Source organism: Ruegeria sp. HKCCA0235A (assembly GCF_013033235.1).
GTDB lineage: Bacteria > Pseudomonadota > Alphaproteobacteria > Rhodobacterales > Rhodobacteraceae > Ruegeria.
This window is the reverse complement of record NZ_WQDQ01000009.1, coordinates 111317-212996: the sequence shown is the minus strand read 5'-3', so window position 1 is coordinate 212996 and position 101680 is coordinate 111317. Positions and strand designations below refer to the sequence as shown.

Sequence of the window (101680 nt, the reverse complement as noted above, 5' to 3'; positions counted from 1 at the left end):
CGTCTCAACCGTCTTTCCAGTCCGTCAGGCCGTCTCTCCGACCCGTCAGCACCGCCTCAGCAGCGCCGGTGAAGGGGTATTTACGGATTAGGTCTGAGACCTGCAACCCCCATTTTCAAAAAACTTTGCATTTCGCGTCGTTTTCTTGTGTTTGTTAACCAAAACAATAAGTTAACTTAACAAATCAAGAACTCCATGCCGCCTGGAACGTGCGGATATCCCAAGAAGGAGCCACAAAACTTGCCCTTGCGGGGGAATCGAGCGGTTCGGCAGACAGAAACGACCTGCAAAACCTATCTGCACCTTTCGTGCAGCCCGGACCCGCCCATCAAGAAAAGGCTGGGTCACGCAAGAAACTGACTTTGGGTCACAGTTGTTTTTTTGCTCCGTTAACGCACTCTCACCGGGAAGGTGGTAACTCTGCCCGACCAGTCAAGAAAACGAAATCGTCGCAAGAGGTGCGCAAGACAGCATGGATTTCGACTATATCATCGTCGGCGGCGGTTCGGCCGGTTCTGTTCTGGCCAATCGCCTGAGCGAAGATCCATCCACCCGTGTCTGCCTGCTTGAAGCAGGTGGCAGTGGGAAAAGCCTTTTCGTTAGAATGCCTGCCGCTGTTGTGACCGCACTTCCCGGGCGTCCAAGGATCAACAACTGGGCCTTTGAAACGGTCCCGCAGCCTGGTCTGAACGGGCGCATAGGATATCAACCGCGCGGCAAGGCACTGGGCGGCTCGAGCGCGATCAACGCCATGTTGTATGTAAGAGGTCAGCGGCAGGACTATGATGGCTGGGCCGATCTGGGCTGCGACGGCTGGGACTGGGACAGCGTATTGCCGTATTTCAAACGGGCCGAGAACAATGAGCTTGGCGCAGACAGCGTGCATGGTGACAGCGGGCCGTTGCAGGTTTCACGGCAAAAAGAGCCTCGTCCAATCACCCATGCGTTCATTCAAGCCGCACAGCAGCTGCAACACCGCCATACCGAAGACTTCAACCGGGGTGATAACGAAGGCGTCGGTCTGTATCAGGTTACCCAGTTTCACGACCCGACAAATAATGGGGAACGGTGTTCCGCGGCAGCTGGTTATCTTTTCCCAGTTTCCGGCCGACCGAACCTGACTGTCATCACGCATGCACATGCCAGCAGGCTGCGCTTTGAGGGCAAGCGCGCAACGGGCGTTGTATACCGGGTGAGAGGCAAGGGCGCAGACATCACCATTCAGGCGAAGCGCGAAGTCCTGCTGTGCGCAGGGGCCTTGAAAACGCCGCAGCTGCTTCAGGTTTCAGGTGTTGGCGCAAAAAGCGACCTTGAACCGCACGGAATCGCGATTCACCACGAACTGCCTGGCGTGGGACGGAACTTGCAGGATCATCTGGATTTCGCGCTGATCTTCAAAACCAAAGACACCGACAATTTTGGTATCGGCCCGGCGGGGGCAGAGCGGTTGTTGCGACATATTCGAAGGTGGAGCAAGACGGGCGTCTCGATGGCGGCTACGCCATTTGCCGAAGGCGCAGCGTTTCTGAAAACCACCCCCGATCTGGAGCGTCCCGACATTCAGCTGCATTTCACCATCGCTATGGTCGATGATCATGCCCGCAAGCTGCATTACGGGTACGGGTACAGTTGCCATGTTTGCAAGCTGCGGCCGGAAAGTCGGGGGACCGTAGGCCTGAACAGCGCAGACCCCACGGCGGCGCCCGCCATCGATCCGGCGTTTCTGTCAGACAAACGCGATCTGCAAACCATGATCAAAGGCGCGCTAATGGCGCGGGATATCCTCAACGCGCCAGCTTTGGCCAAGTACCGGCACAAAGAACTGTTCGGCACCGATACCGCCCAGACCGATCAGGATTGGGAGAAGCACATCCGCGCCCGCGCCGACACGATCTATCACCCCGTGGGCACCTGCAAAATGGGCGTGGACGAAATGGCGGTCGTCGACCCCCAGCTTCGCGTGCGCGGGCTTGAAGGCCTGCGAGTCGTCGATGCCTCGGTGATGCCGACATTGGTGTCGGGCAATACAAACGCGCCCACGATCATGATAGCCGAAAAAGCGGCGGACATGATCAAAGCGGCGGCGATGTAAGGACGCTACTTGCCTTTCATCAGAGCTTCCAGCCCGACACGGTAATTGGGATAGATCAGATCAATACCCAGTTCTTCCTTGATCCGGTCGTTTCGAACCCGCTTGTTTTCGTTGTAGAAACTGCGCGCCATCGGCGTCAGATCGGCGTCGTCGAACCGGACCGCAGGAGGCAGGGGCAAACCCTGCAACTCGGCTGCGTATCCTATGACATCCTGCGGCGGGACCGGTTCGTCGTCACATACATTGTAGATGCTTCCCGGATTCGGCTTCATCATCGAGGCCTTCAAGATCTGCGCGATGTCTTCCACATGAATGCGCGAAAACACCTGCCCCGGTTTGATAATGCGCCGCAATCCACCACGCTTGAGCTTGGAAAACGGACCGCGCCCCGGCCCATAGATACCCGCTAGACGGAAGATGTGAACAGGCAGGCCCGGAATGGCCGACCATTGCTCCTCGGCCAGCATACGCCATCTTCCGCGCTTGGCGGTCGGTGTGGGCGGCGTGTCCTCATCCACCCAACCACCCTGATGGTCGCCATAGACGGCCGTTGTCGACAAGTAGCCCACCCAATCGAACTGACTGGACCGCTTGGCAATTTCATCGCCCAGCGCCGCCAGCACAGGATCACCCGCTTCATCTGGCGCCGTCGAGATCAGCAAATGGGTCACCCCATCAAGGTTCAGTGCATCACCCGGCCAAATCAGCGGCTCGGCGCCAGAGGCCCGGATTGCACCCGTCCCTTCAAGGTCTCGCGTCGTGCCAAAAATTTTCCAGCCCTTAGGGGCAAGTTTTCGGGACAGGGCCTGGGCAGAATAGCCATGGCCGAATGAAAAGAGCGTCTTGGTCATGCCCCTTTGATGATCTGCGTCGTACCGGGATGCAAGCGCCGCATGGACGCACTTGAATCGAATCTTCGATTGCGCCTTTCTGTTGGCCATGAGCAAAAAAACACCTGACCTGCATTCGGCCTATGCGCTGAGTTCTCCGGACGAGAACAGACAGCTCTATGCGGAATGGGCAGGAGATTATGATGACAGTTTCGCCGCGCGCGAAGATTATCAGCTTCACACCCACACGGCACGGGCATTTGTCGGCGCGGGCGGTCAGGGGCCCGTTCTGGATGTCGGAGCAGGAACCGGCCTGTGCGGCGCGGTGCTGTCGGCGCTTGGCATCGGACCCATTGATGCAACCGACATCAGCGCAGAGATGCTGGATCAGGCGATGAGCAAGGACATTTACCGGGACGCGATCGAGGCTGATCTGACACAGGGCATCCCCGTTCCGCGCCACAGCTTTTCCGGCATAGTTTCATCCGGCACGTTCACGCATGGTCACTTGGGCCCCGAGGTGTTGCCCGCGCTGTTACGCGTGGCGCGGCACGGGGCGCAGTTTGCCCTTTCGATCAATGCGCGCCATTTCAAGGAACTGGGTTTTGCTGACGCTTTCCGCGAACTGGAGCAGGATCAGATTCGCAACCTGACCCTGCCCGAAGTCCGCATATACGGAGATCTCGCGGCTGGCCCCAACAAGGATGACACCGCTTTGATTGCTTTGTTTGAACGGGTTTGAGTCCGGTTATTCGGACGCAATCAAGCCACCCGCCTCGACCTTTCGCTTTGCCTCAGGTCGCGTAGTCCGAACTTTCGCAATCAAGGATCGCTTTGATCTCACGCAGATGCGCTTCGGCCTGATCGGGATAGTCATCCAGCTCTTGCGCTGTTTTTTCGGCAACATCATCGGACAAGACGCGCAGGGGCCGCCCGGTCTGCAAGGCACGAATGTAGGTTTCGGCCGCGCGTTCGAAATAATACAGCCTGTTGAAGGTATCCGCAGGGTCGCTGCCGATGACCAGAACACCGTGATTGCCCATGATCATGACCTTCTTCCTGGGATCGGACAGCATCCCTGCGCAGCGCTCACCCTCGCTTTCAAAGGCCAGACCTCCGAATTCTTCATCTACCACGTAGCGGTTGTAAAAGGTCGCCGTGTTCTGATCGATCGGCGGCAATGAACTGTCGGCCAAAGAGGCCAGAACAGTCGCAAAGATCGAATGCACATGCATGACGCAACGCGCATGCGGGCAGTGGCGGTGGATTGAACCGTGCAGCCCCCAGGCCGTCGGGTCCGGCGCGCCAGGTTGTTCCATCACATTCGGGTCATTGGCATCCAGCAACAATAGATCCGAGGCACGAATGCGCGCGAAGTGCACCTGATTGGGGTTCATCAGAAACTGCGTGCCGTCATCATTCACCGCCAGGCTGAAATGGTTGGCAACCGCCTCATGCATGTTCAGCCGGGCCGTCCAGCGGAAGGTGGCAGCCATATCCACGCGCTCGGACCAATGGTCGATATTGGGACGAAGACTGGTGAGGCTCATGCTTGGCTCCTTTCGCGGATGGTCGTGGCCAAACCTGCATGGGGCCCGGCAGTTTGACCAACGAAAAAAACGCAACTATCCCATTAGCTGAACTTATGCCGAGGTTATGTAGATGCAGAACTCGCTTCCTCCGCTGGGCTGGTTGCGCACTTTCGAAGCCGCCGCGCGCCATCTCTCGTTTACCGGCGCGGCACGAGACCTGAACATGACGCAAAGCGCCGTCAGCCAGCAGATTAAATCTCTGGAAGGGCATCTGGGGCAGCCACTGTTTCTGCGCCGCCCCAAAGCTCTGGAACTGACCGAGGCCGGAATCACCTATTTGCCAGTTGTGCGAGAGGCATTCCGGACACTGATGCGCGGAACCCGGGCGGTTACCGGTGCGCAACCAAACGCGGTTCAAGTGCAATGCAACATCAGCTTTGCCGTCAACTGGCTGGCCCCGCGCCTGCCGGCGTTTCGAGCGGAACATCCACATGTTCAATTGAACGTCTTCACCGAGCTTTGGGAACCGCGCGAAATGGCCGAAGGCGCGGCGGTCGAGATTCGGTTCTCGCTTCGTCCGTCCGACACGGTCCGAACCGAAATTCTGCGCACCGAACACTATTATCCGGTCTGTGCACCAGATTATCCGGTTTGCTTGGAAAACCTTCAGGAACAGCCACTTTTCGACTGCTCCAACCTGCTGTCCAACTGGCCAAGCTGGGCGGAAGATCAGGGTCTGAATTGGGAAAATCCGCCGATAACCTACGCGACGACCTATCTGGTTTGCCTGTCAGCGGTCATGGCTGGCGGTGGTCTTTGCCTGGCACATGACACGATCGCCAGTCATCTGATCAAGCGCGGTCAGCTGGTCGCGCCGTTCAAGCACCGTGCGCGAATGCCCGAGTCCTACTATCTGCTGCTGTCGCCGCAGGCCGAGGACACACCCGGCGCCGTGGCCTTTGCCAACTGGGTGCGGCGTGAGATCGGGTCTGAGGTGTAATGGGAAACGCGCGCGCCAGAACCGAAAGACGTGCCCAACATGTATGAGGAATCCCCAAGACCGAAGAACCGGGGTTGCACCCGCTGACGCATTCGTGAAAGTTGAGCCATGGAATACACACCTTTCCCAAGCTGGCCCGATGTCGCCCCCAAATTGATCGCAGTTGCAGCCGGACGCGAGGCGGCGGACATGGTCATTCAGGGCGGAACCTGGGTGAACGTACACAGCCGCGAATTGCTGCCGGGTCATTCTGTGGCGATTGCTGCCGGGCGCATAGCATTCGTCGGACCGGATGCCTCGCATTGCGTGGGTCTGGATACGGAAATCATCGAAGCACAAGGGCGCTACATTTTGCCCGGCTTGTGTGATGCGCATATGCATATCGAATCCGGAATGCTCACCCCAGCCGAATTTGCCCGTGCCGTCATCCCGCATGGAACAACCAGCATGTTCACCGATCCGCATGAGATCGCCAATGTGCTGGGTCTGGACGGCGTGCGCATGATGCATGACGAAGCCATGATGCAACCGGTCAATATTTTCACCCAGATGCCATCCTGCGCGCCATCCGCACCGGGGTTGGAAACGACGGGCTATGAGATCACGCCCGAAGACGTGGCCGAGGCGATGAACTGGCCGGGTATCATCGGACTGGGCGAGATGATGAATTTCCCGGGCGTGATCCATGGTGATCCCAAGATGCTGGCCGAGATAGCCGCCACTCAACGGGCCGGAAAAACAGTCGGAGGGCACTATGCTTCGCCTGATTTAGGGCCTGATTTTGCGGCTTACGTGGCGGGTGGCCCGGCGGATGATCACGAAGGCACATGCGAGGCCGACGCCATTGCACGGGTTCGGCAGGGGATGCGCTCGATGATGCGTCTGGGATCGGCCTGGTATGATGTGGAAAGCCAGATTACGGCCGTGACAGAAAAAGGGCTGGATCCGCGCAACTTCATTCTTTGTACAGATGACTGTCATTCCGGCACATTGGTGAATGACGGGCATATGAACCGCGTCGTGCGCCATGCCATTGCTTGCGGATGCGACCCCCTGGTCGCGCTGCAAATGGCGACGATCAACACGGCGACGCATTTCGGGCTGGAACGCGAGATCGGTTCCGTCACTCCGGGGCGGCGGGCGGATATCATCCTCAGCTCGGATCTGACCGAACTGCCGGTTGAGATCGTGATAGCCCGCGGGCAAGTTGTCGCGGAAAACGGTGCGATCAAAGTGGATTGTCCACATCTGAACTGGCCCGAAAAATCGCGCAATACCGTTCATCTGGGGCATGCGCTGACGTCGGCCGATTTTGAGATCAAGGCACCGGAAGGGGCCAACAAAGTTCAGGCCAACGTCATCGGCGTGGTTGAAAACCAGGCCCCGACCAAGGCGTTGAAGGCCGAATTGCCGATCATTGGCGGGCTCGTCGAGGGCGAAGGCGAAGTGTGCCAGATCGCGCTGGTCGAGCGGCACCAGGCCACCGGGGGCGTCACCAACGCTTTTGTTTCGGGCTTTGGCTATCAGGGAAAAATGGCCATGGCCTCGACCGTGGCGCATGACAGTCATCACATGATCGTCGTGGGTACGGACCGGGATCAGATGGCGCTGGCCGCCAACCGTCTGGCCGAAGTGGGCGGTGGCATCACCTTGTTCCGGGACGGGCAGGAACTGGCACTGGTCGAGCTGCCCATCGCAGGCCTGATGTCCGACAGCCCCGCCGCCGAAGTCGCGGCCAAGGCCGACAGGATGGTGCAGGCGATGCAGGACTGCGGCTGTCATCTGAACAACGCGTACATGCAGCATTCATTGCTGGCGCTGGTCGTGATTCCCGAACTTCGAATATCGGATCTCGGGTTGGTCGACGTACGCACATTCGAAAAAATAGAACTTCTGGAACCATTGGCATGACCACACTCCTGACACCGCAAGCACCCGCGCCAGAACAGTTTACCGATCCCGCCGCCGCTGTTGCACGGTTGGAAGAGCTGTATGTGCAGGCCACCGATTTCCTGTGCGACAGCTTTGCGGACGCCATGGAAAATGGGGCACCTGCCGCGCGATTCAGAGCCTATTATCCGGAAATTCGCATCAAGACCTCGACCTATGCCCAAGTCGACAGCCGCCTGAGCTTTGGTCATGTGTCTGAACCTGGTGTTCATGCCACGACAGTGACGCGTCCGGATCTGTTCAGATCCTACCTGACCCAACAGATCGCCCTGTTGATCAAGAACCATGGTCAACCTGTGACAATTGCGGCGTCGGACACGCCGATTCCGGTGCATTTTGCCGTGGCAAACAATCCCGATCTGGTCGTGCCTCATCAGGGCGCGGCCGACTTCACCCTGCGCGATGTGTTTGATGTTCCGGACCTGACAACCACCAATGATGACATCGTCAATGGCGTGCATGACCATGAAGATGCCGTTGGACCCTTGTCCCTTTTCACCGCCCAGCGCGTGGATTATTCGCTTGCAAGATTGGCACACTACACCGCCACCGACGCTGGTCACTTTCAGAATCACGTGCTGTTTACGAACTACCAGTTCTATGTCTCGGAATTCGAGAACTACGCCCGAGAACAATTGGCGGACCCTGCCAGCGGCTATACCAGCTTTGTTTCAACCGGCAATGCCGAGATCACGGACCCAAAGGCACCTATCGAACAACCGCTGAAACTGCCGCAAATGCCGACCTATCACCTGAAGCGCAAAGATGGTTCGGGGATTACTTTGGTGAACATCGGTGTTGGCCCATCCAATGCAAAAACCGCCACCGACCATATTGCCGTTCTGCGCCCGCATGCGTGGCTGATGGTTGGCCATTGCGCCGGGTTACGCAATACGCAGGCATTGGGCGATTTCGTTCTGGCCCACGCCTATCTGCGCGAAGACAAGGTTCTGGATGACGATCTGCCCGTCTGGGTGCCGATCCCGCCTTTGGCCGAAGTTCAGGTAGCGCTGGAACACGCCGTGGCCGATGTGACGAAACTGGAAGGGTATGAGCTGAAGCGGATCATGCGGACCGGCACCGTGGCTTCGGTCGACAACCGAAACTGGGAATTGCGCGATCAGTCCGGCCCGGTCCAGCGACTCAGCCAATCCCGGGCGATCGCGCTGGATATGGAAAGTGCCACCATTGCCGCGAACGGCTATCGGTTCCGCGTTCCGTACGGCACTTTGCTGTGCGTGTCGGACAAACCCCTGCACGGAGAATTGAAGCTGCCAGGCATGGCGTCTTCGTTCTATACCACTCAGGTCAGCCGACATCTGGCCATCGGCATCAAGGCGATGGAGCATCTGCGCGGCATGCCGTTGGAGCGTTTGCACAGCCGGAAACTGCGCTCCTTCGACGAAACGGCCTTCCTCTGACGCAAAAAAGCAACGTTTTCCCCATATTTTTAGGGGTTTCAGCGCTACTATTCGTTGTGTTTGGCCACAATATCCCGTTACAGTTACGCGGTGAGGCCCTATAGATCGGGCACGTTAAGGAGACCAAGAAATGGCAAAGCCTATGACAAAGACTCAGCTGGTTGCTGCTCTCGCTGAGGAAATGGGAACCGACAAGAAATCCGCAAACTCCGCGCTGGAGGCCATCACCGGCCTGATTACCCGCGAAGTTTCGGCCGGTGGCGCAGTGACCCTGCCCGGCGTCGGCAAAATCTACTGCCGCGAGCGGCCCGAGCGTCAGGTCCGTAACCCGGCCACTGGTGAAACCTTCACCAAAGAAGCCGACAAGGTTGTGAAAATGACCATCGCCAAAGCGCTGAAAGACAGCGTGAACGGCTGATTTCAGCTTTTCAGGACAACGATAAAGGGCCGCCTTCGGGGGGCCCTTTTTCTATCGTCTTGAATATGTTGTGCCTGCCGGGTTTGAACCCGCTTCGCACAGCATGTTTCGGCCCGGATATTCGCCACCCAAGTGAAAATGCGCCCTCAGGGTCAGAGAACTGGCAAAATCTTGCCGTGCGTTGACGGGCCTCTTTTCAAGGCTTGTCCGATCACCTTACAACTTCGTCAATCTTCGAACCGGCAATGAAGTATCTTGCAAAACAGCGTCTGTAGAAAGAAAACGATTTGGCCGCGCTTGTCTGGCAGCACCCGTTCCGCGATTGCGGTGGGTCTTATCACTCTTGTCTCTGCCTGCGCGCAAAGCACCACCAATGAAAATCTCGACCCTGAACGTCAGTTGATGGCGCTGCAAGAGGTCTCGAAAAAGCGGGCCAGAGGGCAAAGAGTATGGTGCGTGCCCTACGCCCGAGACCTCAGCGGTATTGAAATTCGCGGCAATGCGAACGACTGGTGGGGAAGGGCGCAGCAAGTGTTTGAGCGCGGCAAGGAACCGGTTGTTGGTGCGGTTATGTCGTTTCGGGCAACCCGCGGAATGCCCCTGGGCCATGTGGCTGTCGTGTCCGATATCGTCACCGACCGGGAAGTCATCGTGAATCATGCCAACTGGCACCGAAACAAGGTGTCGTTGAAGATGGGCGTCAAAGATGTCTCAAAAAACAATGACTGGACGTTGGTTCGGGTTGAAAGCCAACCGGGCCGCTACGGCAATCCCTACCCGGTAAACGGGTTCATCTATCCGGCGGTTGACGAATAGCCTTGCCCAACTTCATTTCACGGGCGGGTTGATTGCAACGCGGGCAACATTCCTTTTGATCGTGCCGTAAAGGCAGCCGCCGTCCGGGTTGGGATGTCGCGTGGTTGAAAAGCCCGCAGATTGTCCAAAGCTGCAATATTGTCGGTAAAAATAGAAACGGGCACCAGAGGTGCCCGTTTCTGTTTTGTGTCTCTGGTCCGGTCAGTGGACCGTTTCAACCTTGTGGAAGTCCAGATCACGATCTTCTGGCATCGAGTCGATGCTCAATACCTCCTGGCGTTTGGTGATCAGGATATAGACGACACAAGCCAGATACAGTCCAACTACGACCGCTCCGATCCACTGGATTTGCAGCCACTGGCTTTGGAACAGCAGGGTCAGGACAAACAGCAGCGCGACGTTGCCCGCCACATAGATCGCCTTTCCGAACCGCTCGACGGTCAGGTTCAGGTTGTCGGTGTACAGACGGATCAGCGAGTCCAGAGAGTTGATCACGAACGTTACACCTACGATCACCATCGCAATGTTGGTGATGCCAGCGGTACTGATGCCGTTCAGGTGGTAATAATAAAGTACAGTGAACCAGATCCCCAGCGGGATCGACGGGAAGATCAACAGCGCGGCCAGCAACTGCCACGTGGTCAGACCACCCACAAAGCGCGACGTAAACTGTCCGATCATGATCGACCATGCAAACCACCAGAACAGGTAGAACGCGTGATAGTCGGTCAATGGCAGGACGAACTTGTGCAGGTTGGCGAAATAGGCGCCGATATTGCTGCCGGTTTCCACGAACCCGGTCACGCCCATACCTGCGGCTGCCCACATGCCCAGAATCAGGGCAAGGAACAGAAAGGTCGAACCGACGGACAGGATGCGAACGTATTTCAGATCGGTCGAGGAATAGGCCGCCGCCAGAATGACGACAAACACGATGATGTAGAAGGTGGTAACGACGGATTCACCATCTCCGACCTCGGGCAGATAGCCGGGCAGGTAGATCAGGAACAGGCTGGCGGTGAAGGCGCATGTGCCAATGATCACCACGTTGTTGATCAGCTTGACCAGCGGGATCTCAAAGAACTTCACGCGGGGTTCTATCACGCAGAAGTAGAAGGCCGTCAGGAAATAGAAGGCCCAGATCAGGAAACCCCAGAATCCGAATTCGATCGCCAGCGGGTTGGCAAAGGCATAGGCCGGATCCTCGGCGTATCCTCCGAATTCGGTCAGTGGAAACATGATCAGGCCGACATCCAGGCCGGATGTGAACAGAATCGCGATGAACGTGAACAGATGAACCGGTGTCACGCCGACACAGCGCAGGTTCCACCATTTCACGACGAAGAAAGCGACCAGCCCCAATGCCAGCAGGACGCCGAACGATAGAATGTACTCCAGAAGCACCGACAAACCTCCCTTGATATGTCAGGTCCTGCCGCCGATATCTTTAATTGGCCGGTCAATCAATATAAACATGCGCAAGACTTTTCTTGCATCACGCATGTGTCTTTTTTGACGCGCACCGCTTGCGACCGATCCCAAAATCAGGAACAGTCCGCGCAAAGTGACAGGGGGTCTCCATGGATCTGCGCGCCATAGCCATGGGGCTGACATTTGCCCTGATCTGGTCATCTGCCTTTACCTCAGCGCGTATTATCGTGGCGGATGCGTCCCCTCTGTTTTCGCTGGCCTTGAGGTTTCTGATCTCCGGTGTTCTGGGAGTCATGATTGCTCGCGCGATGGGGCAAAGCTGGCACCTGACCCGAAACCAATGGCGCGCAACGATATTGTTCGGGATCTGCCAAAATGCCCTGTATTTGGGTCTGAACTTCTATGCGATGCAAACGGTCGAGGCTTCGGTCGCGGCCATAATCGCATCCACCATGCCCTTGTTGGTGGCGCTGGCGGGGTGGTTGATTTTCGACGAAAAGCTGCGGCCACTGGGTGTTTTGGGTCTGTTCGCCGGTTTCGCCGGAGTCGCCCTTATCATGAGCAGCCGGATCAGCGCGGGTGTTGATATGTTCGGGGTCGCGCTTTGCGGTTTGGGTGCTCTTGCCTTGACCTTTGCAACCTTGGCCGTTCGCGGTGCAACATCCGGCGGGAACTTCATGATGGTCGTCGGCTTGCAGATGCTGGTTGGTTCAGCCGCGCTGTTTGCGGCTGCTCCGGTCTTTGAAACCATCTACATCCACCCGACGCTGCCACTGGCGCTGGCCTTTACCTACACAACCCTTTTCCCCGGTTTGCTGGCGACACTGATCTGGTTCCTGCTGTTGGACCGGATCGGAGCCGTTCGGGCCGCCACCTTCCACTTTTTGAACCCCGTGTTCGGGGTCACCATCGCGGCGATCCTGCTGGGCGAGAAGCTAGGCGCCATGGATGCGGTTGGCGTCACGGTTACAACCCTTGGCATTCTTGCGGTTCAGCTTTCACGCCAGCCCGTTCAGGGCAGCAAAGCTTCGACCTGAGACAGCAGTTTGCGGGAATCGGGTTTTACATTTGACCCGAAAGTCGCCGCAACTTCACCCTCAGGATCGATCAGGATCTTGTTGAAGTTCCACTTGGGCGTGAACCCGGTCTGCGCGGCAACGGCCTTATAAAACGGGTGAGCGTCAGCCCCTTTGACCGGAGTGATATCCGTCATCGGCAGGGTCAGCCCATAGTTCATCTCGCAGAACTGTTTCACCTCTTCCGCGGACCCAAGTTCCTGATTGAACGAATCCGACGGAACCGCAAGAACGACCAGCCCCTTGCCGGAATAGGCCTCATGCACCTTTTGCAGAGCCTTGTATTGCCCGGTAAACCCACATTGTGACGCGGTGTTGACCACCAGGATGGGTTGGCCGCGCCACTCTTCGATGGCCAATGTGCCTCCGTCGATCGAGTCGAACTCACCGGTCAGCGGTGCCGCCTGAACGGCGCGGCCCAGCAAGATCAGGGCAGTCAAAAGCAGCAATCTCATCATGTCTTGTCCTCCCTTTAATTCAGATACGCGTGACTCTGTTGTTCAGATCACTTGCACGACTGCGAGAGCGGTTTGAAATATCGCTTTGCTTTCCACCCCGCAGCCCCCAGATAATGGCGCAAACACTATTTCAGCCGGAGGATCCATGACTCGCTATACCAAAGACCCCACGGCCATTGCTGCGCTTTCGCCCGAAGAGTTTCACGTCACCCAGCGCAGTGGTACAGAACGTCCGGGCACCGGGAAATACCTGAACAACAAGGAACCCGGTATTTATGTGGATATCGTATCGGGTGAACCGCTGTTTGCCTCGACCCACAAATACGAATCCGGGTGCGGCTGGCCCAGTTTCACCAAGCCGATCGTGCACGAACATGTCGAAGAGTTCCGCGATACCACGCATGGCATGATCCGGACCGAGGTTCGTTCGAAACACGGCGACAGCCATCTGGGGCATGTCTTCCCGGACGGTCCGCGTGAACATGGCGGTTTGCGGTACTGCATCAACTCTGCCTCGCTTCGGTTCATTCATCGGGATGAGATGGAAGCCGAAGGTTATGGCGAATACCTGATTCATGTGGAGGATATTTGATGACCGAGCAACGCGCTGTACTGGCCGGGGGCTGCTTCTGGGGGATGCAGGACCTGATCCGCAAACTGCCGGGCGTGTCACGTACGCGTGTCGGCTATACCGGCGGTGACGTGCCCAACGCGACCTATCGCAATCACGGCACCCACGCGGAAGGGATCGAGATCTGGTTCGATCAGTCTCGGATCAGCTATCGCGACCTGCTGGAATTCTTCTTTCAGATCCATGACCCGACCACGGTCAACCGTCAGGGCAACGATATCGGCATGAGCTATCGATCTGCGATCTACTACGTGGATGACTCGCAGAAACAGGTGGCCCTGGACACCATCGCCGACGTGAATGCCAGCGGCTTGTGGCCCGGAAAAGTCGTGACCGAGGTCGAACCTGTCGGAGAGTTCTGGGAAGCCGAACCAGAGCATCAGGATTATCTGGAGCGGATTCCGAACGGCTATACCTGCCACTTCCCGCGTCAGGATTGGGTCCTGCCCAAACGCTCAAGCGCAGCAGAATAAAGCACCACCTGCCCGGCCCCTCTGAAGCTTTCAGGGGGGCTAGCCCGCGGCCACCCGTGGACGTCCGCTTGCCTCGACCGTGATCAGGGCCTCGACAAAAACGTCCTTTGCCTCGACTCGCGCGGTTTTGATGTCACGATCCACGATCACGCGAATGTCTTCTGCGCCGGCTTCTCGTACTGCGCCCTCTGCTTCGGACATCAAAACCTTTTCCAACAGGGCCAGAGCGTCCTCTGACGCGGCGAAGTCCTTCGGGCCATCCTCCAGATGCACACGATATCGCCCTTCCGCCGGGGATGTGACGGTGCCCGAGCGACGCAGGGTCAGCCGCCCCACGACAGCACCAATCGCATTTGCCACGCCCGCATGTTCCGGCAGGATCATTCGGCAGTGCAGCCGTTCACCCACCGCAGGGTAATAGCTGGGGGCCGACGCCCCAAGGCCAACCACATCCACATTCAAAGCAGCGCTCAGCGACAGCAACCCACGGTGTTGTGCCAACCCGCGCTGTGTCAGCACATGACGCGCCAAGTCTTGCGAAGGCAGACCAAAACCAACCTGCTCTTCGTCAAAAGCAGCCTCTAACAAGATCAAACTGGTCTGTTCCGTCAATTGATCCACGATCATCTGGGCCAACGCTTCGGGAGAGTTTGCCAACATATCCCCTGACCCGACCCGTTTGCGTGCCATCAGTTCCAATGCCTTGCGCGCCGCATCGACATCCCAGGCACGAACGCGCCCCAACACGTGGCTGGCATCAGATGGCGTAACCCCAGACACCTGGATGATTCCGCGATCGACCAGGCGCATCAGCGCCCCGTTCTCCATCCGAGACCGCAGCAAGGCGCTCAGGGGCAGAACGCGATCTCCCAGCCTCTCCAGCAGGCATTCTTCCCGCGCGCCGACTCCTTCAGCATGGATGCCGGGCACGCGGCGGGCAAAACGCGTATCATGCTCGCCCACGGTCGTGGCCCGCAATTGTTCATCCAGTACAGAATGCACAACGTCGGGCGCTTCTGATGCGATCAGCGAAACGGGCAACACGCGACGCGGGCCCAGGAAAACACCGCCCCGCAACCCTTCGGTCGCAACATGAACCTGACTGTCGCCGCCCAGACCGTGGGTTCGCATCGCCACGGCCTCGACCATGGTGCGAAACCCACCCACCTGCGCCCCGGCCGGGTCGATCGCGGGCTTTCCGTCCCGGATAAGTGCGACATCGGTGGTCGTTCCCCCGATGTCCGAGACCAGCGCATTGTCCGCTCCGGTAAGCCATCGCGCCCCGACGATAGAAGCCGCAGGCCCGCTCAGAATAGTCTCGATCGGACGTTCCCGGGCCTGTTCCGCGCTCATCAGGGCGCCATCGCCGCGCACCACCATCATCGGCGCCGAAATTCCCAGCGCATGCAGCTGATCCTGTGCACGCCCGATCAATCGGTCGATCATCCCGATCAGCCGCGCATTCAGCACAGCCGTCACCGCGCGTTTCGGACCATTGAGCTTGGCGGACAAGTGATGCGAACAGGTCACCGGCGCCCCGGTTCTTTCCGAGATTATGCGCGCCGCTTCCAACTCATGCGCCGGGTTGCGGGTGGCGAACTGAGCAGCAACCGCAAAGCCGGAAATTCCCTTATGCGACTCCAAAAAGGCCTCAAGCGCTGCGACATCCAAGGCGGCAGCCTGCCCGCCGGAATGGGTATGCCCACCGGCAATCACCAGGGCCGGATCGCCCTTCAACGCCTCTTTCAGCCCGTGTTTTTCAAGATCACTGTCCTTGAACCCGATATAGATCAACGCGACACGACCGCCCTGCCCCTCGACCAGAGCATTCGTGGCCAGCGTCGTCGACAATGACGCCATCGAGATCTGATCCGGCGTGACCTGCGCCTCTGCCAGCACAGACGAGATCGCCTTGCCCACACCAATCGCCAGATCCGCCCGGGTGGTCAGCGACTTGGCCGAGGCGATGACCTCTTTCTCATCCCTGATCAACACCGCGTCGGTATAGGTTCCGCCCGTATCTACCCCCAAAGACAACGTCATCGGGTCCTCCTGTCTGTTCGCCGCCGATGGGTTTAGCGGTTATGCACGACACGTCCAGCCTGTTTGCGGCAATTATGACAGTTGTTCCACCGCCCAGCGCGCCGCCTCTGCCACGGTCTCATCCGGGTCTTCCAACAGACGCTGAGCCACTGTTTTCAGTTTCGGCTGTCCCGAGTTTCCAATGGCATACAGAACATTGCGCACGAACCGGTCCCGGCCGATTCGTTTGATCGGCGAGCCGGAAAACTTTGCACGAAAAGCGGCATCGTCCAGCGCCGCCAGTTCTTCCAAACCGGGCGCTTTCAGATCGTCCCGGGCGGCATAGCGCATATCGCTCGCTGCGACGGCAAACTTGTTCCATGGACAGGCCGCCAGACAATCGTCGCAGCCATAGATCCGATTGCCCAACTTTCCGCGCAGCTCATGGTCCACCGGGCCTTTATGCTCAATGGTCAGGTATGAAATGCACCGCCGTGCATCCAGTTGATACGGGGCCGGAAACGCATCGGTCGGGCAACTGTCCAGACAGGCGCGGCACGACCCGCAATGATCGATCTCTGAATTGTCCGCCGGTAGGTCCAGAGTAGTGAAAACAGACCCTATAAAGGCCCAATTTCCCCATTCGCGGCTTACAAGATTGGTGTGCTTACCCTGCCACCCCAGTCCGGCGGCATATCCCAGCGCCTTCTCGGGAACCGGAGCGGTATCGACGAATACCTTTACCTCACCTCCGGCTTCGGCAATCAACCATCGCGCCAAGCGCTTCAGCCGCTTCTTGACCAGATCATGATAGTCCTTGTTCTGCGCATAGACCGAAATTGCACCACGATCCGGGTGTTTCAGGATCTCCGTCGGGTCATGTTCCGGCGTATAGCTTTCAGCCAACATGACCACCGATTGCGCCTCGGGCCAAAGCGCGGCAGGATCGCCACGCCAATGCGTGCGCTCGGCCATCCATCCCATTTGCCCGTGGTACCCGGCGTCCAGATAGGCCCGTAAGCGTTTCGGCACCTGTGGAACATCCCAAGGGCGGCACACGCGACAGGCAACAAACCCCTCTGCCTGGGCTTGTTGCACCAGCTTTTCCTTAAGATCCGATCCGCTCTTCATCTGGCCAAAATATCCTCGGGGGGAATCGCGCCCTTGGCGCGATGGGGGGCAGACAGCCCCCCCTTGCGCACCCTATCAGAAATCCAGATCAGCGTAATGGGGCGGCGGTCGGAACCCCGGCACCTGATCCGCCAGAATTGACCGAAATGCCGGTCGAGACTTGATCTTGGCATACCAGTCCTTGACCACCTGGCTGCGGTTCCAGTCCACGTCCGAGATGTAGTCCAGCGAAGACAGATGCGCCGCGGCCGCGAAATCCGCCAATGTCATCTGATCCCCGGCCAACCAACGGCGGTGATCCAGCAGCCACGCCATGTAATCCAGATGGTATTTGATCGCCTTGGCACCCTGTTTGACGTTCTTGCTGTCCGGATACCCCTGTCCTGTCACCTTTTTGTTCACTCGCTCATACAACAGCTTCGATGTCACCTCGTGGTGAAACTTGTCGTCGAACCACCCGACAAGGCGTCTTACTTCAAACCTGGCTTCGGGGGTTTTCGGCATCAAAGCTGGCTCAGGGCGGGTTTCTTCGATGTATTCGCAGATCGCAGCGCTTTCCGACATGATCTGCCCGTCCAGACGCAACACGGGTACTTTTCCCGCCGGGTTGCGCCGCAGAAAATCAGGATCCTGTTCCCAGTATCGCTCTTCTACCAGCTCAACCTCGATCTTCTTCTCCGCCAGCGACAGACGGACCTTGCGACAATACGGAGAGAGGGGAACGTGAAACAGACGCGCCATGGACTTCCATTCGAACCAGTGAATACCCGACAGACTTAGCCTTGGCAGATAGCGGGTTTCAATCCTCGAAACAATCCGCGCGACCATCTGCGCGGATGGTGGCCGCCCCATCGAGGATCGAAGCCGCCCGTCTGCGGGTGCGCGCAGTCGGATCCGTGACCGACCGGTTGCGCGGGGACGGCAGGATTGCGGCAATCCGCGCCGCTTGAACCGAAGTCAGCTTTGCCGCGCTGGTGTTGAAATAGCGTTGCGCCGCAGCTTCGACCCCGAATACGCCATTTCCGGTTTCGGCGACATTCAGATACACCTCAAGAATACGCTGTTTGCTCCAGAATATTTCAACCACCGGCGTGATCGAGGTTTCCAAAGCCTTGCGCACCCAGCTGCGGCCCTGCCAGAGGAACACATTCTTCACCACCTGTTGCGTGATGGTCGAGGCACCACGATTGCCGCCATCCTCAAGCGCGTCGCGGATGGCTTCTACGTCAAAGCCCCAATGCAGGCAGAAATTTGCGTCCTCGGCTGCAACAACTGATCTTGCCATGATCGGTGCCATGTCTTCGATCGGAACCCATTCGCGTTCAACCTTTCCCAGCCGGCGCCATTCCGACCAGATGGTGTGGGTGACAGGAGGGTTCACCACCGAATAAATCAGGACCAGAGCAACCACGAGGCCCAAAACCGCCATGGCCGCTCGCGTTACCCAGCGGCGAATCTGCCGCGCCACTGGTTCCTTCTTTCTGGATGCCTTGCGTTTTTTTCCGCCGGATTTGCGGGCTGCTTTCTTCGCCATGTCTCAGCTATACGACGCAAGGTTCCGGTTTGAAACGGCCTAAATCGCGAAAGCGCGCGCCTCGCGCGGATGAACAATTGGGCGCGCGGTTTTCAGCGACATCGGATCAAGCCCGGTCAACTCGGGAAACAAGTGCAGAACTTCGCTTTGCGTTTCACGATCCGAAGCTGATAACGCGTGTCCGGGATAATAGCTTTCACTTTTTGCTCCGTTGGCGAAAACGATCTCATGCTGTTTGAACAACAGGTGGAAATATTCAACCTCACCGCCCTCGACCCGTTTCACGGTGTCATCGTTGACCAGAGTATGCGCCGGAACCAGCGCTTCGGTATGGCCGAACAGATAGGACGCCTGCCAGTCTTCGATCAGCATCCGGTGCTGCGGTGAAACCAGCAATGGGCGATCCAGACCAAACACCCCGGCATCGAAACGGATTGGGGCCAATTTGCCTTCGGCTGCGACGGTTGTACACCCGACCCAGATCAAGGGTTGTGGCCCGTGATCCACCGTGATGACCAGATCACCAGCCTTCAAACCCTCAACCGCGCGCTCACCTTCCGGTGTCGCGATCATGGTCCCTGCCGTAAAACACGGCGGTCCCAGATTTCCGACATTCAGGGGGCCTTGTGTGTTAACAAAAGTGGTCGACACCAGCGTTCCGGGCTGCAGAACCTGGCCGTCTGTGGGGGTGAAAGCCCGAGACCCATCGGCCAGGTAGAACGTGGTTCCTGTATAGGTCACGTTCCCAACGCCTGACACGTTGATCGTTACAGTATCGCCTGGCCAGGAATTTGTAACGTCTTGACCGTTGACCGTGTCACCACTGGGCGCGTCAATAAGATTGTCATCATTCGCATCAGTCAGGGTGAAATTGCTGACCGCGACGGCCGTTCCCGCTGGTGGCGGGCTTGCGGGATCAAAGGTGAAGAACTGATCGCGATATGTCGTTGGCATACTGTTGCCCCTACTCTGTCACCATTAGAAACCGAAACAGGCAATGGCTATCACTACAAGGTGAAAAAAGCATGGCGAAATTCGGAAGAACAGGCAAGAATCCCACCGAAACCTCACAAAAACTGTGGCCCCGCGTGCTGCAAATGGCACGCGGGGCCGGTTTTTTGGTGGAATTTTGGCTTACTCCGCCGGAACTGCCGTGGCTTCTTCGCTCAGCGGGTGGCTGAGTTTGTTGAGCATTTCTTTGGGACAAACCTGTAAGAAGTTGCCCTTTTCCACATCCCAATGCTGGAGAATATCCGCAGCCTTGCGGCTGTAAGTCTCCTCGGCGTGACGCGTGATCAGGGCTTTCAATTGATCCACCCAATGGTCCACGGTGACCGGGCAGGTCACAAGCGTTTCCTTGTTCATCAACGCTTCGGCCTTGCCTTCAGGATCATACAGATATGCCATGCCACCGGTCATCCCGGCACCGAAATTGGCCCCGATATCACCAAGAATCACGGCCACACCGCCGGTCATGTACTCACACCCGTTCGAGCCACATCCTTCAACCACAACTTTGGCGCCCGAGTTGCGCACGGCAAACCGTTCACCCGCGCGGCCGGCCGCAAACAGATGGCCGTCAGTTGCACCGTAGAGAACCGTGTTGCCGATGATTGTGTTGTCGTCTGCCTTCAGCGGGCTGACCTGCGGCGGGCGCACAACGATCGTGCCGCCAGACAGGCCCTTGCCAACATAGTCATTGGCATCCCCCGAAACTTCCAGCTTCAGACCCGGGGCAGCGAAAGCCCCCAGAGACTGACCGGCCGAACCCTGGAGTTTCACGTGCAGGTGGTCATCCTGGAACGTGTTCCGCATGCCGAAGTTCTGCACAATGTGGCTGGAAATACGGGTTCCGACAGTGCGGTGCGTGTTCTGGATGGCATATGACAACTGCATCTTCTCGCCGTCCTTCAGGAACCGTGCCGCATCGCGCACGATCTCGGCATCCAGCGTGTCGGGCACGGCGTTGCGGTCCTTGTCGCGATTGTACACGATGTTATGCGCACCATCGACGGTGATCAGCAGCGGGTTGAGATCCAGATCGTCCAGATGCGCCGAGCCACGGCTGACCTGAGCCAGCAGGTCGGCACGGCCGATGATCTCATCCATCGAGCGGGCACCAAGGCTGGCCAGAAGCTCGCGCACTTCCTGAGCGTAGAAGGTGATCAGGTTCACCACCTTGTCCGCGTTTCCGGTGAACTTGGCGCGCAGCGATTCATCCTGCGTGCAAACGCCGACGGGGCAGGTGTTCGACTGGCATTGACGCACCATGATACAGCCCATCGCGATCAGGGCGGCGGTGCCGATGCCGTATTCCTCGGCCCCCATCATCGCCGCCATGACGATGTCGCGCCCGGTGCGCAGGCCGCCATCGGTGCGCAGAGTCACCCGGTCGCGCAGGTTGTTCATCGCCAGAACCTGATGCGCCTCGGTCAGGCCCATCTCCCATGGCAGACCGGCATATTTGATGCTGGTCGCGGGTGAGGCACCCGTACCGCCATTGTGACCCGAAATCAGGATAATATCCGCTTTCGCCTTGGCCACACCGGCAGCAATCGTGCCAACGCCCGAAGACGCCACCAGTTTCACCGTCACCTTGCAGCGCGGGTTGATCTGTTTCAGGTCATAGATCAGCTGCGCCAGATCCTCGATCGAGTAGATGTCATGATGCGGCGGCGGAGAAATCAGCGTAACGCCCTTGGTCGAGTGCCGCAGACGCGCGATCAGGTCGGTGACCTTCATGCCCGGCAGCTGGCCGCCCTCGCCCGGTTTCGCACCTTGGGCAACCTTGATTTCCAGCTCTTCGCACTGGTTCAGGTATTCGGCGGTCACACCGAACCGGCCCGAGGCCACCTGCTTGATCTTGGCCGAGGGGTTGTCGCCATTCGGCTCCGGCACGAAGTGTGCAGGATCTTCACCACCTTCACCCGAGTCGGATTTCGCTCCGATCCGGTTCATGGCCACGTTCAGCGTCTTGTGCGCCTCGGGGCTGAGCGCGCCCAGTGACATGCCCGGCGTGACGAAACGCTTGCGGATCGAGGTGATCGATTCCACCTCTTCGATCGGTACCGGTTTGCCCAATGGTTTGAAATCCATCAGGTCGCGCAGATGGATCGGCGGGTTCGATTGCATCTTGGCAGAATACTGTTTCCACAGCTCATAGGACGCCTTGTTGCACGCCATCTGCATCATATGCATCGAGGTCGCTTCCCACGCGTGGGTTTCACCCGATTGCCGCGCCTTGTAGAAACCACCGATCGGCAAGACGTCCAGACCACTGTTCCAGCCCTTGGCGTGGATTTCTTCGGCCTTTGCCTGAATACCGGTGACGCCGATGCCGGAAATACGGCTGGTCATACCCGGGAAGTACTCGGCGACCATCGCGCGGCTCAGGCCTACAGCCTCGAAATTCAGACCTCCACGATAAGACGAGATCACCGAAATTCCCATCTTGGCCATGATTTTCAACAGGCCCTGGTCGATGGCTTCGCGGTAGCGCGCAACATTTTCGGTCAGGGTGCCGTCCAGCAGCCCACGATCGATGCGATCGGCCAGCGAATCTTCGGCCAGATAGGCGTTCACAACGGTCGCGCCACAGCCGATCAGAACCGCAAAGTAATGCGGATCGACACATTCAGCCGAGCGTACGTTCAAGGAACAGAACGTCCGCAGGCCCTGACGGGTCAGGTGTGAGTGCACTGCGCTGGTGGCAAGGATCATCGGCATCGCCACACGATCTTCACCCGAGTTCATGTCGGTCAGCACCAGATGCCCTGCGCCAGACCGGACAGCCTCTTCAGCTTCGGCTCTGACACGGGCCAAAGCCGCGCTCAGCGCACCTTGACCGGGCTCAAAGCTGCAATCGATCTCGGCCAGCGGAGCATTGAGGTTCCCAACCAGTTCATCCCATTGCGCGTTTCCAACAAAGGGGCTTTCCAGAACGATGATCTCGGTCTGGCTGCTGTCCTCATCCAGCACGTTCTTCAGGTTCCCGAACCGGGTTTTCAAGGACATGACGCGGTATTCGCGCAAACTGTCGATCGGCGGGTTGGTGACCTGAGAGAAATTCTGCCGGAAGAAATGGCTGAGCGGGCGGTATTGCTTGGACAGAACCGCCGAGGGCGTATCGTCACCCATGGACGCCAGCGCTTCTTTGCCATCTTCAGCCATAGGCGCAAGAATCTGCTCCAGCTCTTCGACTGAATAGCCTGCCGCGATCTGGCGTTTGCGCAGATCTTCGCCCGAGAATATCGGCTTTTCGGTCACACCTGCCAGCGCCTCGTCCAGATCGTTGATCTTGCCGACCCACTCGCCAAACGGCAATGCGCTCGCCAGCTTGTTCTTGATCTGGGTGTCGCGATACAGCTTGCCTTTTTTCATGTCGACAGCCAGCATCTGACCGGGGCCCAGCGCGCCTTTTTCGGTCACTGTGGACTCATCAATCGGCACCATGCCGGCCTCGGATCCCGCAATGACAAGACCATCGCCAGTCACGACGTAACGCATCGGACGCAGGCCGTTGCGGTCCAGTCCAGCACAGACCCAGCGGCCATCCGTCATGGCCAGCGCGGCGGGGCCGTCCCACGGCTCCATCACCGAGTTGCAGTAGGAATACATGTCGCGCCACGCCTGCGGCAGTTCCACCGCCTGCTTGGACCAGCTTTCCGGAACCAGCATGGTTTTCGCCATCGGGGCCGAGCGGCCCGCACGCACCAGAACCTCAAAAACAGAGTCCAATGCTGCCGAATCCGACGATCCTCCGGCGATGATCGGCTTGATATCCTCGGCATAATCCCCAAACGTCGAGGACGCCATGCGGATCTCGTGGCTTTTCATCCAGTTGATGTTGCCTTTCAGCGTGTTGATCTCGCCGTTATGCGCCAACATGCGGAAGGGCTGCGCCAGCCACCATTGCGGGAAGGTGTTGGTGGAATAGCGCTGGTGGTAGATTGCGAAGGCGGATTCAAACCGTTCGTCCATCAGGTCGGGATAGAAGACGGCAACCTGCTCGGCCAGCATCATGCCCTTGTAGATGATCGAACGGCAGGACAGCGACGCCAGGTACAGCCCGGAAATACCCGCTGCCGAGGCGGCCTTTTCAATACGGCGACGAATGACATAGAGCTCGCGCTCGAAGGTCTCTTCGTCCACTCCTTTGGAATTCGAGATCAGGATCTGCTCGATCTCGGGCCGGGTGGCGTTGGCTTTTTCACCCAGACAGGTGACATCGACCGGCACGTGACGCCAGCCATAGATGTAATAGCCCATGCGCAGAACTTCGCTTTCCACGATGGTCCGGCACTGTTCCTGTGCGCCAAAGTCGGTGCGCGGCAGGAAAACCTGACCAACAGCGATCAGTTCGTCCAACTTGGGCTCGTGGCCTGTGCGCCTGATCTGATCGTAGAAAAACGAGACCGGAATCTGCACGTGAATGCCCGCGCCATCACCGGTCTTGCCGTCGGCATCAACCGCGCCGCGGTGCCAGATCGCCTTGAGCGCGTCGATACCGGCGTCCACAACCTTGCGCGACGCTTTCCCATCCACGGACACAACGAGACCCACACCGCAGGAAGAATGCTCTTCTTCCTCGGAATAGAGACCATTTTCAGCCATCCATTTGCGCTTGGCTTTTTCGGCCCGCACCCAATCGGCATCATATTTGGTCATTGGCTGTCTCCTTCGTCAGAGGGGGCGTACATGGCTTCGACCTCGGCTTTGGTCATCTGCCGGCGTTCGCCTGCGAACGCGTAGCCCTGGGGCTTTTTGTCGATGTAAAGTTCAAGTTTCAGTGGGTTGCCTGCGGCGTTGTCAAACAGACCTGCCGCCATTTGCGTCTGGCCGTGCATCTCGCCCGGGAGCGTGATCCGATACCAAAGCGCCGAGCCGCAATCGGCGCAAAAGGCGCGCTCGGCCCAGTCAGAGGAAGTGAAGGTTTTGACCGGTCCAAGCGCGGCATAGCCTTCTTCGGCCTGAAACGTCACCAGCATGGAACTGGTCCAGCGCCGGCACTGGTCGCAATGGCAGGCCCCCAGCGCATCCCGCGCCGGAGTTGCCGTCACCGTAACCGCGCCACACATGCATTGGCCTTGCAATTCAGGCATTTCGAAGCCTCCTGATCGCCGGGATTATTCGGCCGCAACGGCAGATTTGGCATTGAAGCGTTCGATGATCGCATCAGCGCAGTCACGACCGTCCCGGATCGCCCAGACCACCAGCGAGGCACCGCGCACGATGTCACCGATTGCATAGACTCCGTCCATTTCGGTCTCGCCGGTTTGGAACGCCGCCTTGATCGTACCCCAGCGGGTGACCGGCAGATCAGGTTGTCCGAACAGCGTCGGCAGGTCTTCAGGTTCGAATCCAAGCGCCTTGATTACAAGATCGGCGTCTTCGACATAGTCCGCGCCTTCGATCACTTCGGGGGCCTGACGACCGGATGCGTCTGGCTGTCCCAGGCGCATCTTCTGAACGATGACACCATTGACCGTGTCTTCACCCGTGAACCCCTTGGGCGCGCTGAGCCATTCGAAGATCACGCCTTCTTCCTCGGCATTCTGCGTTTCACGCTGTGACCCCGGCATGTTGGCCCGGTCCCGGCGATACAGACATTTGACAGAAGTCGCGCCCTGACGGATCGAAGTGCGCACGCAATCCATCGCAGTGTCACCGCCGCCAATCACGACGACTTTTTTGCCGTCGGCGTTCAAGCGACCGTTGTCGAATTCTTCGACCTGGTCGCCAAAGCTTTTCCGGTTCGAGGCTGTCAGGAAGTCGATCGCCTTTTCGATCCCGGCCAGACCGCTGCCCGGCATTGCCAGGTCGCGCGACTTGTAGACACCGGTCGCAATGATAACGGCATCATGCCTGGCCCGGATTTCTTCGAACTTGGCCGCATCCACGTCGCAATTCAGAACAAACTCGACCCCACCATCAGCCAACAGGTCATTGCGGCGCTGAACAACGTCTTTTTCCAGTTTGAACCCCGGAATGCCATACATCAGCAGGCCACCGGCCCGGTCATAGCGGTCGTATACCGTGACCTGGATACCAGCCTGGCGCAGCATATCCGCAGCGGCCAATCCACCGGGGCCAGCACCAATGATACCCACGCTTTCAGCGCGTTCGGCCGATGGAGCAACCGGCTGGACCCAGCCTTTTTCCCATGCGGTATCCGTTATGTATTTCTCGATCGAACCAATCGTGACCGTTCCATGGCCCGACTGTTCGATCACGCAGTTGCCCTCGCACAGGCGGTCCTGCGGACAGATGCGCCCGCAGATCTCAGGGAAGGTATTGGTGGCCTGACTTACCTGATAGGCTTCTTCCAGGCGCCCGGTCGCAGTCAGGCGCAACCAGTCGGGAATATTGTTGTGCAACGGGCAATGCGACTGGCAGTACGGAACACCACATTGGCTGCACCGACTCGCCTGCTCGGCTGCTTTTTCAGCGGCGAACTCGGAATAGATCTCGTCAAAGTCGTCCTTGCGGTCATTGGCAGCACGCTTTTCCGGCATGACGCGGTCGATCTGCACAAATTTCAGCATCGGTTGCTTGGCCACGGGTCAGACTCCATGAATTGGCTAGGTTCCGTTTCTTTACGGGATGCGCTTTTGGATGAAAAGTCAATTATGCTGACCTAAATTGAAAAAATGCAGCGCGCCTTTAAGAAAAGTAGAAAATAATTGGAAATTTTAGATCCGATTCGGACCTATATGCGCGCTTTCCTTTTTTCCATCGCCCTTATACCCATAACCCACAAAGAACACGTGGCAGCAGCACGGCAGGGCAGATGAGTTTGTTTCACCTGATTCTCGTAGCAATCATTCAGGGAATCACTGAGTTTTTGCCCATTTCCTCATCTGGTCACCTGATCCTGCTGCCCAACCTGTCGGGGTTGCAGGACCAGGGTCAAGCCATTGATGTCGCGGTGCATGTGGGAACCCTGGGCGCCGTGGTGCTGTATTTCCGGTCAGATGTAAAACAGGCCCTTGCCGGATTACCGCGCGCATTGACCGGACGGGCGGATACACCGCAGGCCCGGCTTGCTCTGGGCCTGATCGTTGCAACTGTTCCTACCGTGATCGCGGGCCTCATTCTGCATGTCACCGGGTTGAGTCAGGCCATGCGTTCGATCACGGTCATCGGATGGACAATGCTGGGATTCGGTCTGCTGTTGTATTGGGTGGATCAGAAGGCTCCTGAAACCAAAGAGGCCGAAAATTGGGGAATACGCGACGCGCTCATCATGGGTCTGTGGCAGGTTCTTGCCCTGATCCCAGGCACGTCCCGTTCCGGGATAACCATAACCGGCGCGCGGCAATTGGGATATACCCGTGAAGACGGCGCGCGGATCGCGATGTTGATGTCGATCCCGACAATCCTGGCGTCGGGCACACTGCTGGCATTGGATGCCGTGCGCGGGGCCGATATGCAACTGGCCCGGGATGGGGCCATTGCGGCGCTGTTTGCCTTTCTTTCGGCCCTGCTGGCGCTCAGCCTGATGATGCGGCTTCTGCGCAGCGTCAGCTTCACACCCTACGTCATCTACCGCGTCATTCTAGGCGTGATACTTTTGATCATGGCCTACAGCTGATCAGATACGCAGGTTTTTGGCCGAGTTCTGAATGTCGTCATACTGACCCGAGGGGCGGAATTTCCACAGGTATTCCGGCAGTACCGATTCCAGCGTGGTCGGCACGATACCAAGGTCTGTAAAAGACTTTGCGCCCTCGGCGACAACATTGTCGTGACGCAGGTTCTTAAGCTGATCGCGCGTCAGAATGTTGTTGGGGAACAGCTGGAAGCTGACAAATTTAACGATATCCAGCACACCCGCCATAATCCGCGCGGCAAAGAACGGCAGGCCGATGATGACGCGGCGACGGTGAATCACTTCAAGCATCTGCTGCATCAAGGCACGAAAGGTCTTAACCTCGGGGCCGCCAAGCTCGTAAACACCCGGCTCTGCCTGCCCCAGAACGCCTTTGACGGCAGCCTGCGCCACATCGTCTACGTAAACCGGCTGGAATTTTGTCTCGGCCCCGACCAAAGGCAGGAACGGTCCCATGCGGGTCATTCCGGCGAAACGGTTGAAGAACTGGTCTTCGGTGCCAAAGATCACCGAAGGACGCAGGATCACGGCATCTGGCATATGTTTCAACACGCCCGCTTCACCATGTGCTTTGGTCCGGGAATACGCGCTGGCTGAATTCGCATCCGCACCGATGGCCGAGATATGAACCATCCGCTTGATGCCCTGCTCGGCCGCCAAACGCGCGATGCGTTCAGCTCCTTCGGCCTGCACGGTATCAAACCCGTTCTTGCCAAGCTCGTTCAGCACACCCACGCAGTTCACAACCGCATCGGCGCTCTGCATCGCCAGCGCCACCGAGGCATCATCCCGGATATTGCACAGCACCGGTTCGACCTGACCCACGGCACCATAGGGTTTGACGAACATGGCCTCGTTCGGGCGACGTACAGCCACCCGGACACGCCACCCCTCTTTCGCCATGCGCCGCGCGATGTAGCGACCGACAAATCCCGATCCGCCAAAAATCGTCACCAGTTTCGACATGAGAGGGCTCCTGCTGAGAAATTGCGCCCTAGAACTAGCGCCCGCAGGCCAGTCAAACAAGGCGCTAATTCGCCGCGACGGCGTTGAAAACCATGCGTGGAAAACACCGGCCGGGAACCGAATTCAAAAAACTTAAAAAAATCTCACCGAATCTGGTTGACGCCCCCCGCGACTAGGCTTAAACGCCCCTCCACGACACCTGCCCAGGTGGCGGAATTGGTAGACGCGCTAGCTTCAGGTGCTAGTGTCCGTATGGACGTGGAGGTTCGAGTCCTCTCCTGGGCACCATATCTCCCCGCAAGATGTTGAAACACAAAAGTTTTCTTTGCGGGCATCAAAATATCCCCTGATTTATCTCCCGATTTCTCGCTGATAGACCTGTAGGTATTGGTTGGTATCGCGCAGCTTCCAAGCTTCGACAGATTCGTCCGCTGACTGCAGCTGAGTTGTTAGGTTTTGTTATGGTTGTTCCGCCCGTTCCTATGGTCCTAATGATCAAAGCCAAGGCTGCGCAATCTACAACGAGACGGATAGCCCAAATCGATTATGAGTCGTATCCTCCGCACAACCGGCGCAAGCGGGTCATTGACGAAAAAAATATCGCAAAGCAGTCGTGCATCTCATTCGAGCAAATTTCCGATCCGAGCTCAAAGTAATCAGGTGCTGCAGTCCGCGCTAACGACGTCAACGCGCAGAAGCCAGACATTGCAAAACCCGGCGTGCGATCCACAGCAGAACTTGATTCTTACTTCGAACAAAGACGGCTTTGAACCACACCAACTCACAAGGAGAATTGGGCTCAATTCTCATTCTGCCACAAGCGCGACGACGGCTTCACGTGGTTCGGAATGGCGGTTATTGGCCGGACGTTGTTTGTTGAATGTTCTACGATACACCAAAGCGAACACGGGAGAGGTGAAGTAGAAAGATACAACGGTTGACAACAAAACGCCGCCTGCGATTGCTACGGCGAATGGTGGCCAAAATGCACCTCCACCCAAGATCAGGGGTAGGAAGCCACCAAAGGTCGTGACCGTTGTCGAAATAATGTGACGGCTGGAACCAGTCACAACGCGAGCCATGGCTGAGTGATCTCCCTGGCTGGCCTCTCGGTCTTGTTGTAACCCGGTCAAAATAATGATCGCCGCGTTGATCGAAACCCCTATTGAGCCGATGACCCCGATGATTGCCGTTATTCCGAACGGGAACTGCATGACTGCCAGCGACAGCAGTGAAAGGCCTGCAGACAACACGCACACGACCAAGGTCACAAGGGTCAGCCGGAACGAGTTGAAGGTCAGAACGATCGTCGCGATGGAGAGTGTGACGATCAACCCGACAGAGGCGAGCAAATTTCCCACGGTATTGGATCGGGCATCACTGTCGCCGCCTAAGGACATCGAATAGCCTTGCGGCAACACAAACCCGGACGCATCAAGCGCTTCCAATATGTCCTGCAAAGCCTCTTCGGGTAAAACACCAGGTACGATAAACGCCTGTATGGTGTTTTCTCGCACGCCATCCGTTCGAGTTATGACGCTTTCTGCAGGTTCGATTATGGGTCTGGCTAGTTCTGACAACGGCACAGCAGGGAAAATTCCTGTCGCGGATATTTCGGCAGCGTTCGGTAGTAGAATGGGCATACTGACAATCGCGCTTAGATCTGATCGCACCTCGTCACCCAAACGAACGCGCACCGGCAACTGCTCAGTCCCTTCGATCAGTGATCCACCGGTTATGCCAACAAGCGCCGTGTCCAGCTGACCCGCTATATCCGCCACGTCCAGCCCCAGCAAACGGGCTTTGACCTCATCAATCTCGAACCGGATTTGAGGGTTGCCGCCGTTCACACTGGCACGCGCCTGCGTCACCAGATCGAGATTGGCCATTACTGAACGCACCTCGTCGCCCAGATTACGTAATACCGAGATGTCCTGCCCCTGAATTTTGACTTCAACCGGTGCGGCGACCGGAGGACCCTGAACAAGATTGCGCACGATGATCTGCGCGTCAGGAAAGTCGATATCCAGACGGCTCTGCAACGCTCCGACAAGGCGGGCCGCATCGTCGGCCGTGTTGGTCGTGATCATGGCCTGTGCAAAACCGGGCTCGCGCGAACGGTTGCCAACGATGTTGTAGTAGAATGCCGGGCCGGACTCTCCGACGGTCCAGTAGACACTTTTGACGCCGTCGTCAGCCAGCAGCATTTCATCGATCTGGCGGGCGGTTGCTTCGGTGGTGGCAATTGACGTTCCACCCGGCATATCGGCTTCGATATAGAATTGGTTGCGGTCGACGCCCGGGAAGAATTGCGCGGTCAGCGTTGGAAAGGCCGCAAAGCCAAGCACGGGCAAGATCAATGCCAACACGATGGATCGCACCGGATTAGCGACTGACAATCGAATTGAGGCCTCGAACATTCGGGCAAGCGGCGGGATGCTGATGCCGCGGCTCAGCATTCCTGCGTCGGGGCGGTCCGACAGTAGCCAGCCCGCAATCGCCGGGGTCACCGTCAAGGCCACAACAAGGGACCAGACAAGCATAAGCACCACGGCGATAGCGATGGCACCGACAAAGTCGCCTGCGGGTCCCGGCAGCAAGATCATCGGCGTGAAGGCAAGCGCCGTTGTCACGGTCGATGCCAGCAGTGGCGCGGCCAACCTGCGAACAGCATCCCGTACGGCTGCTAGCCGATCCATCCCATCCTGCAGACGACGTCGAATTTCATCGGTCATGACGATGGCTGCGTCAACGAGCAGACCAAGGGCAACAATCAGGCCCGTCACGGACATCTGATGAATTGGCAATCCAATCATGTTCATCGTCGCCAGAGTTGCCAATGAGACAACCGGCAATACCAAAGCCACAATCCCAGCTGCCCGAACACCCAACGTAACAAACAAAACTGCCACGACCAGTGCCACGCCAATGGCCATGTTGATCCCAACCTCTGACAAACGATCCGTCGTGTACTCGCTTTGATCAAACAGCAGTATTTCCTGCATGCCCAAAGGTACCGATGCGGCGCCGGCCTCAAGCTCATCCCGAAGAAAGCCCGTCCAACGGTCGATCTGTACCCCGTCCTGCGCCAGAACTCCTATCAAAACCGAGGGCTTTCCGTTGGCAAACGCGATTGAGGGCTGCGGTTTGCGCGCGCCCCGGTCTACGCTGGCAATATCTCCGAGCTGCACCACGGCACCGTCTGCATTTTCTCGCAGGACGATGCTTCGAATGCGGTCCAAAGTCTCAATTTCTCCGCTTATGCCTATTGTCAGGTCGACATCGGACTGCAACCGCCCGGATTGAACCTTCCCATCTGCTTCTGCAATCCGCTGGGAGATCTCGGCAGCGCTGAGCCCAAGCGCAGCGGCCTTGTCCATATCGACATTGACGAGCACTTCTTCTTCCGGCTGACCGAAATAGTCCACGGCTCGCGTAGAGGGTATCGCGCGCAGCCTGTCACCCAGAGCTTCGGCATGCCGCGACAGCAAAGTTAACGGGAAGTCCGGATCCTCGGCCGCAACGGCAATGACAGCAGAATAGGCAGAAATACCCTCGGCATCGAATTCCGGCGGCAACACTCCACTCGGAAAGTTCTGTCGAGCATCTTCAACGGCATCCCGAGCTTCGGCCCAAACCTGCTCAATGGTTGCTTCATCCAGCGTCTCCAGCAACTCTACCGAAACGACCGATACGCCCGACCGGGATACAGAGCTGATTTCATCCACCTCGGCAATTTTCCGAAGCTCTTCTTCGATTTCTGCGGTAACCAACGCTTCGACCCGTTCAGGGTCTGCACCCGGGAACTGCGTCGTCACAGTTGCGAAGAGGTTGGTAATCGTTGGGTCTTCCTGCCGTCCCAGCGACAGGAACGAAGACAGACCTGCAGATACAAGCACCAAAATGATGAGGGCAACCAGCCGGGGGTGGCGAAAGGTAAGGGTTTCCATCAGATCGCTCCGTTACTCGCCAGTGTCGAAGGCGACACGCTGACCAGCGGTTACGCGCTGCGGCCCCTGATCGATCAGGACGGTGCCTTCCGGAAACGTGCCACGCACAAAGACACGGTCATCTTCAGCATGCAGAACTTCGACCGTCGCCAGGCGCACAGTCTTTTGCGCGTCGGCAACGAGCAATGTCCATTGCCCACGCGTACCTTCTTTCAAGGATGTCGTGGGCACCCAGATTCCCGCACTCTGTACGGGATCAATTATATGCACACGAGCGGTCTGCCCGAAGGCAACGTCCGGCGCGTTCCTCAGATCGAAAAGTGCGGTTCTGGTGCGGGTTACCGGATCAATGTCGGGCCGCAAGGTTGCAAGGTTAGTCCGATAGCTTTGACCAGCGATCTCGATTTCAACATCTGTCAGAAGCGCCGGGTCAACGTCGAGTGGGATACCAATTCGAACCTGCGGCGCCACGACCTCGACCATACCCAGAACCAGTTCGCCCGAGCGCAGAGTTTCACCGCCGTCCACGTGTCGCGCGGTTATTTGACCAGAAAACGGAGCCTCAATGCTGGATTTCTCGATCCGAACGGTTACGTCCCGCAGCGCTGCATCCAGTTCCCCAATTCTAGACAACAATTCATCTTGTCGGGAAACTGCCTCATCTAAGCGAGCTTGACTGGTAAAGCCTTGTTCGATGAGTTTCGCGTTTCGCTCGACCGTTTTCTCGGCAAATGAAAGCTGGGCTGCAATGGCATCACGAGATGCCGTCAGTCGGTCGCGTTCAACTTCCAACAGAGCTACATCCAACGTTGCGAGAAGTTGGCCCTTAGCAACCTCGTCACCCTCATCCACCAGAATTTGATCAAGCGTCCCATTCAATTCGAAAGAGATATCTGCCGAACGCTGAGGCTCGACCTGACCGATGAACACACGGTCGACTGTGTAGGCGCTTTCGGACGTGATTGGTGTGGCGGAGACCGGGGTTACAGCAGCGGCATCTGGCGCCGGTACAGCATCTGCTCTGCGCGTCAGCTCCGATGCACCGAAGTAAACTGCGGCCGCTGCAACACCTATGAAGCTAACGGTCACCCCGACACGCACGGTACCGCGTAAAACACGCAAAAAGAGGCTCGGCTTGGTCTCTTCAGTAAAGTATTTCGCGGGACTTGGCATTTGCGGACCTCATCAAGTTAGCATCTCTAACATATGTTAGAAGTTCTCACTTTGACAAGGGATACGTGATCTGGCACATGTTGGATCATGACCAGCATAGAAAAAAGTCACTCAACAATCAGCCAGGCGACAGGTCAATCGGTGAGCAAGAAAGCCTATCATCACGGCGATCTCCGCGCTGCACTGATCGAAGCAACCCGACAGTTGGTTGAAGAAAAAGGTCCGGACAGTTTTTCCGTTTCCGAGGCCTGTAGAAGGGCTGGCGTATCAACCGCGGCACCTTACAAGCACTTCAAAGACAAGACAGAAATGTTGGTCGCCACTGTCCTTGAAGGAATGGATCGGCACCGAGACAAAATGCTTGCCGCACTGGAAGGCGTTCCTGAAGGATCTCCCGAGCGCATTACTGCCATCGGGATGGAGTATGTTGCCTTCGCATTAAATGAGCCCGGGATCTTCAGACTGAAATTTGGCGGCTTCACAGATCGCATCGCGGATCCCCGGCTGGAGGAAGGTGGCCAGCAAAGTTTCGGGATTCTTTTGACTGAGGTAGCAAAGTGTCTCGGTGAACCGGGAATCACAGACGAAGTTCGCCGCCGTGGTTTTTTGTTGTGGAGTTTCGTGCACGGGCTGTCCTTCATTCTGCATGACAAAGGGCTTGCTGAGAAAGGCGAAGATTTCGATCTTCATACCCTTCTTGAGGACGTTTCGGAAAGAATGCTGAATTGAGCGTTCTCACGCCAAAACGAACTTGACCAAGCGCAGATAGCAGACAATCTAAGCCGCTATCACGCCTACGCGTAAACGATTGCTCTGGTTCACATAGAAGACATTTTTGGACAGCGCAGCGAATGTCCGCTATCCACAATCGCAAGGTCTCATCGTGAATGCCGGCTTGGGATTGAGCTAGTGTTACCAGATAGGGTCTATAGCAGAGTTTTCAGTCCAATACTTCCGTTTCTCAACCTGGAATTATATAGGCGCGTTTGTTAGCTGGGAATTTCTGCAGGCACCAAGATCGTCATTCCTGCTCGGTCTGCTACGGCCATGATTGCCGGAATGTCTGGCGGTCCATCTGGCGCCGGAATGTCTGTTGTACCGTCAGGCATTGCTTCACCAGCTTCAGTAAAGAAAGTGTCATGCATCGCGCCAGGGGCGTTTATGCAAAGTAGCCGGCCAGGCCGTTCCCCAGTACAGGTAAAGGCGTGCACTGCGCCGTCCGGAACTTTGACGAAGTCACCACTTTTTGCGCTGATTGTCTCACCATTCACAAAGAACTCGAATTCTCCATCAAGCACATAGAAGCTTTCGTCTTCGCCAGCATGATGATTGGGTGGCGCACCGGCACCCGGCGCCGTCTTTATCTCAACGATTGTGCAACGATCTCCGGTCTCACTGGGAAAGGCGTGAAAGGTTAGAAGGTTTCCTAGAAGATGATAAATTCGCGGACGAGGTTCAGCCATTACTTCAACTCCCTTTACTTGAAACACACTGCCCTTATGATACATATATCTACTAATGAGACAAGTGTATCACAAAAGGCTTGATATTGGCGTCGCGTACAAATCAAATTAATCGAACACGAGAAGCACTTCTTTCAGCTGCACGTGACTTGATGTCGGAAGGCAAAGAAGTCACGCTGGCAAAAGTCGCTGAGCGTGCCAAAACCAGTCGTGCGACGGTCTATCGTTACTTTTCTGATCCAAGTGTCTTGGCTTTGGATGCGACGCTCGATCTTGAAGTTACTCCAACTTCAGAACTTCTCGAGGGGCTGAATAACGTCAGGAGCCGCGTACACGCCGTTGCGCGCTACTATCTGGATTTTTCCCGGGTTCATGAGGCGCACTTCCGGCAGTTTCTTGCTGAATCACTCAAGGCATCACTTGAAGATGGAACTGTCAAAATGCGTGGCGCCAGAAGAGTGGCGGCTTTTTCGGAAGCACTTGCACCAGTTCAGCCATTAATGAAGCCGAAGGAAATCGACGACCTGGCAAAGCGATTGTCCATGACGACGGGCATGGAACAACTTATTATTCTGGAAGACATTTTGCGAGTGGACGAAGCAACCGGTTACCAACTTCAGGAAGGGTTGGTCGACGCTCTGTTGGATCGGTACTTACCAAAAAACTGAGGCAGAATTCAGATGCCGACTTCATCCCAAAACTGCTGGAAAATAGACACCAGTTAAACGTCCGCTTTGCATTGACTGTGTACTTCGCGACGAAGAACGCGAACGGCCGTTTTGACCGCATCTCGGACGTTAACTGCGCCTTTTTTTGAACGGCTGCTTTGCGGAGGAAGCGGCCAACACAGCCTGTAAGTGCAACAGGCCGCCAACGCGTCGACAAGCCGCTGAGAGAGGCAAAAAAGCACGACCCTTCGGACCGCTGGCGTCCGGTTTGGCTTCACCAAAAAGCGCGGCGTCGCATCAATCTCAATGAGTGTAAGCAGGCAAAAACAGACGTTGCAGGGCTCAGGCCTGCTTTTGAACCTCGGCTTCGTCTGCCACCTCTGCCGACTTTGGTGTCACTTCGACCACATCATCCTCGTCCGCGGGCTCCATGACTTCAGGCTCTTCGGATTGATCTTCGAGCGCACCAACGATCAAAGGCAACATATGTACGCCGGTCGCGCTTGCGATTTCGGGTGTTTGTGGTGTCTGCCAGCTGAGCGTGTCGAAGCTGCCGCAGTTCTGGCAGACCGGTCCCCATTCAGGTTGGATATCATGGCAATTGGTGCACACCCATTGCGGACCACGCGGCGCATTCAGCGCCTTGGCCAACCAGCCTTGCACAACCGCGTCCGAGGCCCCCTCACCCCGTTCGATAGCGGCCATCAACGTATAGGCGCGCGCATCACCCTGCGTTTCGACCACATCGCCCAGCGCACGGCGGGCTTCGGGGAAGTCCTCGGCCACGATGTTCAGTTCGGCCAGTATCAGACGCGTCTCCATGTTCTCGGGGTGAATCCGGGTCAGCGCGGTGAACCGCTTGATCCGTTGGTCGGGGGTTTCATCCGGCACGATGTCGGCAAAGGCATGGGCCAGATCCGGATGCGGCTGAGCCTCCCATGCTTTTTTCAGAATCTTGGTCGCGGCCCGCGGTTTGCCTTTGGCGATATACGCGCGGGCCGCCATGGCAGCGGCTGGCACCAGATCAGGCGACAGGCGATTGGCTTCAATCGCGCGCTCCTGCTGTTCGACCGTCGCACCTTCGTCCAGAATTCCCTTGGCTTCGGACAAGGCCAAAACCGCATCACGCCGTTTGAAGAAATCGCGCGGCAAATACCCGGCTTTCAGCTTGGCCGTCAGGGTCGAACGGGCACCGGCCCAATCCTGCGCCTTGGTTTGCAGGTTCAGCAGCACGTCCTGCGTTTCTTCATGACGTGGTTTGATCGCCAGGGCCTTCTCGGCCAGTTTGCGGGCCGTTTCATCATCACCTTCGGCCAGCTTCTGCTTCATGATCCCGCGCACGCCGACGAAACGGGTGGCGCTGTTGGTCACCAGTTTTTTATAAGTATCCGATGCCTTTTTCGTATCCCCGGTCATCTCGGCGGCCTGTGCCACCAGCAGGTCGGTAAGCTCGGGCTTGTTCAGCAGTTTCTCGGCCTTGCTGGCTTTGGTCATTGCCACGCGCCCTTCGCCCGAGGCCAGCGCCAACAAACCATCAGCCAGCGCCTGGTATCCCTTTTGCTGGCGATTGCGGTCAAAATACCGAGACAGCGCCGTTTCGTCACCGTTCAGGAATTTCAGCGTTGCGATCAGCAGGCTGAGCAACTTGAAAAACAGCCAGACCGCAAAAACCAACACAGCCAGCGCGATCACTGACTGAAGCGGCCCGAGCGTGAATTCCGTGCCCGCGACGGTGATCTGAACCCCGCCACTGGTTTGCATCAGGAAGTGACCGCCCAACGCCAGCAGACCGATAATCGCAACAAAAACGAGGATCTTAAACAGTGACCACAGCATGGCAGGTCCTTCAGTTCGAGTTCAGGCTGGAAGCCAGTGTATTCGCCGCATCGACGGCGGCGACCCGTGTTTGGGCCACCTGTTCCCAATCGGACATTGCAGCCTGTGCCGCTTCGGGAAGTGATTTCAGTTCGCTCAAGGCTTTGGCCAGATCTCCGTCCGCAAGCGCGGCCTGTGCCCGTGACAGGATGGCATCTGGCCCATCCCCTTCCTGGGGCGTGACCGAGCGCGCGCCCGTTTGACGTTGCAGGAACGCGATCAGGCCGGTGCCCTTGTCGGCTTCACGGGCTTGGGCCAGCGCGGTTCGGGCCGCAGGCGCGAAACTGTCGCGCAGAGAAGAGAGTGTTTCAACACCCTTCTCAGCCGGCCCGGACAGGGCATCCGGCACATCCACACCGCCTGCTTTCAGTTCTGCAACCAGATCGGAATAGGGCTGACCCGCATCCAATTGCCCATGCAATCGCGACAGAACGGCGGCATTGGCCGCAGCCTGCGCATCGGCTGATGCTTTCGCCTCCAGCGCCTGAGCGTCGGAAACCATTTTTTCAACCTCGGCCCGTTGCGAGGCAAGCGAGTCCTGAAGCTTCTTCAGCTCAGCTTCGAAGGCGGCCATGGATTCGGGCGACACGCTGGATTCGATCGGGGTTTTCTCAAGCGTCGCAATGCGGTCTGACAATGGTCCGATCTGGCCTGACAGCGTATCCACAGTGGATTTGATCGCACTCAGGTCACTTTCCACGGGTGTCAATTTGTCGGACAGCGCTTTGACCTGATCCGTCAGACCAGCATCATCCGGACTGTTTGCAAGCGCCTGAGAAAGCTTGGCAATCTGATCGGACTGGTCTGCCAGTTTGGATTCCAACGCCGCCAAGGTATCCGAGCTGTCCGAGCCAGTTGACAACAGCCCGCCATTGCCCAGCGCAAACCCGGCGGCGGCAGCGATGGCACCGCCCAGCAAAGCGGGAACAAATCCGCCACGCTTTTCAACAACACGCTCGACCACTTTTTCTTCGACCGGGGCAGTATCTTCAGTAGACGCTTCGGCTTCGGCTTCGGCTTCGGCTTCGGCTTCGGCTTCGGCTTCGGCTTCGGCTTCGGCTTCGGCTTCGGCTTCGGCTTCGGAAAGTTCTTCTTCTACGGTCTCAGTCGGGTCAACAGGTGTATCTTCCTGTTGCAGTTCGGGTTCGACGACGTCATCTGCCTTTGGGGTTTCCACCGGCTTTTCTTCGGACTTTTTCTTACCAGCCACCGCAATATTCCCCTTATCGAATCCAAATTCAGATGAATAACAGCCCCACTCAAGTTAATCGGGGACCGCGCCGCCCTCAACCCGCAACGCATGTTTCACAAGCTTTTTGACAGCCTTACGCATTTTCTTTGGTGTCGGCTTCTTTGCGATCTTCAGGCGCGCATAGTCCAATGAATAAAGGGGATCCGCCGTGGCCTGACTGATTGCGGCCACCCACAAAGGCGCGGATCCGGTCCAAATATCGGCAAAATGTCGCGCCGTTCTTGGCGAAAAAAGCGGTGCGATTACCGGCGAATCCAGATCTGCCACCCGGGTCGCTTCGGATGTTAGCGGCAACAGCAATTGCTGGTAGACTGGCAGTTCCCGCACGGTCAGGCCGGATTCGGTCAGTCGACCGGCAACATTGCCGCGCGTGTTCTCACCCCTCAAATGCAACAGCGGGCTTTTGGGCCTCCGCTTGAGCAGATGTCCCACCAGTTCTTCCGCCGTGGCCCCGACCAATTCGGCCCGCCAGCCGCAACCCTTTGCTGTGCTGGTCGTAGTCGGTCCGACGCAGAAAGCGGGCAGGTTGCGGTCCACACCTTTCAGGGCCGCCGCGTTCACCGCATTGGCCGACGTGAAAATCAATCCCTGCACACCCTCGGTCTCAACCTCGACCGGCAACGGCCGGATTTCCATGATCGGAGAATAGATGACCTGAACCCGGGATTTGGTGCGGGTCGGCAGCTGCGCGACGAACCGTTCAGAGGCAGCGCGCGGGCGGGTCATCAACAAATACAACGTGCGGCCCCTTGGCCCTTCAGGATTGTTTGCATCCGCGCAGGGTGATACCCCGCCGTTAGATCATGATGCAACGGATCAGGGTGATGGTGCAAACACTTACCGTACTGGGATTGGAAAGCAGCTGCGACGATACCGCCGCAGCCATCGTGCGTCAAACAACGGGCGCCAAAGCCGAAATCCTGTCATCCGTGGTACATGGCCAAACCGAACTGCACAGTCCTTTTGGTGGCGTCGTGCCCGAGATCGCGGCCCGGGCGCATGCGGAAAAGCTGGATGTCTGCGTTCTGCAAGCGCTGGACACCGCTGGTCTTTCCCTGAAAGACGTGGACGCTGTTGCGGTCACCGCCGGGCCGGGTCTGATCGGAGGGGTCATGTCGGGCGTCATGTGCGCCAAGGGGATCAGCGCGGCAACCGGTCTGCCGCTGGTGGGTGTCAATCACCTTGCCGGTCACGCGTTGACACCACGACTGACGGACAACATTGCCTTCCCCTACCTGATGCTTCTGGTGTCTGGCGGCCACTGCCAATTCCTGATCGCCTACGGGCCCGAACATTTTACCCGCCTTGGCGGCACCATCGACGATGCGCCCGGTGAAGCCTTTGACAAAACCGCCCGCCTGCTGGGCCTGCCGCAACCTGGTGGCCCTTCCGTCGAAGCCGAGGCGCGCGCCGGTGATCCCAAACGATTCCGGTTTCCAAGGCCGCTTCTGGACCGGCCCGGTTGCGATCTGTCCTTTTCGGGATTGAAAACGGCTTTGATGCGGATGCGCGACCAGATCGTGAACGAAAAGGGTGGTTTGACGCGCCAGGACCGCGCAGATCTGTGCGCTGGATTCCAGCAGGCGGTTGTGGACACATTGGCCGAAAAGACCCGACGCGCAATTGATCTGTATCTGGAAACCTCTCCGTCTGAACCCGTGATTGCCGTTGCCGGAGGGGTTGCCGCCAACTCGGCCATTCGGTCCGAATTAGAGTCAGTTTGTGCTGAAAAAGACACCAGGTTCACCGCCCCCCCGTTGGCGTTGTGCACGGATAATGCTGCGATGATTGCCTATGCTGGCCTGGAACGCTTTCGTACCGGCGCACGGGACGGGCTGGATCTGACCGCCCGCCCTCGCTGGCCTCTGGATCAGCACAGCCCGGCCATGCTGGGCGGTGGCAAGAAAGGGGCCAAGGCATGAGCGTATCCGTCCTGGGTTCCGGTGCGTTTGGCACTGCTCTGGCTATCTCGCTGGCAGGCAACGGGCCAGTGACACTGTGGTCAAGAAACGCCGATCGGGCGCAGCAGATGCGCGAGACGCGCGAAAATGCAACCCGACTGCCCAACATAACCTTGCCCGGGGACATCAATGTGACTGGGGATATCGCCAAGGCGCTCAGGGCTGCCACGCTTTTGTTGGCCGTGCCAATGCAGAAATTGCGCAGCGCTTTGCAAGATCACGCACCGGCCCTGCGCGGCAAGACTCTGGTGGCCTGCTGCAAGGGAATTGAACTGACCTCGGGGCTTGGACCTGTCGCGGTCATCAAAGAGAGCATCCCGGATGCCCGCGTCGCGCTGCTGACCGGGCCCAGTTTTGCAGATGACATTGCACATGGCCTGCCCACCGCTCTGACGCTGGCTTGCGAGGATACGGAACTTGGCAAGGCGCTTCAGGCCGAACTGACGACGGCGAACCTGCGCCTTTACCGCACCACAGACACGATCGGCGCCGAACTTGGCGGCGCGCTGAAGAATGTCATGGCCATTGGCTGCGGTGCCGCCATCGGCGCAGGTCTGGGAGACAGCGCCCGGGCGGCCTTGATGACCCGCGGGTTTGCCGAGATGCAGCGCTTTGCCGCGATGCGCGGCGCGCGCCCCGACACCCTGATGGGCTTGTCTGGGTTGGGGGATCTTGTGCTGACCTGCTCTTCCGAACTGTCCCGAAACTATCGTTTTGGCCTGAGTTTGGGTCTGAATCAGCCCTTTGACAGCCAAACAACGGTCGAAGGCGTCGCCACCGCTCGTGCCATGTCGGACATTGCCGCCAAGGAAGGGCTGGATATGCCCATCAGCGCCACGGTGGCGGACCTGAGCCATGGCGCCTACAGTGTCACCGAGGCCATTCAAAACCTGCTAAATCGACCCCTCAAGGAGGAATAACATGCTGATCGCCCTCATCGCTCGTGACAAACCAGACGCGTTGCAAACCCGATTGGACAACCGCTCGGCCCACCTTGCCTATATCGAAGAAACCGGCGTCGTGTCACAGGCCGGACCGTTGCTGAACGGTGACGCCATGATCGGCTCATTGATAATTCTCGATGTGGAGGACCTGGCCGCCGCACAATCGTGGGCCGATGGCGACCCTTACGCAAAGGCAGGATTGTTCCAATCGGTTGAGCTGATCCCGTGGAAAAAGGTGATCGGTTGATGGCCTATTGGTTGTTCAAGTCGGAACCGTCGACCTGGAGTTGGGATCAGCAAGTCGCAAAGGGCGACGCGGGCGAGGAATGGGACGGTGTGCGCAATTATCAGGCGCGCAATTTCATGCGTCAGATGAAGGTTGGGGACCGGGGGTTCTTCTACCATTCGCAAAAGGACAAGTCCGTTGTTGGCATTGTCGAGGTCTGTGCCGAGGCCCATCCCGACAGCACAACCGATGACGAACGATGGGAGTGTGTGGACATCAAGGCCGTGCGGCCCTTTTCCAAACCCGTAACGCTGGACCAGATCAAGGCGGACGAACGTCTGGCCAACATGGTGCTGGTGAAGAACTCTCGTTTGTCGGTGCAACCCGTGACCGAGGATGAATGGCGGGTGATTTGCATGCTGGGTGAAACCCAGCCTGACTGAACGGGACAGTGGCACCGGGCGCAGAACTTCTCAAACCCCTGGCAAGATGCTATCTTTCCTTGGGCTTTGCCGGGTGAGAACATGTCGGTCGCGTTTTTCCGCGATTGAAATTGCTTGGTGGTGTTCGAATAAAGATCGGTCTTTCTTGAAAGCAAAAACCCATGTCTGACGACGAAGGCGGCAATGGGATATTCGAAGACGCCGTTGCTGCGAAAAATTCAAAAAACTGGGAAGCGCGCCTGAAGGAGGCGCGTGAAAAGCGTGCCAGAGTGCTCAGCGGAGCGCAAGGTGAAGCGCAGGAAAAACCCACCCTGAAACCTTCCGAAACAGAGCACCTGCCCCGGCCAGACGAAACCAAAATCGAAGAGATCGTATCAGACCGGGTCCGTTCTTTGCATTTGGAAGAAACAAAAACCAAGAAAAAACCTTTGGTTAGAGCAGGTATTGTTCTGGCCGCCTTGGTTTGCGGCGCGTTCCTGCAATGGGCGGTCACACATATTGCCGGAACTTGGCGCTCTACCGGTGGAACGCCCCCAGCCAGCCTGGATGCGGCGACGGAAACTCTTCCTGAAATCGAGGAGCTGCTTTCAGACAGAGCCCCCACCGTCAGAATCGCTGAGTCACCGGCCCCACGAGACACACAAGCAGCCGAGGACCCCGCCGATTCAGCGTCTTCCGAAGTCGCACCCGTTTCCAACCCGGCAATCATCGAAGAGGTCGAGGATGCGATCACAGGCGCACCTCTCGACCAGAGCGTCTCGGTTGAAGCGCTCGTGACGCCACCCGTTCCTGCCGAAGACATTTCGGCTGCGGATGACCAAGACAGGGTGGAACCACGACCCCCAACCCCAGAAGCGGAACCGGCCGTGTCTTTGTCCCCGCCAGCCATATTCATTCCGCCACAGCTTGAACCCATCTTGGCCACCGCTTCTTCTGCGGATATTCAAACCCTGTTTCCAGCTTCTGCCGAACCTCCGTGGCGCCACACCAACCGGTCGAACAAAGACAGCTTTTCGCAGACGTCCTTGATGGTTTTGGACCCTGTTCTGCAAGAGATCACTTTTTCTGCAGCCCCGTCTTATGCAGAGGTTAAACCGCTTTCGCCCGCACAATCCCCCATTGATCTGGAAGTCTCGCTTTTTGTTCCGTTGAGAGTGTCGCAAGACGCCAGCAGCCGGGCTTTGGAACTGCTTACACAGGGCCGCGCGACTGTTGTATCAACAGACCGCGTGGGTTTTCGGGTCAGAGAAACACAGGTTCGTTTCTACCATCCAAGCGACGCTGAAAACGCGGCGCTGGCAGCTGATGCTCTTGACGGAATATTGAGGGATTTCACGAATTCGGGCAGCAAGACCCGTCCGGGGCGGATAGAAGTCTATCTGGCAGGCAGCGGTGGCGCGTCATCCAGGAATTCGGACCCGAGGCCCACGGAATTCGACAATTTCATTGCGCGTATTCTTGGCGAACTCAGATAAGAAACGAGGGAAGGCTCTGACGATACAGAACCTTCCCTACCCCCGCGTGCTCCCTACTCACCACACGCGTATGGAAATATCTGGTTCTGACCGTCCTGGTCACAGGTTGAACTTAGCCCAGCCGCACCCTTGGTTTCAAATGCCAAGTCTTTAAATTGAAACTCAAATTAAGTACGCCCGCCAGAATCTCGGCGGGCGCTTGGTAAATTTCGACCGGGTCAGCTGTAAACGGATTCTTTTCCGAAATGCTTGGTCAAAATATAATAGACAACGGCACGGTACTTGTTGCGCTCGGACATGCCATAGGTTTCCATGGCTTTGTTGATCCCTTCCATCAGCTCGGGGCCATCTGCCAGACCCAGTTTTTTGATCAGGAAGTTGTTCTTGACGGTTTCCAGTTCCGAGTCCTGGCTGGCCGCGACAGTTGCCGCATCTGCGTCATAAATCGCCGGACCACAACCGATGGTGACCTTGGTCAGCAGGTCCATATCGGGGTCCATCCCGCATTTGGTTTTCAGGTCTTCTGCGTATTTGGCGATCAGCTCGTCGCGCTTGCCCATATCCTAGTCTCCTTGATCCGTTTACCCGGCACCTTTTACCGATGATCGAAAGACTAGCCGCGTCGCAGGCTTTTCCAAAAGGAAAAAAATTTGCGATTTCTCCCCCTTGGTCGCAGCCTGCACGTTTCTCGCTGAAAAGCCTATCGGCAATAGCCCCACCCCGGGCCTTGCAAGTGGAAATGATCCGCGTGCAAACGATTGAAATCGGGCCCAAGAACCACGCGAAACCAACCGCAGGCCCCGCGCCAGATCCGTCGAAAAAAGGCGCTTTCCGGTCCCGAGCCCTGCCAGTTTGACAACAAGGTCAGCGTCCGACCGTCAACGGTATTCACACCGACGATATCTATCGAATCCGCGCGGGCATGGCTGCTCCACCCACTGTTTTCACCCTGCGCAGTGCGCATGGGGCGGCAATTGTAACTGCCGATGTGGCGAAATCGGGAAACGTTGGCCCCAAGCAGATCGCGTGCGGCGGGCTGTACGACGTGATGTTCCCACATGGTCAGGCGCAACGCCGTGGCACAACTGGTTTCAACATCCTCGATCCCTGATGTCACCAATTTGGTCAGACGACCCCGACCGGCGATGCCGCAATTCTGATCGACAACCAAGTCCGCCATCGCCTCAAACCGAACACCTGCGTCTTCCAAAGCGGCCCTGCACTGTGCTTCGCTGGCCAGTGCGCGGTTCAGTTGGAACTTTGTGACGGGTGTAATCGGGGCGGTTACCTTCAGATCACGCAACGGGTTCCAGTGTGACGGTATCGGCGTTTCGGGATGCGCCAACACCCACCAGACACCACCGCCCAAAAGGATCACAACAACCGCCAGCCTGAAAAAGAAAGACGCCGCCAGGTACAAATACCGGCGGCGCACAGATTTCTGCGTCATACCCAGACGGCGATCAGTAGCGGTAGTGTTCCGGCTTGTACGGACCTTCCGGTTTGACACCGATGTAAGCGGCCTGATCCGCATCCATCTGGGTCAGCTTCACGCCGATGCGATCCAGATGCAGGCGGGCCACTTTCTCATCCAGATGCTTGGGCAGGATGTAGACCTTGTTCTCGTACTGGTCACCCTTGGTGAACAGCTCGATCTGGGCCAGAACCTGGTTGGTGAACGAGGCCGACATCACGAAGGACGGGTGCCCGGTGGCGTTGCCCAGGTTCAGCAGACGACCTTCGGACAGCAGGATGATGCGGTTGCCCGAAGGCATCTCGATCATGTCCACCTGTTCCTTGATGTTGGTCCATTTGTGGTTCTTCAGGCTGGCCACCTGAATTTCGTTGTCGAAGTGGCCGATGTTGCCGACGATGGCCATGTCCTTCATCTCGCGCATATGCTCGATGCGGATCACGTCCTTGTTGCCGGTGGTTGTGATGAAGATATCCGCAGTGGCGACTTCGTCGTCCAGAAGGGTCACTTCGAAACCGTCCATCGCGGCTTGCAGGGCGCAGATCGGGTCGACTTCGGTGACTTTCACACGAGCACCAGCACCACGCAACGACGCGGCCGAGCCTTTGCCCACATCACCGTAACCGCAGACCACTGCAACCTTGCCGGCCATCATCGTGTCGGTGGCGCGGCGGATACCGTCGACCAGCGATTCCTTGCAGCCGTATTTGTTGTCGAATTTCGACTTGGTGACGCTGTCATTCACGTTGATCGCGGGGAACGGCAGGTGGCCGTCCTTGACCAGCTGATACAGGCGGTTCACACCGGTGGTGGTTTCCTCGGAAACACCCTTGATCTGGTCACGCATCTTTGTGAACCAGCCCGGGCTTGCCGCCATACGCTTGGCGATCTGCTTCTTGATCACCTCTTCCTCTTCCGAACCCGGAACAGGGATGATGTCCTCGCCCGCTTCGGCACGGGCACCCAGCAGGATGTACAGCGTTGCGTCGCCGCCATCATCCAGGATCATGTTCGGGCCTTCCTCGAACAGGAAGGATTTGTCCAGATAATCCCAGTGCTCTTCCAGTGTCTGGCCCTTGACGGCGAAGACGGGAATACCCGCCTCGGCAATCGCGGCGGCGGCGTGGTCTTGGGTCGAGAAGATGTTGCACGACGCCCAGCGCACATCCGCGCCCAGCGCCACCAGCGTTTCGATCAGAACGCCCGTCTGGATGGTCATGTGCAACGACCCGACGATGCGCGCCCCTTTCAACGGCTTGCTGTCGCCGTATTCCGCGCGCAGGGACATCAGGCCCGGCATCTCGGTTTCGGCTATGTCCAGCTCTTTGCGGCCAAAGCCAGCCAATGAAATGTCTTTAACGATATAGTCCCCGGCCATCAGGTGCTCCATTTTCCGGTAATTCACAGTCCTCGCTGCCCCTAGCATTCCTTGGGGCAGGTGGCAACTTTGAAGACTGTGGTCGGAAACGATATGGCCAATATCAGCTTGGTGTGCCTTCAATTTCGATCTTTGGAATCGCTTCAAAAAAATCGGTGCCAACGGCAACAATACAGCTGATACCGTTCGCATTGGTTACCAAAACGGTATAACTTCCCGTTTCTTTCGAGGTCCAAACCTCCATCACCGATTGCGCGCCGCGTGTTTTTTGCAGGCCGCCAAAGGCCAATTCTTCGGCATAGTTCTCCTGCAATTTGGATATGATGTGATCCCGTGCCGCACAATTCTGGGCAAAGGCAGGTGGCGCGGTGGCGGCCATTCCGAAGGTCAGTGCGATTGCGAATAAACGTTTGAACATAGGGTGCTCCTTTTCGATACGTGTTTCAGTTCGAGAGGGGCACACTGGGAGGAGAATGCACCCCCCTCAGTCTTTAATGTCGGGATCATACCGCGCCGTTTCAAAGCACGAACGCTCAAGAAAAGGTTGGCAGCGTGTGATCCAGACAGTTACATCATACCATAAAAACGCGAATTGAACGTGTCCAACTTCACAAGGCATGGCAGAATGGCAACACAACCCAGGGCGTGGCAAAGGATGCTGTCGGGCCGTAGGCTGGACCTGCTGGACCCGACACCGGTGGATATCGAGATTGAAGACATCGCACACGGCCTTGCCTTTGTCGCTCGTTGGAACGGTCAGACAAACGGCGATTTCGCTTATTCCGTGGCCGAACATTCCCTGCTGGTTGAAGAGATTTTTGGTCGTATTGCCCCCAAAACACCCATGAAATGGCGTTTGGCCGCATTGTTACACGATGCGCCCGAATATGTGATCGGCGACATGATCTCGCCCGTGAAATCCGCCGTCGGCCCAGACTATGGCGCGTTGGACGACCGGCTGGCGGCGGCAATCCATATACGGTTTGGCCTACCGGCTGAGGTCCCAAAAACGGTGAAGCGCCAGATCAAGAAGGCCGACAAGATCAGTGCCTGGATGGAGGCGACACAGATTGCCGGCTTTTCCGAGGCCGAAGCCACGAAATTCTTTGGCCGCCCGGACAGGGGGATCATGGCGGGTCTACAGATCAGGCTGCGCCCCCCGGTCGAGGTACGGCACGCCTTTACAGCACGGCACGCAGAGTTGATCGCACAGATCTGAGAGACGCTGTCCGAAGGCGGTGAGTGGTACGGGGGACTGGTGGAAAAAGATGAAAACAAAGACCGGAACCCGAGCTTTTCTTGTCGTCAACGTCGTGCTGACTGTTGGTCTTGCGGCAGCGTTGGTCGAAACCGGGTATGTTTCGAAGGCACTCAGAAAAATCTCGGGCACGCATGTCCCGGTCACGGAAACCGATCACTACAAACTCATGGTCTGGCTGCACGAACGGCCAATTTCTCAGGCGCTGGCTTCACCGGATATTCAGATCGCTTTCATCGGTGATTCCATAATCGAAGGGTGGTTAACCAGCAACATCCTGCCCGACTCGCTGAACCTTGGGATCAGCCGCGACACCACCCCGGGCCTCATCGCGCGGGCAAAACCGGAACTGATTGCCCATGTTCCGACATGGTATCTTGGAATCGGGGTCAATGACGCTCTGACGGCCACACCTCCGGAGGAGATTGCAGAGTATGTCGCACAGTTGAAGACCGTGTTCATGCCCGCCGAAAGGTTGATCTGGCGTGCTGTGTTGCCCGTCACCGGTGCAAGCTGGACCCCGGAGAAAGAGGCGTTTCGAACGGCCTTCAATTCGGCTGCCCAACGCGCCTGTCAGGAGATGGCGAACTGCACATTTCTGACCCCGCCGGACGGGTACGGCGAGAACACCGCTGAATGGACATCGGACGGGCTGCATCCCAACGCTATCGGATATCGTCAGCTGGCGCAGCAGCTCTGCGCAGAAATCTCCTGCTCACCCTGAAGGTACTGAACGGAAACTGCCCGCAGAACTGTCCGAAGCTTGGACAGGGTTTGTTGTCACCCTGTTTCAGCCAAAGACGTAGAAGCACAATTTGTTGCCATCCGGGTCACGCGCATAGGCACCATAGAACCTGTCGGGGACACGTTGACCGGGTTCGCCTTCGTCCACCGCACCCAGGCTGATTGCCTTGTCGTAAAGTTCCTTGACCTCATCCTTGGAGGCGGCTGCAAAGGCGACCATGTTGCCATTTCCGGCGACGCAGGCATCACCGTCGTAGGGCTCGCACACCGCCAGCATCGGCGCGTCTGGTCTGTTGCCGATGAACGCGATCCGGCCTGCGTCTATAACCACTTTCGCGCCCTTGCCCGCAAAAAGTTTGGTATAGAAGTCCTTGGCGCGCTCCATGTCCGAAACGCCAACGGTTACATATCCGATCATAAAGTGGTCCTGTTCTGACAAAAGATTCCAGATGCGGCGAACAGTCCTCGACAGGGTCCAAGGTTACAAGTCACTAAACCGTCATCGAGCGGCCGGCCGACCTAACGAGGGCTGCGTTTCGCCAGTATCCGCTGCAACGTCCGCCGATGCATATTCAACCGTCGCGCGGTTTCGGAAACATTCCGGTCACACAGCTCATAGACGCGCTGGATATGTTCCCAGCGCACACGGTCCGCGCTCATGGGGTTTTCCGGCGGCGGGGGCATCTCGTCACCCTTTGCCAGCAATGCGTTCGTGATGTCGGTGGCATCCGCTGGCTTTGACAGATAATCGGTCGCGCCGATCTTGACAGCCGCGACGGCGGTCGCGATCGCACCATATCCGGTCAGAACAACGACACGGCTGTCAGGGCGTTTTTCCCGCAATACCTCGACAACGTCCAATCCGTTGCCATCCTCAAGCCGCAGATCGACAACGGCATAAGCCGGGGGCCGGGCGGTGGATATCGCGCGACCTGCCGCGACGGATCCTGCGGTCTCAACCTCGAAGCCACGCTTTTCCATGGCCTTGGCCAAACGTCTCAGAAACGGCTCGTCATCATCAACCAAAAGCAGGGATTTGTCAGGGCCGATGTCAAGCTGAGAAGTGTCTGCCATATGTTAGGTCTTTCGCTATTTCATGCCTTTGGCTCGAACATGAGTAATAGCAGCGCGGGAACAAAGGTCAAACAACCTTGTTACGACGCGGCCTGCTTCAGGAAGCATTCAACCTTGTCCGCCATCTGTTCGGCCGTGTCTTCGCGCTTGAAGAACTCCAGAAATCCATCTTCGGGTGTAACCAGATAGGTAAAGGTGGAATGGTCAACCAGATAGAACTCATCGCCCTTGTCATGCGCCTTGTAATAGGTCTTGTAGGCCTTGCTGGCCGCCTTGACCTGTTCGGGCGAGCCGGTCAGGGCGATCGTCTTGCCCCCGAGATTGAAAGCATAGTCAGCCATGACTTCGGGCGTATCGCGATCCGGGTCAATCGAGATGAACAAAGGTGTCACCGACAGCCCGCGTTCAGCCAGAATATCGACAGCGTCGGCGTTGCGGGACATGTCGAAGGGGCAAACGTCCGGGCAGAACGTGTATCCGAAGTAAACCAGCGTCGGTTCGGTAATCACATCTTTGTCCGTAACCGTCTCGCCTTTGCCGTTCACCAGTTCAAATGGTCCACCAATTGCGGCGGCACCCCCAGCAATCTGGCTGGACCGGCATTGCGCGAATTTGTCATCGGACCCGCCACCCCGCGTCAGAATCCACATGGCCCCAAGTCCGATAGCCAGAACAACAGTTGCGAGAATTGCGAGAAGGCGGGTCATTTCGATTATCCGGTCTCAAGGGGTTGTTGATCGTTCCGGCCGGGACACCTATCAAGATGACCAGCCGATGCAACAGGACATAAGCGACCGATGGCAGAATCCAATCAGACTTTTTGGCGCGGCCAGGAACGCAGCAGCTGGATTCGTCTACGGACCCTGATCCTTTTGCGATGGGTGGCCATCATCGGCCAGCTCACCGCAATCACGGTGGCCCAGCGATACTATGACGTGCAGCTGGAACTGGGCCTGTGTTACCTGGCCATCGGAATCTCGGTCATGGGCAACCTGACTGCCATATTGCTGTTTCCGCAGAACAAGCGCCTGACCGAGTTTGAAAACTTCCTGATGGTTCTGTTCGACCTGCTGCAATTGTCAATTCTGCTGTACTTGACAGGCGGGCTGAACAATCCGTTTGCGCTGCTTCTGCTGGGCCCGGTCACGATTTCAGCCAATGTCATGAGCACACGATCGACCCTGATTGTCGGCGCCGTCGCAATCGTTCTGACAACTGTGCTGGCGGAATTTCACCTTCCGTTGCGGACAAGTCTGGGGCTTGTTCTGGATATCCCCGATATCCTTCTGTTTGGAAACTGGGCCGCGATCATAATCGCCATCGTCTTCATCGGCGCCTATTCCCACCGCGTCAGTTCCGAAGTCCAATCCATGTCCGAAGCGCTGGCCGCCACGCATATGGCGCTGGCGCGCGAACAGAAGCTGACCGATCTGGGGGGCGTCGTTGCCGCTGCCGCGCATGAACTGGGCACGCCTCTGGCGACGATAAAACTGACCAGCGCGGAACTGATCGAAGAACTGGACGACCGCCCGGACCTGAAAGAAGACGCCGCTTTGATCCGCGAGCAGGCAGACCGTTGCCGTGACATTCTGCGCGACATGGGACGGGCGGGCAAAGATGATCTGCACCTGCGGCAGGCGCCGCTTTCGACAGTGGTGAACGAAGCGGCCGAACCACATGTCGGTCGCGGCAAAGAGGTTCATTTCTCTGAAGGCCCCGCGCAGGACGGGGATGTTCAGCAGCCCTCGATCCTGCGCAAACCCGAGATCATTCACGGTTTGCGCAACCTGATTCAGAATGCCGTGGATTTCGCCCGCGCAAATGTCTGGGTCGAGGCCGAATGGACCGACAGCAGGATCACCGTCAGCATCATGGATGACGGGCGGGGATATCCGCCCCACATGATCGGACGCATCGGCGATCCCTTTATGCGCCGCAGACGGGCGGAATCCGATCAGAGAGCACGCCCGGAATACGAAGGGATGGGCCTGGGATTGTTCATCGCCAAAACCCTGCTGGAACGCAGCGGCGCCGAACTGGAATTCGCCAATGGTTCGGACCCCTACCAGCATCTGACCGACAATCCTGAACGGCGCGGGGCAATCGTCAAGGTGACCTGGCCACGCAAACTGATTGATGCGCAGAAGGGTGACACCCCGGTCCCGTCGGGATCCAACACGCGCATCCAGGTGTGAATTAAGAGACCGTTAACCAATCCCACGCATAGTCTGTCCTTGTATCGTTCAGGCTTGGGGAGTTTGATGGCCGATTGGATTATTCTGGCCGCGATCAGTCTTGTTTCGTGCTGTTTCGCCGTTCTGTGGCTGTTGCCACGCCGGGCTCAGCGCGACAAGGCTTTTGGTCTGTTTTCGAACACCTCGCTGTTTGACGCCGTATTCCTGTTCGATGGCGACCAACTGATCAGCCATTCTGATTTCGCACTGGCCGGGTTTGAGCATATTGAAAACTGGCTGGACCTGCGGCGCTTGTTGCAAAGGGATTTCCCCACCTTTCCCGAAACTCCCGACAAAGTGCGCGATCAGGGCAAAATCCTGGTATCGGCCATTGACTGCACGATCGAACGAGAAGTCGTGTGTGAGTGGATCGACGGTATCGTCCGCGTTCGACTTTGCGAATGCGCCAGGACCACCTCGGCCGGATCGGTTACCCCAGGCGAACCGACTCGTCTGGCAATGGATCTGGCCCCTTACCCGGTATGGTTGGCGGATAACGACAATCGGGTGCAATGGTGCAATGCCGCCTATGTCGCACTTGTTCAAAAGGCACGTGATCAGGACGCCGATCTGACTGCGCCGCTTTTTGAAAGCCCGGAGGATGCCACAAGACCTACCGGAAAAACCCGCGTGTCGGTGGATGTGGCAGATACTGATCGCAAGCTTTGGTTCGATTTGACTCGGATTGAACACGAGAACGGTCATCTATGCTATGCCGTTGACGTCAACGCGATTGTCGAAGCGGAAACCGCCCAGCGCAAATTCGTGCAGACCATGACCAAGACCTTTGCCCAATTGTCCATTGGTCTCGCCATTTTTGACCGCAATCGGCAACTGGCCCTGTTCAACCCGGCCTTGATCGACCTGACCACCTTGCCGCCCGATTTCCTCAGTTGCCGCCCCAGCCTGAGCAGTTTCTTCGACCGCTTGCGGGATCAACACATGATGCCCGAACCGAAGAATTACCGCAGCTGGCGGCGTCAGATGAACGACCTTCTCGAAGCGGCTGAAGATGGAAACTATCACGAGACGTGGTCGCTTCCATCCGGGTCGGTCTATTCCGTCAGCGGCCGCCCTCACCCGGACGGCGCAGTGGCGTTTCTATTCGAGGATATCACCGCCGAAATCACCCTGACGCGGCGCTTTCGATCAGAAATGGATCTGATGCAGTCCATCCTAGACAAACTGGCGGACGCGATTGCCGTCTTTGCGGATGACGGTACGCTGGCCTTCACCAACTATGCGTATCAAAAGCTGTGGGGAGACGCGCACGAGGTCGGGTTCCAAAGCGAAACGGTCACCGACGTGACGCGACGCTGGCAAGACCTCTGTATTGCGACACCGGTTTTGGGTGAGGTGCGGGATTTTGTCGAAATGCGGGAAAACCGCGCCGAATGGACAGCTGAAATCCAGATGAGAACCGGCATAACCGTGGATTGCACCGTCACACCGGTTCATAACGGCGCGACAATCGTGCGGTTTACGCAATCCGAATTTCCATCGAAATCCATCGCGATGGAACAGATCAGCGCCTGAACCGGGTTGCAGCCGGTCAGGCGCAAGGCCATTGTGGCGGCATGACACAGACCGCCCGATCTCTGACTTTCAAATCACCCGAAGAAACCGCAGTTTTCGCACGGCAATTGGGAACATCTCTGCGCCCGGGCGATGTCGTTCTGCTGGAGGGCCCGATCGGCAGCGGCAAGACGCATTTCGCGCGCAACCTCATTCAGTCATTGATGGATGAACCCGAAGATGTGCCCTCGCCAACTTTCACTTTGGTCCAGGCTTACGACACGCCATCAGGGGAAATATGGCATTGCGACCTGTATCGTCTGAGCGCGGCCGAAGAAGTTGACGAACTGGGTCTGACGGACGCTTTCGATACGGCAATCTGCCTTGTGGAATGGCCGGACAAGATGGGCCCGTTGGCGCCCCAAGGCGCGTTGACGTTGGCCTTTGAAACAGGCCCTAACAATATCGATTTCCGCCGTGTGACCCTGTCTTGGACTGCTCCGAAATGGGCGGAAAAACTGGAGAGAACCGCATGACCAACAGGACGGTCCTGGCCGAGGCCCTGATTGCGCAAACACCCTGGGCCGGAGCAACACGTACGCCATTGGCAGGCGATGCCTCGAACCGGCGATACGAACGGCTGATTGATCCAACCAACGGGCGCACTGCGGTTTTGATGGACGCGCCACCTGAAAAAAGTGACGATGTTGAACCCTTCGTGCGGGTTGCCGAATACCTCCGATCGGTTGGTCTGAGCGCGCCGGAAATCTATGCCGAAGATACCCAGTACGGTTTTCTGTTGCTGGAAGATCTGGGTGATGATCTTTTTGCGCGCGTCCTGAAAAAAGACCCGGGCAAAGAGCGTGAATTGTACCGGGCCGCCACCGACGTGCTGCTCCACCTGCATCGGGCGCCTTCTCTTGCCTTGCCGTCTTATGATCCGTCCCTGATGACGGAACTGGCTTCATTGGCTTTCACCAAGTATGCGGCCGGTATCCTGGGAACATGTGATGAGGACGCCCTGTCGCGGTTCGAGCACCGGTTCGCGGACATCCTGCATCGTGAAACATCCGGTTCGAAAGTGGTCATTCTCAGGGATTATCACGCGGAAAACCTGTTGTGGCTGCCGCAGCGCGAAGGCGTGAAGCGCGTCGGGTTGCTGGACTTTCAGTTGGCCATGCTGGGGCACCCGGCCTACGATCTGGTGTCTCTGCTACAGGATGTACGCCGAGATGTCTCGGCCGGGATCGAAATGCAGATGATCAACCACTACATCTCTGCGTCAGGTATGGACGACCATGATTTCCGCACGGCCTACAGTGTTTTGGGGGCCCAGAGAAACCTGCGTATCCTTGGCGTCTTCGCACGTCTGGCGACGGAATATGGCAAGCCTCACTATGTGGACATGATCCCGGCCGTCTGGGCACATCTGATGCGCGATCTGGATCACCCTGCCCTGGTTTCGGTGGCGTCCCTGCTGCACGAGGCTTTGCCCAGACCCACACCGGAAAACCTTGCCAAGTTGAGAACGCAATGACCGGATCGCCATTTGCCGCAATGCTGTTCGCAGCCGGGTTCGGCACCCGTATGGGAGCGTTGACCAAAGACCGGCCCAAGCCATTGATCGAAGTGGCGGGGCGACCACTGATTGATCATGCGCTGGATCTTGTCGAAGATCTTGATCCCGTCCGTACCGTTGCCAACCTGCATTATCACGCTGATCAGCTCGCGGCGCATCTCGGCCCCAAAGGCGTTCTGCTGTCTCGGGAAGACCCTGAAATCCTGGAAACAGGTGGCGGATTGCGGGCGGCTTTGCCGATGCTGGGCACCGACCCCGTATTCACGTTGAACACGGACGCGATCTGGTCAGGGCCAAACCCGTTGACCCTGTTGCAGCAAGCCTGGGACCCGGGTCTTATGGATGCGCTGTTGATGTGTGTTCCGGTTGCGCGAACCGTTGGTCATATTGGATCGGGTGATTTCACCGCTGGAAAAGATGGACGGATCACGCGCGGTCCTGGTCTGGTTTACGGCGGGGCCCAGATCCTCAGGGCCCAGGGTTTGCATTCGTTCTCGCAAACAGCGTTTTCACTCAACCTGCTCTGGAACCAGATGCTTGATCAGGGTCGGCTTTTTGCGGTCGAATACCCGGGACGCTGGTGCGATGTAGGTCGTCCGGAAGGCATCGCGCTGGCCGAGGGTTTGCTGGCTGATGTTTGAATCCGGCACCCTGCCCCGTGTATTTGCCGTGCCTCCCGGTACGGATTTCCCCACGGCATTGGTCGATGGCCTGCGGCAGCGCTGTTCGGGCCCACCCGAAGCTTTGGCGCGGGTAGAGTTGATCCTGAACACACGACGCATGGAACGGCGCGTCCGCGATCTGTTCAATCAAGGGCCACCTTGCCTTCTGCCCCGTCTCTCGTTGGTGACGGACTTGGGTGAAAGGGTTGATCTGGCGCGGATCCCGCCTGCTATCCCGCCTCTGCGGCGGCGTCTTGAGTTGACTCAGCTTGTATCCAAACTGCTGGAACAACAGCCGGACCTTGCCGCCCGGTCATCGATCTTTGACCTGTCCGACAGTCTGGCCGCGCTGATTGACGAAATGCAGGGCGAAGGCGTATCGCCCGAAGCGATCCGGCAGCTGGACGTCAGCGACATGTCCGGACACTGGTCGCGGGCACAAGCCTTTATCTGCATCGCGGATCAATTCATCGACACCGGCGGGCAGACGATGGATGCGCAGGCCCGCCAGCGCCGCGTGGTCGAAAACCTGATCGCGCGATGGCAGATTACCCCCCCGCAACACCCGGTCATTCTGGCGGGCTCTACGGGGTCCCGTGGCACCACCCTGATGTTGATGGAAGCCATCGCGCGCCTGCCGCAAGGGGCATTGGTGCTGCCCGGATTTGATTTCGACCAGCCGGATCACGTTTGGCAGGGGCTGGATGATGCGTTGACGTCTGAAGATCACCCACAATACCGTTTCCGCAAGTTGATGCGCGCGCTGGAACTTGCACCGGGTCAGATCACCCCATGGACGGATTTATCGGCCCCCTCACCCTCGCGTAACAGATTGATATCCCTGGCACTACGTCCAGCGCCCGTCACTGACGCCTGGATGACCGAAGGCCCCAGACTGTCCGATATAAAAGGCGCAACCGACGGTCTGACGCTGGTCGAGGCTCAATCGCCTCGCGCCGAGGCATTGGCCATCGCCCTGCGCCTGCGGCAGGCGGCGGAAACAGGACAGACCGCCGCTCTGATCACGCCGGATCGCATGTTGACCCGCCAGGTCAGCGCCGCGCTGGATCGGTGGAACATCGTGCCGGACGACAGTGCGGGCCTGCCGCTGCAACTTTCCCCGCCGGGACGTTTTCTGCGCCATGTGGCCAACCTGTTCACACGCCGTCTGGAAGGCGAGGCGCTGCTGACCCTTTTGAAGCACCCGCTATGTCATGATGGCGGTGACCGCGGAATTCATTTGCTGCACACGCGTGACCTGGAACTTGACCTGCGCCGTCACGGCCCGCCCTTTCCTGACAGTGCAAGCCTTGCGGCTTTTGCAGTGCGCAAAGAGGCCCAGGAAAGCTGGGTGAAATGGGTCGTGCAGCATTTCTGCGACCAGCAGGTCACCAGTGAACTGCACCTCGCGGACTGGGTGGAGCGTTTGATGAAACTGGCCGAGGCGATCTCGGCCGGCAGCACGGGTGAAACGGGCACTCTGTGGGACAAAAACGCAGGCCAAAAGGCGCTGGGGGTGCTGAATTCTCTCAGCGCAGAGGCGCAGCATGGCGGCCTGATGACAGCCCATGACTTTGCCGATCTGCTGGGCGCTCTGCTTGCGGGTGAAGAGGTTCGTGACCGGGATGCGCCGCATCCGCACATCATGATCTGGGGCACGCTCGAGGCACGGGTGCAGGGCGCCGACCTGCTGATCCTTGGCGGGTTGAATGAAGGAAGTTGGCCAGAGGCGCCAACACCCGATCCCTGGTTGAACCGGCAGATGCGTGACAAAGCCGGCTTGTTGCTGCCCGAACGCCGGATCGGCCTGTCTGCGCATGACTTCCAGCAGGCCATCGGCGCACCCGAAGTGTGGTTGACCCGCGCGACCCGCTCGGATGATGCCGAGACGGTTCCGTCGCGCTGGCTGAACCGACTGACCAACCTGTTGCAGGGTTTGCCGGGTCAGGGTGGCCCCGAAGCTCTGGCCAAAATGCGCGCTCAGGGCGAGAAATGGCTGAACTGGTCCGAGGCACTGGAAGATGCGCCGCCTATCGACCCCGCACCGCGCCCATCTCCGCGCCCACCGGCTGCCGCACGCCCGCGCCGACTGTCTGTGACCGAGATAAAAAGGCTGATCCGCGACCCATACGCGATATACGCCAAACATGTGCTTCGGCTGAAACCGCTTGATCCACTTGTGCAAGCCCCCGATGCCTTGCTGAGAGGGATTGTTATTCACGAAATCCTCGAGCATTTCATCAAGGACAGCGTCCTCGACAGCGCCTTGCTGACGCGGGACAATTTCCTGAAACGGGCACACGCCCTGTTGGATCAGCATGTCGCCTGGCCAACCGCCAGAAAACTGTGGCTGGCCCGGTTGGAACGGATCGCGGAGGATTTCCTTGGCGCAGAACTCGCGCGCCGGGCTGATGGCGGGCCGGTGGCGTTTGAGGCGGCGATGAAGCTGGTGCTGAACCCTCCGGATTTCACCATTGTCGGGCGCGCGGACAGGATCGATTGCAACAGCCGGGGCGCGTTGCGGATCATCGACTATAAAACCGGCGCGCCACCCACGGAAAGTCAGCAATCCAAATTCGACAAGCAGTTGCTGATCGAGGCGGCCATGGCCGAGCAAGGCGGGATTGAGGGCCTGGACCCGACAGGCGTGGCCGAAGCCATCTTCATCGGTATGGGTGGCAGCTACAAGGAGGTTGCCGCGCCCTTGGAAAAAGAACCGACCGACAAGGTTCTTGCCGAGCTGAAAGAGTTGATTTCCGCTTATTTAGAGCCTGATCAGGGATTTTCGTCCCGTCGTATGCTGCACAAGGATTCAGATATCGGTGATTATGATCACCTGGCTCGGTTCGGCGAATGGGACCGGACAGCCGAAACGTACCCCGAGGATCTGTCATGAGCCCGCGCAACGATGCAACAGAACGGCAGGTGCAGGCCGCGCGCCCCGATGCCTCGACCTGGCTGGCGGCCAATGCGGGATCAGGCAAGACACGGGTTTTGACGGACCGGGTGGCGCGTTTGCTGCTGGACGGAGTCCAGCCTCAGCACATCCTGTGCCTGACCTACACCAAGGCCGCCGCCAGCGAGATGCAGAACAGGTTGTTCAAGCGCCTTGGTGAGTGGGCCATGCTGGATGATACCCCCTTGTTGCAGGAGCTGACCGACCTGGGTGTACCCGGCGAAATCGGTTTGGACCGGTTGGCGCAAGCGCGAACTCTGTTTGCCCGCGCCATCGAAACGCCGGGTGGTCTGAAAATCCAGACCATCCACTCGTTCTGCGCCTCGTTGCTGCGACGATTCCCGCTCGAGGCTGGTGTCAGCCCGCAGTTCACCGAAATGGAAGACCGCGCAGCAGCCTTGTTGCGAGAGGAGATTGTCGAAGATTTCGCCGCAGGCCCTCAGGCCGGGTTGATTGAAGATGTGGCCCGGTTTGTCACGGACACGGGTTTTGACAAACTGACTGCTGCACTCACGCAAAAACGCAATCTGTTTGTGCAGCCGCTTGGGTGGTCCGATCTGCTGCATCGCTTCGATCTGCCCGCCGGCTTTGACGAAACCGCGCTGCTTGGGCGGGTTTTTCTTGGTGGCGAAGTCGACCTGATCCGGTCCATGCTTCCCGCTTTGACCGAAAGCGGTGGCAACAACGCCAAGGCCGCCGAGAAACTGGCCGGGTTCAACGAAGCCAGATTGGCACATCTACCCATGTTGGAAGGCGTGTTTCTGACAGGGAAGGGCGCAAAGGAACCCTTCACGGCCAAACTCAACGCTTTTCCGACCAAACCCCTGCGCGAAGGTGTGCTGGCCGACCGGATGCCGCAGCTCGAGGCCTTCATGCTGCGGATCGAAGCCGCACGAGAACAGCGTCTGGCGTTGGTCGCGGCGCAGAAAACCGCGGTTCTGCACCGCTTTGCCGCAGCCTTCCTGCCGGAATACGAACGGCGCAAGCAATTGCGCGGCTGGCTGGATTTCGACGACCTGATCCTGCGCGCGCGGCAGGTGTTGAACGATCCGGCAGTGGCCGAATGGGTGCTGTACCGACTTGACGGGGGCATCGATCATATTCTTGTGGACGAAGCACAGGACACCAGCCCCGATCAATGGGACGTGATCGAGAAACTGGCGCAGGAATTCACCAGCGGGGAAGGGGCCCGATCCGGGGTTGAACGCACGATCTTCGTCGTCGGTGACAAGAAGCAATCGATCTATTCCTTTCAGGGCGCCGATCCACAGGCCTTTGACAGAATGCAGGAAGAGTTTGGCCGGAAATTGGCTGAATCAGGCTCTAAACTGTGGGATTCGACGTTGGAATACTCGTTCCGATCCTCCAGCGCGATCCTGACTCTGGTCGATATCCTGTTTGAAAACCGCTCTGGCGCGGGGTTTCATAAGGACAGTCAGCACCGTGCTTTCAAGGCCGATCTGCCGGGTCGTGTTGATCTTTGGCCCGTTGTCGAAAAAGTAGCGGATGCCGAAGACGGAGATTGGACCGATCCGGTTGATCGTCCCGGCGCACGGCATCACACCGTCATTCTGGCCGAAAAGGTTGCACAGTCGATCAAAGACATGATCGAACGGGGTGAGACGATCCCGGAAGATGGCAAACCCGGCCAATTCGTTCGTCGAAAGGTGCAGCCGGGGGATTTTCTGATCCTTGTGCAACGCCGCTCGGACCTGTTTGCCGAGATCATCCGTGCCTGCAAGGCGCTGCACCTGCCCATCGCCGGAGCAGATCGGTTGAAAGTGGGCGCTGAGCTGGCGGTCAAGGATCTTGCGGCATTGCTCAGCTTTCTGGCCACGCCCGAAGACAGCCTGTCCCTGGCGACGGTTCTCAAATCCCCCTTGTTCGGCTGGTCCGAACAGCAGCTTTTCGATCTGGCGCACCGTCGCAAGGAACAGTTCCTTTGGGCCGCACTGCGCAACCGCGCGGAAGAGTTTCCCGAAACTCTGTCGGTGCTGAACGATCTGCGCAGCCAGATCGACTTTCTGCGCCCCTATGATCTGATCGAACGTATCCTGACCCGCCATGACGGACGGCGCAAGCTGTTGGGGCGGTTGGGGGCGGAAGCCGAAGACGGTATCAACGCGCTGTTGTCCCAGGCTCTGGCCTATGAGCGAACGGATATCCCCAGCCTGACGGGATTTCTGGTCTGGATGCAGACTGACGATCTGGAAATCAAACGACAGATGACCGGCGTCGGCAACAGGATCCGGGTGATGACCGTTCATGGCTCAAAAGGGTTGGAGGCGCCAATTGTCATCCTGCCGGATACCGGCAAACGCCAGCCCCCGCGTGACGCCGAGATTATGTTGGCCGGCGGAACACCCTTGTGGAAAGTGTCGGCGGACGCGTCACCAAACCTGATCTCGCAGGCGCGGGAAGAGGCGCGCAACCGCGAGGAAAACGAACGGCTTCGGCTGCTGTATGTGGCCCTGACACGGGCGGAAAAGTGGTTGATCGTGGCGGCGGCAGGCGATTTGGGGAAAGACGGCAACAGCTGGTATCAGATGGTCGAGGCGGCGATGGATCGGGCCGGGGCCGCGCAGGTGCCGGGTACCGATATCCGCCGCCTGTCCCACGGGGATTGGGACGCGCTGCCCTTGATCGATCAACCGAACACTGTCGTTCAGCAGGTCGAACTGCCGGATATGTTCCAACATCCGGCACCGGATCCGGTTGCGCCTGCCGGCACGCTCAGCCCTTCGGATCTGGGTGGTCCTAAGGCGTTGCCCGGAGATGCCGGCCTGGATGAAGATGCGGCCAAACTGCGCGGAACCCGCCTGCACCTGTTGCTGGAACACCTTCCCGTGGCCGAGAAAGACCTTTGGCCAGAGCTTTGCGCCCGGTTGCTGCCCGATATGCACGAAACGGACCGGCACGAGGTTTTGAGCGAAGCCGTAACTGTGCTGACAGCGGAAGGTTTGCAGCCGGTCTTTGCACCTGACACGTTGGCTGAGGTGCCCATTACTGCCGCTCTGAACGGGCAGCGGATGCATGGGGTTGTTGACCGTCTGATCCTATCGGAAACGGAAGTGCATGTGATTGATTTCAAATCAAATGCCACCGTTCCAGACCGCGCGGAAGACTGCCCCGAAGGCCTGCTGCGACAGATGGGGGCATACGCGCAGGCGCTGGCGCAGATCTATCCGGATCGCAGCATTCGTACCGCCATTCTTTGGACCCGCACGGCGCGGCTGATGTGGTTGCCACACGATCTTGTGACAGATGCTTTGGCCCGCACCCAGATATCTTGACCTTACCCGAAGCGGCACATACGTTCTGTTCCCAAGTTTACCCCATTCAGGAGACAGAATATGTCGACCGTAGCCGTTACCGACGACACCTTTGACGCCGAAGTCAAGAATTCGACCGTTCCCGTGGTCGTGGATTTCTGGGCCGAATGGTGCGGCCCCTGCAAGCAAATCGGCCCTGCGCTGGAAGAGCTGGCGGCCGAGTATGGCGACAAAGTCAAAATCGCCAAGGTCGATGTGGACAGCAACCCGAACTCAGCCGCCGCCATGGGTGTACGTGGCATCCCCGCGCTGTTCATCTTCAAGGACGGTCAGGTCGTTTCCAACCGCGCGGGCGCGGCGCCCAAAGCCGCCCTGCAAAGCTGGATCGACGAATCCATCTGATCTGGTCCTAACAGATTATCTCGAAGGCGCCTCAGATCGGGGCGCCTTTTCTATTGAAGACATCGGAGACACCAATGGCAAAAACGCGGGTCCTTGTGGAATTCGGGATGGGCACATCCCTGCGCCGGATGGACTATACTCAGGCGTCACTGCGGGCGATCAAGGATGCGCTTTGGCACAACTCGGTCAACATGGCGGAACTGTTCGGGTTTCCGAAAGAGGCGATGATCATTGATGCCGAAATAGGGGTTCAGCAGCCGGATCAGGTGGACACCGAAGCGTTGAAAGCTGTCTTTCCCTATGGTCACCCCAACATTACTGTCACCAAAGGCGGGCTGGACATCGCAAAGCCCCACAGTGACGGACACACGGTCATTGCCAACGCCGCCCTGATCGTTTCCTTCGACATGGAGCCTGCACAATGAGTGAAAAACGCATCATTCTGGAGATGGGAACAGGTAACGATCTTTACGGCCAGGACTATACCAAGGCAGCCCGCCGCGCGGTGCAGGATGCTTTGCACCATTCATCCATCACGTTGTTTTCAAAACTGGGGATCGACCATTCCGAAATGCGCGTCAGCGTCACGATCGGCGTGCAGGATCCTGAAGAGGTGGATTGCGATCTGGTTGCCTCGGATCTGCCGCGGGGCAGGGCCAAGGTTCGCGCAGTCAAAGGTGGGCTTGACGTTGTCGACGAAGAAGCGGGAACGCGGCACGTGGTTGCAACTGCGGCGATCGAGGCGTTTCTGCCTGATCTTTCTGGAAAATACGTTCAGGGCTGAACAAAGAAAAAGCCGCTCGGAAATCCGTGCGGCTGTCTCGAGTTGCTGATCTGCGGGAACATCAGAGATCGGCGATGTCTGCGCGGCTCAGGCCGATATCGTCAAGCTGGGCGTCGCTGAGTTCCGACAGGAGTTTGCGGGTTTTGCGGGATTCTTTCCATTCGACAACGGTGTTGACGACATTGGTGAACGCGTCCACTACGTGCAGGATGGTAGCTGCTCCGAGCGGCGCATGAATGTTAGCTGTGGTTGCCATGTGCGCGGTCCTTTGTGAAGAAACAGCCGACCCGTTGTCGGTTGTAAGCCCCATGTAGTCCTGCATGCCCGGACTCACAATTGCTGGTCTGGTAACCCCGGAATGCGTTTTTTGCATATCTTTTAGGCAATTGAAGAACGGGTTGCGCCAACCTGCGACCCAGCCCATATATACCGCCAGCGAAAACGGAGACGATCATGGCAGACAACGACTTTCCCGGTTGGCACGGCACGACGATCATTGGCGTCAAGAAGGACGGTCAGATCGTCATAGCCGGTGATGGGCAGGTCAGCCTGGGTCAAACCGTGATCAAGGGCACGGCCCGCAAGGTGCGTCGCCTGTCCCCCGGAGGGTCCGAAGTTGTCGCCGGCTTTGCCGGGTCGACGGCCGACGCCTTCACCTTGCTGGAACGGCTGGAGGCCAAGCTCGAGGCGACACCGGGCCAACTTGCCCGTGCTTCTGTGGAATTGGCCAAAGACTGGCGTACCGACAAATACCTGCAAAAGCTCGAAGCGATGCTGATCGTCACGGACGGCAAGGACATGTTCGTGATCACCGGGGCGGGTGACGTGCTGGAACCTGAACACAACGTGGCTGCCATCGGGTCCGGGGGCAATTTTGCCCTGGCCGCTGCCCGCGCGATGATGGACAGTGACAAGTCGGCGGAAGAGGTCGCGCGTCAGGCAATGGCCATCGCGGCCGATATCTGTGTCTATACCAATGGTAATCTGACGGTTGAGACGATCTCAGGCTAACAGCGCCGAGATCTCCTTGCCTTTCCAGCGGCGATGCATGCCGATCAGGCCAATGATCGCTGCGATGATCACGATGTAGTAGGGCACGCGGATATCGATGCTCATCAATCCGCCCCCGATCAGCGACATGATCCCGCCCGCAAGGCAGAACACGGCAGTGGTCACACCCATGACCCAGCCTTGATCCGCTTCGCTGACGCTGGAAGAGAACAGCCCAAGCATGGTGGGGTAGGCGATTCCGAACAGGAAATAGAAGAAAAAGACCGGCACATAACTGAACACGCCGCTTGGGCTGAAGGCGAACGCGAAACCGCAGATCACCATGACGATGAGTGACGTGTGGATTATCGCATGTTTGCTGAATTTCTCTTGCGCGGGTTTCACCAGGAACGTGCTGGAGAAGGCCAGCGCCACACCGATGACGACCATCGCCATACTGCCGCCGATGACTCCGTATCCGAAGGCGCTGGTCAGGAAATTGTCGACAAAGACGTAGAAGGTGACATTGGCGATCATGAAGAACGAATAGACCGGCAGGATCTTCAACACCATCGGATGACCACGCACCGCCATCAGGCTGTCTGTTATGTCACGGGGACGGAAGACAAAGGGCGCGCGATCCGTTCGGGTATCCTGGAAGAAAAACAGGACCAGAAAGATTGCAATCAGCACAAGGACAAATGCGCCGTAAAAAGGCGTTCTCAGCGTGGCGAAACCGCCCAGCAGGGCGGCGTCAGACAAGACCGCGCCGATGATCGGCCCGCCCACAAGGCCAAAGCTGACGCCTGTCACGATATAGCCCATGTTCCGGTCCCGGTCTGTCGCGTCGGTGCTGCCGTCGATCATCGCCGCTTGCGCAATGGGTTGGTTGCCCGCAGTAAATCCGGTGATCGAACGCCCGACGATCAGCAGAAGAAGGCTGTTGAGATAAAGCGCGGCAATGGTCAGGGCATACCCGGCCAGAGCACCGCCCAGGCACACCAGCAAAGCGTTCTTGCGCCCGATCGAATCCGATACTTTCGAAACATAGACAACGCCCAAAAACCAGGACAGGAAAAAGCACCCGATCACGAGGCCGTAATAGAAATGCCTGCGCCCCTCGGGCGTGTTTTCGGGCAGAAACCCGGATTTCGTTTCCATGATCAGCGAGTTGATGATCGGAAAGACCAGCCCCTGTCCGATCAGATCCACAAACACCACAAACAGAAGGGTAATCTTGGCAATATTTGTCATGTCTTACGCTCCTGACCCTCAAACCCTTGAAATCACTGTAGCAGAGGGTTCGCGCATTCCCCAAGCAAAGCATTTGCAAACCTGAGCCGGCATTGCTAACCAACGCGGCCATGAATACAGGCTTGGTTGTTTTCGCCCGCGCGGTGATTACCTAAGCCGCATGACACAAATGCCGACCGAAAGGACTGCCCTTTGACCGACCTGACCCCGCGCGAGATTGTCTCGGAACTGGATCGCTTCATCATCGGGCAGAAGGACGCCAAGCGCGCCGTGGCCGTCGCCCTGCGCAATCGCTGGCGCCGCAAGCAATTGCCGGACGACATCCGGGAAGAAGTCTATCCCAAGAACATCCTGATGATCGGCCCCACCGGCGTCGGCAAGACCGAAATCAGTCGCCGTCTGGCCAAACTGGCCCGCGCACCGTTTATCAAGGTCGAGGCCACCAAGTTCACCGAGGTCGGATATGTCGGTCGTGATGTGGAACAGATCGTGCGCGATCTGGCAGATGCGGCCATCCTGCAAACCCGCGAGTTCATGCGCGAAGACGTCAAGGCCAAGGCACATCAGGCTGCCGAAGATCGGGTGATCGAAGCCATAGCAGGCGCGGATGCGCGCGAAGGCACGCGCGAGATGTTCCGCAAAAAGCTGAAAGCCGGCGAACTGGACGACACGGTGATCGAACTGGAACTGTCCGACACCTCGAACCCGATGCCGATGTTCGACATTCCGGGGCAGCCGGGCGGTCAGATGGGCATGATGAATCTGGGCGACATTTTCGGCAAGGCCTTTGGCGGACGGACGGTAAAGAAACGCATGACCGTCGCCGAAAGCTATGATGCGCTGATCGGGGAAGAGGCCGACAAGCTGCTGGATGATGAAACCGTCACCCGAACCGCGCTGGACTCCGTCGAACAGAATGGCATCGTATTTCTGGATGAGATCGACAAGGTCTGCGCCCGCTCTGACGCACGCGGCGGCGATGTCAGCCGCGAAGGCGTGCAGCGCGACCTTCTGCCCTTGATCGAGGGAACCACCGTCAGCACCAAGCATGGCCCGGTCAAAACGGATCATATCCTGTTCATCGCCTCGGGTGCGTTTCATATCGCCAAACCGTCGGATCTGTTGCCGGAATTGCAAGGGCGCCTGCCGATCCGCGTCGAACTGCGCGCCCTGACCGAAGAAGACTTCGTGCGCATCCTGACCGAAACCGACAATGCCCTGACCTTGCAATACACGGCGTTGATGGGCACCGAGGACGTGACCGTCAGCTTTACCGAGGACGGCATCGCGGCGTTGGCGAAGATTGCGGCTGACGTGAACCAGAGCATCGAAAACATCGGCGCGCGGCGGCTCTATACCGTCATGGAGCGGGTTTTCGAAGAACTGTCTTTCGCTGCACCGGACAAAGCCGGTTCAGAGATCACCGTTGATGCACAGTTCGTCAGCGACAATCTTGGTGAATTGACCAAGTCCTCTGATCTGAGCCGTTACGTTTTGTAACACGGCCAGCCGTTTTTTGCCGTTGTTTTGGTCTTGCCATGCTGGACGTCGCGCAGGAATAGGCTAGCGTGTGCACAAGTCACCCCGAGGTCTGGCCCGTGCTGCGATACTTCGTCATTCTGTTCATATCCCTTTCGCTCAACGCCTGTGTCGACCGGACGGTGTCCGAGGTCGTGCCCGGTGCCGTGAACATCGGAACACCTGAAACCATCTTCGCAAGCACGACCCGCGCGCGTGAGGCTGATGGATCCTATGGATTCCGACGCGGCGAAACACTCAGGTTCCTGGAAACGACGGTTTCTATTCCACCCACGCATACTCCGGGTACGCTCCGCTTCTCCTACGCGAACCCGAATCCGCGGAAAGAATTCGTTCTGGCAGACGTGACCGAGTTGGATGGACCGCAGGGGCTGCGCAAACACCTGCGAGGACAGGATGACGTCACTATCTTTGTGCACGGCTACAATTCGACTCAGACCGAAACGATCTTCCGCGCGGCGCAGCTAACACATGACATCGGCCTCCCCGGATCAACGCTGGTGTATTCCTGGCCCAGCCGCGCGACGGGCTATGGATACGCCTATGATCTGGACAGTATGCTGTTCGCCCGCGACGGGTTGGAACAGACCATCCGCGAACTGAAAGCCATGGGTGTCAAACGCGTTATTCTGGTCGCGCATTCCATGGGCGGTGCGTTGACGATGGAGATGATGCGGCAAACCGAATTGCAGGAACCCGGCTGGGCCAAGCGAAACATCGAAGGGGTCGTTCTGATCTCGCCTGATCTTGATCTTGATCTGTTTCGCTCGCAGATGAAACGTATCGACAACCCCCCCGATCCGTTCATCGTAATGGTGTCGCAAAAGGACAAGATCCTGAACATCTCGGGCCGCTTGCGTGGCACGGATGAGGGCCAGCGGTTGGGGAACATCAGTTCGGTTGACTCGCTCGAGGAATTCCCGATCAGCGTGATCGACACGACTGCTTTCAACAGTGACGCGGCATCCTCGCATTTCGTTGCCGCGACCTCTCCGGCTTTATTGTCGATCCTCAACTCGTTGCGGCGTGTCAACAATACCTTCGGGCGGGAAGATCGACCGACCATTGATATTCTGGTGCCACCCAGCGAGCGCAATCCAGACGGGGCCACTGAAATTGTTCTGACGGAAACTGGGCAGGCACAGGTTACCACTCCGTGACGCGGTTCAAGCTGCGTCGGTATCTTCTGGACAATGCCACCTGGCTTGGCGCCGGCGTTCTTCTGACGTTTTTATCCAGCTTCGGGCAGACATTCTTCATCTCGATCTTTGCCGGTGAAATCCGCGCGGAATTCGGCCTCGGCCACGGTGCGTGGGGTGGGCTATACACATTGGGCACAACCCTGTCGGCCATCGTGATGATTTGGGCCGGAGGGCTGACGGATATCTTTCGCGTCCGGGTGCTGGGTCCGGCGGTTCTGGCTGGGTTGGCCCTAGCCGCCCTTGCCATGGCGCTGAATACCTGGCTGCTCCTGTTGCCAGTGGTGATTTTTCTGTTGCGCCTGCTGGGTCAGGGGATGAGCACACATCTGGCCGCGGTCGCCATGGCGCGGTGGTTTACGGTCACGCGGGGCAAGGCGCTTTCCATTGCATCCATCGGCTATGCCATCGGTGAGGCCCTGCTGCCCCTGATCTTTGTTGCAGCCATGGTTTACCTGGACTGGCGTTGGCTGTGGGTCGTCGCGGCAGGGATGACTGCCTTGGGAATTCCTGTGTTGATGCGTCTGTTGCGCGAGGAACGAACACCGCAAAGCCTTGCCAGCGAATCCTCTGCCATTGGGATGCAGGGTCGCCACTGGAGCCGTCGCGACGCGCTGTTTAACCCCTTGTTCTGGTTCATGGTGCCCGCCGTGCTTGCGCCATCGGCATTCATAACCGCGTTTTTCTTCCATCAGGTCTATTTCGCCGAGGTCAAAGGCTGGCAGCATATCCAACTGGTCGCTCTGTTCCCGATCTTTACCGGAGTATCACTGCTGTCGATGTTTGCTGCGGGCTGGGCATTGGACAAATGGGGCACTGCGCGCATCATGCCATTCTATCAGCTTCCGATGGCGGTTGGGTTTGTGGTTTTGGGCATGACTGAATCAATCAGCGGCGCGACGATTGGGTTGGTGTTTCTTGGCCTGACGGTCGGAGCGAACAGCACGTTGCCCAGCGCGTTCTGGGCAGAATTCTATGGGACCCGGCATATCGGGGCCATCAAGGCGCTGGCTGCGGCTGTCATGGTACTGGGGTCAGCCATCGGCCCAGGTCTGACCGGCGTTCTGATTGACCTTGGTATCCCGCTGAGCATTCAGTTTTTCTGGATTGGCCTGCTCTTCGTGCTGGTATGCAGCCTTGTTTGGGTCGGTATTTCCCGCGCGTGTCGCGACCTTTAACGCACCCGCCTGAGATACACGTAATACGCCCCGTCTCCGCCGTGGCTTATATGAGCCGGCGTGACCTGCAACACCGCCTGGGCCAGCGGTGGGATCGACAACCAGTGAGGAACCTGATTTCGCAGAACACCTCGCGGCGTCGGAATCGGACCGGGCTCGTCCCGATCCTTGCCTTTGCCGGTCACGACCAAAACCAGACGCTTACCCTGTGCTTGCGCGCTCAGGATGAATCGGATCAGCGCGGGATGGGCCGAAGCCACCCGCATACCGTGCAGATCCAGCTTGCCTTCGGGTTTCAGCTTGCCGCGCTTCATCCGGCCAAAGGCCTTGTTGTCCATCTGAACCGGTGCATTGCGCAACGCATCCGTCACCGTGGGCTTCAGGTTGTTCGGTTTCGGTTTCGACTGATGGGTCTGTCCAAGTTCGAATGCCTGAAAACGGGGTTTCGGGGTTTTCTTGGGCTTGGGTTTCGGCAAAGAGGTCGGATGGATCGTCTGCGGGATTTCCGGGTGCAGCCTCTCGGCCTGTTTGGCGACCTTGCGCCACAGCTCGATCTCTTCGCTTGTCAGTTTGCGCCGGGTCATCAGAATTCATCCGGCAGCAGGGCATAGGCACGCTGGATGGGCAGCAACAGCACCATCCGACCGGGATCCTTCAGCTTGCCCGCGGCCTGACCGGCTTCGTCCCCCGTTCCGAAAAAGATATCGGCCCGCTGCGCGCCTTTGATGGCCGCACCTGTATCCTGCGCGATCATCAGGCGGCGGATCGGTTCCTTGCCGTCCTTTTCCACCCACACCGGCGCACCCAATGGGGTATAGGCGGGATCAGCCGCAATGCTGCGCATCGTCGTGACAGATCGGTTCATGGCGCCCAACGGCCCAAGCTCAGGCGCGACACGTGAAACTTCGCGGAAAAACACGTATGATGGGTTGTGGAACAGCAATTCCGCGCCAGCCTCGGGGTTCTTGCGCACCCAGGCGCGGATCATCTGGGCGCTGACCTCATGCGCGCCAAGAATGCCGCGCCGCACCAGTTCCACGCCAATTGACCTATAGGGATGCCCGTTCGCACCGCCATACCCGACGCGCAAAGCGCCGCCATCTGGCAATCGAACGCGGCCCGAACCCTGGATTTGCAGAAAAAACAACTCTACGGGGTCATCGACCCAGGCAATCTCAAGCCCGCGGCCCTGCATGACATCGCCGGTCAGGATTTCTCGTCGGCTCAGCCAGGGCCCCTCAGCGCGGGCCTCGGGCGGCATTTTGTAGATGGGGTATTTGAAACGATCCGTCCGGGTACGTGCACCATCAAGTTCGGGTTCGAAATACCCCGTGAACAGGGCATCCTCACCATCCTCGACCAGAACAGGGCGAAAAAAGAGCTCAAAGAACGACCGTGCCGCTTCGGCATCATAGGTTCTTGCCACACCGCACAGGGCCCGCCAATCGGGATCCTTCAGATCCCCGCAGGTGTTCAGAAAAACTGACAGGGCTGCACCGTGGTCATCCTCGGCCCAGCCACGCAGATCATCGAACGACAGAATGGATCGCGTTGCCTCGGCCCCGGCAGCGCTGGTAGTGGTCATTGCACCCACCAGTAAAAGCGACCGGAGCGTGGCAATCATGCGTCCGTGGCAACAAGCAGCCAGTTCGGGTCGTCCTTGCCCATCACACGGGCAAAGGTCCAGCTGTCCTTTTGGCGTTTCACGGTGTTGGGGCTGCCTTCGACGATATCCCCACCGCGATCCCGCACGACCGATGTCAGTTCACCGACGAATTTCATGGTGATCTCGGCCTGATTGGTATCCTTGTCGAATTTCACATCCGTCAGGGTCGTCTCTCGGACACCGATAAACTCGGCCTCGATCGTCAGGCCCTGATCTTCTCGTGCGGCGACGCCCGCAACGAAGGATTCAAAAACTTCTTCCGACAGGAATGGCTGGATCTCGTCCAGGTTGCCCTTCTCAAACCCCATCACGATCATTTCATAGGCACCGCGCGCACCCTGAACAAACTCGGTGACGGAAAAACCGGGTTCAACGCGTTTCATCGCCGCCAGCGTCTGTGCCAGCTCGCTGTCTTCCGGGACATGGTCTGTGATGTCATGATCCGGGCCGCCTTCGATCACTTCGAAATCGCGGCGCGACTTATGCGCTTCGGGCTGCTGCTGCACAGGCGGTTTCTCAAAACCTTCACGCGTGCCCAACACGCTCTTGAGGCGCAGGATCAGGAAAACGGCAATTCCGGCCAGGACCAGCAACTGGATCATGGGTTCGTTCATTTCATCCTCTTTTCAGAACCGCGGCTTTGTATACGCGGCCTCATGCCACTATGTAGGTGACCGTAGGTGGCAAGTCCACAGCCCGGCCTAAGGGAAAGGATAACGCAAATGTATCTGTTCTTGGCATTTTTGTTGGTGCCCATCATCGAGATCGCGCTGTTTATTCAGGTTGGCGGGTTGATCGGCTTGTGGCCAACCCTTGCCATCGTAGTGCTGACGGCGGTTTTGGGCACTGTTTTGGTGCGGACACAAGGTCGCATGGCGTTGGGAAACCTGCAACGGTCGTTTGCCGAACTGGACGACCCGACCGAGCCGCTGGCTCATGGTGCGATGATCCTGTTGTCGGGCGCTTTGTTGCTTACACCGGGATTCTTTACTGATGCCATTGGATTTGCGTTGCTTGTTCCCGGCGTGCGGGTTGCGGTTTTCAGGTATCTCAGATCGAAAGTTACCGTTACCCAGTTTCAGATGGGCCAAGGCCCCGGTTTTCAGTCTCGGGGAAATCCGTTCGATCAGGGTGACATCATAGATGGTGACTTTACCGAGGTCCGCCCGAAAAATGATCCGTCAAAGCCGTCTAAATGGGTGGAAGGCCCCCACCGGCATTGAGGTGCCGCGCCCAACTTGATAAGCAGTGGCGAATTTCATTTTTGGAGTAGATCCATGGCCGAAGAAAAAGCTGCAGAAAACACTGCGGCCAAAGCCGCCCCGCAAGTTCAGATGCGTGTTCTGGGGCAGTTCATCCGCGACATGTCCTTTGAGAACGTGATGGCCCAGAAGGGTGTTTCCGGTGACGTACAGCCCGAAATCGCGGTTCAGGTGAATCTTGACGCCAAGAAGCGCCCGGCTGACCACCAGTTCGAAGTGTCGATCAAGCTGAACCTGACATCCAAAGCCAAAGGCTTGGAAGATGTTCTGTTCCTGTGTGAACTGGACTATTGCGGCCTGTTCCACGTGGAAGGTGTGCCGGAAGACCAGTTGCACCCGTTCCTGATGATCGAATGCCCGCGGATGCTGTTCCCGTTCCTGCGCCGCATCGTCAGCGACATCACCCGCGACGGCGGTTTCCCACCGGTGAATCTGGACAATATCGATTTCGTCGCCCTGTACCGCAACGAACTGATGCGTCGTCAGGCCGAACAGTCCCAGAAGACAGATGCCTGAGGGTTTGGCCCGTGCCTGACAGGGTCAGGTGCGGGTCCATAGGGCATTGTCGCCCAGTTTTTCTATGAATGCATCATGTGCCGCGCGTTCATCCTCGGTAATACGAGACGGCAGTGGCGTTGCTCGTGGTGCCGGTCGCCAATCATCGCCGCCGCCTGCCACGGATGATGCAGATGTTGACAGTCCAAAATCGGGCTGTCGTCCTCCGATCAGCTCAAGATAAACCTCGGCCAGGATTTCAGAGTCGAGCAACGCGCCGTGCAGCACACGGTTCGAGTTGTCGATATTGAAGCGACGGCAAAGCGCATCCAGTGAGGCCGGCGAACCGGGAAACCGTTTGCGCGCAATCGCCAGCGTATCCAGCGCCTGTTCCATCGGGATGAGCGGGGCACCCATCCATTTCAGTTCGGCATTCAGGAACTTCATGTCGAAAGATGCATTGTGGATCACCAGCCGCGCATCGCCGACGAATTCGCGAAAAGCGTGACCGATCTTGGCAAAAACCGGTTTGTCTTTCAGCGTCACTTCACCCTTTTCCGGCGGACGTGGGTTTTCCAACAGGTCCGGGCCGATGCCATGCACGCCAAATGCCTCTTCCGGCATCGAACGTTCGGGGTTGATGTAGACGTGATACGTCTCACCCGTTGCGACGTGGTTCCACAGTTCAACGGCGCCGATTTCCACGATCCGATCACCGCTTTCGGGATCGAAACCCGTGGTTTCGGTGTCGAGTACAATTTCACGCATCTGCCATCCCCGCCCGTATCTGCCTGACCACATCCTGCACCTGCGCGCGGGCGTGGTCCAGAGCGTCGGTCACGATGACGTAATCCGACCGCGCGCATTTTTCTTCATTCGGCATCTGCTTGGCTCGGATTTGCTCGAACTGCGCCTCGGTCATTGTGCCCCGTTCCATGACACGCCGCTTTTGCTCGTTGGCCGGGATCGAAACACAAGCCACCGCGTCCATCGCCACGTCACCGCCCGTTTCAAACAAAAGCGGAATGTCGAACACCAGGATGTCGTTTGTCGCGGCTTCACGAAATGCTGCGCGGTCAGCAGCGACCAGAGGGTGGACGATGGCTTCGATGGCCTTCAGCGCAGCAGGATCGGCGGCAATTATCTGTTTCAGCGCCTCCCGGTTGACCGCACCGTCCTGAATGGCCGACGGAAACAATCGTTCCATGGGGCCAACGGCCGCGCCCCCCCTGGAATACAGGCGATGCACCGCCGCGTCCGCATCCCACAAGGCACAACCTTCTTCGACGAACATCTCTGCCGTTGTGCTTTTCCCCATGCCGATCGAACCGGTCAGGCCAAGCGCAAAACTCATGCCAAGGCCGCCGCACGTGCATCAGCATCAACTTCGGGGCGCACGCCGAACCAGCGTTCGAAACCGGGCACAGCCTGATGCAACAACATGCCCAGCCCATCGACTGCGGTGCATCCAGCCTGTTCAGCGGTTTGCAACAGGCGGGTTTTCAATGGCGCATAAACCAGATCCGTCACCACGGCACCGGGCTGCAACCCGTCAAGCGGAACCCGCAATTCCGGTTGGCCTTGCATGCCCAACGAAGTGGTGTTCACCACGAGTTCTGCGTTTTCGATGACATTTCCGGCCTGAACCCAATCCACCACGTGGATACGTTGACCGAATTCCTCTTTCAGATGATCCGCACGGGCGCGAGTTCGGTTGGTCAGCAGGATTTCCGGAACACCCGCGTCAGACAATGCCTGCAACACGGCGCGCGCGGCCCCTCCGGCCCCGAAGACAACAGCCGGCCCGTCCTTTGCATTCCAGTCCGGCGCACCGGTGCGAAGATTCTCCATGAACCCGTACCCGTCAGTGTTATCCGCGTGGATCGAGCCATCTTCACGAAACACCAGAGTGTTCGCCGCACCTATCACCGTCGCACGGTCAGACGCATGATCCGCGATCTTCAGGGCGGCTACCTTGTGGGGAACGGTCACATTGGCGCCGACAAAACCCGCCTTGGGCAGGGTGCGCAACACAATTTCCAGGTCGGCGGTGGCGACATCCATCGGGATGTAATGACCGGCAAGACCGTATGTCTTCAGCCAATGACCATGCAGTTTGGGGGATCGTGAGTGACCAATGGGATGTCCAATCACACCGGCCAAAGGAACCCGATAGTCCGTCATTGATCGATTACCCCTTTGACAGCCAGAAAGTTGAGCAGCTCCAACAGGGGCATACCCAAAACGTTAAAATAGTCGCCGTCAATGGTGGCGAACAGGCGGACACCTTCTTCCTCCAGCTTGTAGCCTCCGACGGCGTGGCGGATACTGTCCCAGTTTCGCGCCACGTAATCCTTCAGATAGGCGTCGGAACTGGCCCGCATCCGCAATCGTACCTGCCCCACATGCCGCCAGACCGGCTGAGCATTCTGATAGATCACCGCTGCGGACAAAAGCATGTGACGCTTGCCACGCATGGCTTTCAGCTGAGCCAACGCCTGTTCGGGGGTTTCCGGCTTTGACATCAGCTGACCGTCAAAATCCAGAACCTGATCGCATCCTAGGACTATGGCACCGGGGTTTTTGTCACTGACCTTCCGGGCCTTCATTTCTGCGAGTGTGTCGGCAATGTCCCGTGGAGATGCGTTTTCAGCCAGCAGAGCGCGTTTGGCCGTCTCTTCATCCACGCGCGCGGTTTGAACCACAAACGGTACGCCTGCATTTTCAAGCAGCTGCGCGCGAATGGCAGACCCGGAAGCAAGAAGAATGGGGACAGACATGTGGAAAACCCCGTGCGCAAATCATTGAGAGTTCAGGGGTGCTTTGTATGGTTTTCCAGTTGACACGCAACCCCGGGGATTTCGCGCCAGAGATCCCCGAGTCGCTCAAATCCCATCCCGTCCGGACAAGGATAAGTCAGTTTCTCTGGAAAAGCCCGATATCCCAAATTCTCCTACTAGTTATCCCCAAGTGGAACAAGGAATACTGATAATAAATAATTGATTTTAAATGATAAAAATATCCACCAACAGAATCACATGAAAAAATCCGTGTTCTGTCCACCTGGGGAAAACACTTGTGTAAAAAAGTAATCCACGGATTTTACTCACCCTACAAAACCATCATCCTTTTTCTTTTCTTATTTTTTTATTAGGGAGGGTCCCGAACAACGCCCGGAGCCGAAATGACCGATCTTCTGTTCACTTTGTACCCATGGGTGAAATCGCTCCATATCATGGCGGTGATTTCGTGGATGGCGGGCCTGTTCTATCTGCCCAGGTTGTTTGTCTATCACGTCGAAAAGGCACAGGCCGTAGAAGGCGCACAGGACATTTTCTTTGAAATGGAAGAAAAGCTGCTGCGTGTGATCATGAGACCGGCGATGATCGTTGCCTGGGTTTGTGGTTTGATCATGGTGTTTACGCCGGGCATCGTGGGGTGGGACTGGAGCTGGCCCTGGGTCAAGGGCGCCGCCGTGATCGGCATGACATGGTTTCATCACTGGTTGATGGCGCGACGCAAGGATTTCCTGGAAGGGCGAAACACGCTCAGTGGGCGGCAGTTTCGCATGATGAACGAGGTCCCGACCGTTTTGATGGTTGCCATCGTTCTGGCGGTCGTTCTGAAGTTCTGAGGGCCTGTTTGACTCCGCACCGCACTGCGCTTATGTAGGGGTCAACACGCCCGTCCGGGCGGCGTATCTTCCATACTGAAATTCCACTTCGTGCCGCGCTGTGAGCGGTGAAGGTATATATCATGACAACCGAATCCCTGAATCTTGCTGATCTGAAAGCCAAAAGCCCCAAAGACCTTCTGGCGATGGCCGAAGAGCTGGAGATCGAAAACGCCTCGACCATGCGCAAGGGCGAGATGATGTTCCAGATCCTGCGCGAACGCGCAGATGAAGGCTGGACCGTTGGTGGCGATGGCGTGCTTGAAGTGCTTCAGGACGGTTTCGGCTTCCTGCGCTCGCCCGAGGCGAACTATCTGCCCGGCCCGGATGACATCTATGTCTCACCCGAGATGATCCGCCAGCACTCATTGCGGACAGGGGATACCGTGGAAGGCGAGATCAAAGCCCCGGATGAGAATGAGCGCTATTTCGCGCTGACGAAGGTGACCAAGATCAACTTCGAAGACCCGGAAAAGGCCAAGCATAAGATCCTGTTCGACAACCTGACGCCGCTTTATCCGGATGAGCGGCTGAAGATGGAGATCGAGGATCCGACCATCAAGGACAAGTCCGCACGGGTGATCGACCTGGTAGCGCCGATCGGCAAGGGCCAGCGGTCGTTGATCGTGGCGCCGCCGCGCACCGGTAAGACGGTGATCCTGCAAAACATCGCGCATTCGATCGAGCGCAACCACCCGGAATGCTACCTGATCGTCCTGCTGATCGACGAACGCCCGGAAGAAGTCACTGACATGCAGCGTTCAGTGAAGGGCGAGGTGGTATCCTCGACCTTTGATGAACCCGCGACGCGCCACGTGGCCGTGTCGGAAATGGTCATCGAAAAAGCCAAGCGTTTGGTCGAACATAAACGAGATGTTGTTATTCTTCTTGATTCGATCACAAGACTTGGTAGGGCATTTAACACAGTGGTCCCATCCTCGGGTAAAGTTCTGACCGGCGGTGTGGACGCAAACGCCCTGCAACGGCCCAAGCGTTTCTTTGGCGCGGCGCGGAACATTGAAGAGGGTGGTTCGCTGACCATCATCGCGACCGCACTGATCGATACCGGCAGCCGGATGGACGAGGTCATCTTTGAAGAATTCAAAGGTACTGGTAACTCGGAAATCGTTCTGGATCGCAAGATCGCAGACAAGCGTGTGTTCCCGGCCATCGACATCCTCAAATCCGGCACGCGGAAAGAGGATCTTCTGGTCGACAAGGGTGATCTGGCCAAGACCTTCGTTCTGCGGCGTATCCTCAACCCGATGGGCACGACCGACGCAATCGAGTTCTTGTTGTCCAAGTTGAAGCAGACAAAGACAAACAGCGAATTCTTCGATTCCATGAACACCTGACATTGGTCTTTAACTCTAGCGAGGCCTTCGAATGGATACGATATTCGCCTTGGCCAGCGCGCAGGGCAAAGCCGGGGTGGCGGTCATCCGCCTCTCGGGTCCGAATTCCCATTCAGCAGCGGCGCGCCTGACGGGTGGAGCGCTGCCAAAGCGTGGCATGGTCCTGCGCACTCTGACCGATCATGGCGGAGCACGTTTGGACGACGGATTGGTCTTGACCTTCCAGGCTCCGGCCAGTTTTACCGGTGAGGACGTGGCCGAGCTTCAGATTCATGGAAGCACCGCCTCTGTCAACGCCGTTCTGCGCTGCCTGTCGGATACAGAAGGGTTGCGCATCGCTGAACCGGGTGAGTTCACACGCCGAGCGCTGGAAAACGGCAAGATGGACCTGACTCAGGTTGAAGGCCTGGCCGATCTAATCGATGCAGAAACGGAAGCACAACGGAAGCAGGCTCAGACCATTCTGGCGGGTGAGCTGGGCACATTGGCTGAACGGTGGCGTCGGGATTTGATACGGGCTGCGTCCCTGTTGGAGGCTGTCATCGATTTTGCCGATGAAGAAGTTCCAACCGATGTCACGCCGGAAGTGCGCGAGCTGATCCAGGGCGTCATGTCGGACCTTCATCGCGAGGCAGATGGAGTCAAGATTGCCGAGCGAATTCGTTCAGGGTTCGAGGTTGCGATCGTCGGCCTTCCAAATGCGGGAAAATCCACCCTTTTGAATGCCTTGGCAGGCCGTGAGGCGGCCATTACTTCGGAATATGCTGGAACCACGCGTGATGTGATCGAAGTTCGAATGGATCTGGCTGGATTACCGGTGACCTTGCTGGATACGGCAGGGCTGCGAGAGACCGAAGATCATGTCGAAAACCTGGGTATCGAGCTAGCGCGCAGCAGAGCGGAGGCCGCCGATCTTCGCGTTTTCCTGTCTGAAACACCGAAGGACCTAGGGGTGGAGATGCGGGAAGATGATATACATGTTTTGCCCAAAGCAGACCTTCGGGGGATCGGGGAAAAGGGTGTGTCAGGGAAAACAGGCCAGGGAATAGATGCGTTAGTAGACGATATATCGTGTGTTCTGCGTCAGCGAACCACTGCCCATGGTATTGCAACTCGGGAACGTCACCGCATTGCAATCACCAGAGCATTGGACTCACTCACATCTGCAATCTCGGTTCTGGAATCAGGCCCAGACCTGTATGATATCGCAGCAGAGGAGCTGAGAACCGCCATTCGCGCCCTTGAATCCCTGGTGGGCAGAATAGACGTGGAAACTCTGTTGGATGAAATCTTCTCCAGCTTCTGTTTGGGAAAATAAGGAGTGTTTCACGTGAAACATTCGAAGTTTGATGTCATCGTCATCGGCGCAGGTCATGCCGGAACCGAGGCCGCTCATGCATCAGCCAGAATGGGCGCTACAACGGCGTTGGTGACGCTGTCTGCAACGGACATTGGCGTCATGTCCTGCAATCCAGCGATTGGCGGTTTGGGGAAAGGCCATCTTGTGCGTGAGATCGACGCCTTGGATGGCGTCATGGGTCGCGTGGCGGATCAGGCCGGCATTCAGTTTCGATTATTGAACCGTCGAAAGGGGCCCGCCGTTCAGGGGCCGAGAGCGCAGGCGGATCGCGCCCTTTATCGTCTTGCTATGCAACAGGTAACGGAGAAGCAGGATAACCTGTCCGTCGTTGTTGGCGAGGTTGTCGATTTCCTGATGAACGGCGAAAAGGTTGCAGGTGTTGTTCTTTCCGATGGATCAGAACTTTCCGCCCGCGCCGTTATTCTGACGTCCGGTACGTTTCTAAGGGGCGTCATCCATATCGGTGACGTGTCTCGCCCAGGCGGGAGAATGGGGGATCGGCCCTCCATCAAATTGGCTGAGCGGTTGGATGGATACGATCTTCCTATGGGGCGATTGAAAACCGGCACACCGCCGCGTCTGGACGGGCGGAGCATTGATTGGTCCGATCTTGAAAGGCAGGACGGCGACGATGAGCCAACCCTGTTTTCTTTCATGTCGAAATCCGTTGTCGCGCCCCAGATTTCTTGCGGAATTACACATACAAATGCGCGAACGCATGAGATCATTGCGGAAAATCTTTCGAAATCTGCCATGTATGGCGGTCACATCGATGGGGTAGGCCCGCGTTATTGCCCTTCGATCGAAGACAAGATCGTACGCTTCGCCGACAAGGAATCGCATCAAATCTTCCTTGAACCCGAAGGGATCAACGACCACACAATCTATCCGAACGGCATATCGACATCTCTGCCCCAGGATGTTCAGCTGGACTATGTGCGGTCAATCAAAGGCTTGGAAAATGCAGAAATTCTGCAACCGGGATATGCAATCGAATACGACTATGTTGATCCGCGTGTCCTGAGCGCTTCCTTATCCTTGCCGGCTGTTCACGGACTATATCTAGCGGGACAGATAAATGGGACCACAGGATATGAGGAAGCCGCGGCTCAGGGCATGGTGGCGGGCCTCAACGCGGCGTTGGAGACCCAAGGGCGGGAGCCCATCCATTTTACACGATCCGACAGTTATATTGGCGTAATGATCGACGATTTGACAACTCGAGGGGTTGCCGAACCTTACCGCATGTTCACGTCGCGCGCGGAGTTCCGGCTATCTCTGCGTGCCGACAATGCTGATCAACGGTTGACACCGCTTGGTTTGGAGCTGGGGTGCGTCGGAGAAGGGCGCAAGATTCAGTTCGAAGATAAAATGAACCAACTTGAGAGTGTGAAGTTAAAGCTGACGGAACGCACTTACACACCCAAGGAAGTTCTCGCTGCCGGCATAAACGTTAATCAGGACGGAAACCGTAGAGATGGGATGGCAATTCTGGCATTCCCTGATACCTCGTTTGAAGATTTGTTGCCTCTCGTTCCTGATTTGCAGGACGTCGACCCAAAAATCAGGCTCCAGATCGAGCGGGACGCCTTGTATGCCAACTACATTGCCAGACAAAAGCGGGATGTCGAAGCAATGAAGCGGGATGAATCCTATGTCATCCCGCTTGAGTTCGACTATTTTGCCTTGGACGGCCTGTCGTCGGAGATGAAACAGAAGCTGTCGCAAGCGAAGCCCGCCAATATCGCTCAGGCAAGCCGTGTCGAGGGCGTTACCCCGGCAGCGCTGACGCTTGTTCTGGCAAAACTACGCCGGGATCAAAGAGCTCGTCAGGCATGAAGGTTGATTTTTCGAAGTTTGAAGACCTGAATGTTTCACGTGAAACATTCGATCGCCTCGTGACCTATGTTGATCTGGTGAAGCGTTGGAATCCTAAGATCAACCTCGTGTCGAAGAACAGTTTGGAGCATATCTGGGACCGGCATATTCTGGATTCGGTGCAAGTCTATCGGTGCGCTGACAGGTTTGACACCTGGGCGGACCTGGGAAGCGGAGGCGGGTTCCCGGGTATGGTCTGCGCCATCATCGCCGCGGAAGAAAACCCAGGCGCCGCATTCAATATGATCGAGAGCGACCAGCGGAAATCGGCTTTCTTGCGCAGCGTTGCGCGGGAATGCGGTATAAAATGCACGGTGACTTCAAAAAGGATTGAATCGGTTGATCCTTTGGCTGCAAACATAGTTTCCGCCCGAGCGCTGGCTAACTTGCGCACCCTGTTGTCCTTTTGTGACAGGCATTTACACATCAACGGGACAGCGTTGTTGCCCAAAGGAGCAAATTGGAAAAAAGAGCTGGAAGACGCACGTGAGGAATGGAATTTCGAGGCTGAGGCGATTACAAGTTTAACTGAACCTCAAGCCGTTATCCTTAAGATAAATGGAGTATCACGTGGTTGATTTGTCTCGACCTTCAGGGCCTCGGATAATTGCTGTTGCCAATCAGAAGGGCGGGGTCGGAAAAACAACCACAGCAATCAACCTTGCAGCAGGATTGGCCGAATCCGGGTGTCGGGTTCTGGTGGTTGACCTTGACCCGCAGGGGAATGCTTCGACAGGTTTGGGTGTCGAAGATCGAGACTGGACAACTTATGATCTGATCCTTGACGACGCGCCATTGGAGGCCGTCGTTCAGGAGACTGAAATCGAAGGTCTTTTCGTTGTTCCGGCGACCGTTGATCTGAGTTCCGCCGATATTGAACTGATCTCCAACGAAAAACGTAGCTATCTTTTGCATGATGCTTTGAGGCAGCCAGCCATAGATGCGTTTGAACTGGATTTTGTGCTTATCGACTGCCCGCCGTCCTTAAACTTGCTGACCGTGAATGCAATGGTTGCTTCGCATTCGGTGCTTGTTCCGCTGCAGAGCGAGTTCTTTGCCCTTGAAGGGCTTTCACAACTGATGCTCACGATTCGAGAGGTCCGCCAAACGGCTAACCCGGATCTGAGAATCGAAGGTATTGTGTTGACCATGTATGACAACCGCAACAACTTGTCCCGTCAGGTTGAAAAGGACGCGCGTGACAATCTGGGTGAGATGGTCTTTAAAACGAAAATACCCAGAAATGTGCGGGTCAGCGAAGCGCCGTCATATGCGCTGCCTGTTTTGCAATATGACTCGGGATCGCTTGGGGCCATGGCCTACCGGCATCTTGCTCGTGAGATCTTGCACAAGAACAATAAGACCGCTGCCTGAGCGGGAACGAGGAGGGCGACATGAGCGCCAAGAAAGCAAAGTCCAGAGGTTTGGGGCGGGGGTTGTCTGCCCTTATGGCGGATGTGAATCCTGAATCAGAAGGCCGGATTTCAACGGATGCACGCAGACCGGATCTGAAAGTCCCGATTGAAAAGCTGAAAGCCAACCCCAATCAGCCGCGCCGGACATTCATGCCCGAGCAGTTGGACGAACTGGCAGCGTCGGTCAAGGAAAAAGGTATCATTCAGCCGTTGATCGTTCGCGCGACGGGGCCCGATGAATACGAAATCGTCGCGGGGGAACGCCGTTGGCGCGCGGCGCAGATGGCGCAGCTGCATGATATCCCGGTTATTGTACGTGATTTCGATGATACGGAAGTGTTGGAAGTTGCGATTATCGAAAACATCCAACGCGCGGATCTGAACGCGGTGGAAGAGGCCGCCGGCTACAAGCAGTTGATGGACCGGTTTGGTCACACGCAGGAAAAGCTTGCCGAGGCCCTGGGCAAAAGCCGCAGCCACATCGCAAATCTTTTGCGGCTTCTGTCCTTGCCGTTGGATGTGCAAACTCTTGTTATTGAAGGTAAATTGTCTGCGGGGCACGCCAGGGCACTGATTACGGCGGAAAATCCGTCGGAACTTGCGAAACAGATCGTCAAGGATGGCTTGTCGGTGCGCGCAACCGAGGCTTTGGTCAAAAAACAGGAGCAAGGCAGTGCCGAACGTTCCGCACCCCGCTCCAGAAATCTGGATGCCGGAAAGGATGCAGACACACGTGCCTTGGAAAAAGACCTGTCCGCGATCCTGGCGATGAAAGTGTCAATCAATCACAAGGCCGGAACGGAAACGGGACAAGTTGTTCTGACCTACGAAAACCTGGATCAGCTGGACGACTTGTGCGCCAAGCTCAGCCGTTAGGCCGTGACCAGATAAAGATCATGACACCGCCCAACACAACCGCCTGAATGATCAACACGAAAAGCGGTGCTGACAGCAAAACAGAGAGTCCGAAAACGGCGGCGATCGAGACGGTTGCCGCCTTTTTTGCAGCTGGTCGAATGGCGCCGGAGCTTTGCCAATCAAGAATCAGTGGCCCAAAAAGGTTATGGGTCACAAGCCAATTGTGCAGCCGCGAGGATGAGCGGGCGAAGAAAAACGCGGCAAGCAGAAGAAAAGGCACCGTAGGAAGAAGGGGCAGGACAACCCCAACAGCCGCCATGGCAACACAAAGCAATCCCAGTCCGGCCCAAAGATACTGCATGCTCAGTCCAACAGCTCCCGGATGACTGCGTTCAATACGGCGCGCCCGTCTAATGTGGCGATGAGGCGCCCGTTGCTGCGCCGAACCATGTTGATGTCGGTCAGATGAATTATGGTTTCAGAGGGAAGAGAGCGGCCAGACAAAGTTTGCCACCTGTCCATATCTAGTCCCTCAGTAATTCTCATACCCATCATAAGGTATTCATTTGCCTGATCTTCAAGGGGCAACGTGCTGCGGTTCTTTTCACCATTGCCTTGATTGGCGGCATCAAGCCAACGCTGGGGGTTCAGATAGGTTTCGGTCGCGTATTTCTGACCATTCAGGGTAATCCTCCCATGGGCGCCGGGGCCGATGCCCACATAATCGCCGTATCGCCAGTAAATCAGGTTGTGCTGCGATTCTGCGCCCGGTCGGGCATGGTTCGAAACTTCATAGGCCGGCAAGCCATGTGCTTCGCAGATTTCCTGCGTGGCCAGATACATGTCGGCGGCACTGTCATCTTCGGGCAGGCCACGTAACTTACCGACGGCGTATCGATCCCCAAAGGCCGTCCCGTCTTCGATCGTCAATTGATAGAGCGACAGGTGGTCGATGGCCATCGATAGCGCTTGGGTCAGTTCCTCTTGCCAGGCGTCCAATGTCTGGTGTTGGCGCGCATAGATCAGGTCAAAGCTGACCCGGTTGAAACAGTTGCGGGCGATGTCAAAGGCAGCGCGGGCCTCTGCCACGGTGTGGATGCGGCCCAGCCGCCTCAGGTCTTCGTCATTCATCGCCTGAATGCCCATCGAAACCCGGTTCACACCCGCATCGCGATAGGCAGCGAACCGCCCCGCCTCGACCGAACCGGGATTGGCCTCGAGCGTGATTTCCATGTCATTGGCGGGCCGCCACAGGGCGCGGGCGGTGTCGATCACGGCGGCGACAGTTTCGGGCGCCATCAGTGATGGGGTGCCGCCGCCAAAGAAGATCGTGTTCAAAACCCGATCGGGCGTTTCGGCAGCAGATCGGTGAAGCTCGGACAAATAGGCGTCAAGCCATTGTTTCTGATCAATATTTTTGGCAACATGGCTGTTGAAGTCGCAATAGGGGCATTTGGCCTCGCAAAAGGGCCAATGCACGTACAGGCCAAAGCCCCCGTTGCGCCAATCATCCGCCAAAGCAGCCTTTCACGAACATTTCCACCGCGCGACCACGATGGCTGATCTTGTTCTTTTCCCAGCGATCCATCTCGGCAAAGGTAATGTCGTAGCCGTCGGGGACAAACATCGGGTCATAGCCGAACCCATCCTTGCCGCGGATCGGCCAGACCAGATGACCGGGCGCGACGCCTTCGAACACCTCGTCGTGCCCGTCGGGCCAGGCCAGAACCAGTGTGCAGCGGAATTGGGCCGTGCGCGGATGCGGCGCGTTTTTTGCTTCGAGCTCATCATGGGCGCGGGTCATGGCCATCAGAAAATCGCGCCCGTTGCCGGTTTCTGCCCAATCGGCGGTGTAAACACCCGGTGCGCCGTTCAGCGCATCGATCGTGATCCCGGAATCGTCCGACAAAGCGGGCAGGCCGGTGGCTTTGGCGGCCGCATGGGCCTTGATCCGCGCATTGCCGACAAAGGTGTCCTCGGTCTCTTCGGGTTCCGGCAGGTTCAGTTCGCCGGCACCGACGACTGTCACGCCGAAGGGCTCGAGCAGATGCGCCATCTCTTCGAGCTTGCCTTTGTTGTGGGTGGCGACCAGCAACCTGTCGCCGTCGAACTTGCGGGTCATGCGGTGGCGGCCTTTTGCGCGGCCGCCAGTTCGGACACGCCTTTTTCCGCCAGATCCATCAGTTGATCCATTTGGGCGCGGCTGAAGACCGAGCCTTCGGCGCTCATCTGTACTTCGATCAGTTTGCCGGATCCGGTCATGATGAAGTTGCCATCTACGCCTGCTTCGCTGTCTTCGGGGTAATCAAGGTCCAGCACCGGCTGACCTGCATAAATGCCACAGGACACGGCCGCGACCGGATCAACCAGCGGGTCCGAGATCACATCGCCGGTCTTCATCAGCTTGTTCACCGCCAGCCGCAGCGCGACCCAGCCGCCGGTGATTGACGCGCAGCGGGTGCCGCCATCGGCCTGGATCACATCACAGTCCACGGTGATCTGACGCTCGCCCAGAGCAACCCGATCGACGCCGGCGCGCAGGGCGCGGCCGATCAGGCGCTGGATTTCGACCGTGCGGCCCCCTTGTTTGCCCGCGGCCGCCTCGCGCCGCATCCGCGTATTGGTGGCACGGGGCAGCATGCCGTATTCGGCTGTGACCCATCCCAGGCCCGAGCCCTTGATAAACGGCGGCACGCGATCTTCGATCGTAGCGGTGCACAGAACATGCGTGTCGCCCATTCTGATCAGGCAGGAACCTTCGGCATGTTTCGTGACTCCCGTCTCGATTGAAACGGCGCGCATTTCACTTAAATCTCTTCCAGAGGGTCGCATCGGAATTCCTTTGTTTGCTGGGTTGGGGATAACGCTCCGCAGCGTTACGATGCAACCCCGATTGACCTTTCATTTGCCTGCTATTTAATGACAAACGAGCAGGGGAACACGGATGAGCGAAGCGAGCAAGATTCTGGACGAGATGAACGACCGGTCACGCGAAGTGTTCCGGCTGATTGTCGAGAGCTATCTGGAAAGTGGAGAGCCCGTCGGCAGCCGTACTTTGACGCGTACGTTGTCAGAAAAAGTCAGCGCTGCAACTGTCCGCAATGTGATGCAGGATCTGGAATTTCTGGGTCTTCTGGATAGCCCCCATGTCAGCGCCGGCCGAATCCCGACGCAGCAAGGCCTGCGAATGTTTGTGGACGGATTGCTTGAGGTCGGCGACCTGGGTGCCGATGACCGGCAGAAACTGGAGCAGACATTAGGCTCTAACACGGGTGATGTCGGTGGAATGCTGGACCGTGTCGGCTCTGCCTTGTCAAACGTGACACAAGGGGCCTCGCTGGTTCTGACGCCCAAGCATGAATCGGAAATCAAACATATCGAATTTGTTTCTCTGGGCCATGATCGGGCTTTGGTGGTTTTGGTTTTCTCGGACGGACATGTGGAAAACCGGCTGTTCACGCCGCCACCTGGGCAAACGCCAAGTTCCATGCGCGAGGCCGCGAATTTCCTGAACGCACTCATCGAGGGGCGGACACTCAGCGAAGTGCGGCGGCAAATGCAGACGCAGATCGATGCGCGCAAGCAGGAAATCGACACTCTGGCCCGTGAGATGGTCGAAAGCGGAATGGCCGTTTGGGACGGAGACGGAAGCGACTCGGCCCGTTTGATCGTGCGCGGGCGCGCGAATCTGTTGAACGAACCCGGTCAGGCCGAGGAACTTGACCGCATCCGCACCCTGTTCGATGACCTTGAGCGCAAGCGAGACATCGCCGAATTCCTTGAATTGACCGAAGAAGGCGAGGGTGTGCGCATTTTTATCGGGTCTGAGAACAAACTTTTCTCACTTTCGGGTTCCTCTTTGGTGGTGTCTCCTTATATGAACGCTGATCGAAAGATAATCGGTGCGGTGGGGGTTATCGGACCCACACGTCTGAATTATGGGCGGATCGTACCGATCGTGGATTATACGGCGCAACTGGTCGGCAAGCTGATATCCGACCGGAGCTAGAGGGTAAAAGATGGCAGAGCCGAAGAACGAAGATTTTCTGGACGATATCGCAACCGCCGAGGCCGAAGAGCTGGCCGAAGAGCTGATGGATATCAGCGAAGAAGAACTGGAACTGGACGCGCTGCGGGCCGAACGGGATGACTATAAAGACAAGTTCATGCGCGCGCTGGCGGATGCCGAAAACATGCGCAAGCGCAGCGACAAGGCGCGCCGCGATGCGGAACAGTATGGCGGGTCCAAGCTGGCCCGCGATATGCTGCCCGTCTATGACAACATGAAGCGCGCCCTTGAAGCTGCGACGGATGAGCAAAAAGAAGTGGCTGCTGGTCTGCTGGAAGGCGTCGAATTGACCATGCGCGCTTTGAAGGATGTGTTCCAGAAGCACGGAATCGAAGTGATCACACCCGAAGTGGGCGACCGGTTTGATCCGAACGTGCACGAGGCCATGTTCGAGGCACCTGTTCCCGGAACCAAGGCAGGAGACATCATTCAGGTGTCCGCCGAAGGGTTTATGTTGCACGATCGTCTGCTGCGCCCGGCGCAGGTGGGCGTGTCGTCAACCCCGGCAAGCTGATACGCGCCCAAGGGCGCGTGCCTTCGGCGAGAGTATTTGGGAAAAGATGAAGGGGCGGTCAGGATCTGGCCGCCTCTTTCAGTTTGTAGATCAGATCGAGGGCTTCGCGCGGGGTCAGGTCGTCCGGCAGGATCTGGTCCAGCATATCGGTGACGGGCGACGCTTTCGGGACCGGCGGCGGGGGCGGTGCGGCCGAAAACAGCGGCAGATCGTCGATCAGCGCCTTTTGCTTGCCGCCCTCGCGTTCCGTTTTCTCCAACTGGTCCAGAACCACACGCGCGCGCTCGACGACCGAAGCCGGCAGACCGGCCAGTTGTGCGACCTGCACGCCATAGGACCGGTCGGCCGCGCCCTTGTGGACCTCGTGCAGGAAGATCACCTCGCCGTCCCATTCCTTGACCGCGACAGTGGCGTTTTCGACGCCTTCCAGCTTGCCGGCCAGCGCGGTCAGCTCGTGGTAATGCGTGGCGAACAGCGCGCGGCAGCGGTTGGCGGCGTGCAGATGTTCCAGCGTTGCCCAGGCGATGGACAGGCCGTCATAGGTGGCGGTGCCACGCCCAATTTCGTCGAGGATCACCAGCGCCCGGTCATCGGCCTGGTTGAGGATTGCCGCGGTTTCCACCATCTCGACCATGAATGTCGACCGGCCCCTTGCCAGATCGTCAGAGGCGCCCACGCGGCTGAAAAGCTGGCTGACCACGCCGATATGAGCTTGCTCGGCCGGGACGTAGCTGCCCATCTGGGCCAACAGGGCGATCAGCGCATTCTGGCGCAGGAAGGTCGACTTACCGGCCATGTTGGGGCCGGTCAGCAACCAGATGGCAGCGCCGTCCTCTGCGCTGAGGTCGCAGTCATTGGCGATGAAGGCATCACCGTTTTGCTGGCGCAGCGCGTGCTCTACCACCGGATGCCGACCGCCCTGAACACTGAACGCCCGGGAGGCGTCTACCTGTGGTCTGCACCAGTTTTCTCCGCGGGCCAGATCTGCCAGCGCGGTGGTCTGATCCAGTTCGGCCAGCCCTCGGGCGGCTTGATTAAGTCGCGCAGCGAAGCTCAAAATCTCATCAGAAAGCCTTTGATAGAGCCTTTTTTCGATCTCAAGAGCCAGGTTGCCGGCGTTCAGGATGCGGGTTTCGATCTCGCTGAGCTCAACCGTGGTGAACCGCACCTGGTTGGCGGTGGTCTGGCGGTGGATATAGGTCTCGCTGAAGGGCGGGTTCAGCATCTTTTCGGCATGGGTGGCCGTGGTTTCGATGAAATAGCCCAGCACGTTGTTGTGCTTAATTTTCAGCGAGGCGATGCCGGTGTGTTCGGCGTATTTCTGCTGAAACCCGGCAATGACCGAGCGGCCTTCGTCCCGCAGGGTGCGGGCCTCGTCCAGTTCGGCGTCAAAGCCCGGCGCGATGAAGCCGCCATCGCGCGCCAGCAGCGGCGGGTCGGCGACCAGCGCCTGATCCAGCAGGTCGAGCAGATCGTCGAATCCCACAAGGTTCTGCACCGCAGTCGCCAGCAGCACCGGCAGGTCTTGACCTTCGCAAATCCCGGCGATCGCTGCGGCTTGGGTCAGCCCGTTGCGGATGGCGGCCAAGTCGCGCGGGCCGCCTCGGTCCAGCGACAGGCGCGACAAGGCGCGGTCCAGATCGGGCGTCTTGCGGAGCGCCTCGCGCAGATCGGCGGTGATCAGGCTGTCCTGGGCGGCAAAATCGACCGCGTCCAGCCGCGCGTGGATGACATCCAGATTGCGCGAGGGGCTGGACAGGCGTTGTTCCAGCAGGCGCGCACCGCCCGGGGTTACGGTCCGGTCCACCACCGACAGCAGCGATCCGGCCCGCCCGCCCGACAAAGATCGTGTCAGTTCAAGGTTGCGGCGGGTGGCCGCGTCGATCTGCACGACGCGATCTTCGGATTCTTTCAGCGGCGTTTGCAACAGGGGCAATTTGCCCTTCTGTGTGATCTCCAGATAATCAATCAGCGCGCCCATCGCGGACACTTCGGCGCGTCCAAAGCTTCCGAACGCGTCCAGCGCGCCCACGTGAAACAACCCGCAGATGCGTTTTTCAGCCGCCGTGCTGTCAAAACTCGCCCGTCCGACAGGGGTGAGAGAAATACCCAAATCGCGGACCGGCTCATTCAGTTTTTCCTGCACGTTGTCTGCCACGATCAGTTCCGACGGGGCCAGCCGGGCCAGCTCGGGGCTCAGCCGGACCGAGGTCAGCGGCATCACGTGAAACGCCCCGGTCGATATGTCCGCCCAGGCCAGCGCGGCCTCGTCGCGCACCTCGGCATAGGCGGCCAGAAAGTTGTGGCGGCGCGCCTCCAACAGCGCGTCCTCGGTCAGGGTGCCGGGAGTGACAAGGCGCACCACATCGCGCTTTACCACCGATTTAGAGCCTCTTTTCTTGGCCTCGGCCGGGCTTTCCATCTGTTCGCAGACGGCGACGCGAAAGCCCTTGCGGATCAGTGTCAGCAGATAGCCTTCGGCCGAATGCACCGGCACGCCGCACATCGGAATATCTTCGCCATTGTGTTTGCCGCGTTTGGTCAGGGCGATGTCCAGCGCCTCGGCGGCGTTCACGGCGTCTTCAAAGAACATCTCGTAGAAATCGCCCATGCGGTAGAACAGCAGAGCATCCGCGTGGGCTTCTTTGATTTCCAGATATTGCGCCATCATCGGCGTGACATTGGACAAGGCTGCTCCCCTCTGGCGTATTCCGGCGCGACCTTACAAACCCGGCCCCTGCGACGAAAGGTGAAAACGTATTGTCGTTGAGACGCGCCTTTGCCTGCGCTATGAGGCAAAAGCCCAACAGATGTAAAGAAACGACATATCCGATGCCCAAAGCGAAGATCACCAAAGAAGAGGCGCTGGCCTTTCACCTCGACCCGACCCCCGGCAAGTGGGAGGTGCAGGCAACCGTCCCGATGACCACGCAGCGGGATCTTTCGCTTGCCTACAGCCCGGGTGTGGCCGTTCCATGTGAAGCAATCGCCGAGAACCCAGAAACCGCCTATGACTATACCAACAAGGGCAACCTGGTGGCCGTAATCTCGAACGGGACGGCGGTGTTGGGTCTTGGCAACCTTGGCGCGCTGGGCTCGAAACCGGTGATGGAGGGGAAATCCGTTCTGTTCAAACGGTTCGCCGACGTGAACTCGATCGATATCGAGCTGGATACAGAAGACCCGGATGAGTTCTGCCGCGCGGTTCGACTGATGGGGCCGACCTTCGGCGGGATCAACCTGGAAGACATCAAGGCGCCCGAGTGTTTCATCATAGAACAGCGCCTGAAGGAAGAGATGGACATCCCCGTCTTTCACGACGACCAGCACGGCACGGCGGTGATCTGTGCGGCGGGGCTGATCAACGCGCTGCATATTTCGGGCAAGAAGATCGAGGATGTGAAGATCGTTCTGAACGGGGCCGGGGCGGCGGGGATCGCCTGTATTGAACTGCTCAAATCCATGGGCGCGCGGCACGAGAACTGTATCGTCTGTGACACCAAGGGCGTGATCTACCAGGGCCGGACCGAGGGCATGAACCAGTGGAAGTCGGCCCATGCGATCACCACGGATCTGCGTACTCTGGAAGAGGCCATGAAGGGCGCGGACGTCTTTCTTGGTGTTTCGGTCAAGGGCGCGGTCACGCAGGAGATGGTCGCAAGCATGGCCGATAATCCGGTGATCTTTGCTATGGCCAACCCCGATCCGGAAATCACCCCGGAAGAGGCGCACGAGGTCCGCGTGGACGCCATCGTGGCGACCGGGCGCAGCGACTATCCCAACCAGGTCAACAACGTTCTGGGCTTTCCCTATTTGTTCCGCGGCGCGCTGGACATTCACGCGCGTGCCATCAATGACGAGATGAAGATCGCCTGTGCCCATGCACTGGCCAATCTGGCGCGCGAAGACGTGCCGGATGAGGTCGCGATGGCTTATGGCAAATCGCTGACCTTCGGGCGCGACTACATCATTCCCACGCCGTTTGATCCGCGCCTGATCCACCGTATTCCGCCCGCTGTTGCCAAGGCGGGGATGAATACCGGCGCAGCCCGCCGTCCGATCATCGACATGGATGCGTATGAGCTGAGCCTGAAGTCCCGGATGGACCCGACCGCAAGCATTCTGCGCGGGCTGAACGCCCGGGCGCGACAGGCGCAAGGCCGCATGATTTTTGCCGAGGGCGATGACCCCCGCGTGCTGCGTGCGGCGGTCATGTATCAGCGCTCGGGCTTCGGAAAGGCGCTGGTTGTTGGTCGCGCCGATGACGTCAAAATCAAACTTGAGGCTGCCGGGCTCGGAGATGCTGTGCGTGAGCTGGAGGTGGTGAACGCCGCCAACACCACTCACCTCGATACCTATAAGGAATTCCTCTATAAACGCCTGCAACGTAAGGGGTTTGACCGCAAGGATATCCACCGTCTGGCCGCGCGCGACCGACATGTGTTTTCGTCTCTGATGCTGGCACATGGGCATGGCGATGGTCTGGTTACGGGCGCAACCCGGAAATCAGCGCATGTGTTGGATCGGATCAATCACGTCTTTGACGCGGATGCGGCTCATGGCGCTGCTGGTGTCACGGCATTGCTGCACAAGGGCCGGATCGTCCTGATAGGTGATACGCTGGTTCACGAATGGCCGGATGAGAATGATCTGGCCAATATCGCCGAGCGCGCAGCCGCCGTTGCCCGCCATATGGGTCTGGAGCCGCGCGTTGCTTTTGTCAGCTTCTCGACCTTTGGCTATCCGGTGTCGGAACGTGCGGAAAAAATGCATGTCGCCCCGGAAGTTCTGGACGGGCGTGGTGTGGATTTCGAATACGAAGGCGAGATGACCGTCGATGTTGCCCTGAACATGGATCAGCAAGAAGCTTATCCATTCTCGCGCCTGACCGGCCCTGCGAACATTCTGATCGTTCCCGCGCGGCATTCGGCCAGCATCTCGACCAAGCTGATGCAGGAAATGGGCGGTGCCACCGTGATCGGGCCGATCCTGTCGGGTGTCGACAAGCCGATTCAGATTTGCTCGACCGTCTCGACAGCGAACGATATTCTGAACATGGCCATTCTGGCCTCGTGCGACATCGGATAAACCATGACGATCTGGAACCTCGGCTCGATCAACGCGGATATGGTCTATGACCTGCCGCATCTGCCTGCGCCGGGGGAAACTCTGGCCGCCCACGGGCTGGATCGGTTCCTTGGCGGAAAAGGTGCCAATATGTCAGTGGCGGCTGCGCGGGCCGGATCGCGCGTCAGCCATATCGGTGCCGTCGGGCATGATGGCCGCTGGGCGAAGGACCGACTGACGGAATATGGCGTGGACACACGCTATATCTCGGAGGTGGACCTGCCGACGGGGCACGCGATCATTGCGGTGGACGCCGAGGGCGAGAATCTGATCATCCTCTATCCGGGGGCCAACCATGCCTTGGATATCAGCCATCTTGGGCAGGCCCTGTCATCGGCAAGCACCGGTGATCTGCTGATCTTGCAGAATGAAACCAACGCACAGGTCGAAGCCGCGCAGTTGGGGCGCAAACTTGGACTGACCGTATGTTACGCCGCCGCACCGTTTCAGGCACAGGCGGTTCAGGCGGTTCTGCCCTATCTGGATTTCCTGATCCTGAACGAGATCGAGGCCGAACAACTGCGGCAGGAAACCGGGATGGGTGCGGCTGACCTGCCCGTGCGACATGTCATTGTCACGCTGGGCTCAAAAGGTGCCCGGTATTTGCAGCAGGGCAAAGACCCGGTGGAATTTGCGGCCCACAAGGTTCAGGCCGTGGATACCACCGGGGCAGGTGATACATTTACCGGCTACGTGCTGGCTGGAATGGATCGCGGAATGCCGATGGAACAGGCCATTCTGCAAGCGAACCGCGCCGCTGCCCTGATGGTCACGCGGCACGGAACCGCGGATGTCATTCCTGATCTGAGAGAAGTGCGCGACGCGACCTTTGATTAAGACCCGGCGAAAGGCGCATCTGAACCCCAAAGCTGTTTGACACGCGCGTCACGGCCACAGGCTTTGCGATATGCTTTATAGGCGTTGTGCTGACGTTTGGGCCCAAAGCGGGTAAGGATCAGCTTGTTCCCTTTGTAGTAATCCTGATGATAGGCCTCGGCAGGGTAAAACGTGCCCGCCTTCAGGATCGGGGTGACAACATTTTGACCCAGGGCTCGTTGTGCTTCTTTCTTCGCCTGTTCAGCCAACGCTTTTTCGCCTGTGTTAGAGACGAATATCGCAGTTCGATAGCTGTCGCCCCGGTCGCAGAACTGGCCGCCGGCATCCGTCGGATCAACCGAGCGGAAGAACATGTTCAGCAGAGTTTCACGTGAGACGCGGGCCGGGTCAAAAGTGATCTGAACTGCTTCATAATGGCCGGTGCCACCTTTGGAGACCTGATCATAGGTGGGGTTGGCGGATTTGCCGCCGGTATAGCCCGACACGGCCCCGATAACGCCCGGTACAGATTCAAAATCGGACTCGACACACCAGAAACAGCCTCCTGCAACTGTCAGCGTTTCGGCACCTGCCGCGGGGGCAGGCAGGGCGCGCAACATCATCGCAAGTGTGATCAGGGCAAACAAAATGGCCGGTTTGAAGGCGTCCAGATAAGCAGTCCGTAACATGTCGGGTCTCCTTTCCGCACCAAGGTGACCCGAACCCGGATGACATTCAATTGCCTGACATCTGATGTCACGGGCTGGTGAGGCAAGTTTATCGGCGCCGGATGTCGGTGGAACACCTTGCGCCGGGCCGTCTTGGCGGTTGGATAGGGCGCCCCGGCGAGGTGGAATTCCGCGGTGAACCTGCCTTCGGCTTAACCCAGAAGCTGCCCCAGTTTCATCGCAACGCCCATATTGCCCGAGATTTTGAGCTTGCCCAAAGCGACACCTGTCATCGGGTTCAGTTTTCCGGTCAGAAGCTTGGTCAGGTTGTCCTGCGAGATGCGGATCGTGCAATCCGTTTCCTGGTCCTGTGTCGATGCCTGACTGTCGGCCAGAACAATCACGCCGTCCTCGCCACAATCGAATTTCAATGAGCCGTCAAAGGTTTTGCCGTTCAGGCCTTTTTGAATTTCGTCGGCGATATGCTGAAGCATCCGGGTTCCTTTCGCAGTTTCCGAATGCGTAAAACGTCAGGTATCGAACAGGCAAGGCTGACCCGACTGGAACTTCCGATCACGATGCGTCAAGGCTCTGAACGGTTCGCGCGCAAGGCTCCCCATCGTAGAAAGCGTCAAGAATTGCCTGAAACTCGGCCGGAGCATCTGCCACCAAGGAAAACAATGTCATCGAAGAGCGAAGCTTTTTCGCGTCAACCCCACCCAGAATGTCGCTGGCGGCGCGCCCCTGATGCAGCAACATCAACGAGGCCGCTTGCGTCAGACGGTGGCGCAGTACCGGGTGGTTCAGATAGCGCGTGGCTTCATCCAGATCTTCGATGCCGTAAAGCTGCGCCATATGGGACTGGCCCAGCTCGGCCAGTTGCGGAAACACGAACCACATCCAGTGGCTGGTCTTCTGCCCCTGTTCCAGTTCGCGCAGGACATCGGCCCAGACCGTGTCCTGCGCTTCGATGAACATTTCCAGTTCGTCGTTCAGACCGTCATCTTCGGTCACTTGGACAACCGCTTGTCGCGCGCGGCCAGCAGTTTCAGCCGCAGCGCGTTCAGTTGGATGAAGCCCGCGGCGTCTTTCTGATCATAGGCACCCGCGTCTTCTTCGAAGGTCACATGCGCTTCGGAATACAGCGAGTGATCCGACCAGCGGCCCACGGTCGAGGCTAGACCCTTGTACAGCTTCACGCGGACGGTGCCGGTGACGTGTTCCTGGCTCTTGTCGATGGCGGCTTGCAGCATTTCACGTTCAGGCGAGTACCAGAAGCCGTTATAGATCAGCTCGGCATACTGCGGCATCAGCTGGTCTTTCAGGTGCATCGCGCCGCGGTCCATGGTGATGGATTCGATACCGCGGTGCGCTTCCAGCAGGATGGTGCCGCCGGGAGTTTCATAGATGCCACGCGATTTCATGCCAACGAAACGACCTTCGACCAAGTCTAGACGACCAATGCCGTGTTTGCCGCCGTATTCGTTCAGCTTGGTCAGGATTGTGGCCGGGCTCATCGCTTCGCCATTGATGCTGACCGCGTCGCCTTTTTCAAAGCCGATCTCGATGAATTCGGGCTCGTTCGGCGCGTCCTCGGGGTGGACGGTGCGCTGATAGACATAGTCGGGCGCCATATCGGCGGGGTCTTCCAGAACCTTGCCCTCGGACGAGGTGTGCAACAGGTTGGCATCGACCGAGAAGGGGGCCTCGCCGCGCTTGTCCTTGGCGATCGGAATCTGGTTCTGTTCGGCGAATTCCAGCAGCTTAGTGCGGCTTGTCAGATCCCATTCGCGCCAGGGTGCGATCACTTTGATGTCGGGGTTCAGCGCATAGGCCGCCAGTTCGAACCGCACCTGATCGTTGCCCTTGCCGGTCGCACCATGCGCCACGGCGTCAGCGCCGGTTGCCTCGGCGATTTCGACCAGACGTTTCGAAATCAGGGGGCGAGCGATGGACGTGCCCAGCAGGTACAGACCTTCGTACTGCGCGTTGGCGCGGAACATCGGGAAGACGAAATCGCGCACGAATTCCTCGCGGATATCCTCGATATAGATGTTCTCGGGCTTGATCCCCAGCAGCTCGGCCTTTTTGCGGGCGGGCTCCAGCTCTTCACCCTGACCCAAATCGGCGGTGAAGGTTACAACTTCACAACCATATTCGGTCTGCAACCATTTCAGGATGATCGAGGTATCAAGGCCACCGGAATAGGCCAGAACAACTTTCTTGGGCGCGGACATCTGACTTCCCCTTATGCGTAAGACGATTGGCCCCTAGCGGGTTTTACGCGCGGGGGCAAGTTGTGAGGATTGACGCAGTACCTGAATTGGGGTGAAACGGGTGCAGAGAATAACAAGCATTGGTTGAAGGGGCGGTTTCAAATGTTGGGATGGCAGATTTTCTTGCATTCTGTGCGGATGGTATTTGGAAACATCAAGCAGGTGCTGCAGATTACGGTTGGCCCTGCTCTTATTGCGACGATCATCATCGTGGGCGTGTTCTTGGCGCTTGGTATTCCGCTTGAGGCGCTTGAAGACAATGCAGGCGCGTTGCCGTCAGGTGCAACTGCAGGTTCAGCCTTTGTTTTTGTGGTCGTTTTGCTGGCGGTAATGTCCGTCACGATGTTCTGGATTGCGGTGTCATGGCACCGCTTCATCCTGATGGAAGAGTATCCCACGGGAATACTCCCGACATTCCGCTTCGACAGGATTCTTGCCTATTTCGGTCGTTTTCTGATGTTGGGGATTTTGATGGTGATCGCGTATATCCCCATGGGTCTGGTCGCTGCTGCACTAGGCGAAAGCCTTGCGGTGATTTCGACCATTCTGGTGATTGTTTACACCGTTTTTCTGGTCGTGTGCTTCTATCGCCTGTCAATTATTCTGCCCGCAGCGGCGATAGGAAATCCCATATCGATCGGTGAGGCATGGAACAACACGTCCGGGGTCAGCGGTGCAATCTTGTTGCTGCTACTCGTCGCCCTCCTGTTCCAGATTCTGGTGCAGCTGGCTTTCACCCTTCTGGCAATAATACCGGTGCTGGGCGTATTGCTGACCGCGTTCTTTGGCACGCTCATTCTGCCGATGATCAATGTCAGTATCCTGACCACGATGTACGGAATCTTCATCGAAAAACGCGAACTGTCCTGAGCGGCGTACACATATGTATTCCTTGCCCTTATCGCGATGATGGGGCAGGGAAATCGACATGACTGATTTCATGACCTGCGCCCGCGCTGCCGAACAGGCGATGCGCACCGTGTTTCCGGCAACACCGTTGCAACGGAATGCCCATTTGTCTGACCGTTATGGGGCCGATATCTGGCTTAAGCGCGAAGACCTCAGTCCGGTGCGCTCCTACAAGATCCGTGGTGCGTTCAATGCCATGCGCAAGCAGCAGGGGCAGGACCTGTTCGTCTGTGCCAGTGCTGGCAACCACGCGCAGGGCGTGGCGTTCATGTGTAAGCATCTGGACGTGCGCGGCGTGATCTTCATGCCGGTGACGACGCCGCAGCAGAAAATTCAAAAGACCCGCATTTTCGGCGGCGACAATATCGAGATCCACCTGACTGGCGACTATTTCGACGATACTCTGGCCGCCGCGCAAGCATGGTGCGCGCAGCAGGGCGGGTATTTCCTGTCACCCTTCGATGACGCTGATGTCATTGAAGGCCAGGCCTCACTGGCGGTCGAGATCGAAGAGCAAATGGGCGGTGTGCCGGATCACGTCGTTTTGCCGGTTGGCGGCGGCGGCATGTCCTCGGGCGTGGCCACATGGTTCGGGGATCGCAGCCATTGTCTGTTTGTCGAACCGGCCGGAGGTGCCTGTTTGCGCGCTGCACTGGCTGCGGGGCATCCTGTGTCGCTGGATCATGTGGATACCTTCGTCGATGGCGCTGCGGTTGGACGGATCGGTGAGAAACCGTTTGAATTACTGAAGTCTCGCCACCTGTCGGATGTTCTGGTTCTGTCCGAAGACCGCATCTGCACAACTATGATTGAGATGCTGAATGTCGAAGGCATCGTTCTGGAACCCGCGGGCGCGCTGGCGATCGAAGCGGTGGGCGATATTCAAAGCTTTGTGCGGGGCAAGACCGTGGTCTGCGTGACATCCGGTGGCAATTTCGATTTCGAACGCCTGCCCGAGGTCAAAGAACGCGCCCAACGCTATTCCGGAGTGAAGAAGTATTTCATCCTGCGCCTGCCGCAGCGCCCCGGCGCGTTGAAAGAGTTTCTGGGTATTCTCGGCCCCGAGGACGATATCGCCCGCTTTGAATACATGAAAAAATCGGCCCGCAATTTCGGTTCGGTCCTGATCGGGATTGAAACCCGCAAGCCTGAGAACTTCATGCGTCTGTTTGCGCATCTGGATGAGGCAGGGTTCACCTACACCGATATAACCGAAGACGAAACGCTGGCGCAGTTCGTGATTTAATCCAGATTCTGGCGCAGCTCAGCCTCGAATTTCTGTTTCGAGCTGTCAAATACGGCCAGAATAGCGGGCAGATCGACATCCTCGCCCTGACCCGCGGCCGCCTGCCGTTCGCCGTCCTGACAGAGTTTCGAGAACTGGTCGAATCCAAGACTGAGCGCGCTGCCCTTCAGGAAATGCAGATTCTGTTCCAGTTCGGACCGGCTTGTATCCTGATGCAAGCGGGCGATGACCTCCTGCACTTCTTCCAGAAAGATGTCGACCACCTCATCAAACTCATCCGGGCCAACCTCGTCCCGCAATTGTCGGACTCTGCCCCAGTGGATCATACTGCGTCACCTGCCGTTGAACATGCGTTTTCAGGAATAGGCAACACCAGTAAAAACCGGGTTAACAGCCCAGCGGGATTGCGGCCTTCGGTCTTCACCGGATGTTAAAACCGTCGCTACTAGGATCGCCCTGTGTGAATGAACGCATCAGGTCAGAGGGTAAATGGTACCAAGGGCGAGTCTTAAGGAAACCAGATCAGATCTGGATTTCGGCGCGATCCGTAAGGTGCTGGTGGTTGATGACAGCCGTCTGCAGCGGCGCATCTTGGTCGCATCGCTCAGAAAATGGGGCTTTGAGGTGGTTGAGGCCGATACGGGCGATGCCGCCCTGGCGCATTGTCTGGACGATCCGCCCGATCTTGTTCTCAGCGATTGGGTCATGCCGGGGATGAGCGGGCTTGAGTTCTGCAATGCGTTTCGCGCCCTGGATACCGATCAATATTGTTATTTCATCCTTCTGACTTCCAAAAGTGAAAAGCAGGAGGTTGCGCGCGGACTGGATGCCGGGGCAGACGATTTTCTGATCAAACCCCTTGAGGCGGATGAATTGCGGGCGCGCATATCCGCAGGCGCGCGCATTCTGGACATGCAGCGCGAGCTTTCACAGAAAAACCGCCTGATCGAATCCGCGCTGGAAGAACTCAGGCTGGCGCATGACGCGATCGACAAGGACCTCATTCAGGCCCGAAAAATCCAGGAATCGCTGGTCCCGGAATTTACGCGGAGCTTTGGAAAATCCCGGGTCAGCCTGTTGTTGAAACCCTGCGGCCATATCGGTGGGGACCTTGTTGGCATGTTCTCACCCGGGGTCAATCGGCTGGGGTTCTACAGCATAGATGTATCCGGGCATGGCATCACCTCGGCCATGATGACGGCGCGTCTGGGCGGTTATCTTTCCAGCAAGCATTTCGATCAAAACGTCGCAATGGAGAAGAGGTTCAACAAATTCTACGCACTGCTGCCTCCGGAAGACGTCGCAAGCATGCTCAATTCCCGATTGATGGCGGATGAAGGGATCGAGGAATATTTCACGATGGTCTACGCCATTGTGGATCTTCGAAACGGGCATCTCAAAATGGTGCAGGCCGGGCATCCGCATCCGCTTCTGCTGCGGCAGGATGGCAGCACTGAATTTCTGGGCGATGGCGGGTTGCCGATCGGGCTGATCGAAGATGCGAGTTTTCAGCAAATCGAGATTCACATGAAACCCGGCGACAAACTGTTGGTGTATTCGGACGGATTTACCGAATGTCAGCTTGCCGAAGGCGGTTTGCTGGAGGAAGACGGTTTGCGACAGATGGCCCAGCAGTGCATTTCTGAAAAGGGCGGGTCGGAGTTTCTGGACGACATGTTCTGGCGATTGACCCAGGAGATTTCGCCCAAAGATGGCATTGGGGATGACGTATCCGCCGTTTTCTTTGAATATTACGGGCCTTAAAGCGAACTGAGATGCATTTCCGCAAAGTGCCGGTCACCGTCATTGCCCAGCAATTCAACAGCATCGGCGGCTTCCATCCACAGTGCTTCGTGGAATGCCTCGCTCGGCGGGCCTTTGCGGCGTACGGGACGGGCGCGGTAGATCAGGCAGACCTTTTCGGCCCACAGATCGTATTCGGGCATATAGGTGAACCGGCGAAAAGCGCCGATGCGACGCGGGTTGGCAACGTGCCACCCGGTTTCTTCATAGACTTCGCGATGCAAGGCCGAAATCGGTGATTCGCCCGGATCGATGCCTCCACCCGGCAATTGCAGATCCGGGCCCGGTTCGGTCTGACAGGTCAACAGCAATTGACCGCCACGTGGCAAAAGGGCATATACGCCAACCCTTCGGGTGTATTTCCGCCCCGTCTCGGGGGTTTCACCGAACCGCCTGATCATGTATGGCCCCTTTCAACCCGATCTGTACGACCTATATGGTGCCGGTATGCCAACCCGTGGCGTGTAAGGAAACCCCATGTCTCTTGGAACAAAAATCGCGTGGGACGATACCGTCCTGCCCTTTCAACTTGATGCATCCGACATGCGCGGCCGCGTGGCCCGTCTGGATGGCGTGCTGGATGGTATCCTGAAACAGCATCACTATCCCGAGCAGGTCGAGGCGCTTGTGGCCGAGATGGCCTTGCTGACCGCGTTGATCGGCCAAACGGTTGCGTTGCGCTGGAAACTGTCGTTGCAGGTACAGTCCAAAGGGGCGGTGCGCATGATCGCAACCGACTATTATGCGCCGCAGGAAGAGGGCCAGCCCGCCCAGATACGGGCTTATGCCAGCTTTGACCGGGACCGGCTTTCCAATTCTGCGCCTTTCGATCAGGTGGGCGAAGGGTATTTTGCCATCATGATCGATCAGGGAGAGGGCACGCAGCCGTATCAGGGCATCACTCCGCTGGCCGGTGGATCGCTGAGCGCCTGCGCCGAGTCGTATTTTGCGCAATCCGAACAGCTGCCGACGCGGT

General features: G+C 57.8%; 97 protein-coding genes and 1 tRNA gene (1 of these 98 only partly in view). 52 read left to right on the top strand and 46 right to left on the bottom strand.

Annotated elements, in window-relative coordinates:
• Positions 1 to 472 precede the first annotated feature (472 nt).
• The gene (locus GOW56_RS16440) at positions 473 to 2092 is read left to right on the top strand and encodes a GMC family oxidoreductase (RefSeq protein ID WP_171206535.1); all 1620 of its coding nucleotides are present in this window, start codon (positions 473 to 475) and stop codon (positions 2090 to 2092) included.
• A 5-nt stretch (positions 2093 to 2097) separates the two neighbouring features.
• Here the strand turns inward: GOW56_RS16440 and GOW56_RS16435 are convergent, their stop codons facing one another.
• The gene (locus GOW56_RS16435; RefSeq protein ID WP_171206534.1) at positions 2098 to 2943 is read right to left on the bottom strand and encodes an SDR family oxidoreductase; all 846 of its coding nucleotides are present in this window, start codon (positions 2941 to 2943) and stop codon (positions 2098 to 2100) included.
• Positions 2944 to 3031: 88 nt separating this feature from the next.
• On the opposite strand from GOW56_RS16435, the gene GOW56_RS16430 reads away from it, so the two are divergent.
• On the top strand, positions 3032 to 3664 hold the full coding sequence (locus GOW56_RS16430; protein WP_171206533.1) for a class I SAM-dependent methyltransferase: 633 nt from the start codon (positions 3032 to 3034) through the stop codon (positions 3662 to 3664).
• A 52-nt stretch (positions 3665 to 3716) separates the two neighbouring features.
• Here the strand turns inward: GOW56_RS16430 and GOW56_RS16425 are convergent, their stop codons facing one another.
• Positions 3717 to 4472 (bottom strand): class II aldolase and adducin N-terminal domain-containing protein, encoded by a 756-nt coding sequence (locus GOW56_RS16425; RefSeq protein WP_171206532.1) that lies wholly within the window; start codon positions 4470 to 4472, stop codon positions 3717 to 3719.
• Between the two features lie 112 nt (positions 4473 to 4584).
• Here GOW56_RS16425 and GOW56_RS16420 point away from each other — a divergent pair, with 112 nt between their 5' ends.
• The 5 genes from GOW56_RS16420 to GOW56_RS16400 all read left to right on the top strand — a co-directional run bounded on the left by GOW56_RS16420 (position 4585) and on the right by GOW56_RS16400 (position 10059).
• Entirely contained in the window at positions 4585 to 5454 is an 870-nt protein-coding gene (locus GOW56_RS16420) for a LysR substrate-binding domain-containing protein (protein WP_171206531.1), read from the top strand.
• 108 nt (positions 5455 to 5562) lie between these two features.
• On the top strand, positions 5563 to 7365 hold the full coding sequence (gene ade / locus GOW56_RS16415; protein WP_171116594.1) for an adenine deaminase: 1803 nt from the start codon (positions 5563 to 5565) through the stop codon (positions 7363 to 7365).
• On the top strand, positions 7362 to 8825 hold the full coding sequence (locus GOW56_RS16410) for an AMP nucleosidase (RefSeq protein WP_171206530.1): 1464 nt from the start codon (positions 7362 to 7364) through the stop codon (positions 8823 to 8825). Before ade ends, GOW56_RS16410 begins: the two co-directional genes overlap by 4 nt.
• A 130-nt stretch (positions 8826 to 8955) precedes the next feature.
• Complete coding sequence (locus tag GOW56_RS16405; protein WP_117871130.1) at positions 8956 to 9243, top strand: HU family DNA-binding protein; 288 nt, start codon at positions 8956 to 8958, stop codon at positions 9241 to 9243.
• A gap of 297 nt (positions 9244 to 9540) precedes the next feature.
• Positions 9541 to 10059: a CHAP domain-containing protein gene (locus GOW56_RS16400; RefSeq protein ID WP_254447244.1), complete on the top strand. Its 519-nt coding sequence runs from the start codon at positions 9541 to 9543 to the stop codon at positions 10057 to 10059.
• Between the two features lie 201 nt (positions 10060 to 10260).
• On the opposite strand, the gene GOW56_RS16395 is transcribed toward GOW56_RS16400, so the two are convergent.
• Positions 10261 to 11457 (bottom strand): BCCT family transporter, encoded by a 1197-nt coding sequence (locus tag GOW56_RS16395; RefSeq protein WP_171117252.1) that lies wholly within the window; start codon positions 11455 to 11457, stop codon positions 10261 to 10263.
• A 182-nt stretch (positions 11458 to 11639) separates the two neighbouring features.
• Here GOW56_RS16395 and GOW56_RS16390 point away from each other — a divergent pair, with 182 nt between their 5' ends.
• On the top strand, positions 11640 to 12527 hold the full coding sequence (locus tag GOW56_RS16390; protein WP_171206529.1) for a DMT family transporter: 888 nt from the start codon (positions 11640 to 11642) through the stop codon (positions 12525 to 12527).
• On the opposite strand, the gene GOW56_RS16385 is transcribed toward GOW56_RS16390, so the two are convergent.
• Positions 12503 to 13024: a glutathione peroxidase gene (locus tag GOW56_RS16385; RefSeq protein WP_152459672.1), complete on the bottom strand. Its 522-nt coding sequence runs from the start codon at positions 13022 to 13024 to the stop codon at positions 12503 to 12505. The two genes, GOW56_RS16390 and GOW56_RS16385, sit on opposite strands and share 25 nt — an antisense overlap.
• 145 nt (positions 13025 to 13169) lie before the next feature.
• Here GOW56_RS16385 and msrB point away from each other — a divergent pair, with 145 nt between their 5' ends.
• A complete protein-coding gene (msrB, locus tag GOW56_RS16380) occupies positions 13170 to 13616 on the top strand; it encodes a peptide-methionine (R)-S-oxide reductase MsrB (protein WP_170345953.1) in 447 nt (148 codons plus the stop codon).
• Complete coding sequence (msrA, locus tag GOW56_RS16375; RefSeq protein WP_171171613.1) at positions 13616 to 14128, top strand: peptide-methionine (S)-S-oxide reductase MsrA; 513 nt, start codon at positions 13616 to 13618, stop codon at positions 14126 to 14128. The genes msrB and msrA (GOW56_RS16375) overlap by 1 nt, the downstream gene beginning before the upstream one ends.
• Positions 14129 to 14167: 39 nt before the next feature.
• Here msrA (GOW56_RS16375) and GOW56_RS16370 read toward each other — a convergent pair whose 3' ends face one another.
• The 8 genes from GOW56_RS16370 to GOW56_RS16335 form a co-directional block, all read right to left on the bottom strand.
• Positions 14168 to 16171: a hydantoinase/oxoprolinase family protein gene (locus tag GOW56_RS16370; protein WP_171206528.1), complete on the bottom strand. Its 2004-nt coding sequence runs from the start codon at positions 16169 to 16171 to the stop codon at positions 14168 to 14170.
• A gap of 72 nt (positions 16172 to 16243) precedes the next feature.
• Positions 16244 to 17281, bottom strand: a complete 1038-nt coding sequence (gene queG / locus GOW56_RS16365; RefSeq protein ID WP_171206527.1) for a tRNA epoxyqueuosine(34) reductase QueG — start codon at positions 17279 to 17281, stop codon at positions 16244 to 16246.
• 75 nt (positions 17282 to 17356) lie between these two features.
• Positions 17357 to 18022, bottom strand: coding sequence for a glutathione S-transferase family protein (locus GOW56_RS16360; protein WP_152459944.1), 666 nt, complete (start codon positions 18020 to 18022; stop codon positions 17357 to 17359).
• A gap of 58 nt (positions 18023 to 18080) precedes the next feature.
• Entirely contained in the window at positions 18081 to 18815 is a 735-nt protein-coding gene (gene mtgA / locus GOW56_RS16355; protein ID WP_171206526.1) for a monofunctional biosynthetic peptidoglycan transglycosylase, read from the bottom strand.
• A 39-nt stretch (positions 18816 to 18854) separates the two neighbouring features.
• On the bottom strand, positions 18855 to 19769 hold the full coding sequence (locus GOW56_RS16350) for a Hint domain-containing protein (protein WP_171116607.1): 915 nt from the start codon (positions 19767 to 19769) through the stop codon (positions 18855 to 18857).
• 180 nt (positions 19770 to 19949) lie between these two features.
• Entirely contained in the window at positions 19950 to 24482 is a 4533-nt protein-coding gene (gene gltB, locus GOW56_RS16345; protein WP_171206525.1) for a glutamate synthase large subunit, read from the bottom strand.
• A complete protein-coding gene (locus GOW56_RS16340) occupies positions 24479 to 24916 on the bottom strand; it encodes a GFA family protein (protein WP_152459664.1) in 438 nt (145 codons plus the stop codon). Before GOW56_RS16340 ends, gltB begins: the two co-directional genes overlap by 4 nt.
• A 24-nt stretch (positions 24917 to 24940) precedes the next feature.
• Positions 24941 to 26374 (bottom strand): NAD(P)-dependent oxidoreductase, encoded by a 1434-nt coding sequence (locus GOW56_RS16335; protein ID WP_171206524.1) that lies wholly within the window; start codon positions 26372 to 26374, stop codon positions 24941 to 24943.
• Positions 26375 to 26604: 230 nt separating this feature from the next.
• Between GOW56_RS16335 and GOW56_RS16330 the strand changes: the two genes are divergently transcribed.
• Positions 26605 to 27408 carry an undecaprenyl-diphosphate phosphatase gene (locus GOW56_RS16330; RefSeq protein WP_171171601.1) on the top strand — a complete coding sequence of 268 codons (804 nt, stop codon included), beginning with the start codon at positions 26605 to 26607 and terminating at the stop codon, positions 27406 to 27408.
• On the opposite strand, the gene GOW56_RS16325 is transcribed toward GOW56_RS16330, so the two are convergent.
• Positions 27409 to 28392, bottom strand: coding sequence for a complex I NDUFA9 subunit family protein (locus GOW56_RS16325; protein WP_171206523.1), 984 nt, complete (start codon positions 28390 to 28392; stop codon positions 27409 to 27411). It abuts the gene before it with no gap.
• A 201-nt stretch (positions 28393 to 28593) separates the two neighbouring features.
• On the opposite strand from GOW56_RS16325, the gene GOW56_RS16320 reads away from it, so the two are divergent.
• Positions 28594 to 28680 (top strand) — tRNA-Leu (locus tag GOW56_RS16320).
• 518 nt (positions 28681 to 29198) lie between these two features.
• Here GOW56_RS16320 and GOW56_RS16315 read toward each other — a convergent pair.
• Positions 29199 to 32342 (bottom strand): efflux RND transporter permease subunit, encoded by a 3144-nt coding sequence (locus tag GOW56_RS16315; protein ID WP_171171597.1) that lies wholly within the window; start codon positions 32340 to 32342, stop codon positions 29199 to 29201.
• A gap of 12 nt (positions 32343 to 32354) precedes the next feature.
• Positions 32355 to 33515 carry an efflux RND transporter periplasmic adaptor subunit gene (locus GOW56_RS16310; RefSeq protein ID WP_171206522.1) on the bottom strand — a complete coding sequence of 387 codons (1161 nt, stop codon included), beginning with the start codon at positions 33513 to 33515 and terminating at the stop codon, positions 32355 to 32357.
• A gap of 87 nt (positions 33516 to 33602) precedes the next feature.
• Here GOW56_RS16310 and GOW56_RS16305 point away from each other — a divergent pair, with 87 nt between their 5' ends.
• Positions 33603 to 34244, top strand: a complete 642-nt coding sequence (locus GOW56_RS16305) for a TetR/AcrR family transcriptional regulator (RefSeq protein WP_171171593.1) — start codon at positions 33603 to 33605, stop codon at positions 34242 to 34244.
• Positions 34245 to 34504: 260 nt separating this feature from the next.
• Here GOW56_RS16305 and GOW56_RS16300 read toward each other — a convergent pair whose 3' ends face one another.
• Entirely contained in the window at positions 34505 to 34978 is a 474-nt protein-coding gene (locus GOW56_RS16300; protein WP_254447243.1) for a cupin domain-containing protein, read from the bottom strand.
• 80 nt (positions 34979 to 35058) lie between these two features.
• Between GOW56_RS16300 and GOW56_RS16295 the strand changes: the two genes are divergently transcribed.
• The gene (locus GOW56_RS16295; protein WP_371807917.1) at positions 35059 to 35646 is read left to right on the top strand and encodes a TetR/AcrR family transcriptional regulator; all 588 of its coding nucleotides are present in this window, start codon (positions 35059 to 35061) and stop codon (positions 35644 to 35646) included.
• A 342-nt stretch (positions 35647 to 35988) separates the two neighbouring features.
• Here GOW56_RS16295 and GOW56_RS16290 read toward each other — a convergent pair whose 3' ends face one another.
• From GOW56_RS16290 to GOW56_RS16280, 3 genes are read right to left on the bottom strand one after another with little or no spacing between them, the layout of a single operon-like run.
• Entirely contained in the window at positions 35989 to 37482 is a 1494-nt protein-coding gene (locus tag GOW56_RS16290) for a heme biosynthesis protein HemY (RefSeq protein WP_171206520.1), read from the bottom strand.
• A gap of 10 nt (positions 37483 to 37492) precedes the next feature.
• On the bottom strand, positions 37493 to 38731 hold the full coding sequence (locus tag GOW56_RS16285) for a COG4223 family protein (RefSeq protein ID WP_171206519.1): 1239 nt from the start codon (positions 38729 to 38731) through the stop codon (positions 37493 to 37495).
• A gap of 54 nt (positions 38732 to 38785) precedes the next feature.
• Positions 38786 to 39511: a uroporphyrinogen-III synthase gene (locus GOW56_RS16280; protein ID WP_254447242.1), complete on the bottom strand. Its 726-nt coding sequence runs from the start codon at positions 39509 to 39511 to the stop codon at positions 38786 to 38788.
• Between the two features lie 86 nt (positions 39512 to 39597).
• Here GOW56_RS16280 and tsaD point away from each other — a divergent pair, with 86 nt between their 5' ends.
• From tsaD to GOW56_RS16255, 5 genes are all read left to right on the top strand, one after another.
• Positions 39598 to 40695: a tRNA (adenosine(37)-N6)-threonylcarbamoyltransferase complex transferase subunit TsaD gene (gene tsaD, locus GOW56_RS16275; protein ID WP_171206542.1), complete on the top strand. Its 1098-nt coding sequence runs from the start codon at positions 39598 to 39600 to the stop codon at positions 40693 to 40695.
• On the top strand, positions 40692 to 41654 hold the full coding sequence (locus tag GOW56_RS16270) for an NAD(P)H-dependent glycerol-3-phosphate dehydrogenase (protein ID WP_171116636.1): 963 nt from the start codon (positions 40692 to 40694) through the stop codon (positions 41652 to 41654). The genes tsaD and GOW56_RS16270 overlap by 4 nt, the downstream gene beginning before the upstream one ends.
• A gap of 1 nt (position 41655) precedes the next feature.
• Positions 41656 to 41925: a YciI family protein gene (locus tag GOW56_RS16265; RefSeq protein WP_171116638.1), complete on the top strand. Its 270-nt coding sequence runs from the start codon at positions 41656 to 41658 to the stop codon at positions 41923 to 41925.
• The gene (locus tag GOW56_RS16260) at positions 41925 to 42347 is read left to right on the top strand and encodes an EVE domain-containing protein (protein WP_152459650.1); all 423 of its coding nucleotides are present in this window, start codon (positions 41925 to 41927) and stop codon (positions 42345 to 42347) included. Before GOW56_RS16265 ends, GOW56_RS16260 begins: the two co-directional genes overlap by 1 nt.
• Before the next feature lie 161 nt (positions 42348 to 42508).
• Positions 42509 to 43822: a hypothetical protein gene (locus tag GOW56_RS16255; protein ID WP_171171580.1), complete on the top strand. Its 1314-nt coding sequence runs from the start codon at positions 42509 to 42511 to the stop codon at positions 43820 to 43822.
• 218 nt (positions 43823 to 44040) lie between these two features.
• Here GOW56_RS16255 and GOW56_RS16250 read toward each other — a convergent pair whose 3' ends face one another.
• The 4 genes from GOW56_RS16250 to GOW56_RS16235 form a co-directional block, all read right to left on the bottom strand.
• On the bottom strand, positions 44041 to 44382 hold the full coding sequence (locus tag GOW56_RS16250) for a DUF2853 family protein (protein ID WP_171171577.1): 342 nt from the start codon (positions 44380 to 44382) through the stop codon (positions 44041 to 44043).
• Between the two features lie 140 nt (positions 44383 to 44522).
• Positions 44523 to 45272 (bottom strand): extensin family protein, encoded by a 750-nt coding sequence (locus GOW56_RS16245; RefSeq protein ID WP_171206517.1) that lies wholly within the window; start codon positions 45270 to 45272, stop codon positions 44523 to 44525.
• Between the two features lie 13 nt (positions 45273 to 45285).
• The gene (gene ahcY, locus GOW56_RS16240) at positions 45286 to 46674 is read right to left on the bottom strand and encodes an adenosylhomocysteinase (RefSeq protein ID WP_171206516.1); all 1389 of its coding nucleotides are present in this window, start codon (positions 46672 to 46674) and stop codon (positions 45286 to 45288) included.
• 103 nt (positions 46675 to 46777) lie between these two features.
• A complete protein-coding gene (locus tag GOW56_RS16235) occupies positions 46778 to 47092 on the bottom strand; it encodes a hypothetical protein (RefSeq protein ID WP_171171572.1) in 315 nt (104 codons plus the stop codon).
• A gap of 207 nt (positions 47093 to 47299) precedes the next feature.
• Between GOW56_RS16235 and GOW56_RS16230 the strand changes: the two genes are divergently transcribed.
• A complete protein-coding gene (locus GOW56_RS16230) occupies positions 47300 to 47893 on the top strand; it encodes an HD domain-containing protein (protein WP_171206515.1) in 594 nt (197 codons plus the stop codon).
• Positions 47894 to 47942: 49 nt separating this feature from the next.
• The gene (locus GOW56_RS16225) at positions 47943 to 48656 is read left to right on the top strand and encodes a GDSL-type esterase/lipase family protein (RefSeq protein WP_171206514.1); all 714 of its coding nucleotides are present in this window, start codon (positions 47943 to 47945) and stop codon (positions 48654 to 48656) included.
• Between the two features lie 66 nt (positions 48657 to 48722).
• Here the strand turns inward: GOW56_RS16225 and GOW56_RS16220 are convergent, their stop codons facing one another.
• The 3 genes from GOW56_RS16220 to GOW56_RS16210 form a co-directional block, all read right to left on the bottom strand.
• Positions 48723 to 49094 carry a VOC family protein gene (locus GOW56_RS16220; RefSeq protein ID WP_171206513.1) on the bottom strand — a complete coding sequence of 124 codons (372 nt, stop codon included), beginning with the start codon at positions 49092 to 49094 and terminating at the stop codon, positions 48723 to 48725.
• A 101-nt stretch (positions 49095 to 49195) separates the two neighbouring features.
• Positions 49196 to 49750, bottom strand: coding sequence for an ActR/PrrA/RegA family redox response regulator transcription factor (locus GOW56_RS16215; RefSeq protein ID WP_152459641.1), 555 nt, complete (start codon positions 49748 to 49750; stop codon positions 49196 to 49198).
• 80 nt (positions 49751 to 49830) lie between these two features.
• Positions 49831 to 50457: an SCO family protein gene (locus GOW56_RS16210; protein ID WP_152459640.1), complete on the bottom strand. Its 627-nt coding sequence runs from the start codon at positions 50455 to 50457 to the stop codon at positions 49831 to 49833.
• 90 nt (positions 50458 to 50547) lie between these two features.
• Here GOW56_RS16210 and regB point away from each other — a divergent pair, with 90 nt between their 5' ends.
• The 10 genes from regB to GOW56_RS16160 all read left to right on the top strand — a co-directional run bounded on the left by regB (position 50548) and on the right by GOW56_RS16160 (position 63154).
• Positions 50548 to 51945: a sensor histidine kinase RegB gene (gene regB, locus GOW56_RS16205; protein WP_171116656.1), complete on the top strand. Its 1398-nt coding sequence runs from the start codon at positions 50548 to 50550 to the stop codon at positions 51943 to 51945.
• A 66-nt stretch (positions 51946 to 52011) separates the two neighbouring features.
• Positions 52012 to 53520: a PAS-domain containing protein gene (locus GOW56_RS16200; protein ID WP_171206512.1), complete on the top strand. Its 1509-nt coding sequence runs from the start codon at positions 52012 to 52014 to the stop codon at positions 53518 to 53520.
• A 41-nt stretch (positions 53521 to 53561) separates the two neighbouring features.
• Positions 53562 to 54035, top strand: a complete 474-nt coding sequence (tsaE, locus tag GOW56_RS16195) for a tRNA (adenosine(37)-N6)-threonylcarbamoyltransferase complex ATPase subunit type 1 TsaE (RefSeq protein ID WP_171206511.1) — start codon at positions 53562 to 53564, stop codon at positions 54033 to 54035.
• Positions 54032 to 55036, top strand: coding sequence for an aminoglycoside phosphotransferase family protein (locus GOW56_RS16190; protein WP_171206510.1), 1005 nt, complete (start codon positions 54032 to 54034; stop codon positions 55034 to 55036). Before tsaE ends, GOW56_RS16190 begins: the two co-directional genes overlap by 4 nt.
• Positions 55033 to 55719, top strand: a complete 687-nt coding sequence (locus GOW56_RS16185) for a nucleotidyltransferase family protein (RefSeq protein ID WP_171206509.1) — start codon at positions 55033 to 55035, stop codon at positions 55717 to 55719. Before GOW56_RS16190 ends, GOW56_RS16185 begins: the two co-directional genes overlap by 4 nt.
• The gene (addB, locus tag GOW56_RS16180) at positions 55712 to 58636 is read left to right on the top strand and encodes a double-strand break repair protein AddB (protein ID WP_171206508.1); all 2925 of its coding nucleotides are present in this window, start codon (positions 55712 to 55714) and stop codon (positions 58634 to 58636) included. Before GOW56_RS16185 ends, addB begins: the two co-directional genes overlap by 8 nt.
• A complete protein-coding gene (gene addA, locus GOW56_RS16175; RefSeq protein ID WP_171206507.1) occupies positions 58633 to 61989 on the top strand; it encodes a double-strand break repair helicase AddA in 3357 nt (1118 codons plus the stop codon). The genes addB and addA overlap by 4 nt, the downstream gene beginning before the upstream one ends.
• Before the next feature lie 18 nt (positions 61990 to 62007).
• Positions 62008 to 62370: a thioredoxin gene (trxA, locus tag GOW56_RS16170; RefSeq protein WP_367396964.1), complete on the top strand. Its 363-nt coding sequence runs from the start codon at positions 62008 to 62010 to the stop codon at positions 62368 to 62370.
• Positions 62371 to 62444: 74 nt separating this feature from the next.
• On the top strand, positions 62445 to 62795 hold the full coding sequence (locus tag GOW56_RS16165; RefSeq protein WP_171171547.1) for a Lin0512 family protein: 351 nt from the start codon (positions 62445 to 62447) through the stop codon (positions 62793 to 62795).
• Positions 62792 to 63154, top strand: a complete 363-nt coding sequence (locus GOW56_RS16160) for a Lin0512 family protein (protein ID WP_171206506.1) — start codon at positions 62792 to 62794, stop codon at positions 63152 to 63154. Before GOW56_RS16165 ends, GOW56_RS16160 begins: the two co-directional genes overlap by 4 nt.
• 61 nt (positions 63155 to 63215) lie before the next feature.
• On the opposite strand, the gene GOW56_RS16155 is transcribed toward GOW56_RS16160, so the two are convergent.
• On the bottom strand, positions 63216 to 63410 hold the full coding sequence (locus GOW56_RS16155) for a DUF1127 domain-containing protein (RefSeq protein ID WP_152459629.1): 195 nt from the start codon (positions 63408 to 63410) through the stop codon (positions 63216 to 63218).
• Between the two features lie 197 nt (positions 63411 to 63607).
• Between GOW56_RS16155 and hslV the strand changes: the two genes are divergently transcribed.
• Positions 63608 to 64165, top strand: coding sequence for an ATP-dependent protease subunit HslV (gene hslV, locus GOW56_RS16150; protein WP_152459628.1), 558 nt, complete (start codon positions 63608 to 63610; stop codon positions 64163 to 64165).
• On the opposite strand, the gene GOW56_RS16145 is transcribed toward hslV, so the two are convergent.
• Positions 64157 to 65398 (bottom strand): MFS transporter, encoded by a 1242-nt coding sequence (locus GOW56_RS16145; RefSeq protein WP_171116678.1) that lies wholly within the window; start codon positions 65396 to 65398, stop codon positions 64157 to 64159. The genes hslV and GOW56_RS16145 overlap by 9 nt on opposite strands.
• Positions 65399 to 65590: 192 nt before the next feature.
• On the opposite strand from GOW56_RS16145, the gene hslU reads away from it, so the two are divergent.
• From hslU to GOW56_RS16130, 3 genes are all read left to right on the top strand, one after another.
• Positions 65591 to 66898, top strand: a complete 1308-nt coding sequence (gene hslU / locus GOW56_RS16140) for an ATP-dependent protease ATPase subunit HslU (RefSeq protein WP_171116680.1) — start codon at positions 65591 to 65593, stop codon at positions 66896 to 66898.
• Between the two features lie 98 nt (positions 66899 to 66996).
• Positions 66997 to 68097 carry an alpha/beta fold hydrolase gene (locus tag GOW56_RS16135; protein WP_171206541.1) on the top strand — a complete coding sequence of 367 codons (1101 nt, stop codon included), beginning with the start codon at positions 66997 to 66999 and terminating at the stop codon, positions 68095 to 68097.
• Complete coding sequence (locus GOW56_RS16130) at positions 68094 to 69314, top strand: MFS transporter (protein ID WP_171206505.1); 1221 nt, start codon at positions 68094 to 68096, stop codon at positions 69312 to 69314. Before GOW56_RS16135 ends, GOW56_RS16130 begins: the two co-directional genes overlap by 4 nt.
• Here the strand turns inward: GOW56_RS16130 and GOW56_RS16125 are convergent.
• The 3 genes from GOW56_RS16125 to GOW56_RS16115 are packed head-to-tail and all read right to left on the bottom strand — an operon-like array spanning position 69311 to position 71594.
• A complete protein-coding gene (locus tag GOW56_RS16125) occupies positions 69311 to 69898 on the bottom strand; it encodes a Smr/MutS family protein (RefSeq protein WP_171206504.1) in 588 nt (195 codons plus the stop codon). The genes GOW56_RS16130 and GOW56_RS16125 overlap by 4 nt on opposite strands.
• A complete protein-coding gene (locus GOW56_RS16120) occupies positions 69898 to 70938 on the bottom strand; it encodes a murein transglycosylase A (RefSeq protein WP_171206503.1) in 1041 nt (346 codons plus the stop codon). Before GOW56_RS16120 ends, GOW56_RS16125 begins: the two co-directional genes overlap by 1 nt.
• On the bottom strand, positions 70935 to 71594 hold the full coding sequence (locus GOW56_RS16115) for a Tim44/TimA family putative adaptor protein (protein ID WP_152459622.1): 660 nt from the start codon (positions 71592 to 71594) through the stop codon (positions 70935 to 70937). Before GOW56_RS16115 ends, GOW56_RS16120 begins: the two co-directional genes overlap by 4 nt.
• A 108-nt stretch (positions 71595 to 71702) precedes the next feature.
• Between GOW56_RS16115 and GOW56_RS16110 the strand changes: the two genes are divergently transcribed.
• Together GOW56_RS16110 and secB are read left to right on the top strand one after the other, a co-directional pair.
• Positions 71703 to 72203, top strand: coding sequence for an FxsA family protein (locus tag GOW56_RS16110; protein WP_152459621.1), 501 nt, complete (start codon positions 71703 to 71705; stop codon positions 72201 to 72203).
• Positions 72204 to 72257: 54 nt separating this feature from the next.
• Positions 72258 to 72758: a protein-export chaperone SecB gene (gene secB, locus GOW56_RS16105; RefSeq protein ID WP_152459620.1), complete on the top strand. Its 501-nt coding sequence runs from the start codon at positions 72258 to 72260 to the stop codon at positions 72756 to 72758.
• A 24-nt stretch (positions 72759 to 72782) separates the two neighbouring features.
• On the opposite strand, the gene dnaQ is transcribed toward secB, so the two are convergent.
• Genes dnaQ through GOW56_RS16085 form a run of 4 tightly spaced genes read right to left on the bottom strand, consistent with a single transcriptional unit; the run spans position 72783 to position 75517 of the window.
• Positions 72783 to 73505, bottom strand: a complete 723-nt coding sequence (gene dnaQ / locus GOW56_RS16100; protein ID WP_152459619.1) for a DNA polymerase III subunit epsilon — start codon at positions 73503 to 73505, stop codon at positions 72783 to 72785.
• Entirely contained in the window at positions 73498 to 74091 is a 594-nt protein-coding gene (gene coaE, locus GOW56_RS16095; protein WP_171206502.1) for a dephospho-CoA kinase, read from the bottom strand. The genes dnaQ and coaE overlap by 8 nt, the downstream gene beginning before the upstream one ends.
• Positions 74088 to 74921 carry a shikimate dehydrogenase gene (locus tag GOW56_RS16090; RefSeq protein ID WP_171206501.1) on the bottom strand — a complete coding sequence of 278 codons (834 nt, stop codon included), beginning with the start codon at positions 74919 to 74921 and terminating at the stop codon, positions 74088 to 74090. Before GOW56_RS16090 ends, coaE begins: the two co-directional genes overlap by 4 nt.
• A complete protein-coding gene (locus tag GOW56_RS16085; protein WP_171171526.1) occupies positions 74918 to 75517 on the bottom strand; it encodes a nucleoside triphosphate pyrophosphatase in 600 nt (199 codons plus the stop codon). The genes GOW56_RS16090 and GOW56_RS16085 overlap by 4 nt, the downstream gene beginning before the upstream one ends.
• Positions 75518 to 75921: 404 nt before the next feature.
• Here GOW56_RS16085 and GOW56_RS16080 point away from each other — a divergent pair, with 404 nt between their 5' ends.
• The 7 genes from GOW56_RS16080 to GOW56_RS16050 all read left to right on the top strand — a co-directional run bounded on the left by GOW56_RS16080 (position 75922) and on the right by GOW56_RS16050 (position 83294).
• On the top strand, positions 75922 to 76371 hold the full coding sequence (locus tag GOW56_RS16080) for a CopD family protein (protein ID WP_171171524.1): 450 nt from the start codon (positions 75922 to 75924) through the stop codon (positions 76369 to 76371).
• Positions 76372 to 76493: 122 nt separating this feature from the next.
• Positions 76494 to 77765 (top strand): transcription termination factor Rho, encoded by a 1272-nt coding sequence (rho, locus tag GOW56_RS16075; RefSeq protein ID WP_152459614.1) that lies wholly within the window; start codon positions 76494 to 76496, stop codon positions 77763 to 77765.
• Between the two features lie 31 nt (positions 77766 to 77796).
• The gene (mnmE, locus tag GOW56_RS16070; RefSeq protein ID WP_171206500.1) at positions 77797 to 79083 is read left to right on the top strand and encodes a tRNA uridine-5-carboxymethylaminomethyl(34) synthesis GTPase MnmE; all 1287 of its coding nucleotides are present in this window, start codon (positions 77797 to 77799) and stop codon (positions 79081 to 79083) included.
• Positions 79084 to 79095: 12 nt separating this feature from the next.
• Positions 79096 to 80964, top strand: a complete 1869-nt coding sequence (mnmG, locus tag GOW56_RS16065; RefSeq protein ID WP_171206499.1) for a tRNA uridine-5-carboxymethylaminomethyl(34) synthesis enzyme MnmG — start codon at positions 79096 to 79098, stop codon at positions 80962 to 80964.
• Positions 80961 to 81581, top strand: a complete 621-nt coding sequence (gene rsmG / locus GOW56_RS16060) for a 16S rRNA (guanine(527)-N(7))-methyltransferase RsmG (RefSeq protein WP_171206498.1) — start codon at positions 80961 to 80963, stop codon at positions 81579 to 81581. The genes mnmG and rsmG overlap by 4 nt, the downstream gene beginning before the upstream one ends.
• The gene (locus tag GOW56_RS16055; RefSeq protein WP_152459610.1) at positions 81574 to 82377 is read left to right on the top strand and encodes a ParA family protein; all 804 of its coding nucleotides are present in this window, start codon (positions 81574 to 81576) and stop codon (positions 82375 to 82377) included. The genes rsmG and GOW56_RS16055 overlap by 8 nt, the downstream gene beginning before the upstream one ends.
• Positions 82378 to 82397: 20 nt before the next feature.
• Entirely contained in the window at positions 82398 to 83294 is an 897-nt protein-coding gene (locus GOW56_RS16050; RefSeq protein WP_171116711.1) for a ParB/RepB/Spo0J family partition protein, read from the top strand.
• On the opposite strand, the gene GOW56_RS16045 is transcribed toward GOW56_RS16050, so the two are convergent.
• Genes GOW56_RS16045 through rph form a run of 4 tightly spaced genes read right to left on the bottom strand, consistent with a single transcriptional unit; the run spans position 83284 to position 86108 of the window.
• The gene (locus GOW56_RS16045) at positions 83284 to 83637 is read right to left on the bottom strand and encodes a YbaN family protein (protein WP_152459608.1); all 354 of its coding nucleotides are present in this window, start codon (positions 83635 to 83637) and stop codon (positions 83284 to 83286) included. The genes GOW56_RS16050 and GOW56_RS16045 overlap by 11 nt on opposite strands.
• Positions 83638 to 83639: 2 nt before the next feature.
• Positions 83640 to 84794 carry a radical SAM family heme chaperone HemW gene (hemW, locus tag GOW56_RS16040; protein WP_171206497.1) on the bottom strand — a complete coding sequence of 385 codons (1155 nt, stop codon included), beginning with the start codon at positions 84792 to 84794 and terminating at the stop codon, positions 83640 to 83642.
• Positions 84784 to 85398 carry an RdgB/HAM1 family non-canonical purine NTP pyrophosphatase gene (rdgB, locus tag GOW56_RS16035; protein ID WP_171206496.1) on the bottom strand — a complete coding sequence of 205 codons (615 nt, stop codon included), beginning with the start codon at positions 85396 to 85398 and terminating at the stop codon, positions 84784 to 84786. Before rdgB ends, hemW begins: the two co-directional genes overlap by 11 nt.
• Positions 85395 to 86108, bottom strand: coding sequence for a ribonuclease PH (gene rph, locus GOW56_RS16030; protein WP_171171510.1), 714 nt, complete (start codon positions 86106 to 86108; stop codon positions 85395 to 85397). Before rph ends, rdgB begins: the two co-directional genes overlap by 4 nt.
• 112 nt (positions 86109 to 86220) lie before the next feature.
• On the opposite strand from rph, the gene hrcA reads away from it, so the two are divergent.
• Complete coding sequence (gene hrcA, locus GOW56_RS16025; protein WP_152459604.1) at positions 86221 to 87285, top strand: heat-inducible transcriptional repressor HrcA; 1065 nt, start codon at positions 86221 to 86223, stop codon at positions 87283 to 87285.
• A gap of 10 nt (positions 87286 to 87295) precedes the next feature.
• Positions 87296 to 87859 (top strand): nucleotide exchange factor GrpE, encoded by a 564-nt coding sequence (locus GOW56_RS16020; RefSeq protein ID WP_171116719.1) that lies wholly within the window; start codon positions 87296 to 87298, stop codon positions 87857 to 87859.
• Between the two features lie 58 nt (positions 87860 to 87917).
• On the opposite strand, the gene mutS is transcribed toward GOW56_RS16020, so the two are convergent.
• A complete protein-coding gene (mutS, locus tag GOW56_RS16015; RefSeq protein ID WP_171206540.1) occupies positions 87918 to 90530 on the bottom strand; it encodes a DNA mismatch repair protein MutS in 2613 nt (870 codons plus the stop codon).
• 161 nt (positions 90531 to 90691) lie between these two features.
• Between mutS and GOW56_RS16010 the strand changes: the two genes are divergently transcribed.
• Together GOW56_RS16010 and GOW56_RS16005 are read left to right on the top strand one after the other, a co-directional pair.
• Positions 90692 to 92947, top strand: coding sequence for an NADP-dependent malic enzyme (locus GOW56_RS16010; RefSeq protein WP_171206495.1), 2256 nt, complete (start codon positions 90692 to 90694; stop codon positions 92945 to 92947).
• A 3-nt stretch (positions 92948 to 92950) separates the two neighbouring features.
• Positions 92951 to 93823 (top strand): ribokinase, encoded by an 873-nt coding sequence (locus GOW56_RS16005; RefSeq protein ID WP_170345832.1) that lies wholly within the window; start codon positions 92951 to 92953, stop codon positions 93821 to 93823.
• On the opposite strand, the gene msrA (GOW56_RS16000) is transcribed toward GOW56_RS16005, so the two are convergent.
• The 4 genes from msrA (GOW56_RS16000) to GOW56_RS15985 all read right to left on the bottom strand — a co-directional run bounded on the left by msrA (GOW56_RS16000) (position 93820) and on the right by GOW56_RS15985 (position 96707).
• The gene (gene msrA / locus GOW56_RS16000; protein ID WP_171206494.1) at positions 93820 to 94491 is read right to left on the bottom strand and encodes a peptide-methionine (S)-S-oxide reductase MsrA; all 672 of its coding nucleotides are present in this window, start codon (positions 94489 to 94491) and stop codon (positions 93820 to 93822) included. The genes GOW56_RS16005 and msrA (GOW56_RS16000) overlap by 4 nt on opposite strands.
• Before the next feature lie 191 nt (positions 94492 to 94682).
• Positions 94683 to 94964: an SCP2 sterol-binding domain-containing protein gene (locus GOW56_RS15995; RefSeq protein ID WP_152459599.1), complete on the bottom strand. Its 282-nt coding sequence runs from the start codon at positions 94962 to 94964 to the stop codon at positions 94683 to 94685.
• A gap of 79 nt (positions 94965 to 95043) precedes the next feature.
• A complete protein-coding gene (locus tag GOW56_RS15990) occupies positions 95044 to 95448 on the bottom strand; it encodes a DUF1810 domain-containing protein (RefSeq protein ID WP_171206539.1) in 405 nt (134 codons plus the stop codon).
• Between the two features lie 32 nt (positions 95449 to 95480).
• Complete coding sequence (locus GOW56_RS15985) at positions 95481 to 96707, bottom strand: argininosuccinate synthase (protein WP_171171502.1); 1227 nt, start codon at positions 96705 to 96707, stop codon at positions 95481 to 95483.
• A gap of 201 nt (positions 96708 to 96908) precedes the next feature.
• Between GOW56_RS15985 and GOW56_RS15980 the strand changes: the two genes are divergently transcribed.
• A complete protein-coding gene (locus tag GOW56_RS15980; protein ID WP_371807916.1) occupies positions 96909 to 97616 on the top strand; it encodes a hypothetical protein in 708 nt (235 codons plus the stop codon).
• 58 nt (positions 97617 to 97674) lie between these two features.
• Entirely contained in the window at positions 97675 to 98901 is a 1227-nt protein-coding gene (gene ilvA, locus GOW56_RS15975; protein ID WP_152459596.1) for a threonine ammonia-lyase IlvA, read from the top strand.
• Here the strand turns inward: ilvA and GOW56_RS15970 are convergent.
• On the bottom strand, positions 98898 to 99227 hold the full coding sequence (locus GOW56_RS15970) for an Hpt domain-containing protein (RefSeq protein WP_170345824.1): 330 nt from the start codon (positions 99225 to 99227) through the stop codon (positions 98898 to 98900). The genes ilvA and GOW56_RS15970 overlap by 4 nt on opposite strands.
• A 163-nt stretch (positions 99228 to 99390) precedes the next feature.
• On the opposite strand from GOW56_RS15970, the gene GOW56_RS15965 reads away from it, so the two are divergent.
• Positions 99391 to 100665: a PP2C family protein-serine/threonine phosphatase gene (locus tag GOW56_RS15965; RefSeq protein WP_171206493.1), complete on the top strand. Its 1275-nt coding sequence runs from the start codon at positions 99391 to 99393 to the stop codon at positions 100663 to 100665.
• On the opposite strand, the gene GOW56_RS15960 is transcribed toward GOW56_RS15965, so the two are convergent.
• Positions 100662 to 101105 carry an NUDIX hydrolase gene (locus GOW56_RS15960; RefSeq protein ID WP_152459593.1) on the bottom strand — a complete coding sequence of 148 codons (444 nt, stop codon included), beginning with the start codon at positions 101103 to 101105 and terminating at the stop codon, positions 100662 to 100664. The two genes, GOW56_RS15965 and GOW56_RS15960, sit on opposite strands and share 4 nt — an antisense overlap.
• Before the next feature lie 76 nt (positions 101106 to 101181).
• Here GOW56_RS15960 and GOW56_RS15955 point away from each other — a divergent pair, with 76 nt between their 5' ends.
• Positions 101182 to 101680, top strand: partial view of an Hsp33 family molecular chaperone HslO gene (locus GOW56_RS15955; RefSeq protein WP_171206492.1) — the 5' portion only. The gene runs 488 nt beyond the window's last position; the window shows 499 of its 987 coding nt (coding positions 1–499); it begins with the start codon at positions 101182 to 101184; the stop codon falls past the right edge of the window.

Excerpts from the sequence above, each read along its gene's own strand:
- GOW56_RS15990 (WP_171206539.1), bottom strand. The coding sequence starts at position 95,448 with ATGTTCATCGAAGCGCAGGACACGGTCTGGGCCGATGTCCTGCGCGAA.
- GOW56_RS16255 (WP_171171580.1), top strand. The coding sequence starts at position 42,509 with ATGTCTGACGACGAAGGCGGCAATGGGATATTCGAAGACGCCGTTGCT.
- GOW56_RS16200 (WP_171206512.1), top strand. The coding sequence starts at position 52,012 with ATGGCCGATTGGATTATTCTGGCCGCGATCAGTCTTGTTTCGTGCTGT.
- GOW56_RS16410 (WP_171206530.1), top strand. The coding sequence starts at position 7,362 with ATGACCACACTCCTGACACCGCAAGCACCCGCGCCAGAACAGTTTACC.
- regB (WP_171116656.1), top strand. The coding sequence starts at position 50,548 with ATGGCAGAATCCAATCAGACTTTTTGGCGCGGCCAGGAACGCAGCAGC.
- gltB (WP_171206525.1), bottom strand. The coding sequence starts at position 24,482 with ATGACCAAATATGATGCCGATTGGGTGCGGGCCGAAAAAGCCAAGCGC.
- GOW56_RS15965 (WP_171206493.1), top strand. The coding sequence starts at position 99,391 with ATGGTACCAAGGGCGAGTCTTAAGGAAACCAGATCAGATCTGGATTTC.
- GOW56_RS16080 (WP_171171524.1), top strand. The coding sequence starts at position 75,922 with ATGACCGATCTTCTGTTCACTTTGTACCCATGGGTGAAATCGCTCCAT.
- GOW56_RS16430 (WP_171206533.1), top strand. The coding sequence starts at position 3,032 with ATGAGCAAAAAAACACCTGACCTGCATTCGGCCTATGCGCTGAGTTCT.
- GOW56_RS16085 (WP_171171526.1), bottom strand. The coding sequence starts at position 75,517 with ATGTCTGTCCCCATTCTTCTTGCTTCCGGGTCTGCCATTCGCGCGCAG.
- GOW56_RS16350 (WP_171116607.1), bottom strand. The coding sequence starts at position 19,769 with ATGCCAACGACATATCGCGATCAGTTCTTCACCTTTGATCCCGCAAGC.
- tsaD (WP_171206542.1), top strand. The coding sequence starts at position 39,598 with ATGGTGCAAACACTTACCGTACTGGGATTGGAAAGCAGCTGCGACGAT.
- GOW56_RS15995 (WP_152459599.1), bottom strand. The coding sequence starts at position 94,964 with ATGCTTCAGCATATCGCCGACGAAATTCAAAAAGGCCTGAACGGCAAA.
- GOW56_RS16235 (WP_171171572.1), bottom strand. The coding sequence starts at position 47,092 with ATGTTCAAACGTTTATTCGCAATCGCACTGACCTTCGGAATGGCCGCC.
- GOW56_RS15985 (WP_171171502.1), bottom strand. The coding sequence starts at position 96,707 with ATGTCCGCGCCCAAGAAAGTTGTTCTGGCCTATTCCGGTGGCCTTGAT.
- GOW56_RS16315 (WP_171171597.1), bottom strand. The coding sequence starts at position 32,342 with ATGGAAACCCTTACCTTTCGCCACCCCCGGCTGGTTGCCCTCATCATT.
- hslV (WP_152459628.1), top strand. The coding sequence starts at position 63,608 with ATGGCAGACAACGACTTTCCCGGTTGGCACGGCACGACGATCATTGGC.
- mnmE (WP_171206500.1), top strand. The coding sequence starts at position 77,797 with ATGGATACGATATTCGCCTTGGCCAGCGCGCAGGGCAAAGCCGGGGTG.
- msrA (WP_171171613.1), top strand. The coding sequence starts at position 13,616 with ATGACCGAGCAACGCGCTGTACTGGCCGGGGGCTGCTTCTGGGGGATG.
- dnaQ (WP_152459619.1), bottom strand. The coding sequence starts at position 73,505 with ATGCGTGAAATTGTACTCGACACCGAAACCACGGGTTTCGATCCCGAA.
- GOW56_RS16360 (WP_152459944.1), bottom strand. The coding sequence starts at position 18,022 with ATGGCGCGTCTGTTTCACGTTCCCCTCTCTCCGTATTGTCGCAAGGTC.
- GOW56_RS16390 (WP_171206529.1), top strand. The coding sequence starts at position 11,640 with ATGGATCTGCGCGCCATAGCCATGGGGCTGACATTTGCCCTGATCTGG.
- GOW56_RS16440 (WP_171206535.1), top strand. The coding sequence starts at position 473 with ATGGATTTCGACTATATCATCGTCGGCGGCGGTTCGGCCGGTTCTGTT.
- GOW56_RS16005 (WP_170345832.1), top strand. The coding sequence starts at position 92,951 with ATGACGATCTGGAACCTCGGCTCGATCAACGCGGATATGGTCTATGAC.
- GOW56_RS16220 (WP_171206513.1), bottom strand. The coding sequence starts at position 49,094 with ATGATCGGATATGTAACCGTTGGCGTTTCGGACATGGAGCGCGCCAAG.
- GOW56_RS16330 (WP_171171601.1), top strand. The coding sequence starts at position 26,605 with ATGAGTTTGTTTCACCTGATTCTCGTAGCAATCATTCAGGGAATCACT.
- GOW56_RS16020 (WP_171116719.1), top strand. The coding sequence starts at position 87,296 with ATGGCAGAGCCGAAGAACGAAGATTTTCTGGACGATATCGCAACCGCC.
- GOW56_RS16155 (WP_152459629.1), bottom strand. The coding sequence starts at position 63,410 with ATGGCAACCACAGCTAACATTCATGCGCCGCTCGGAGCAGCTACCATC.
- GOW56_RS16305 (WP_171171593.1), top strand. The coding sequence starts at position 33,603 with ATGACCAGCATAGAAAAAAGTCACTCAACAATCAGCCAGGCGACAGGT.
- GOW56_RS15960 (WP_152459593.1), bottom strand. The coding sequence starts at position 101,105 with ATGATCAGGCGGTTCGGTGAAACCCCCGAGACGGGGCGGAAATACACC.
- GOW56_RS16270 (WP_171116636.1), top strand. The coding sequence starts at position 40,692 with ATGAGCGTATCCGTCCTGGGTTCCGGTGCGTTTGGCACTGCTCTGGCT.
- hrcA (WP_152459604.1), top strand. The coding sequence starts at position 86,221 with ATGAGCGAAGCGAGCAAGATTCTGGACGAGATGAACGACCGGTCACGC.
- GOW56_RS16115 (WP_152459622.1), bottom strand. The coding sequence starts at position 71,594 with ATGAACGAACCCATGATCCAGTTGCTGGTCCTGGCCGGAATTGCCGTT.
- GOW56_RS16225 (WP_171206514.1), top strand. The coding sequence starts at position 47,943 with ATGAAAACAAAGACCGGAACCCGAGCTTTTCTTGTCGTCAACGTCGTG.
- addA (WP_171206507.1), top strand. The coding sequence starts at position 58,633 with ATGAGCCCGCGCAACGATGCAACAGAACGGCAGGTGCAGGCCGCGCGC.
- GOW56_RS16385 (WP_152459672.1), bottom strand. The coding sequence starts at position 13,024 with ATGATGAGATTGCTGCTTTTGACTGCCCTGATCTTGCTGGGCCGCGCC.
- ahcY (WP_171206516.1), bottom strand. The coding sequence starts at position 46,674 with ATGGCCGGGGACTATATCGTTAAAGACATTTCATTGGCTGGCTTTGGC.
- queG (WP_171206527.1), bottom strand. The coding sequence starts at position 17,281 with ATGAAGAGCGGATCGGATCTTAAGGAAAAGCTGGTGCAACAAGCCCAG.
- GOW56_RS16265 (WP_171116638.1), top strand. The coding sequence starts at position 41,656 with ATGCTGATCGCCCTCATCGCTCGTGACAAACCAGACGCGTTGCAAACC.
- rph (WP_171171510.1), bottom strand. The coding sequence starts at position 86,108 with ATGCGACCCTCTGGAAGAGATTTAAGTGAAATGCGCGCCGTTTCAATC.
- mutS (WP_171206540.1), bottom strand. The coding sequence starts at position 90,530 with ATGATGGCGCAATATCTGGAAATCAAAGAAGCCCACGCGGATGCTCTG.
- GOW56_RS16250 (WP_171171577.1), bottom strand. The coding sequence starts at position 44,382 with ATGGGCAAGCGCGACGAGCTGATCGCCAAATACGCAGAAGACCTGAAA.
- GOW56_RS16210 (WP_152459640.1), bottom strand. The coding sequence starts at position 50,457 with ATGACCCGCCTTCTCGCAATTCTCGCAACTGTTGTTCTGGCTATCGGA.
- GOW56_RS16090 (WP_171206501.1), bottom strand. The coding sequence starts at position 74,921 with ATGACGGACTATCGGGTTCCTTTGGCCGGTGTGATTGGACATCCCATT.
- GOW56_RS16110 (WP_152459621.1), top strand. The coding sequence starts at position 71,703 with ATGTATCTGTTCTTGGCATTTTTGTTGGTGCCCATCATCGAGATCGCG.
- GOW56_RS16010 (WP_171206495.1), top strand. The coding sequence starts at position 90,692 with ATGCCCAAAGCGAAGATCACCAAAGAAGAGGCGCTGGCCTTTCACCTC.
- GOW56_RS15970 (WP_170345824.1), bottom strand. The coding sequence starts at position 99,227 with ATGATCCACTGGGGCAGAGTCCGACAATTGCGGGACGAGGTTGGCCCG.
- GOW56_RS16050 (WP_171116711.1), top strand. The coding sequence starts at position 82,398 with ATGAGCGCCAAGAAAGCAAAGTCCAGAGGTTTGGGGCGGGGGTTGTCT.
- msrA (WP_171206494.1), bottom strand. The coding sequence starts at position 94,491 with ATGTTACGGACTGCTTATCTGGACGCCTTCAAACCGGCCATTTTGTTT.
- rho (WP_152459614.1), top strand. The coding sequence starts at position 76,494 with ATGACAACCGAATCCCTGAATCTTGCTGATCTGAAAGCCAAAAGCCCC.
- ade (WP_171116594.1), top strand. The coding sequence starts at position 5,563 with ATGGAATACACACCTTTCCCAAGCTGGCCCGATGTCGCCCCCAAATTG.
- GOW56_RS16425 (WP_171206532.1), bottom strand. The coding sequence starts at position 4,472 with ATGAGCCTCACCAGTCTTCGTCCCAATATCGACCATTGGTCCGAGCGC.
- GOW56_RS16230 (WP_171206515.1), top strand. The coding sequence starts at position 47,300 with ATGGCAACACAACCCAGGGCGTGGCAAAGGATGCTGTCGGGCCGTAGG.
- rdgB (WP_171206496.1), bottom strand. The coding sequence starts at position 85,398 with ATGACCCGCAAGTTCGACGGCGACAGGTTGCTGGTCGCCACCCACAAC.
- coaE (WP_171206502.1), bottom strand. The coding sequence starts at position 74,091 with ATGAGTTTTGCGCTTGGCCTGACCGGTTCGATCGGCATGGGGAAAAGC.
- GOW56_RS16325 (WP_171206523.1), bottom strand. The coding sequence starts at position 28,392 with ATGTCGAAACTGGTGACGATTTTTGGCGGATCGGGATTTGTCGGTCGC.
- GOW56_RS16185 (WP_171206509.1), top strand. The coding sequence starts at position 55,033 with ATGACCGGATCGCCATTTGCCGCAATGCTGTTCGCAGCCGGGTTCGGC.
- GOW56_RS16145 (WP_171116678.1), bottom strand. The coding sequence starts at position 65,398 with ATGACAAATATTGCCAAGATTACCCTTCTGTTTGTGGTGTTTGTGGAT.
- addB (WP_171206508.1), top strand. The coding sequence starts at position 55,712 with ATGTTTGAATCCGGCACCCTGCCCCGTGTATTTGCCGTGCCTCCCGGT.
- GOW56_RS16165 (WP_171171547.1), top strand. The coding sequence starts at position 62,445 with ATGGCAAAAACGCGGGTCCTTGTGGAATTCGGGATGGGCACATCCCTG.
- GOW56_RS16370 (WP_171206528.1), bottom strand. The coding sequence starts at position 16,171 with ATGACGTTGTCTTTGGGGGTAGATACGGGCGGAACCTATACCGACGCG.
- secB (WP_152459620.1), top strand. The coding sequence starts at position 72,258 with ATGGCCGAAGAAAAAGCTGCAGAAAACACTGCGGCCAAAGCCGCCCCG.
- GOW56_RS16045 (WP_152459608.1), bottom strand. The coding sequence starts at position 83,637 with ATGCAGTATCTTTGGGCCGGACTGGGATTGCTTTGTGTTGCCATGGCG.
- rsmG (WP_171206498.1), top strand. The coding sequence starts at position 80,961 with ATGAAGGTTGATTTTTCGAAGTTTGAAGACCTGAATGTTTCACGTGAA.
- ilvA (WP_152459596.1), top strand. The coding sequence starts at position 97,675 with ATGACTGATTTCATGACCTGCGCCCGCGCTGCCGAACAGGCGATGCGC.
- GOW56_RS16300 (WP_254447243.1), bottom strand. The coding sequence starts at position 34,978 with ATGGCTGAACCTCGTCCGCGAATTTATCATCTTCTAGGAAACCTTCTA.
- GOW56_RS16125 (WP_171206504.1), bottom strand. The coding sequence starts at position 69,898 with ATGACCCGGCGCAAACTGACAAGCGAAGAGATCGAGCTGTGGCGCAAG.
- GOW56_RS16340 (WP_152459664.1), bottom strand. The coding sequence starts at position 24,916 with ATGCCTGAATTGCAAGGCCAATGCATGTGTGGCGCGGTTACGGTGACG.
- msrB (WP_170345953.1), top strand. The coding sequence starts at position 13,170 with ATGACTCGCTATACCAAAGACCCCACGGCCATTGCTGCGCTTTCGCCC.
- GOW56_RS16420 (WP_171206531.1), top strand. The coding sequence starts at position 4,585 with ATGCAGAACTCGCTTCCTCCGCTGGGCTGGTTGCGCACTTTCGAAGCC.
- mtgA (WP_171206526.1), bottom strand. The coding sequence starts at position 18,815 with ATGGCGAAGAAAGCAGCCCGCAAATCCGGCGGAAAAAAACGCAAGGCA.
- GOW56_RS16435 (WP_171206534.1), bottom strand. The coding sequence starts at position 2,943 with ATGACCAAGACGCTCTTTTCATTCGGCCATGGCTATTCTGCCCAGGCC.
- GOW56_RS16190 (WP_171206510.1), top strand. The coding sequence starts at position 54,032 with ATGACCAACAGGACGGTCCTGGCCGAGGCCCTGATTGCGCAAACACCC.
- GOW56_RS16405 (WP_117871130.1), top strand. The coding sequence starts at position 8,956 with ATGGCAAAGCCTATGACAAAGACTCAGCTGGTTGCTGCTCTCGCTGAG.
- GOW56_RS16245 (WP_171206517.1), bottom strand. The coding sequence starts at position 45,272 with ATGACGCAGAAATCTGTGCGCCGCCGGTATTTGTACCTGGCGGCGTCT.
- tsaE (WP_171206511.1), top strand. The coding sequence starts at position 53,562 with ATGACACAGACCGCCCGATCTCTGACTTTCAAATCACCCGAAGAAACC.
- GOW56_RS16215 (WP_152459641.1), bottom strand. The coding sequence starts at position 49,750 with ATGGCAGACACTTCTCAGCTTGACATCGGCCCTGACAAATCCCTGCTT.
- GOW56_RS16120 (WP_171206503.1), bottom strand. The coding sequence starts at position 70,938 with ATGATTGCCACGCTCCGGTCGCTTTTACTGGTGGGTGCAATGACCACT.
- GOW56_RS16160 (WP_171206506.1), top strand. The coding sequence starts at position 62,792 with ATGAGTGAAAAACGCATCATTCTGGAGATGGGAACAGGTAACGATCTT.
- GOW56_RS16310 (WP_171206522.1), bottom strand. The coding sequence starts at position 33,515 with ATGCCAAGTCCCGCGAAATACTTTACTGAAGAGACCAAGCCGAGCCTC.
- GOW56_RS16260 (WP_152459650.1), top strand. The coding sequence starts at position 41,925 with ATGGCCTATTGGTTGTTCAAGTCGGAACCGTCGACCTGGAGTTGGGAT.
- GOW56_RS16290 (WP_171206520.1), bottom strand. The coding sequence starts at position 37,482 with ATGCTGTGGTCACTGTTTAAGATCCTCGTTTTTGTTGCGATTATCGGT.